Here is an 86,972-nt window from a genome sequence, read left to right on the forward strand (position 1 = left end):
GCTTGTAACTTTCTTTACTACTTTACACGACGATTTACACCGAACCGGCATATTTCACAAATATTATTGACAAAGCTTTTCACTTTGCGCGGCACCTTCGCCAACTTCCACCCATCACCTCTCGACAAGGGACTCGAACGATGGGCTACACCGAAGACATGGCGCAGGCCGGCCGCCTCATCCGCGACTATGACGGCACCTGGGACGGCATCAGCGGCGAGAGCGTCGCCCGGATGCGCGCCCAGAACAAGTTCCGTACCGGGCTCGACATCGCCCGCTACACCGCGCGCATCATGCGCGCCGACATGGCCGCCTACGACGCCGATCCCGCGAACTACACCCAGTCCCTGGGCTGCTGGCACGGCTTCATCGCGCAGCAGAAGATGATCTCGATCAAGAAGCATTTCGGAACCGTCAAGGGCCGCTACATCTATCTCTCGGGCTGGATGATCGCCGCACTGCGCAGCGAATTCGGTCCACTCCCCGACCAGTCGATGCACGAAAAGACCAGCGTCCCCGCGCTGATCGAGGAAATCTACACCTTCCTGCGTCAGGCCGACGCCCGCGAACTCGGGCTTCTGTTCCGCGACCTCGACGCCGCACGCGCCGACGGCGACGAACTCAAGGCGAAGCAGATCCAGGCCGCGATCGACAATCATGAAACGCACGTCGTGCCGATCATCGCTGACATCGACGCCGGCTTCGGCAACGCCGAGGCGACCTATCTGCTGGCGAAGAAGATGATCGAAGCGGGGGCTTGCGCGCTGCAGATCGAAAATCAGGTTTCGGACGAAAAGCAGTGCGGCCATCAGGACGGCAAGGTCACGGTGCCGCACGAGGATTTCATCGCGAAGATCCGCGCCTGCCGCTACGCCTTCATGGAACTCGGCGTCGAGGACGGGATCATCGTGACGCGCACCGACAGCCTCGGCGCGGGCCTCACCAAGCAGATCGCCTTCTCGAAGGAACCCGGCGACCTTGGCGACCGGTATAACAGCTTCCTCGATTGCGAAGAGGTCGAGGGCGCGGGCAACCCCGGCGACGTCCTCATCAACCGCGACGGCAAGCTGCTGCGCCCGAAGCGCTTGCCCTCGAACCTCTATCAGTTCCGCCCCGGAACCGGCGAGGATCGCTGCGTCATGGACTGTATCGCCAGCCTGCAGAACGGCGCCGACCTGCTCTGGATCGAAACCGAAAAGCCGCACATCGAACAGATTGCCGGCATGGTCGACCGCATCCGCGAAGTGGTCCCCAATGCGAAGCTCGCGTACAACAACTCGCCGAGCTTCAACTGGACGCTCAACTTCCGCCAGCAGGTGTTCGACGCGTGGGAGAAGGAAGGCAAGGACGTCAGCGCCTATGACCGCGCCAAGCTGATGAGCGTCGATTATGACGCGACGCCGCTGGGCGAAGAGGCCGACAACCGCATCCGCACCTTCCAGCGCGACGCGGCGAAGCGGGCGGGCATCTTCCACCACCTTATCACGCTGCCGACCTATCACACCGCGGCGCTCAGCACCGACAATCTCGCCAAGGAGTATTTCGGCGACGAAGCGATGCTCGGCTACGTCAAGGGCGTCCAGCGCAAGGAAATCCGCGAGGGGATCGCCTGCGTGAAGCACCAGAATATGTCGGGCAGCGACATCGGCGACGACCACAAGGAATATTTCGCCGGCGAGGCAGCCCTGAAGGCCGCGGGCAAAGACAATACGATGAATCAATTCGCGGCCTGACCAGTTCGGCGCGAGGGGCCCGTTGCACCCCCTCGTGCCACCCGGTTTGGCGCGGAGCCCTTGCACAAATGCTCCGCGCCTCCCGAGCTTTCCTGGGGAGGAAAGCCTGCCCGCCGGAAGCCATTTGGCCTCCGGCGGGCATTTTCGTCGTTTGTGACCTGAATATGACAACGTTTACCCTTGCCCCGCGCGGCCGACGCCGGCATCTTGTTGCGATGCACAACAAGAATCCCCTCTCCCGGGCGGCTGGCGCATGAGCGACACGCGCCTCAAGATGATGGAAGCGATTGCCCGGCGCCGCACCGTGACCGCCGACTATAACGGCAACCGCATGACCCTCGCGCCGCACCAGCTGTTCGAACGCCACGGCGACCTGTTCGTCAGCGCGCTCAATCTTGGCAAAAGCTGGCGCGAGGACGAGGAACCGCGTCTCGGCCTGTTCAAGCTCGACGGCCTCGGCGCCGCCGAGGTCGAAGAAGCGGGCTTCGATCCGCTGCCGACCTTCGAAGCCGCCGCCCCGCGCGATGACGACGTCCTGCTGATGGCGGTATAAGGGGCGGGCGCTGCGCCCGCCCCCTGCCCCATCAACCCGCAGCCGCTTCGCCGGGCCTGGTCTTCACAAGCGACCAGACTACGCCCCCCGCGATCAGCGCCACGGTCACGCCCAGGCTGATGAGCGGCGGGAATTTGCCGCCGCCCAGCACGAAATCGGCGACGAAGATCTTCGACCCGATGAACACCAGCACCAGCGCGAGCGCATATTTCAGATAGTGGAAGCGATGCACCATCGCCGCGAGCGCGAAGTAAAGCGCGCGCAGGCCGAGGATCGCCATGATGTTCGACGTATAGACGATGAAGGTGTCGGTCGTGATTGCGAAGATCGCTGGCACGCTGTCGACCGCGAACACCAGGTCGGCAAGGTTGATGACGACCAGCGCCAGAAACAGCGGCGTCGCGGCAAGCGCGAGCTTTCCGGTCTTCGTATCGGGCACGCGGACGAAGAATTTCTCGCCATGCAGTTCGTGCGTGATCGGGATATGGCGCGACAGCCATTTGACGACCGGATTGCCCGCGACATCCATCGGCTTCTCGCCCGCGAACAGCATCTTGATGCCCGTGAACACGAGGAAGGCGGCGAACACATAGAGCAGCCAGCCATATTCGGTAACCAGCGCCGCGCCGCCCGCGATCATGATGCCGCGCAGCACGATCACTGCGACGATGCCCCAGAGGAGCGCGCGATACTGGTAGCGCGGCGGAATAGCGAAGGTCGCGAAGATCAACGAGATGACGAAGATATTGTCGATCGACAGCGCCTTCTCGATGAAGAAGCCGGTGTAATATTGGAGGCCGGCCTCGCCGCCCTTCTCGATCCAGATCCACGCGCCGAACGCGAGCGCGATCGTGATGTAAAGCAAGGAGAGTTTCAGGCTCTCGCCGATCCCCATCTCCTTATTCTCCTTGTGGAGGATCCCGAGGTCGAACGCGGTTAGCGCGACGACAAGGCTGATGAAGGCGAGCCAGAACCAGACCGGGGTTCCCAGCCAGTCCACGAAGAGAAATTCCATGATGATGATCCCTGGGATGCGCCAAAGGCGCCGCCCCTTCCCTTGGCGGGGAGCGGGGCAGCGTCTCCGGCTCTATCTTATGGTGATTAGATGGCGGGCGCGGGCTGGCGCGACAGGCTCGCCAGGCGTTTGCGCACCGCGAGCTTCAGCGTCTTCAGCCGCAAAAGCCGGAACGGATCGGCGCCGCTGCGCCGATGCTCGCGGCGCAGCGCATCGTCGATCTGGCGATGCAGTTCGGTCAGCCGGTAGAAGCGCGATTTGAAAGTCATGAAGGGCCTCCTGATTGATGAAATCAAGCAGGTGACGCCGATGCCGGACCCGGGATTGAGGGGGGAGGTAGGCCAAGCATCGGTGTCACCCGATGCGGTCCGACATCACGTGGCGGAAGAGACTTCCGCCGACGCCAGAGGGGCCCGGCCCGCATACGCACTATATAGGGTAACGGCGGACGCGTTGCAAGGCTTTGCCCCTCCCCCTCCGGTCGTGCTAGCCCGTCAGGCTATCGGATCACCGAGCTTTTGGGAGAAAATATGACCGTCCGGATCGACCTTGATGGCCCAGTGACGATCGTCACCATCGACCGCCCCGCCAAACGCAATGCCGTCGATCCGCTCACCGCGCTGGCCCTCCGCGAGGCCTTCACCGCCTTTGCGAAGGACGATAGCGCGCGCGTCTCCATCCTGACCGGCAGTTCGGGCCAGTTCTGCGCGGGGTTCGACCTCGGCGCGGTCGGCACGTCGCACTATGACCCCGATGGCCCCGGCCCGATGGGGCCGACCCGCATGCTGCTCGAGAAACCGGTTATCGCCGCAGTCGAGGGTCACGCTGTCGCGGGCGGGCTCGAACTCGCGCTCTGGTGCGACATGCGCGTCGCGGCGGAAGGCGCCATATTCGGTGTCTATTGCCGCCGTTGGGGCGTGCCGCTGATCGACGGCGGCACCGTGCGCCTGCCGCGCATCGTCGGGCAAGGACGCGCGCTGGATATGATCCTGACCGGCCGGCCCGTGGCCGCCGACGAAGCGCTGCGCATCGGCCTTGCCGATCGCATTGTGCCCGATGGCGACGCGCTCGTCGCCGCGATTGATCTCGCGAAACAGGTCGCCGCCTTCCCGCAAATCTGCATGAACAGCGACCGGCTCAGCGCCTACCGCCAATGGGACTTCGACATCGAGGCCGCGCTTGCGCACGAAGCCCGCGCCGGCGTCGCGCCGCTTCGCGAAGGCGCGGCGGCGGGAGCGAAGAAGTTTACCGAGGGCGCCGGTCGCGGTGGCAGCTTCGACGCTTTCAAGGGGAAGTAGGACCAGGAGCCCGCGGCCGCCGCATTGCCGCCGCGCCCCGATCACGATGGGAAGCGGCGGCCCCCGGGGACAAGCCCGGGAGAGCGAAAGTGGTGGGACCGGCGGTTGCGATCAATCGACGCGATTGAAATGCGTGGTTTCCAGTTTTTGACGACTATCGCCGGACCAGACGATGGTTTCCGTCATCGATTTTCGATCCTTGGCGACGGTGTAGACGCGCGTCGACACCCGCGCGCCCGCCTTTCCCAGCGTCATGACCAGTGTGTTCGGAGCCGGCTGTCGCAGCGCAACGCTGTCGATGAGTTCCATATTTCCGGAGACCGGTACCGGGACGCCGTCCAGGGCAGCGGTCGATTCCGCGTGACGGCTGGAGCCGTCGGGCGCGACGATTTCGACGCGCGTCGTCCATTTGCCGTCTGGCGACGCCCGGAAGGTCATCGTCACCCGTTGCGGGCGCTCCTCCTCCGGCAGCTGCGATGCGTCCAGCGACCAGCTTCCGGCGAGCGGCGGTCGCCGCCATGCCGTGCTGTAAACCGTGTCCCGCTTCGCGATCGGATCGGCGGACGGTGCGACCGCGATCATCAATCCGGCAGCGGCAATGGGTAGTGCGATGAGCATGACGATCATTCCTTTCGAGCCGCGAACCCCGATGGCCGCGGTGTGCTCCGGATCCTTTCCGGCGGCACGCTGGTTCGAAAGACCGATATTTTCGTCACAAGTTTTTTGGGGTTCCAGAAGGCGCGCCAGTTCGCGGCTGCCGCCGACCCCCGTCTTGCGGCGGGCGGAGCGCAAACGCTCGTTGATCGATGTTTCCGAACGATCCAGACGCGCGGCGATCGTCTTCACTGTATGCCCGGCGGCCAACAGGCGCAGAATTTCCATTTCCCGGTCGGTGAGGCATGCAGACAAGCCGGGAGCAGATTCATGGGCAGGCATGTCGTTTGCTGACCACAGCGTCACGGACAGGTCCATCCCAATTTATTTGGAATACGGCAGCGCGGCCCGGCAAAGCGGCTGGTGGCCCCGCCGGGTTCGCTATGTCTTCGGCATCAGCTTCATTGCCATCGCCGTCAGCGCCTCGGTCGCTGTCGAAATGACGACGGGGGCGTCGGGCGCCCAGAAGGGCGAATGCAGGCTCGGTAACGTCCGGCCTTCCTTCTTCGCCGCATCATATTCGGCCTGCGGGACCCCGCCGACCCAGATGATCAGGCTCTTGATGTCCTTATTCTCTTCGCGCGAGAAACGGCTGAAATCCTCGCCGCCCATCACCGGCGGCAACTGCATGACGCGCTTCTCGCCGAAGCGGGTCTTGAGGAAGCCCGCCATTTCGTTCGTGAAGTCGACCGTGTTGAACATCGCGGGCGTGAATTCGTCCTTTTCGACGGTCACCACCGGCATCTTGTCCTCTGGCATGCCAGCCGCGATCGCCTCGCCCTTCGCGATCCGCGCAATTCCGTCGAGCAGCTTCGCGCGCACTTCGTCGGTGTAGCTGCGCACGGTCAGTTGCAGCCGCGCCTCGTCCGGGATGATGTTGTGCTTGGCGCCCCCGTGGAAGCTGCCGACCGTCACCACCGCGCTGTCGAGCGGGCTGATTTCGCGCGAAACCAATGTCTGCAAGGTCGTGACGATCCGGCTTGCAAGCACGATCGGATCCTTCGTCGCCTGCGGATAGGCGCCATGTCCGCCCAGCCCCTTCACGAGGATGTCGACGCTGTCGACATTGGCGAGCGCATAGCCCGGCGTATAACCGATCATCCCCGCCGGAAACTGCGCGGCGTCGTGGAAGGCGAGCGCATATTGCGGTCGCGGGAAGCGGGTATAGAGCCCGTCTGCGAGCATCATCCGCGCGCCCGCGCCGCGCTCCTCTGCGGGCTGCCCGATCATCACCAGCGTGCCCGACCATTTGTCCTTGTTGGCTGCCATCAGCCGCGCGGCGCCGATCCACGCGGTCATATGCGTATCGTGCCCGCACGCATGCATCACGCCCGTCTCGACGCCTTCCTTAGTCGTCACGCGGACCTTCGAAGCGCCGGGAAGCCCGGTCTGCTCGATCACCGGCAGCGCGTCCATGTCGGCGCGGACGAGCACCACGGGACCGGGTCCGTTTTCCAGCACCGCGACGACGCCGGTGCCGCCGACCTTTTCGGTCACCTTATAGCCAAGCTTGCGCGCCTCGGCCGCCAATATCCCCGCCGATCGGACTTCCATGAAACTGAGTTCGGGATTGGCGTGAAGATCCCGGTAGATCTCCATGAGCGAAGGCATCTGCTTCTGCACCTCGGGCGCCAGCTCCTGCGCCGCCGCGGGCATCGAAAGCGCGAGCGCAGCCACGCCGGTCCACCATATCCGCATCGTCATTCCCCTGTTCAGCTTGCAGGCACGAGTTCGATCACGTCGAGCAACGATTCATAAGCCGGCGCCGGCAGCACCAGCCGCCAGCGATTGTCGCCGATCCGCTCGACCAGCCCCGCCATGTCGCGCATCCGGTCGGTGCCGTAGCTCAGCGGCATCGTCTCGTCGCCGAGTTCGAGCGTGCCGAGAAAGATCTGCCGGTTGAGACTGTCGGGAAAGATCAGCCCCACCGGCCGCTGCGACCCGGTCAGCTTGGTCAGGCTCATCAGCCCCTGTTCGGACGCCACGCGACAGTCGAACCAGCCATAGGCGACATAGGCGAGCGTACTGCGCCCCTGCGTCCCGATCTTGACCGTGCGGCAACGGTAATCGCCCGCGGGAAGATGCGGGTTGGGCAGTGCCGCCGCCGGCTGCAGCAGGACGCCCTCGCGATCGACGTCCCCGCCAAAACCCTTGGCGCGCGCATCGGCGAGGGCGGCGGTCCAGCTCGAATACCAGTTGCGAACGCGCTCGCGATCCCGATCGGTCGCGGTCGCGCGCCAGGTTCCGGCGGTTTCCGCCGCCGGTGCGGCCGCCGGGGCATCGGTGGCCGAAGGCGGCTGCGCCGCGATCGTGGTGCAAGCGCCGAGTCCCAGCGCACCCGCGCAAAACATGAAAAATTTCGGGATGCGACCCCCCATTGCCTTTGCCTCCTGCCCGGCGTTTTGCCGGAGCTTAGGAGGCGAAAGGTCAATGCTCAAGCGCGATGCTCAGGCGGCGGTCCAGCCGCCGTCGACGCTGAGGTTCGCGCCGGTGATGTTCGCCGCCTCGTCGCGCGTCAGGAAGGCGGCGATCGCCGCGACCTGTTCGACAGTGACGAACTGCTTCGTCGGCTGCCCCGCAAGCAGCACATCGTTGATCACCTGCTCGCGCGTCATGTGACGCGCTTTCATCGTGTCGGGAATCTGGTTTTCGACCAGCGGGGTCCAGACATAGCCGGGGCTGATGCAATTGACCGTGATCCCGGCGTCGGCAACCTCCAGCGCGACGGTCTTGGTCAGGCCGGCAAGCCCATGCTTCGCGGTGACATAGGCCGATTTGAACGGCGACGCGACGAGCGAGTGCGCCGAGGCGGTGCCGATGATCCGCCCCCATTTCTTCTCGCGCATCCCCGGCACGGCGTGACGGATGGTGTGGAACGCCGCGGTCAGGTTGAGCGCGATGATCATGTCCCATTTCTCGGGCGGGAAATCCTCGACCGGCGAGACGAACTGCATCCCGGCATTGTTCACGAGGATGTCGACCCCGCCGAGATCCTTGTCGGCGCGCTTGAACATCGCCTCGATCTCGTCGGGCTTGGTGAGGTCGGCGCCGTCATAGACGGCCTTGCCGCCGTTCAGCACAGCCAGCGCCGCGCGCTCGGCCTCGATCGCCGCTTCATCGCCGAAGCCGTTGATGATGATGTTCGCGCCCTCGGCAGCGAAGGCCTTGGCGATGCCGAGGCCGATGCCGGAGGTCGATCCGGTGACAAGGGCTGTCTTTCCTTGGAGACGCATGATATTTCCTTTCAGGCGGGGGGATTTTTCGGGGAGATTCAGCCGTTTTTCGGGCGCAGCATGTCCGACTGGACGGCGAAACTGTCGGAACGCCCCTCGGCGATGCTTTCGGCGAGCAATTGCCCTTCCTTCATCGCCGCCTCGACCGCGTCGCGGCCGAGCGCCCAGTTGACCTCCATCGTCGAACGCGAAAATTCGAAATCGCGCGCTCCGGTCTGCCAGGCGGGGGGCTGGTGGATCAATTGCACCACATTGAGCGCCTTGCAGTCGACCATCTTTTCGACCGCCTTCACCTCGGGCAGGTCGCGGGCTTCGGGCGGCAGTTTCCTAAGCATCCGGTCGATTAGCCGATGCTCCTTGCGCCGCCGGACCAGCCCGTCCGAAATGCGCCGCGTACGGCTCGAAAAGCGAATGTCCTTCTCGCGCGACCACGCTTCTTCCAGATCGTGCGGCCGCTCGCCACGCGCCGGGAACAGGTCGACCTGAAAGACGAGCATATCCTCTTTCGCGCTCTCGACGACATGTTCGAGCGGAGTATTCGACACGAGCCCACCGTCCCAATACCACGCGCCGTCGATCTCGACCGGCGGCAGTCCCGGCGGCAGCGCGCCCGACGCCATGATGTGCCGGGCGTCGATCGTGTCGGTGGTCGTATCGAAATAACGGAAATTCCCGGTCTCGACGGCCACGGCGCCGACAGACAGGCGGACCTTGCCATTGTTGAGCCGGTCCCAGTCGACAAGCCGGTCGAGCGTCGCGACCAGCGGCGCCGTGTCGTAAAAGCTCACCGCTGCCGGCGTCTGCTTCTCGGCGAACATCGGTGGCGGGATACGGGGGATGAAGAAGCCCGGCACGCCAAAGGTCGCGACCTGCGCTGCCGCGCCCAGATGCGTCCATTCGCGCAGCAGATCATTGTCGGCGATCGGCAGCGGCGGCAGCGCGGACGACACGCCTTCCCAGAATTGCCGCATCTTGCCAACCGCCTCGTCGCGCGGATTCCCGGCAATGATCGCAGCGTTGACCGCGCCGATCGAGATGCCAGCGACCCAGTCCAGCTCGATGCCGAGATCGATCAGCGCCTCGTAAACCCCGGCCTGAAACGCCCCGAGCGCCCCTCCGCCTTGCAGGACGAGCACGACCAGATCGGGAAGCGGAAGGGAGGCGCGGGCGGCACGGCGGGGCATGGACTCGGACGATCCTTTTCTGCGTTCGGCACCCTCGCCTTTTGTGCACCGCAGCAGGAACAATTGCAAGGCATGTGTCACGGCGCGAAGACCCTTCCAATTGCAACGCGCTGCTGCCACAATCGCCTCCGCACAGACATTTAGCGGCGGGAGAGCCCCATGCGCCTCGACGATTATGATCCCGGCGACGACATTCAGGACCTCGGACGGGGAGGCGGCGGGTTCGGGGGCGGTGGAGGCGGCGGAATGGGCCGCCTGCTCTTCGGTTTGCTGCCGATGCTGCTCGGGCGCCGGATGGGCTGCGGGACGATCCTGCTGCTCGGCGTGGTTGCCTTTTTCCTGCTCGGTCCCGGTCTCAGCATGTTCAGCGGCAGCAGCACGTCCGACCCCGCCGTCGACAGCAGCAGCGCACCGGCGGGCGCCGCGGCGTGCGACACGCAATCCGAACGCTTCGCCTGTCAGGTGTTCAGCTCGACCAACCGTTTCTGGGCCAGCGAAATCAACGGCTATCGCGAACCGGGGCTCCGCTTCTTTACGAAGGAAAACACCTCGGGCTGCGGCGCGGCGCAGTCGGCGATGGGCCCCTTCTATTGCCCCGCCGACCAACGCATCTATCTCGATACCGAATTCTTCAGCGAACTCGCGAACCGCTTCGGCGCTGCGGGCGACGCAGCGCAGGCCTATGTGGTGGCGCACGAGGTCGGCCATCACATCCAGACGATCACTGGAATTTCCGATCAGGTCCGCCGCGCACAGCAACGCGCGTCGCAGGCCGAGGGCAATGCGCTGCAGGTCCGCATGGAACTGCAAGCTGACTGTTACGCCGGTGTGTGGGCGAACCGCGCACGCAACAAGGACGGGCAGACCGTGATGGAGCCGGGCGACATGGAAGAAGCGATGCGCGCCGCCAACGCGATCGGCGACGACACGCTGATGCGCTCGGCGGGCCAGCGCCCCGTCCCCGAAAGCTTCACCCACGGGACGAGCGAGCAGCGCATGACATGGCTGCGCCGCGGGCTGCAAACGGGGGATCCGCGTCAGTGCGACACTTTCAACGCGTCGCTCTGATCGCGGCGGCTGCGCTTTCTGCCGCCCCCGCTGCCGCCGAAACCGTCTATGTCCAGACCGGACGGCTGATCGACGGCCTGTCGAACGAGGTGCGCACCGGTCAGTGCGTCACCATCGTCGACGAACATATCAAGGAGGTCGGGCCATGCTGCAAGGCGCCCGACGGGGCGACAATTGTCGACTGGTCGGCCTATACCGTCCTGCCCGGGCTGATCGACCTCCACACCCATCTCGCCGATCTCGGCCAGAGCGCAGATATTGCCGCCCCGATGAAGGCCTCGCCCGCCGAGACCGCGCTGGTCGGCGCGCGCAACGCCCGGGTCACGCTGAACGCCGGTTTCACGAGCGTCCGCGACGTCGGCGCCTATCGCGGGCTCACCGACGTGACGCTGCGCAACGCGATCGACCGCGGCGACGTCCCGGGGCCGCGCATGTGGGTTGCGGGTGCCTATCTCACGATTCCGAAAGGCGGCGGCGAGCTGAACGGCGTCGTTCCGAACGATCAACTGCCCGCTGACATGCGCCTCGGCGTCGCCGCAACGCCCGAGGAAGCGGCGGAAAAGACGGCATATTTGCTCGACCATGGCGCCGACTTCATCAAGACGATCGCAACCGGCGCCGTCCTCGCGATCGGTACCGAACCCGGCGCGCCCGAACTCACGCCCGAACAGCTTGCCGCGATCGTCAAGGTCGCGCATGCGCGCGGCAAACGCGTCACGGCGCACGCGCACGGCGCGATCGGCATCCGGAACGCGATCAACGCCGGCGTCGACAGCATCGAACATGCCAGCCTTGCCGACGAAGCGACGCTGCAACTCGCGAAGAAGCACGGCACCTGGCTCGCGATGGACATCTACAACGGCGACTATATCGACGATGAGGGCCGGAAGGAGGGCTGGCCCGAGGAATATTTGCGGAAGAACCGCGAGACGACCGACACCCAGCGCGCGGCCTTCAAACGCGCGGTCGAACTCGGCGTCAACATCGGCTTCGCGACCGACGCGGGCGTCTATCCGCACGGTCTCAACGCGCGGCAATTCGCCTATATGGTCAAATATGGCATGACCCCGATGCAGGCGATCCAGGCCGCAACCGGCCGCGCTTCGGAAGAAATCGGCCGCGCCGACGTCGGCGCTATCGTCCCAGGGCGTTACGCCGACATGATCGCCGTGAAGGCCGATCCGCTGAAAGACATAAGGTCGCTCGAAAAGATCGACCATGTGATGAAGGGCGGCGCGTTGGTGCGCTGACGGCCGTCGCAGCAGAGTCCGGTCGTTGGATGAGTATCGGTAGCTAACGATCGAAATAAGCCGTCGCCCCCGCGCAGGCGGGGGGCCGCTGTCGGTTTACGCGGCCGCGCAGGAATAGGCGGCTATCGGCCCCCGCCTGCGCGGGGGCGACGCTGTTGATACGTCCGCTTCCCACCCCAAATCCGAACTCCGACGGGCAGTTCAACAACGTAACGGCTTGAACGCACTCACCGCATCGCTAAACCGCGTCCATGCGTACCATGCTCCTTACCAGCGCCATCGCGCTCACCGCCGCCCTTTCCTCCCCCGCGCTTGCTCGCCCGATGACCGAGGTCGACCTCGCGACGATGAAGCGCGTCGCCGCGCCGGCCGCATCCCCCGACGGGCGCTGGGTCGTTTTCCAGCAGACCGATACCGAGAAGGAGAGCTACAAGCGCTCGACCGGGCTTTGGCTGATCGACCGCAATGCCAAAGACGCGAAGCCCGTTCAGATCGCCGACACCGCCGGAAAGAATGAAACGGCACCCGCGTTCGCGCCCGACGGCAGCCTCTACTTCCTCTCGAACGCGTCGGGCAAGGACCAGATCTGGCGCATCGATCTTGCGGCCGGCACCGCCGCGACGCAGGTGACCGACACCCAGGCCGACGTCGCGGGCTTCAAGATTTCTCCTGACGGCAAGAGGCTGCTCGCATGGGGCGACATTCCGAAGGAATGCACCGAATTCGGCTGCGATGCGAAAGACAAGGGCGCGCTCGTCGGCCCAGGCAGCGGCCGACTCTACAAGGATGGCACCGGCTTCGTTCGCCACTGGGACGCATGGGAGACCCCGGGCACCTATAGCCGCCCGTTCGTCTTCAATCTCGAAGGCGGCAAGGCCAGCATCGCGCGCCCGGTCGATGCCGGACTGATCGGCGACAGCCCGTCGAAACCGTTCGGCGGCGGTGAGGAACTCGCGTGGGGCGCAGACAGTCGCACCGTCTTCTTCACGCTGCGCAAGGCCGACCGCCACGAGCCGACCTCGACCAATCTCGATATCTACAGCTGGCTGGTCGACAGCCGGATGATGCCGGTCAACCTGACCGAGAGCAATCAGGCGACCGATACGCTGCCCACCCCGTCGCCCGACGGAAAGTGGCTGGCCTATGCCGCGATGGCGCGTCCCGGCTACGAAGCGGACCGGCAGGTGCTGATGCTGCGCAACCTCGAAAACGGCGAGACCAAGAAGCTCACCGATGCATGGGATCGCTCGGTCGATTCGATCGCTTGGGCGGCGGACGGAAAGTCGCTTTTCGTCACCGCGCAGGATGTCCTCGACCATCCGCTGTTCAGGGTCGACGCCGCGACGGGCAAGGTCGAGAAGCTCAAGGCCTCGGCCGAGGCATTCGACGGCACGGTCGGCGACGTCACGGTGATGCCGGGCGGGGCGCTGCTCTATACGCGCAATACCGCGCTGCTTCCGACCGACCTCTATGTCCGCGACGCCAAGGGCAAGGCGAAGCAACTCACGGCGGTGAACGCCGCAACCCTCGCCGAGTTCGATCCTGTAAAGTTCGACCGCATGCAATTCGCCGGCGCCAACGGTGACAAGGTTTGGGGCATCATCCTGAAGCCCGCGAATACCACAGCCAAACTGCCGGTCGCCTTCATCGTCCATGGCGGCCCGCAGGGCAGCTTCGGCAACGGCTGGTCGACGCGCTGGAATCCGCGCCTGTTCGCCCAGCAGGGCTATGGCGTCGTCAGCGTCGATTTCCACGGTTCGACCGGTTACGGCCAGGCCTTTACCGACAGCATCAACAAGGATTGGGGCGGCAAGCCGCTGCAGGATCTGAAGCTGGGCCTGGCGGCGGCGGGCAAGCAGGATGCGCAGCTCGACATCGCCAATGCCTGCGCGCTTGGCGCCTCCTATGGCGGCTATATGATGAACTGGATCGCGGGCCAGTGGACCGACGGCTTCAAATGTCTCGTCCAGCACGACGGCGTCTTCGACGCGCGCGCGATGGCCTATGAAACCGAGGAGCTGTGGTTCGACGAATGGGAGCATGGCGGCCCCTATTTCGAGGTTCCAGAGGAATATGAGAAATGGAACCCGGTCAATCATGTCGCCAAGTGGAAGACCCCGATGCTGGTCATCACCAGCGAAAAAGATTTCCGAATTCCCTATACGCAGGGTCTCGCCGCCTTCACCGCGCTCCAGCGCCGGAACATTCCGTCGCAACTTCTCGTTTTTCCGGACGAGAATCACTGGGTGCTGAAGGGCGCGAACAGCGTCCAGTGGCACCAGACGGTGTTCAACTGGCTGGGAAGCTATTTGAAGCAGTAAGACTGGGCTCCCTTCTTTCGTCACCCCGGACTTGATCCGGGGTCCATCTTCGCGCGGGTTGGATGGATGCCGGATCAAGTCCGGCATGACGAGTAGTGGGCTTGTTCCCCCTTGCCGCCTTCGCCCCCGGCTGGCAAAGGCGCGCGGCTATGCCGATGGAAAAAACCTTCGATCCCGCCGCTATCGAGGCGAAATGGGCCCATGAATGGGAAAGCCGCGGGCTGTTTCGCCCGCACCGTCCCGACGCCACCCCCTTCACGATCGTCAACCCGCCGCCGAACGTCACCGGCGCGCTCCACATCGGCCATGCGCTCGACAACACGCTGCAGGACGTGCTCGTCCGCTACGAGCGGCTGCGCGGCAAGGACGCGCTGTGGGTTGTCGGCATGGACCATGCCGGCATTGCCACGCAGATGGTCGTCGAACGCCAGCTCGAGGAGCGGCAGGACAAGCGCACCAACTATACGCGCGACGAATTCGTCGAGAAGGTGTGGCAGTGGAAGGCGGAAAGCGGCGGCCAGATCACCGGCCAGCTCCGCCGCCTCGGCTGCTCGATGGACTGGAGCCGCGAACAGTTCACGATGGACCCGCATTTTACGCAGGCCGTCGTCAAGGTTTTCGTCGACCTGCACAAGAAGGGCCTGATCTACCGCGACAAGCGCCTCGTGAACTGGGACCCGAAGCTCAAGACCGCGATCTCCGACCTCGAGGTCGAAACGCACGAGGTCCAGGGCGGCTTCTGGCACTTCAAATATCCGCTCGCCGACGGGGTGAAACTCGACGACGGGCGCGATTATATCGAGGTCGCGACGACGCGCCCCGAAACGATGCTCGCCGACATGGCGGTCGCGGTGCACCCTGACGATCCCCGCTACCAGAGCGTGATCGGCAAGGACATCCTCCAGCCGATCACCGGCCGCCGCTTCAAGATCGTCGCCGACGAACATGCCGACCCCGAACTGGGTTCGGGCGCGGTGAAGATTACGCCCGGGCATGATTTCAACGACTTCGAGGTCGGCAAGCGCGCGGGCTTCAAACCCGCCGAGATGCTCAACATGCTCGATGGCGATGCGAACGTCATCCAGACCGCCGACGGGCTGGTGCCGCAGGAATATCTCGGCCTCCACCGCTTCAAGCGCGATGGTGTCGATGGCGCACGCGAACTGGTCGTGGCGCGGATGAAGGAAGCGGGCTTCCTGATCCCGCACATCGACAAGGACGGCAACGAACATGACGCCGAGCCGCGCACGATCCAGACGCCGTTCGGCGACCGCGGCGGCGTGGTGATCGAGCCGTGGCTGACCGACCAATGGTATGTCGATGCCGAAACGCTGGCGCAGCCGCCGATGCAGGCAGTCCGCGACGGCCGCATCAACATCGTCCCCAAGACGTGGGAAAAGACCTTCTTCAATTGGATGGAGAATATCCAGCCCTGGTGCGTCTCGCGCCAGCTGTGGTGGGGGCACCGGATTCCGGCTTGGGCAACTCCTGATTACAAGGCCGATGAAGGCCGACTGATCCAAGTCGGTACGAAGGGCGTTTATGTGGCGGAGACTGAGGAGGAGGCGATTCAGCAAGCCTCCGCGGACGCCAATGGCCGAACAGTCATGGTATTCGACTCCTGGGATGAAGCTGAACAGGCTTGGCTCGACGGAAAACCCGGCCTTTATGATGACGACGTTCTTCCGCTGATCCGCGACCCCGACGTCCTCGACACTTGGTTCTCGTCTGCCCTCTGGCCCTTCGCGACGCTCGGTTGGCCCGAAAACACCGACCTGCTGAAGCGCCACTACCCCAATGACGTTCTCATCTCCGGCTTCGACATCCTCTTCTTCTGGGATGCGCGCATGGCGATGCAGGGCATGGAGTTCATGGGCGACGTGCCGTGGAAGACGCTCTATCTCCACGGCCTCGTCCGCGCGCCCGACGGCGCGAAGATGTCGAAGTCGAAGGGCAATGTCGTCGATCCGCTCGGCCTGATCGACCAGTACGGCGCCGACGCGCTGCGCTTCTTCATGAGCGCAATGGAAAGCCAGGGCCGCGACATCAAGATGGATGACGCGCGCCTCGCGGGCTATCGCAATTTCGCGACCAAGCTCTGGAATGCCGCGCGCTTCTGCGAAACCAATGGCATTGCGGCCTCTACCAGCTTCGAGGCGCCCGCCGCGACGCTGCCGGTCAATCGCTGGATCATCGGCGAGGTCGCGGATACCGTCGCCGGGATGGAAACCGCCTTTACCGCCTATCGCTTCGACGAGGCCGCGAACGCGATCTACAGCTTCGCGTGGGACCGTTTTTGCGACTGGTATCTCGAGCTGATCAAGGGTGCGATCGACGACGAGACCAAGGCCGTTGCCGGTTGGGTACTCGACCAGATCCTCGTCATGCTCCACCCCTTCATGCCCTTCATCACCGAAGAGCTGTGGACCGGCCTTGGCGACCGCGCCGACTATCCGCTGATCACCGCGAAATGGCCGGCGCCGGACGCCGCGCGCGACGCCGATGCCAGCGCCGACATCGACTGGTTGATCAAGCTCGTCAGCGAACTGCGCACCGCGAAAGCCGAACTCGGTCTGCCGCCCGGCGCGCGCCTGACCGCGCATTTTCCTGCGTCGCTGAAGGATCGCACCGACAAGCTGTCAGCCCAGCTTGATCGCCTCGCACGTCTCGAAGCGATCCGCTTCGACCCCGCCCCCGCGGGCGCATCGGCGCAGCTCGTCGTCGAGGGCGAGACGATCACCGTGCCGCTCGAAGGCGTGATCGACATTGCCGCCGAACGCGACCGCCTGACCAAGGCGCTTGCCGCCGCGGCGAAGGAACGCGATGGCCTCGCCGGCCGTTTGAACAACCCGTCGTTTGTCGAACGCGCGAAACCCGAAGCCGTCGAGAAGGCCCGCATGGACCACGCCGCGAAGGAAGCCGAGGCCGACCGCCTGACCGCCGCACTGGCGCGTCTGGGGTGACCGACGGCGAAACGCCCGCCACGCCGACACCCGTCGCGGCGGCTGCCGATCCTGCGGCCAGCCCGGTTCCGCCGCGCCAGACCGCGCGCGGCGGCGGGCGGATGGATCTGACCCACGGGCCCATCGCCAAAACGCTGATTCTCTTCGCGCTGCCGACGCTCGCGTCGAACATTCTCCAGACCCTGTCGGGGTCGGTGAACTCGATCTGGGTCGGGCAATTTCTCGGCGAAAGCGCGCTTGCTGCGACCGCCAACGCCAACATCATCATGTTCCTCATGTTCGGGGCCTTCTTCGGCTTCGGCATGGCCGCGACGGTCCTCATCGGCCAGTCGATCGGGCGCGGCGACATCGACGCCGCCCGGCGCGCCAGCGGCGCCGCGATCGGACTCGCGGTCGCTTTCTCGCTCGTCATCGCCGTGATCGGCTGGTTCGCGTCCGATCGCATCCTGCGCTGGCTCGAAACCCCGCCCGAGGCCTTCGCACTCGCGCACGACTATCTGCGCGTCACCTTCATCGCGGTGCCGGCAAGCATGTTGATGGTCATGCTCTCGATGGCCTCGCGCGGCGCAGGGGATGCTGTGACGCCGCTGCGCTTCATGATCCTGACCGTTGTCCTCGACATCGTGCTGAACCCAATGCTGATCCTCGGGATCGGGCCCTTGCCCCGCCTCGGCATCGCTGGCAGCGCGCTCGCGACCGCCATCGCCGGAACGATCAGCCTGATCGCGATGATCGGCTGGTTCTATGCGAGGAACCATGTGCTGCGGCTGCGCGGCCGCGAATTCGCCTATCTTCTTCCCAACTGGCGCGAGCTCGGATTCATTGTCGGGCGCGGCCTGCCGATGGGCGCGCAGATGCTCGTCATTTCAGGCGCCGGGCTGATCATGGTCGGGCTCGTCAACCGCGAGGGGCTCATTACCGCTGCTGCCTATGGTGCAACGCTTCAGCTCTGGAACTATGTCCAGATGCCCGCGCTCGCGGTCGGGGCGGCCGTCAGCTCGATGGCGGCGCAGAATATCGGTGCGCAGCGCTGGGACCGCGTCAGCGGGGTCACCAACAGCGGCATCGCGATCAACCTGACGATGACGGGCGTGCTCATCGCGCTGCTTCTGCTGTTCGACCGCGCAGCCCTGTCGCTATTCCTTGGTAGCGGCAGCGAGGCGATCGATGTCGCACGCAACATCCAATATATCGCGACATGGACCTTCCTGCCCTTCGGCACGACGATCGTCCTGATCAGTACGCTCCGCGCCAATGGATCGGTCGTCCCGCCGCTGATTATTCTGTTCCTGTCGATGTTCCCGATCCGCCTCGGCATCTACTACTTCGGCTATCCGATCATCGGCAGCGACATATTGTGGTGGAGCTTCCCTCTCTCTTCGCTCGCGTCGTTGGCGATGGCATGGATAGTTTACAAGCGCGGAAACTGGCGCCGGACGTTGACCCGGCCCGACTTGTCCTGAGCTTTCCCGGATCCAAAGCCTTTTTCTTCGACCAAAGCACCCACCCCTTCGACTGGCGGCCCGGCGTCTGCTAGCGTCGGCGCGATGACCGACGCTAAAGCAGCCCCGATGAACATGACCATCCGCAAAGAGGCGCTGCGCGACCAGCGGGCGAAGATGCTGGCCGCGGCGCCCGATTGGCGCGCCTCCGACGCCCGCGTCAACCCGCGCGTCGCGATCGGCTCGATACTCGCCATGTGGTTCCTCTATTTCCTGATCACTACCGGCCTCGGCATCCTCGCCGGCGCCGAGCAGTGGGAATATGCCGGCCGCCGCGCCCTTGTCGTCGTCGCGGGCATCCTCTGCACCTTCGTGCTTTACCAGCTTATCCAGCGCGTCCAGCCGCGCGGTTTCGGGGCGCGGCTCGCCGTCGCGCTGGGCGCGGCGGTTCCGCTCGTCGCCGTCTATGCAACCATCAACCTGCTTGTCTTCTTCTACTGGTTTCCCGGCACCGACGCCGAAAAGATCATCGCCGAAGTGCAATCCAAATTCCCTATATCGTGGGAAACAGTGCTGATCCTCGACAGCTCGATCCGCTGGTATTTCTTCTTCGCGGTCTGGGCGGCGCTTTATGTCGCCTTCGGATATGCCAACGAGATGCGCGCGGTCGAACGTCGCGCGAACCATTTCCGCATCGAGGCGCAAGCGGCTCAGCTCCGCGCGCTGCACTATCAGGTCAATCCGCACTTCCTGTTCAACACGCTGAATTCGCTGTCGACGCTCGTCCTCAAAGGATCGAAGAGCGAGGCCGAGACGATGATCATGAACCTGTCGTCCTTCCTCCGCTCGAGCCTTGCCGTCGACCCCGAACAGCTCGTCAGCCTCGACGAGGAAATCGCGCTCCAGCGCCTCTACCTCGATATCGAGCAAGTTCGCTTCCCCGACCGGCTGCATGTCGAGGTGACGATGCCGAACGAGCTCGAAAACGCCTGCGTCCCGGTGCTGATCCTGCAACCGATCATCGAAAATGCGATCAAATATGGCGTCGCCCCCAGCAAGGGAACGATCGCAATCCGTCTGACCGCGAGCAGCGAATATGGCTTGCTGGTGCTGCGGATCGAAAACGACCTCGACCCGAAGGCGCCGATCCCCGCCCCCGGCACTGGCCTCGGCCTAGGCAACGTCCGCGAACGGCTGCTGACGCGCTACGGCCCCAGCGCAGGATGCGAATGGGGCCGGTCCGACACCGGTGGCTTCTTCGTATCCTTGTGGCTCCCCCTGGCACGAGAGAGGTGCTGACATGCTCCAGACGCTTCGGACCCTGATTGTCGACGACGAACCGCTCGCAATCGAACGGTTGCAGATTCTCGCAGGTCAGCAAGACGGCGTCTCGCTTGTCGGGACGGCGAGCGACGGCGCCTCCGCGCTGCGCATGGTCGACGCCCTCGCGCCCGACCTGGTACTCTGCGATATTGCGATGCCCGATCTCGACGGGTTGCAGGTCGCCGCTGCCATCGACAAGCTCGACAATCCGCCCGCCGTGGTATTCGTCACCGCGTTCGATCGCTACGCGGTCGCCGCCTTTGACGTCGCCGCGGTCGACTATCTGCTGAAACCGGTCTCGCCCGACCGGCTTGGTCGGGCGCTGACGCGAGTTCGCGAATGGCGCGCCAGCGAGCGCGCTCCTGCGCCGAAAAGCAAGTGGATCAGCGAGTTCTGGGTCCAGAACCGTGGCGAGATGCTGCGCATCGATGCAGCCCAGGTCGACCTGATCGAGGCCGAGCGCGATTATATGCGCCTCCACGTCGGCGGGCGCAGCTGGCTGATCCATCAGACGATCAAATCACTCGAAGCGCGCATGAACCCCGACCAGTTCATGCGCATCCATCGGTCGAAGATGATCCGCCGCGAAGGCATCGTCGGGCTGAAACACCACGGCGACGGCGCTTGGAGTGTCGATCTGGGCGAAGGCGGCGTGCACCGCATCGGCCGCACCTATCTTCATGACGTAAAGGCGATCATGCACGGAGCATGATCGCCTTCTTCGGCCGCCGCCACCTGCTTCAGGACGGCCGCGTCACCGGATGTCGTCAGGGAGCAGCGACGACGGGCGGCTTGTCGCTCGCGAACTTGGCGGTGCTGCCGTTCAACAAGGCCGCGAGCTGCGGTTCGATGCTGCGCTTGGCCTGCGCCATGCACTCCTGCGCGACCGCTCGCTGGCGCAGGGTAAGACGGCTGCTGTCGGTGCACATCGCGCGGATCGCGGTGCGGACCCGTGTGTCGAGCCGATCGCGACCGGCGGTGGTCGAAAGATTGAGGTCGTCGTAGCGGACGGCGACTTGCGGCGCATCGCTTTCCTGCGCCACGGCGGGAGCTGCTGCGCCACAAACGGCGATGGCCGCCATCGTGATCAGGGTGGATTTCAACATGGGGAGTCCTCTCATCTGGGGGGATGATGCGGGACACGAGCTGATCCGAAACCGGGGAAGACCGGATCCTCCCGCATCCCGCGATCCTTGGATGCCCGCTTTGCCACGGCCACGCACGTCGGGTTCGACGGGGCCGGTCGTGCGGTCGATGTGGAGACGAAAGGCGTTCCCGCATCGACCAGTGGCCGAAAGCTTGCAACGAAGCTGTCATCATGGCCTTCTTCGGCCATGGCAGGGAAACGTCGACATCCTTCGAGTCGCGACCGGCTGGGCCATCGCCTGGCATTCGGGCTGATCGTCGTCGTCGCCGGGCTGGGCGCCGGCGCGTTACTGGCCTTCATCGTCATCGGCCAGGGGCTGAGCGGCAAGGGGGCCGGCTCGGCGTCCTTTGCCGACCTCAGCGCCAACCCCAAGGCGGCGGTCGCCGATGCGACCTCGGCGCCGCCATGCCTCGAATGCGCCGACAGCTATGGTGTGGGTGCGCGGCTGAGGGCGGAACGCGTAAGTCGGCTCAGCGAGCCGTTCCGCCGGCTCGGCGAGGTCAACGAAGGCGCCGTCCCCTCACCGCCAGAGGGGACGGATGACGACTACCGCTATGGTGGTCGTTTTCCCGATTTGCCGCGGCCGGCGATGGTGATCCCCGTCGCGCTGCCGCCGGTGGCGGAGGCTGGACCGCCCCCCGACGGACAACGAAAAGGCCCCGACGCAACGCCGGAGCCTTCAGAAAATCGCGATTAGGAAACACAAGGCCTATTTGGGCTTGGATTCCGGATGCGCGCAGCGCGTCTTGTCGCCGGCCTTGCAGGCCGCGACGTCGGCTTCCCATTGGATCCGTTCTTCGGCGGACATGGCGGCGACCCGCGCCTTTTCCGCTTCATAAGCCGAGGTTTCCTCAAGGAAGGTCGACTGCGCGGCGGCCTCCTGCTGCGCGTTAGCCGCGACACGGGCGTTGTAGGCGTCGGTTTCCGCCTGCGCCTTCGCCAGCTGGTCCGCATTCAGCTTCGCGGTATTGGCCTTTTCCTCCGCAGTCGTGCCGTCTGGATTTTTCTGCCACGCGGCTGCCTGTCCTGCCGCCAGCAGCGCCATGGCCGCTGTTGCCGTGAAAATCGTCCTGATCATCGAAGCTCTCCTTCCATCAAGGCACCTGTGCGTCCAACGTCTTGCGGCAAATCCCGTTCCCGGCACATCATTTGACGCCGGGTCCGGTAGCGGCCATGCTGACGACATTGTCCATGTCCGAACGGCGGAACATTTGCCAGCCTCAACCCGTCACCCCATCAATCGCGCGGTCTTTTTTGTTCCGCTGGCGACCCTTTCTGCGGCGCTCGTCCTCAGCCTCTGGCAGGGCACGCGTTTCGTCGCGGCTGAGGCTGCGGCCAACGACTGGATACTGGAGCATTTCGGCCCGCTCTTCGCGGGTGCCGGTCTGGCTTTTCTGGCTCTTCTCGCACTGGCAGCGCTGTCGCCGTTCGGCCAGACGGTCATCGGCGGAGCGGGCGCCAAGCCGCTACTCGGGCGCTGGCGCTGGTTCGCGGTGATGCTCTGCACGACGATCGCGACCGGTATCCTCTTCTGGGGGGCGGCCGAGCCGCTGTTCCATCTCAACGCGCCGCCTCCGATGCTGGGAATGGAGCCGGGCAGCGATGCTGCCGCGACCTTCGCCATGTCGACGATGTTCCTGCACTGGACGTTGACGCCCTACGCAATCTACACCGTCGCGGCGCTCGCCTTCGCGCTTGTCTATTATAACCGCGGCGAGCCGTTCAGCCTGTCTTCGCTGTTCGTCCCGCTGCTCGGCAATCGCGCGCACGGACCCGTCGGCACGGGCATCGACATCGTCTGCCTATATGCGCTCGTCGCCGGAATGGCAGCGTCGATGGGTGCCGGAATCCTGGCGCTGGCAGGCGGCGTTGAGAATCTGGGCCATTTCAGCGGTGGAATGCCGCTCAAATGGGGAATTGCGGCGCTGATCGTCGCGAGTTTTCTGATCTCGGCTGCGATGGGGTTGCAAAAGGGCATCGCCGGCCTGTCGGTGCTGAACACCTGGCTGTTCTTCGCGATCATCGCCTTCGCGCTCGTCGCTGGCCCGACCGCCAAGATGTTCGGCCTGTCGCTGCGCGCGGCGGGCGAATATTTCTCCACCTTCATTCCCCGCAATCTCGGCCTCGACGTCGACGGCGCCTGGAGCCGGCAGTGGACGATTTTCTATTGGGGCAACTGGTTCGCCTGGGCGCCGGTCACCGCGCTCTTCCTCGGACGGCTGGCCATCGGTTACAGCGTGCGCGAGTTCATACTGATGAATCTCGTCCTGCCATCGCTGTTCGGCGCGCTATGGATGACCGCCATCGCAGGCTCGGCCATCGTCATCGACCAGCAGAGCGGCGCCAGCCTCTATTCGGTGATCGCGGCGAAGGGCCCGGACTCGGTTCTCTTCCGCCTGTTCGACGCGCTCGGCGGCGGCCCAGCTGCGGCGGGGCTCATTCTTTTCACCATCTTCCTGTCCTATGTCGCGGGCGCCGACGCCAATGTTTCGGCGATGAGTGCGCTTTCGACGCGCGGCATCGCCCCCGACGCGCCCGAAGCGCCGATGGGCGTGCAAAGCGTGTGGGGAATTGCGGTCGGGCTCGTCGCGATCGTTCTCGTCGCGGGTTCGGGGCTCGACGGCATCCGCATGATGTCGGTACTGGGCGGCTTTCCCGCGCTGTTCGTCATCATTGGCGCGGCGCTGTCGCTCACGGCAATGCTGGTACGGGGGCGACCGGCGGTCGCCCCCGTCGTCTCCGGCTGATCACCAGATGCGCGTGCGCGCCTCGGGTTTCAGATAATATTTATTGTCGGGCGTGACGTTGAACGCCTTGTACCAGGCATCGACGTTGCGCACCGGGCCGATGATCCGCCAGCGCGCCGGGGCGTGTTCATCGCTTGCGACCTGCTGCTTGATCGAATCCTCGCGTGCCTTGTCGCGCCACGCCTGCGCAAAGGCGAGGAAGAAGCGCTGGTCGCCGGTCAGACCGTCGATCACCGGCGCCTCCTTGCCGCCCAGCGAGCGGTGGTAGGCGTCATAGGCAATCTCCAGCCCCGCGAGATCGGCGATATTCTCACCCATCGTCAGGTCGGGGTTGATGAAGGCGCCGGGCGCCGCCTCATAGGTCGCGTATTGCGCACCGAACGCCTTCGCCTGCGCCTCGAAGCGCGCCGCGTCTGCCGCGGTCCACCAGTCGCGCACCGCACCATTGGCGTCGATCTTGCGCCCCTGATCGTCGAAGCCATGCGAGATCTCGTGGCCGATAACGGCGCCGATCGCGCCATAGTTGACTGCATCGTCGACGCTCTCGCTGAAGTAAGGCGCCTGCAGTATGCCGGCCGGGAACACGATCTTGTTCTCGAGACCGCCGTTGTAGGCGTTCACCTCCTGCGGGTTCATCGACCATTTCTTGCGGTCGACGGGCTTGTTCAGGTCTGACAGCGAATAGGCATATTCGAACGCCGCGCTGCGCTTCACATTGCCATAGAGGTCGGTCGGATCGATCTTGAGCCCCGAATAGTCGCGCCATTTGTCGGGATAGCCAACCATGACGTCCATCTTCGCCAGCTTGTCGAGCGCCGCCGCCTTGGTCTCGGGCGCCATCCAGCTGTTGCTGCGGATGCGATCGCCCATCGCGAGCTTCAGATTCGCGACCAGCGCTTCCATCTTCGCTTTCGCGCTCGCCGGGAAATATTGCCTCGCATAGGTTTCGCCGACCAGTTCGCCGAGGCTCCCGTCGACCAGCGTCAGCCCGCGCTTCCAGCGCGGACGAAGTTCGCCGACGCCGCTCAGCACTTTGGTATATTCGAAGCGGCTGTCGACGAATGCCTTGGAGAGATAGGGCGCCGCATTGTCGGCGATGTGGAATTGCTGCCACAGCTTGATCGTGTCGAGCGGCGTCCTTGCATAGAGCGCCGCAATGTCGCGCACCGCCGTATTCTCGTTGACGATGATCCGCTTCTGCGGTCCGATGCCGGCGCCTTCGAACCACGCCTTCCAGTCGAGTCCCGGAGCAAAGGCCGCGAGTTCGTCCGACGACATCGGATTGTTGATCTTGCCGATGTCGCGGCGGTCGGCGATCGCCCAGCTGACCTTCGCGATCTCGGTTTCGAAGCCCATGATCGCATCCGCCGCATTCTCGGGCGCAGCATTGCCGACCATCTTCATCGTTCGCACGATATAGGCGCGATAGGCATCGCGCTGCGTCTTGAAACTGTCGTTCAGATAATAGTCGCGTTCGGGAAGCCCGAGCCCCGCCTGGCCGAGCCACAGGACGTTCACCGTCGGATCATTTGTGTCGGCATAGGGGCCGCCGGAGACGATCGTCGCGCCAAACGTCCCCTGCGTCGAGCCCATGAAGCGCGCCATCGCGCCCTTGTCCTTGATCGCCGCAACGGCATCGACGTCGGCCATCAGCGGCCTGGCGCCCAGCGCGTCGACCCGCTTCTCATCCATAAAGCTCTGGTATAGGCCGCCGACCTGCGTCGTCGCGGGAGCTCCAGTGACAAGCTGTCCGAGCTGGCGCTGCGTCAGGTTGTAAACATCATAGTCGACACCCGCCGACGCCTGATCGGCCGGAATCTCCGTGCGCGCAAACCAGCCACCGTTCGCATATCTGTCGAAGTCGTCCCCGGGTTTCACATTGGTGTCGCGCGCGGCAAGGTCGACGCCCCATGTCCCAAAGGTCAGCGCTTTCAGCGACGCATCGCCCTTCACCGCGGCGTCCCCTTCGCCATCGGCCTTGGCGACCAGCGTCGCGGACATTGTGTTGTCGCTCGCCATTGCAGGCGCCGCAGCCAAGGCGGCCGCGATCGCTAGCCCTGCGGCGCTCGTTAGAAAGCTTTTCATTACCCCGTCTCCTGATTGTTCTGCACCGCCGGGTCGAGGCGGCGCGAATGGCCATTCTTGTCCGCCTGCGACGTCACGGGGTCAAGCAAGCCGGCCGGCATTGGTCGAAGCCTTTGGCATGTTGGTGGAATGCCACCACATTGCGGTGCGGCGCCGGGCCTCCTATCTTACCGGCGAACCGGCGCGGAACCGCCTCTTGCGCCAATAGAACAAATCTGGAACATACCCCTCCCATGAGTCTCACCCATATTTCGGTGCGCGGCGCGCGCGAGCATAATCTTAAGGGCGTGGACGTCGACCTGCCGCGCGACAGCCTGATCGTGATCACCGGCCTGTCGGGCTCGGGCAAATCGAGCCTCGCCTTCGACACCATCTATGCCGAGGGTCAGAGGCGCTATGTCGAGAGCCTGTCGGCTTATGCCCGCCAGTTCCTCGAGATGATGCAGAAGCCCGACGTCGAGCATATCGACGGGCTGTCGCCGGCGATCAGCATCGAGCAGAAGACGACGAGCCGAAACCCGCGCTCGACCGTTGCGACTGTCACCGAGATCTACGACTATATGCGCCTGCTGTGGGCGCGCGTCGGCATCCCCTATTCGCCCGTCACCGGCGAGCCGATCAGCGCACAGAATGTCAGCCAGATGGTCGACCGGGTGATGGAGCTGCCCGAAGGCACGCGCGCCTATCTGCTCGCGCCGGTCGTGCGCGGGCGCAAGGGCGAGTATCGCAAGGAGCTGGCGCAGTGGCAGAAGGAAGGCTTCACCCGCGTCCGCATCGACGGCGAGTTCTACGAGATCGAGGACGCGCCGGCGCTCGACAAGAAGTACAAGCATGACATCGAGGTCGTGGTCGACCGCATCGTGGTGCGCGAGGGGATCGAGACGCGGCTTGCCGACAGTTTCGAGACGGCGCTGAAACTTGCCGAAGGTGTCGCGTATGTCGACATGGCCGACGGGCCGGTGCCGGGGCGGGAGGAGGAGGATGCCGGGGGGGCGATGAAGGGCGCGGGCATACCGGCCAACCGTTTGATATTCAGTGAGAAATTCTCCTGCCCCGTGTCGGGTTTCACGATCGCCGAGATCGAGCCGCGGCTGTTCAGCTTCAACGCGCCGCAGGGCGCCTGCCCCGCGTGCGACGGCCTCGGCGAGCGGCTCGAGTTCGACCCCGACCTGGTCGTCCCCAACCATGCGCTGAGCCTGAAGAAGGGCGCGGTCGTGCCGTGGGCGAAATCGAACCCGCCCTCCCCCTATTATATGCAAGTGCTTGAAAGCCTGGGCAAAGCCTATGACTTCAGCCTCGACACGCCGTGGCAGGACCTGCCCGGCGCGGTGCAGCAGATCATCCTCCACGGCACCGGCGGGATGCCGGTCGAGCTGACCTTCAAGGACGGCAAGCGCACCTATACGACGCACAAGGCGTTCGAAGGTGTCATCGGCAACCTCAACCGCCGGATGCTGCAGACCGAGAGCGCGTGGATGCGCGAGGAGCTGGGCAAGTACCAGACCGCGCAGCCGTGCGAAACGTGCCACGGCGCGCGGCTGCGCCCCGAACCGCTGGCGGTGAAGATCGCGGGCGAGAATATCAGCATGTCGGCGCAGCGCTCGGTCGCCGACGCGCTCGCGTGGTTCAGCACGCTCGACGAGAAGCTGAACGAGACGCAGCGGCAGATCGCGAAGGCGATCCTGAAGGAAATCAACGAACGGCTCGGCTTCCTCAACAATGTCGGGCTCGATTACCTGAACCTCAACCGCACGTCGGGCACCTTGAGCGGCGGCGAAAGCCAGCGCATCCGCCTCGCCAGCCAGATCGGTAGCGGCCTGTCGGGCGTCCTCTACGTGCTCGACGAACCGAGCATCGGCCTGCACCAGCGCGACAACGACCGGCTGCTCGCGACGCTGAAGCGGCTGCGCGACCTTGGCAACACGGTGATCGTCGTCGAACATGACGAGGACGCGATCCGCCACGCCGACTATGTCGTCGACATGGGCCCCGGCGCGGGCGTCCACGGCGGCGAGATCGTCGCCCAGGGGACGCTGAAGCAGGTGCTGGCGAACAAGAAGAGCCTGACCGCGGCGTATCTGACCGGCGCGAAGAAGATCGAGGTGCCGACGCGCCGCCGCCCCGGCAACGGCTTCGACCTGGTGCTGAAGGGCGCGCGCGCGAACAATCTTCAGAATGTCACCGCGACGATCCCGCTCGGCACCTTCACCTGCGTCACCGGCCTGTCGGGATCGGGCAAGTCGAGCCTCGTCATCGACACGCTCTATGCCAGCGCGGCGCGGACGCTGAACGGCGCGCGGCTGGTCGCGGGGCCGCACGACGCGCTGACCGGCCTCGAACATTGCGACAAGGTGATCGACATCGACCAGTCGCCGATCGGCCGCACCCCGCGGTCGAATCCCGCGACGTACACGGGCGCCTTCACGGTGATCCGCGACTGGTTCGCCGGGCTGCCCGAGGCGCAGGCGCGCGGGTACAAGCCCGGACGCTTCAGCTTCAACGTCAAGGGCGGGCGCTGCGAAACCTGCACCGGCGACGGGCTGATCAAGATCGAGATGCACTTCCTGCCCGACGTCTATGTGACGTGCGAGACGTGCCACGGCAAACGCTACAACCGCGAGACGCTGGAGGTGAAGTTCAAGGGGATGAGCATCGCCGACGTGCTCGACATGACGGTCGAGGATGCGGCGGAGTTCTTCAAGGCGGTGCCCGCGATCCGCGACAAGATGGAAATGCTCGTCCGCGTGGGGCTCGGCTATATCAAGGTCGGGCAGCAGGCGACGACCTTGTCGGGCGGCGAGGCGCAGCGGGTGAAGCTGGCGAAGGAGCTGTCGCGGCGTTCGACCGGGCAGACGCTCTACATCCTCGACGAGCCGACGACGGGCCTGCATTTCGAGGATGTCCGCAAGCTGCTCGAAGTGCTGCAGGCGCTCGTCGATCAGGGCAACAGCGTCGTGGTGATCGAGCATAATCTCGACGTCATCAAGACCGCCGACTGGATCGTCGACCTGGGCCCCGAAGGCGGGGTCAAGGGCGGCGAGATCGTCGCGGCGGGGACGCCCGAGCAGGTGGTGAAGGAGCCGCGGAGTTTCACCGGCCAGTATCTGGCGCCGCTGTTGGGGAAGGCCTGACCGTCTTTCCTTCTTCGTCACCCCGGACCCATCGATAAGCTCAAGACAGGCCTGATCCGGGGTCGAACCAGCCGCGCCGCAAGCGCGATCCCCGATAGCGACGTCGGCGCGGCAGGACGCGGCCTCGCGGTGATTTATGTATCAAATCGATACAGTTACGGAACGCGCGGGGCTGGTGTTCGCGCTCGTTGTGATTAACATGTTGTTATCCAAGGACCGGGGGGAATAAATGAAGAAGCATTATCTTGCGGCGCTTGCCGCCACTGCCGCCGTTTGCGCTACGCCGGCTTCGGCCGCGACGATCGTATCAACGCTGCCGGATTATAGCAGCCCGCAGGCATCGGCGGGCTTCCCGATCAACCTCGGCACCGTCGGCACTTTCACCTATGCGATCCCCGTCGGCGAGACGATCATCGCGGCCTTTTTCGAAGGCACATATGGCAATGCCGCTTTCTCATCGAGCACGGCATCGTATGACGCGTCGATCGACGGCAACAGCTTCACCGTCTGCGCGCTGTTCAGCCCGAATTGTTACGGCGGCGGCGACCCCCTGCGGCCGTTCAGCATCGCGCTGTCGTCGGCGTCCTTCGCATCGCTGATGGACGGAAGCGCGGACCTGAGCCTGACCCAGACGACGAGTGCGGTCGTCCGCCTCGGGTCGCCGACGCTGCGCATCGAAACCGCCGCTGCGGTGCCCGAGCCCGCGACCTGGCTGATGATGCTCGGCGGCCTCGGCGCCATCGGCTTCGGCATGCGCCGCCGTCGCACGGTCCGGACGACGGTCTCCTTCGCCTGACGATGCGCCGCGCGTGCCGGGGAAAGTAGGGGCGCGTCCGCCCTTCCCCTTTTCGTCATCCCGGACCCTTCGACAAGCTCAGGACAGGCCTGATCCGGGATCCACCGCGGCGTTGACGTCATGGACCCCGGATCATGGAAGAATTATCTCACGCGAAGGCGCGAAGGCGCGAAGAAGAAAAGAAGGGATTTCTCACACAAAGACACGAAGAGGGATGTTTTCGGGCGCTACCGGTCGATTGCCGAACGACGGCTGCGTCGATCAAGGCCGGACGAAGTCCGGCTATAATCCCGCCGACGTGCGACGGACACGCGGCCTCAGAACCTCCAACGGCCCTCTTTGTGTCTTTGTGTGAGACTGACGCCGCCAGCGGCCAAACCCGCCGCCAGAAACCCCACGCAACCCCTTCGCGCCTTCGCGCCTTCGCGTGAGATAATCTTGTCTAAGCCCCCATCAGCTTTGCCGTGATATCCTCTGCGGCATAGATACGGATCGCGGGCGGCTCGGGCGAGAGCGCGCGCATTTCGGCGACGAAGGCGGCGGACGCGGGGACCGCGAAATGGGTGCGCACCGCGTCGATGCTCTCCCACTCCTCGACGAACATCAGCCGGTCGGGGTTCTCGACATCGATATGGCAGTTATGCGCCAGACACCCCGGCTCACCCCGCGACCGCGCGCTATGCTCGGCGCCGAGCGCAATCATGCGCTCGCGATGCTCGGGGGTCAGGATGACGTGGCCGATAATGAGGATCTTGTTTTTATCAAACATTTAAGTCAGTTGATTTCCAGACTTCGGATGGATCGCTATGATCAAATAAACTTGTGGCTTAGCAAGTATACCATCAACCTTCTCTATGGAAGCATAGCATTCACAATACTGCATCCAGTAATTAAATATAGGACTGTAGTACCTTGGGACATACCCAATATGAGATAATCCATTGTATATCTTAACCGCAGAAGGATCGTAAGGATTTTCAGGCTCGGGAACAAAATATACATAGTTTCCTATAAGATCATTTATCCCAAGATTCATTCCTTCGTAATATTGAAATCCAGAAACCTCCATTAAAAACTGGAAAGGAAGATTTTGATAAGAAAAATCTATAGCAAACGAAAATCCATCTCCGGGCAAGTAGGCACCGGTATATCCGAGAAGAGCAAAATTTGATAAATTTGGAAATCGCTCAAGCCGGTGATTTTGAAGATATGCAATAAAGTCCGTTCGATTTCGAGGCGGTATCCGCTTAGAAAATACCTCAATAACGTTGTGATGGTGAACAGGAAACGCCACATCAAAGGCAGGGTGTCCAGAAAATCCAACACTAACTGCTTCTACAAAATCCATGCTCAACCTAAAGTAAGACAAGGATACGCTTTGGTCAGAACGAACAAGTTCTCCAACAACAAACTTCTTTCGATTCTCGCCACTGCTTTGCCAAATTAACTTCAGCCTATTTGGTTCAATTGCAAATGCTATCTGGTTCATATCGAAATCACACTCTTTAAAATTTCTACTCTACGAGCGACAACAGAGAGTATTGCTTCCAACCTAGCCTGCGTCAGCGGCACGGGCGAAGCCACGTCTCTAAGCACAGCCACTCTCTCAAAAACCTGGCCCCAATCCACATTTATTGTAGCAGCAATCGTCTCGATAAGCGCGGGCCGGTCCTTTATAATCGATTCGATCATCTCGATATGCCCAGCAGATTTTACGTCATCCACATTCCATTTCATGTGGTGACGTCCTCGTTTTATGTAACGCTCTACCGCCTCGGAATCTGCAAATCGATCGAGCCGCTCTTCCATGATCTCATGCAGCAATGACGTGCCATTATCGAACGCTGGTGAAAAGCGGGGCGCCAATTTCCCTGCTTCGTCCGACCTCCACAGGATGCCCCAATTATCTTGGTGTCGATCGGTGTTTCCGATTATTGCATCGAAGGTCAAAACCTTTGCCCAATGAGGCCAATGATCATGAGGCCAAATCTGGCCAAACCTCTTCATGAGCACGCTTATACTGCGAAGATTGTGCTGCTTCCCGGTCTTGAGATCATAATCCTTGATGTGCCGGGCCATATAGGCGCTTCCAGCGACATATAAGCTGTGTGTCGTCGGCGCACTTTCTGGCACGTCTGGAATATCATGCGGGTCTGCAATAATCGGTCCCGCAGTGAACGCCGTCGCCGCTTCAATTGCATCGCCAAAAAACCATTCTGACAATGATCCTGGCGTACCCGTGGCTGGGTCCAGCGAGTAAAAGCAAGGAGGCACTGGAACGCCAATTTCGCATCCAATCTCAGCCGCGATTATTTCCGACCAAAATTGAGCTGGATATCGCGGATTTGAAAACTTCATCAGATACCGGTGGCACGGGATAATTGCCGAATTATCTGGGGCTTCTGGCGCAATTACGGCGTACTTGTCTCGCGACCCTTCCGGATAGGGCGAAAACATGGCGTCCTTCGCCCATCCTTCAAGATTCACTGAGATCATTGTTCAATGATGCGACACTCCCTTTTTGTAGGAAAGGGGTTTCTTATAACCGCGGCATCCATGACACTTCCATGACACTCGCTGTCACAAACACGTCACACAAATCCATCAGAGGGCAGTCAGCGAGTCGCCGCAGGGGTGGCGGCTTGGTTCGGTAACGACCCCCTCTACAGGACATATCCCATGGCCAAGAAATTTGCCCTCATCGCCTGCGTCGCGACTGCCGCGCTGGCGCTTTCCGCTTGTCAGGACCAGGCGTCCTCGGGCGGCGCGGCGCGCGATTATATCAGCGCGGTCGGCTCCTCGACCGTCTATCCCTTTGCGACCGCGGTCGGCGAGAAGTTCGCCGAGGCGACCGGCAACAAGGTGCCGAAGATCGATTCGACCGGCACCGGCGGCGGCTTCGAGCGCTTCTGCGCCGGCGTCGGCGGCGACACGCCCGACATCGCGAACGCCTCGCGCCGCATGAAGAAGAAGGAATTCGATACCTGCGTCAAAAATGGCGTGAAGGACATCGTCGAAGTCCAGGTCGGCATCGACGGCATCGCGCTGGGCGAAGCGCAGCGCGGCCCCGGCTTCAAGCTGTCGGAAGAAGATGTCTATAAGGCTCTGGCTGCCAACCCCTATGGCAAGCCGAACACCGCCAAGACGTGGAAGGACGTCAACCCGGCGCTGCCCGCGGTCGCGATCTCGGTCTTCGGCCCGCCGTCGACCAGCGGCACGTACGATGCGTTCAAGGAGCTGATCCTCGGCAAGGGCTGCGACGCCAACCCCGAGATGAAGGCGCTGAAGGACAGCGACAAGGAAAAGCATGAGGCGACCTGCACCACGCTGCGCGGCGCGCCCTTCTATGTCGAGCAGGGCGAGAATGATAACCTCATCATCTCGAAGCTCGACAAGAACCCCGACAGCCTTGGCATCTTCGGCTTCAGCTATCTCGATGCCAACAAGGACAAGATCAAGGCGGTGCCGGTGCAGGGCGTGGCGCCGACCTATGCCGCGATCGCCGACGGCAGCTATCCGGGTTCGCGCCCGCTGTTCATCTATGTCAAGAAAGCGCATGTCGGCGTGATCCCGGGCCTCGCCGAATATGTCGCCGAGTTCCTGAAGGGAGCGGCTTCGGGCGGCTATCTCGCCGCCAAGGGCCTCGTCGTGTCGCCGAAGGACGTCGCGGACAAGGCCGCGGCGAACGCCAAGGGCATGACCGTGCTGGACGGCGCGGAGCTGAAGTAATCTCCCCCGCGGGTGGCCGGGATCGAGGGGCCCACATCCCCTTCCCCGGCCACCGTTTTTTACGTCACCTTCCCACCCCGTTCGTGTCGAGCGAAGTCGAGACACCCATCGGGTCGGCGCATGGTCGAGGGGCTTCTCGACTTCGCTCGATGCGAACGGGATTGGCAGATCCGGTGATTTTGGAAATTGTGACGCAGAGTCATGAAACTGCCACGTCATACCGCTTGGGGTGACGGGGGGATCCGGACAGGATAACGGGGACACAGTGACTTTCAACGCCGCCGCCTTACTGCTGCTGATCGCGGGGCTTGCCCTGATCGGCTGGCTTGCCGGCCGGGCGCGCTCGCTGATGCTGGCGGGCCGCGCGCACGCCAAGCTGCATTCGCGCCCGCAATATCACGGCTGGTACGTCGCGCTGTGGCTGTTCGCGCCCGCCGCGATCTTCCTTGCCGTCTGGTCGGCGGTGTCGCCCGGCCTCATCACCAACAGCGTGCTCGCGAGCGAGGCGGCGCAGGGCCTGCCCGCCTTCGGGTTCGAGCGCGGGGCGATCCTGAGCGATGCGCGCAATGTCGCGCAGGGGGCGCAGGCCGCGGTGCGGATTCCCGCCGCGGCGCCGCTGGTCCAGCCCTATGCCGACGCGACGCATTTCTATGCGTGGATCGGCATCGCCGCGATGCTGGCGCTGGCGCTGGCGGGCGGGCTTTACGCCTTCACGCGGATCCGGCCCGACTTCCGCGCGCGGACGCGGGTCGAGAAGATCGTCATGGCGGTGCTGCTGCTCGCGTCGCTGGTGGCGATCCTGACGACCTTCGGCATCGTGCTGTCCTTGCTGTTCGAATCGATCCGCTTCTTCCGCCTCGTCTCGCCCGCCGAGCTCCTGTTCGGGACGACATGGGCGCCGACGAGCGGCGCGCCGCAGCCCGACACCTTCGGCGGCATCCCGCTGTTCTGGGGCACGGTGCTGATCGGCGCGATCATCGCGATGATCGTCGCGATCCCGATCGGGATGATGACCGCGGTGTACCTGACGCAATATGCCGCGCCGCGCGTGCGCCGCTGGGTGAAGCCGCTGCTCGAGATCCTCGCGGGCGTGCCGACGGTGGTGTACGGCTATTTCGCGGCGCTGACCGTGGCGCCGGCGCTGCGCGAATTCGCGGTGATGCTGGGCATTCCGAACGCCTCGACCGAAAGCGCGCTCGCCGCGGGGATCGTCATGGGCGTGATGATCATCCCCTTCGTTTCGTCGATGGCCGACGACAGCATCAACGCGGTGCCGCAGGCGATGCGCGACGGATCGCTCGCGCTCGGCGCGACGCCGAACGAGACGATCCGCCAGGTGCTGATCCCCGCCGCGCTGCCGGGCGTGATGGGCGGCATCCTGCTCGCGGTCAGCCGCGCGATCGGCGAGACGATGATCGTGGTGATGGCCGCGGGCCTCTCCGCCAACCTCACCGCCAACCCCTTCGCCAGCGTCACCACGGTGACCGCGCAGATCGTCAAGCTGCTCACCGGCGACCAGGAATTCGACAGCGCCAAGACGCTCGCCGCCTTCGCGCTCGGCCTCGTGCTGTTCATCGTGACCTTGCTGCTCAACATCGTCGCGCTGCGCATCGTCAAAAAGTATCGCGAAGCTTATGAATAGGGACACCGCCCCGACCGACTGGAAAGGCGCCGCGATGCAGAAGCGCATCGCGGGCCGCTATGCCGCCGAGCGCCGCTTCAAGCTGTTCGGGCTGGGCGCGGTGCTGCTGTCGGGCTTTTTCCTCGCCTTCCTGCTGTTCGTGATGGTCGGCAACGGCCTGCGCGGCTTCACCTATACGAACGTCGAGGTGCCGATCGACTTCAAGGCGATGCCGCTGACGGTCGATGCGTCGCGGCTCGGCGATGCCGACGCCGATCAGGCGATCGCGAATGCCGGGCTCGCCGATATCGTCGCCTTCGCCGCCGACGAGGCGCTCGGCGCCGACGGCGCGAAGATGATCAGCGAAAATGCGTGGAAGGAAGTGCGCAAGCAGATCAAGGCCGACCCCGCGATCCTGCAGGGCAAGACGGTCTTCCATCTCCCCGCCTCGTCCGAAGTCGACATCGCCGCCAAGGAAGGCGCGAAAGGCGCGCTGGGGGCGAAGGTCGACGCGCTGCAGCGCGACGGCAAGCTGTCGACCGGCATTCACTGGCCCTTCTTCAAGAATGCCGACGCGACCGATCCCGCGGTTGCGGGCATCTGGGGCGCGCTCAAAGGGTCGGTGCTGACGATCTTCATCGCCTTCCTGATCGCCTTCCCGACCGGGGTGCTCGCGGCGCTGTACCTCGAGGAATATGCGCCGAAGAACCGCTGGACCGACCTCATCGAAGTGTCGATCAACAACCTCGCCGCGGTGCCGTCGATCATCTTCGGCCTGCTCGCGCTCGCGGTGTTCATCAACTGGTTCGGCATCTGCCAGGCGAGCCCGCTTGTCGGCGGGCTGACGCTGGCGCTGATGACGATGCCGGTGATCGTCATCGCCAGCCGCAACGCGATCAAGGCGGTGCCGCCCTCGATCCGCGACGCCGCGCTCGGCGTCGGGGCGAGCCCGGTGCAGGTGGTGTTCCATCATGTGCTGCCGCTCGCGCTCCCCGGCATATTGACCGGCACGATCATCGGCATGGCGCGCGCGCTGGGCGAGACCGCGCCGCTGCTCCTCGTGGGGATGCGCGCCTTTATCGGCGACGTGCCGGGCGGCATCTGCTCGCCCTCGACGGTGCTGCCGATGCAGATCTTCCTCTGGTCGGACGAAGTCGACCGGGGCTTCGTCGAGAAGACCTCCGCCGCGATCATCGTGCTGCTCATCGTGCTGCTGTCGATGAACGCGCTGGCGATCTATCTTCGCAACAAGTTCGAAAAACGCTGGTGACCATGACCCAAGATGATTTGACCATCGCCGACCCCAAGATGACCGCCAAGGGCGTCGACGTCTTCTATGGGCAAAAGCAGGCGATCAACGACGTGTCGATCGACGTCGGGACCGACCTGGTCACCGCCTTCATCGGCCCGTCGGGCTGCGGCAAGTCGACCTTCCTGCGTTCGCTCAACCGCATGAACGACACGGTCGCCAGCGCGCGCGTCACCGGCACGATCCTGCTCGACGGCGAGGACATCTATGCGCCGTCGATGGACGTCGTGCAGCTGCGCGCGCGCGTCGGCATGGTGTTCCAGAAACCGAACCCCTTCCCCAAGTCGATCTATGACAATGTCGGTTACGGCCCGCGCATCCACGGCCTGGCGCCGTCGAAGGCGGACCTCGACGTCATCGTCGAGCGCGCGCTGGTGCGCGCCGGCCTGTGGGACGAGGTCAAGGACCGGCTGGGCGAGAGCGGCACCGCGCTGTCGGGCGGCCAGCAGCAACGCCTGTGCATCGCGCGCGCGATCGCGGTCGATCCCGAAGTCATCCTGATGGACGAGCCCTGCTCGGCGCTCGACCCGATTGCGACTGCGAAGATCGAGGAGCTGATCCACGAACTGCGCGGCAAATATGCGATCGTGATCGTCACCCACAACATGCAACAGGCGGCCCGCGTGTCGCAGCGCACCGCCTTTTTCCACCTCGGGACGCTGGTCGAATATGGCAGGACCACCGACATCTTCACCAACCCGAAGCAGGAACGCACCAAGGACTATATCACCGGCCGCTACGGCTAAACCCCGGGCGAACAAGGACGAAGCAATGGCAGTTACCAACGATCATACCGTCAAGGCGTTCGACGAGGATCTGAACCGCCTCCGCGGCCTGATCAGCGAAATGGGCGGCCGCGCCGAACAGGCGTTGCTGCAGGCGATGAGCGCACTGAACAATGGCGACCTCGAACTCGCGGCGCAGGTGGTGGAGGGCGACAAGAAGATCGACGCGCTCGAAGCCGAAATCGAGCAGCTCACGACGCAGACGATCGCGCTGCGCGCACCGATGGCCGACGATCTGCGCGAGATGATCGCGGCGCTGAAGATCGTCTCGGTCGTCGAACGGATCGGCGATTATGCGAAGAATATCGCGAAGCGCGTCGCGCTGATGGACCAGACGCGCTCGATCGAGGCGATCCCGGTGCTGATGTCGATGTCGGCGGCGGTCGCCGAACTGATCCACGACGCGCTCGACAGTTTCGCGGCGCGCGACGCCGAACTCGCGGTGCGTGTTACGGTTCGCGACAAGAATGTCGACGACTTCTACAACAGCATCTTCCGCACGCTCGTGACCTTCATGATGGAAAATCCGAAGCACATCACCGAGAGCGCGCATTTGCTGTTCGTCGCCAAGAACCTCGAGCGCATGGGCGACCATGCGACGAACATCGCCGAAATGGTCTACTATGTCGTGACCGGCGAGCGGATGGAGGAACGCGAACGCGGCGAGACGCCCGAAAGCGCGGCCTCCTCGGGGCAGGAGAAGGGCTGATGCCGCAGCCCGACCTGCTGCTGATCGAGGACGACGAGGCGATCGCCGAGCTGATCGTCTGGCACTTCGCACGCGAGGGCTTTTCGGTCCGCCAGACCCCCGACGGCGAGCAGGCGCTCGTCCTCGTCGAGGAACGCGTGCCCGACATCGTTCTGCTCGACTGGATGATCGAGAGCCTGCCGGGGATCGAGGTCTGCCGGCGCCTGCGCCGCAACCCCAAGTCGGCGAACGTCCCGATCATCATGCTCACCGCGCGCGGCGAGGAAGAGGATCGCATCCGCGGCCTCGAAACCGGCGCCGACGATTATGTCACCAAGCCGTTCAGCCCGCGCGAACTCGTCGCGCGCGTCTCGGCGGTGCTGCGCCGCCTGCGCCCGGCGCTGGCGGGCGAGCTGCTCGCCTATGCCGATATCGAACTGGACTCGGTCGCGCACAAGGTGGTGCGGGGCGGCCAGATCGTCGCGATGGGTCCGACCGAGTTTCGCCTGCTGCGTCATTTCATGGAGCATCCGGGGCGCGTCTTTTCGCGCGGGCAATTGCTCGACAGCGTGTGGGGCCAGGACAGCGACATCGAACTGCGCACCGTGGACGTCCATATCCGCCGCCTGCGCAAGGCGATCAACCTGCCGGGCACCGCGGATATCATCCGCACCGTGCGCTCGGCGGGCTATGCGCTGGATGCGGGGAAGAGCATCTGAGCGGTTTCGGCCGGAATCGGCCCTAACTAACTCCGTTCGCATCGAGCGAAGTCGGGATGCACCTCGTCGTGGCGTGAAGTCGATGGGTGTCTCGACTTGGCTCAAAGCGAACGGATACGGGGGACGGCGGCTAACGACCGGTTGCGGGCATGCGGATTGAAGCTCATAGTTCGCGAATGAGGATATGGATTCGCCGTTTCGCTGTTGCGTTCATAATTGCCATGCTGCTCGGAGCCTTGGCATGGGTGGTCCTTTTTGAGGTAGTCATCACGTCGTTTTCGCCGAACGTGTTGTTGCAGTTGCTGGTTCCAGTGGGCTTGGCCATCTTAGCTTTGGCCGGTTGGCGGATAATCGTTGCGCTCTACAAGTGGGCGCCAAACGAGCCACAAACATTAGCGAATGTCCGCTGACGTCCGCTCCCCACCCCAATTTAGACATCCCCTCTTCGTCATCCCGGACTTGATCCGGGATCCATCGCGGCGTTGAAGTCGTGGACCCCGGATCAAGTCCGGGGTGACGAATGTCTGGAATCCACCCCATTTCGGCGGTTCGCCGACGATCTGGATCGAATGACGGCTACCGACCGATTGCTGACCTATCCTGCATCGTCACCCTGAACTTGTTTCAGGGTCCATGGTCTGCCGTTTCCATCGGCGCGGCGCCGGATGCAAGACCCGGCCATGGATGCTGAAACAAGTTCAGCATGACGAGAATTGAAAGGCTGGAAACCACCCCAATACCGACCAAGTCAGAAGTCGATCTGCGTCCGGAGGCCGAAGGCGTCGGCCGAATAGTCGCGGTCGCCGGTCGGGGTGCCGATCGCCGCGTCGTCGAACATCAGGCGGCCGTAGTTCGCGGTGAGGCGGACGTAGGAGATCGGGGCCCAGACGAGGGACACGCCGAGCGTGCGCTGGCGGCCTCCGACAATGCCCGCATCGTTGAGGTCGAGATAATCGTAGCGCGCATTGACCTCGATCGCGCCGGGGCCGCCCGCGTTGATCGGACGCGACGGGGCGAGGCGGTCGAAGGCGCCGTCCTTGTAGATGCGCGCGTCGCCGCGCGTCAGCACATAGCCGACCTCGGCATAACCGCCGAAGAAGGTCGGATCGGCAAAGCCCGGACGGCGCGCGGTCTGCCAGAAGCCTTCGCCCGCGACGTGGAACGGGCCCGCGAGGGCAGCCGCTTCGACGCCGAGGCCGCGTTCGCTGGTCGCGTTGAACGTGCCCGTGTCGACGATGCGGCTGTTCGTCGTGTGGACGAAGGGCCGCGACGCATACCGCACGGCGGGCGCGTCATTGATGTTGCGCCAGTGGCCCGAGCCGCCGAGATGGAGCTGGGTGTTGCCGAACTTCGGCATCCAGATCGCCCGCGCGTCGAGGCTGACGCTGTTGTTCGAATCACTGTTCAGGTCGTTCGCATTGTCGCCGAAGACCCCGCCCTGCAGCAGCAGCGCCTTGCCCTTATATTGCGCCGACAGCCCGACGCGGCGTTCGAAGCCGAAGGCCTGCGTGAAGGCCGCGCGCTCGAGCATCGAGGTGAAGAGGTCGCTGGTCAGCTCGTCGAGCGACCAGAAGGGCTTTTGCTGCCCGGCCGTGACGGTCAGCGGGCCGGTCGCGTAGGTCAGATACACGTCGGTCAGGTCGACCGCGCTATTGGCGAAATCGGCCTCGATCCGATAGCCGAAACCGCCCGGAATCTTGCCTTCCATGCCGAGATAGGCGCGCCGAAATTCGGTGGCGAGGCCGCCGTGCGTGCCGGTCACGCCCGCGGGCGCGTCGATGCTGGCGACATCGACCTGCAGGCGGCCGCGCGGCTTGAAGCTCCAGCCGTCGGCGGTCTTGAGCTCGGGGGCACCCTTCCACGCGATTTCAGTCGCAGGCTTGGCCGTGACGCTCGGTGCGGCGGGCGCCGGAGCAGCAATCACGGGGGCCGGAGCGGGCGCGGACGGGGTCGTTGCCGCGTCGAGCCGCGCCTCGAGAGTCTGTACCTTTGCCTTCAGCGCATCGAGTTCGGCGCGGAGCGCGGCGGCTTCGTCGGCCGACATCGCCTGCGCATGGGCGGTCGACGGCAGGCTGAGCATCGTGGTCGCCAGCAGGCTGGCGGCAAGGACGTGACGCATGGGGGATTTGCTCCGTTGCGAAAGGTGACAATCTCGCTGCGCCGCTATGACAATAGAATGACATTTGCACGTCGTTTCGATGACATTTTTGTTGCAGCGACTCATTTTCCTGACCCCTTGCCTGCCGGGCCCGAACGGGTAAGGACGTTCCGGTTTTATCGGGCAACCTTTCGCTGCCCCCCCAAGGAGACCATCATGACGATCAAATTTGACGGACGTGTTGCCATTGTGACCGGCGCGGGCGGCGGGCTCGGCCGCGCCTATGCGCTCGAACTCGCGCGGCGCGGGGCGAAGGTGGTCGTCAACGACCTTGGCGGCGCGCGCGACGGCACCGGCCATTCGGACGCTGCGCTCGCCGTGGTCGAGGAAATCCGGGCGGCGGGCGGCACCGCGATGTCGAACGGCGGCAGCGTCACCGAATATGAGCAGATGGTCGAGATGGTGGCACGCGCGAAGGAAGAATGGGGCGGCGTCCACGTCCTCATCAACAACGCCGGCATCCTGCGCGACAAGAGCTTCGCGAAGATGGAGCCCGCCGACTTCGACCTCGTCGTCAAGGTCCACCTGCTCGGCAGCGCCAATGTCACCAAGGCCGCGTGGGACATCATGCGCGAGCAGGCCTATGGCCGCATCCTGATGACCGCCTCCTCGACCGGTCTCTACGGCAATTTCGGGCAGGCCAATTACGGCGCGGCGAAGCTGGGCCTTGCGGGGCTGACCAAGACGCTCCACCTCGAGGGCGCGAAGTACAACATCCGCTGCAACACGATCGCGCCGGTCGCGGGCACGCGCATGACCGAAGACATCTTCCCGCCCGAACTGTTCGAGAAGTTCACGCCCGAGAATGTCGTCCCGGCGGCGCTGTATCTGGTGAGCGAGGATGCCCCGACGAACATGATCGTCGGCGCGGGCGCAGGCGCGTTCCACGCCGCCTATGTCACCATGACCCCCGGCGTCGCGCTGCCCGAAGGCGAGCGCACGCCCGAGGGCGTCGCCGCGGCGTGGGAGAAGATTATCGACCGCAACGGCGAGATTGTCCCGCAATCGGGCGCCGAGCAGTCGATGGGCGTGATGCGCGCCTTGCAGGCGCTGGGCTGACGTGAACATCCTCTCCGTCGCGCAGCGATGGAGAGGTGGCAGCGCGCAGCGCTGACGGAGGGGCTTTGGCACAACGTCGCCGCCCCTCCACCATTTGCTTCGCGAGCGGTTCCGTTCCCCACCGCTTCGCGACAGGGAGGATCATGGCGCGTCACTGTATTGACACACCAATACGCCCATGCCATAAAATCCGCGGGGCAAGGGGATCGGTCTAAGAAGGACGACCCCGATGTATAGTGAAACCGACCTGCAAGCCGCGGTCGATGCAAAGGTACTGACGCCGGAGGCCGCCGCGGCTTTCCGGTCGCATATCGCATCGGTGCGCGCCGCCCCCGGAGCGGACGAGGAATCGTTCCGCCTGATCACCGGGTTCAACGATATCTTCGTCAGCATCGCCGCGGTGATCCTGCTCGTCGCAGTGGCGTGGATCGGCGAGTCGATCCACCCGGCCCTCGCCGGCGCGTTCGTCGCGGGATCGGCGTGGTTTCTCGCCGAATATTTCACCCGCGTGCGCCGCATGGCGCTGCCCAGCATCGTCCTCGTCCTCGCCTTTTCGGCGGGCGTCTGCGCGACGATGATCGGCTTCCTCGTCAAGCATGGCGAGGATATTTTCGGCCGTGACCCCGGCGAAACGACGCTTGCCGTGGTGGCGGGCACGATCGCCGCGGTGACTGCGGCGGCGACCTGGTTCCACTGGAAGCGCTTCATGGTGCCGATCACCGTTGCGGCAGGCACCGCGGCGCTGGCCGCGACCGCGGTCGCGCTGGTGCTCGCGATCACCGGCGTCCCGAGCCCCGACGGCACGCTGCCGATGATCCTCGTCCTCATCGCGGGCATCGGCGTCTTCGCGCTCGCCATGTGGTGGGACAAGAGCGACCGGCTGCGCCAGACGCGCCGCAGCGACGTCGCCTTCTGGCTCCACCTGCTCGCCGCGCCGATGATGGTCCACCCGATCTTCCACCTGCTCGGCGTCACGCGGGGCGACGATATCGGCAGCGGCGCCGCGATCCTGGTGGTCGGCATCTATATCGCCTTCGGCCTGATCGCGCTCGCGATCGACCGCCGCGCGCTGCTCGTCTCGGCGCTCGCCTATGTGCTGTTCGCGATGACGCAGCTGTTCCGCACCTTCGGCGCGGTCGAGCTCAACGTCGCGCTGACCGCGTTCGTGATCGGATCGGCGCTGCTGCTGCTCTCGGCCTTCTGGCAGAATGCGCGGGCGGCGGTCGTCGGGCTGCTTCCCGACCATCTGGCGAACCAGCTGCCCGCAACGATCCGCGCGATCAGCCCCCAACCAGCTTCATAAGCTTGCGTTCGACGGGGGCGAGCACGTTCGACAGCTCGTCCCCGCGCTTCAGGATCGCCCCGGCTTCGGAGACAAGGGCCCACATGCCCTGCCGGCTCCGCAAGGCGGGGCGTTTCTCTATCCGGTATTCGGGACGCTCGGCGGTGCGGCGAAAGGCCGAGAAGATTGCGACGTCGCGGTGGAAATCCATCGCATAGTCGCGCCAATGCCCCGCCGCGACCATCCGGCCATAGAGATCGAGAATGCGTAAAAGCTCGGTGCGCTCGAAGCCGGTCTGCTGCGGTGCCGCCCTGTTGTTAGCGAACGGCAGGGGCGTGACAGTCCCCATCAGGCGCTTTTCCGGCTCCCCTTGCGCCGCGGCGCGTCGAGTTCGGCGGCGAGCGTATCGCGTTCCTCGAGCAGGGTCGCGAGCTGTTTCTGCATCTGCTCGAGCTGGCATTGCAGGATTTCGAGCTTCTGCGTCGCCGGATCGAAGGTTTCGCTGCACGGGGTGCCATAGGGCACGAATTCGCGCGCATATTCGGCTGCATCGACCAGGGTCGAGCGCGCCGGAATGCCGACCATCACCGCGCCTTCGGGCACATCCTTGGTAACAACCGCATTGGCGCCGACGCGCGCGCGCGGGTTGACGGTGATGGGGCCCAGCACCTGCGCACCCGAACCGACGATCACGTCATCGGCCAGGGTCGGGTGGCGCTTGCCGCCGATGCCGTTGGCGGGATCGGTGCCGCCGAGGGTCACGCCCTGATAGATCGACACATTGTCGCCGATCTCGGCGGTCTCGCCGATGACGACGCCGAAACCATGATCGATAAAAAGATGGCGGCCGATCTTTGCACCCGGGTGGATGTCGATACCCGTCATCCAGCGCGAAAAATGATTGACGAAACGCGCGAGGAAAAACAGATCCGCCTCGAACAGCCAGTGCGCGACGCGGTGCATACCCACGGCGAGCAGCCCCGGATAAAGGAGGATTTCCCAGCGCGACCGCGGCGCCGGATCGCGCGCCTTGATCGAATCCAGATAGGCGATCAGCCCGTTGAACATCCCTATGTCCCCTGCGACCCTATTTCTGTACCGCGCAAGATAGATGTTCGGCAGCGGCTTTTCCAGTCCCGACCGCATTTATTCGGTCAGCGGCCGATCAGCCCGAGCCGCAACAGCAACAATCCTTCGCCTCGCCAGCGCCGTTCGCCGCCATGTCTGGCGATGGCGACGGCCCAGCGGTCAAGCATCACCGAAGCACGGTTTCCGCCGAAGGATACGCGCGGCGGCGCGGGCCGGTTACGCGCGGCGGCAAACAAATCGCGGCCTTCCTGCTCGCCTTCCTGCAGCATCGCGCCCCAGACCAGGCCCCAGCGGGCGCCACCGCCGCCGCCCGACAGGGTGAACAGCGCGTCGCCGAATGCCGCCGCAGCATCGCGGCGCGCCGTCGCATCCTCGGCCAGCAGCATCGCCTCGGCGGCATCGACAAGCGTGTCGAGCCCCCCCTGCCCCGCCCACGTCGCCTGCAGTTCGGCAAGCAACGGCTCGCCCTTCGGCAGCGCCGCGGGATCGCTCGCGAGCATTGCCATCATGTCGCGCCACCAGGCGAGCTTGATCTGCCCGATCAGCGGCTCACGCGCATCCTGCAACAGCTTGGTCAGCCGTTCGGCAAGCACCCACAGCCCAGCGATAGCAGGGCGCCGCTCGCGCGGCACCGCCACCATCACCCGCGGATCACGAATGTCGGGGTAGGCTACCGCTTCCGGTGCGTCAGGCGCGATTGGTGATCGCCTTCACCGCCGCGATGACGCGCGGGGTGTCGACCAGTGCCGCCTTTTCGAGATTGTGCGCATAGGGGAGCGGCACATCCTCGTTGCAGACGCGCACGACCGGCGCGTCGAGATCGTCGAAGCCCTGCTCCATCGCGACCATCGCGAGTTCGCTGGCGATCGAGCAGACCGGCCAGCCTTCCTCGACGACGACGAGGCGGTTGGTCTTTTTGAGGCTTTCGAGCACCGTCGCGGTGTCGAGCGGACGCAGCGTGCGCAAGTCGATAACCTCGGCCTCGATCCCCTCGCCCGCGAGCGCGTCGGCGGCTTCGAGCGCCAATCCGACGCCGATCGAATAGCTGACGATCGTTACGTCGCGACCCTCGCGCATGATGCGCGCCTTGCCGATCGGCAGGACATAGTCGGCGACGTCTGGCACCTCGAAGCTGCGGCCGTAGAGCAGCTCGTTCTCGAGGAAGACGACGGGATCCTCGCTGCGGATCGCGGCCTTGAGCAGTCCCTTCGCATCGGCGGCGTCGTAAGGCGAGATCACGATCAGGCCGGGGACGCTCGCGTACCAGGGCGCATAATTCTGGCTGTGCTGTGCGGCAACGCGCGAAGCGGCGCCGTTGGGCCCGCGGAACACGATCGGGCAGCGCATCTGGCCGCCCGACATATAGTTGGTCTTCGCCGCCGAGTTGATGATGTGGTCGATCGCCTGCATCGCGAAGTTGAAGGTCATGAACTCGATGATCGGCTTCAAACCGCCCATTGCGGCGCCCGAACCAAGCCCCGCGAAGCCATATTCGGTGATCGGCGTGTCGATGACGCGGCGTGCGCCGAATTCGTCGAGCAGCCCCTGCGTCACCTTGTACGCGCCCTGATATTCGGCGACTTCCTCGCCCATCACGAAGATGCGGTCGTCGGCGCGCATCTCCTCGGCCATCGCATCGCGCAGCGCCTCGCGGACGGTGAGCTTGACCATCGCGGTGCCCGCCGGGACCGACGGATCGGCCGCGCGGGCGACCGGCGCCGGTGCGGCGGGTGCCGGCGCGGCGGCCGGCGCCGGGGCCGGTGCAGGCGTTTCGACAGGCGCCGGGGCAGCAACGGGCGCAGGTGCCGGAGCGGCAGCCTCTTCGCCCTCGCCGGCGATCGTCGCGATCACGGTGCCGACCTTCACATTGTCGGTGCCCTCGGGGACCAGGATCGACGCGATCGTGCCTTCGTCGATGGCTTCATATTCCATCGTCGCCTTGTCGGTCTCGATCTCGGCGAGGATGTCGCCCGACTTGACCGTATCGCCTTCCTTGACGAGCCACTTGGCGAGCGTGCCCTCTTCCATCGTCGGCGACAGTGCCGGCATCTTCAGTTCGATGGCCATCTCAATATTGCTCCACCAGCACGTCGGTATAAAGTTCATGCAGTTCGGGTTCGGGCGCGCTTTCGGCGAAGTCGGCCGCGTCGCTGACGATCTGGCGGATTTCCTTGTCGATCGCCTTGAACTTGTCCTCGCCGATCCCGGCCTCTTCCATCAGCTTCTTGAGATGTTCGATCGCGTCGCTTTTGTCGCGCACCGCCTGCACTTCCTCGCGGCTGCGATATTTCGCGGGGTCGGACATCGAGTGGCCGCGATAGCGATAGGTCTTGAGCTCCATCAGCACCGGGCCCTTGCCCGCGCGGACCCATTCGATCGCCGCCTCGGCCGCGCCGCGCACCGCGAGCACGTCCATGCCGTCGACCTGCATACCGGGAATGCGGAAGCTCTCGCCGCGGCGATAAAGCTGGTCCTCGGCCGACGAGCGGTTGACCGACGTGCCCATGGCGTACTGGTTGTTCTCGATCACGAAGATGATCGGCAGCTTCCACAGCTCGGCCATGTTGAAGCTCTCGTACACCTGGCCCTGGTTCGCGGCGCCGTCGCCGAAATAGGCCATCGCGATGCCGCCGTCGCCGCGGTACTTGTGCGCGAAGGCGAGGCCGGTGCCGAGCGACACCTGCGCGCCGACGATGCCGTGGCCGCCGTAGAATTTATGCTCGACGCTGAACATGTGCATCGAACCGCCCTTGCCGCGCGAAATGCCGGCGGCGCGGCCCGTCAGTTCGGCCATGATGACCTTTGGATCGATGCCGTAGGCGAGCATATGGCCATGGTCGCGGTAGCCGGTGATGACGCTGTCCTTGTCGCCGTCGAGCGCCGACTGCAGGCCGACCGCGACGGCTTCCTGCCCGATGTACAGGTGACAGAAGCCGCCGATCAGACCGAGGCCGTAGAGCTGGCCCGCCTTTTCCTCGAAGCGGCGTATCAGCAGCATCTCGCGATAGAATTTCTCGAGTTCCGCGGGCGTCGCGTCATAGGGCGCGGGATCGCGCGGGGACTCGCGATTGGTTGCGGGAGCCGGGGTGGAGGCGGTGTTTTTCGGCGCAGCAGCTTTGCGCGCTGGGGCTTTGGCCAAGGCGGGTTTCCTTTACGGTTAGCCGTTACGGCAGGGCTCCCCTATAGGAGCGCGAAGCCCTGTTTGGCAACGCCCGCTTGGGTATAGCAATGTTGCTGTTTTCGTATGCAGCGAAGGCAGCGATGCCGTTCAGGGCTTCGCGCCGGGCTCCAGCGGAATCGCGATCTCGTCGGGGTGCATTACGCCCAGTTTCTCGCGCACATATTCGTCGGCAAGGTCGGGATCGACGCGGCGCCGGTCGAGCAGGTTGACGCGGTTCTGCAGCTCGGTCTGCTTCTTCGTCAGTTCGCTCAGGATGACGCGCTTCTTCTCGACCGACTGGCTGTAATCGCCCCAGGCATAGAGCCCGGTCGGGCCGAAGATGATATAACCGATCATCGCCAGCACCGCGATCAGCGCCACCGCAGGGCCAACCGCCCGATTCATCGATTTCCGGAATTTGTGCCGCTGCGTCATTTCAGCCCTTGAATCAGAGTTGATTCGCGGCGTCAAGGCGTCAAACAGCACTTATCCGTCAGTATGGCCTTATCCGAAGATCGACGCGCCCGGATAGCGCGCCATGTCGCCCAGTTCCTCCTCGATACGGATCAGCTGGTTGTATTTTGCGAGCCGGTCCGAGCGTGCGAGGCTGCCGGTCTTGATCTGGCCGCAGTTGGTCGCGACCGCGAGGTCGGCGATGGTCGAATCCTCGGTTTCGCCCGAGCGGTGCGACATGACGGCGGTGTAGCGTGCGCGGTGCGCCATATCGACCGCGTCGAGCGTTTCCGACAGGGTGCCGATCTGGTTGACCTTGACGAGCAGCGAATTGGCGAGGCCGGTCTTGATGCCGTCCTCCAGACGCGCCGGATTGGTGACGAACAGATCGTCGCCGACGAGCTGGCACTTGTCGCCGATGAGGTCGGTCAGCGCCTTCCAGCCGGTGAAATCATCCTCGCTCATCCCGTCCTCGATCGACTTGATCGGGTAATCCTTGACGAGCGCGGCGAGATAGTCGGCCATCTGTTCGGGGCTCAAGGACAGGCCTTCGCCGCTGATCTCGTACTTGCCGTTCTTGAAGAATTCGGTCGCGGCGCAGTCGAGCGCGAGCACGACGTCGGTGCCGAGCTTGAAGCCCGCCTGGTCGATCGAGGCGGCGATGAAGTCGAGCGCATCGCGCGTCGAGGCGAGGTTCGGGGCGAAGCCGCCCTCATCACCCACGGCGGTCGCGAGGCCCTTCGCCGACAGGCCCTTCTTCAGCGTGTGGAAAATCTCGCTGCCCCAGCGCACGGCTTCTGCGAGGCTGCCGGCGCCGACGGGCATGATCATGAACTCCTGCACGTCGATCGGATTGTCGGCATGTTCGCCGCCGTTGATGATGTTCATCATCGGCACCGGCAAGGTGCGCGCCGAAACGCCCCCGACATAGCGATAGAGCGGCAGGCCGCGCGCGTCGGCGGCGGCCTTTGCGGCGGCGAGGCTGACGCCAAGGATCGCGTTGGCGCCGAGGCGGCCCTTGTTCGGGGTGCCGTCGAGATCGATCATCGCCATGTCGATCTCGCGCTGGTCCTCGGCATCGAGGCCGATCAGCGCGTCGGCGATTTCGGTGTTCACCGCCGCGACCGCCTTGGTCACGCCCTTGCCGAGATAGCGCGCCTTGTCGCCGTCGCGCAGTTCGACCGCCTCGTGCGCGCCGGTCGAGGCGCCCGAGGGCACCGCGGCGCGGCCGAAGCTGCCGTCCTCCAGCAGCACATCGACTTCGACAGTCGGATTGCCGCGGCTGTCGAGGATTTCGCGGCCGTGGATGTCGATGATGGCGGTCATGGAGGATCGTCCTGCTGAACGGCCCGTGACGGGCCGGGTGGGAAAGGCGCCCGCCTGTTATCGGCGCCTCGCCGCCAGTGCAACCGTCCGCACGGGAATTTCGGCGGATTTTTCTGTGGGGATGGAACCATTCATCGCGTGTTGCTATATTAAGGCAGACAGAGGAAAAACCGCCGCGCTTATGCGACGCCCGGCATAAAAAGAAGAGGACGACCGATGGCCAAAGCCGCTACTCCAGCCACCAAGAAACCCGCCCCCAAGGCCCCTGCCAAGCCCGCCGCAACCAAGGCTGCGCCCGCGCGCAAGCCCGCGGCGAAGAAGGCCGTCGCCAAGGATCATCCGATCCGCGACCAGCTCGCCGCGACGCGCGACACGATCAAGTCCGAAGCGTCGAAGAAGGCGGCCTCGCTGAAGGACGAAGCGGCGGCCCTGAAGAGCCAGGCCTCGGCCAAGGCGCGCGATGCGGCGACCAAGGGCAAGGACAAGGCTGCCGAAGCGGTCGGCAACCTCGCGAAGCTGCTCGAGGACGGCGCCGGCACCGTCGACAGCAAGTTCGGCAAGCAGTACGGCGACTACGCCCGCTCGGCCGCCGCGACCGTCGCCGGCCTCGCCTCGAGCCTCGACAAGAAGGATCTCGACGAACTCGCGGCTTCGACCCGCGACCTCGTCAAGAAGAACCCGGCGATCGCGGTCGGCGCGGCGACGGTGGTCGGCTTCGTGCTCGCCCGCCTGCTCAAGGGTGGTTCGAGCAGCGACTGACCGCTACAGTCGCCCGGCGATGCCTCCACCCGATTCCGATACGCCGCTGCAGGGCGATGCGCGTGGCTATGACCGCGTGAGCCACGGCTATGCGCCGGACGGGCGGCCGCTCGCGACGCCGCCCGTTCCGCTCAAGGACATCGTCGACGAGGTCGTGGACAATCTCTCGGCGACGGCGAAGGCCGAGATTGCGCTGCTCGAGGCGCGGAGCGAGCTGGCGCTGCATGGCGTCAGCTGGACCGCTGGCTGGGGTGCGGTCGCCGCGTCGGCCGCAGGAATTGCGATGCTGGCGCTGGCCTTTGGCGCGATCCTGGTGCTGCTGCCGCACGTCGGGCCGCTGCTCGCGACCCTGATCGTCGTCGGCGTGCTGCTGGCGATCGCGGCCTTTGCCGGATGGCGGGCGCAGGTCGCTTATGGCGACATCCGCACCGCGCTGCGCCGCGACCTGACAAACGAGGAGCCCGACGACTGATGCCGCGCACGCGCAACCGCCTGATCAACGCCGCACGGCGCTCGATGCTCCAGCGCGCCGAGCTGCATCGGCGGCTCGATGTCGCGAAGGCGGCGTTCACGCCAACCGCGCTCTATGCACGCGGGAAATATAATGTCGACGTGAAGGTCGACGAAGCCGCACAGACCGTCCGGCAGCAGTTCCGCGACAACCGCCTGCCGATCGCGATCGCGGCGGCCGCCGGGCTCGTCTGGCTGCTGCGCGAGCCGATCAAGGAGCATGCGCCGAAACTCGTGCAAAAAGCGCAGGAGCTGGCCGACGCGGCGATGGCGAAATTTCAGCCCGTCGGAGATGAAGAGCCGACGGACGACGAAGATTTGACGGAGGACCAAGATGAAGCCCCTGAGTGAAACCGCCAACGAAGCTCGCGCAAAAGCGAGCGAGCTTGCAGAGAAAACCGCAGAAAATGCTCGCGCGACGGCCGAGGCGGCGAAGGCGCGCATCCAGGACGGCTATGGCCGCGCCCGCGCCGTGACGAGCGATCTCGCCGACCGCACGCGCACCGCGACTGGCGAACTCGCCGCGAAAGGCCGCGAACAGGCCGAGGCTGCGCGCGAAGTCGCGGGCGAGTTCTATGAGAAGGGCAAGGTCCAGGCCAAGCGCGCGAACAGCAAGCTGAAGGACGTCGCCGAAAAGCAGCCGCTGGCGCTGGTCGCGGGCGCGGTCGCGATCGGGGCGCTGCTCGGCTCGCTGCTGCCGAAAGGCGGCACGAAGGACGATTGAGCCGGGCTTCGACGGACAGGTTGCGGACAGCTAGCTTGCCTATTGGCTCGTTCGGGAATAGGGGGCTGCGCTTCCCCTCCCCAGTCTCTTTACGCTTAGGAATCCCGAGATGAGCAAGCTCCACCTGGTTTTCGGCGGACGCGTCAGCGACCCCCAAGGCCTCGACTTCGTCGACCTTCACAACCTCGATATTGTCGGCCTCTATCCCGACTACAAGTCCGCCGAAAAGGCCTGGCGCAGCGCCGCGCAGCGCACCGTCGACGACGCCGAGATGAAATATGTCGTCGTCCACCTGCACAAGCTGCTGCAGCCCGAGGCGGAATGATCCGTCGCCCCCGCGAAGGCGGGGGCCGCTAGCAAGCTCCGCGCCGCTTCTCCAACGGCCCCCGCCTTCGCGGGGGCGACGCTTATTTGATCAACGGAAATTGTCGGCGTAGGCCTGAATCTTCAGCTTGCGGACGGGCGTCGGCATAACCTCCACCTCGATGCCATTTTTCTGCGCGTAGGCGACCGCCTCTTCCTGCGTCGCGAAGCCGAGGCGAAGCTGGCGCTGCGTGTCGCCGCTGCCGGCCCAGCCCATCAGCGGATCGGCCTTGCGCGCCTCGGCGGGCGCGAATTCCAGGAACCAGCGCTGCGTGCCCGCACGGCCCGACTGCATTGCATTCTTGGGCTTCTGGAAGATACGCGCTTTCATGGGTGGTCGTCCTGACTGGGATGCTTCTGCCGTCGCCTTAGCGTCAAGCATTTCAGACGAAAAGAGGGAAAGCCGTGCGAATGGTTGCGAGGCCTATTGCGTATCACGGCGCGCCTGCGCCGCCTTGGTGAGCAGGGTCGCCCGCGCGTTCGCCGGATCGTCGGGCCAGCTATGCTTGGGATAGCGGCCTCGCATCTCTTTCGCGACCTCGGACCAGCTGCCGCTCCAGAAGCTGACGATGTCGCGGCTCGTCTGGATCGGGCGATGCGCGGGCGAGGTCAGCGCGAGAACGAGCGGGATCGGCGGATCGCCGATCACCGGATGGCGCGCGAGGCCGAACATTTCCTGCACGCGCACGCTGACCGTCGGGCCGCCGTCGGCGCCATAGTCGATCGCATGGCGGCTGCCCGCGGGCGTGATGAAATCGGCGGGCGCGAGCTTTTCGAGCAACTGCCGCGCGGGCCAGTCGAGCAGGCCCGAGAGCGCATCCGCGAGCCGTTGGTCGCCGATGTCGCGCAGGCCGCGCGATTTTTCGAGCAGCGGCGCGAGCCAGATATCGAGGCTGTCGGAAAGTGCGGGCGCCGACAGCGCATCGAGCCCCGCGAAGGACGCGCGCTGACGCAATGCCTGCGACACCGGCCCCCACCCGATCAGGCCTAGGCCCTTTTCGCGCACCGCGGCGAGGCGCACCGCGACATCATCTTCGGCGCCCCCGCTTCGCGCCGTCTGCCCGCTCGACAGCGCGATCGCGCCGAGGCGGCGTTCGCGGCGATGGTCGACGCGGTCGGCCTCGGCATCGTAGCGGCTCGCCGACCGGCTTTCGATCTGATCGGCAAAGATCGTTTCGACCTCGGCCAAGCCGATCGGCGCCGCGCCCAGAATGCGCACCCCGGCGGCGTGGCCCTGCGCGTCGGCGATGGCCAGCCATTCGCTGTTCGCCAGCGGATCGAGCGGGTCGAGCTTGTAGGCGCGGCCGCCCGCGCTCAGATAGTCGCCGCGCTGGCCGGCGCGCCGGCGCGCGACACGGTCGGGCCAGGCGGTCGCGATCCAGCCACCCACCGACCGTTCGCCGAGTTTGCTCTCGCCCGATGCGCGTTTCTTGCCAAGCTCGGCGAGGCGCCGCGCCAGCCGCCACGCGCCTTCGGAGCGGTCGCCGCGCATGGCCTGCCAGCGCCCGAGCCGCGCCTCGACATCGACGCCGCGCCCGCCGAGCCCCGGTTCGGTGAGCAGCACCGCGAGCTTCGCGGCGAGGTCGGCCTCGCCTGCCCGCGCCGCATCGAGCAGCATGTGCGCGAGCGGTACCGGCAACGGGATCGAAGCAAGCGCCTTGCCGTGCGCCGTGATTCGCCCGTCGTCGCCGAGCGCGCCGATCGCCCGCAGGCGCATTTTCGCCTCGGCGATCGCGGCGGGTGACGGCGGATCGAGCCAGCCGAGCTGGCGCGGATCGATGATGCCCCAGCTCGCGCAGTCGAGCACCACGGGCATCAGGTCATTCTCGTGAATTTCGGGCGGGTCGAACGGCGGCATGCCCGCGGTCGCCGCGGCTTCCCACAGGCGATAGGCCACGCCCGGCCCCTGCCGCGCCGCGCGTCCCGCGCGCTGCGTCGCCGACGCCTGGCTGGCGCGTTCGGTCACGAGCCTTGCGATCCCCGCCGCCTTGTCGAAGCGCGGGCGCCGCGACAGGCCGGCGTCGATCACGATGCGCACGCCCTCGATCGTCAGGCTGGTTTCGGCGATGCTCGTCGCGAGGATGAGCTTGCGGCCGCCGTCGGGATCGCGGACGAGCGCTTTTCGCTGCTGCGCCGGGTCGATCTGGCCGTGGAGGCGGTGGACGACGAGCGGCAGCCCCGCCGCCTCGACCGCCGCCGCGGCGCGCTCGATGTCGGCGGCGCCGGGCAGGAAGGCGAGCACGTCACCGTCCGCCTCGTCGGCCATCGCGTGCCGCACCGCCGCCAACACCGACGCCTCGAGCCGATCCTCGGCGCGGCGGCCGATATGGCGCAAGTCGAGCGGCCAGCTCTTCCCTTCGCTCTTCACCACCGGCGCACCGCCGAGCAGTGCGCCGAAACGCGCGCCGTCGAGCGTCGCCGACATCGCGACGAGGCGCAGGTCGTCGCGGAGCCCCTGTTGCGCGTCGATCGCGAGCGCGAGCGCGAAATCGCCGTCGAGGCTGCGTTCGTGGACCTCGTCGAACAGCACTGCCGAGACGCCCTGCAGCTCCGGATCGGTGAGGATGCGATTGCGGAACAGGCCGGGCGTCATGACCAGCAGCCGCGTCGCCCCCGACTGCTTGCTGTCGAGGCGCGTCGCATAGCCGACCTTGCCGCCGACCGCCTCGCCCATTTCCTCGGCGATCCGCTCCGCCGCGGCGCGCGCGGCGAGCCGGCGCGGCGAGAGCAACCACACCGTCCCCTTGCACCACGGCTGGTCTAGCATCGCCGGCGCGACGCGCGTCGTCTTGCCCGCACCCGGCGGCGCGACGACGACGACATTGGGTTTGAGCACGAGCGCCGCCATGATGTCGGGCAGCACGGCATCGATCGGAAGCGGCTGCGTCATGTGCGTGCTGCGGGATTGCCCAGTTCGGCGTTGAGGCGGAAGGCTTCGGCGGCGAGGCGCGCGACCTGTTCGGCCGTCACCTTGGTCGCCTCGGTCATCACCAGGTTGCCGAGTTCATATTTGCCGCTCGCCTTGATCCGTGGATCAAGCGCGCGCAGCCGCTTGCCGCGCCAGAAACCGAGCAGCACGCGATGCTCCTCGGCGCGGATCAGGATGCACGGACCGTTCGCCATGAAGACGAGATTGGTCCATTTGATCGTCTCTTCGAACGGGGCGGCGCCCATGATCGCGGCGCGCATCATGGCGCATCGTTCGCGCTGCCAACCGGACAGGGCGGCGATATAGGCGTCGGGCGTTTCGGCGGCTGGACCCATCATCGGCATTTGTCGTCCCCGAAGCATTTCCGTCCCGTGCCCCTGCGAAGACAGGGACCCATCTGCGGCTAGGTCAAGATAGCACCGGCCGGTGATGGTCCCCTGTCTTCGCAGGGGCACAGAAACATAACGTTACCCGAGACCGCGCTAATAAGCGCGCGCGACCGCGAAGGCGACCGCTTCGGTCAGCGCCGATTTTGCCTGGCTCGCGCGGAAGCCGCCGATCGCGTCGACCGCGCGCTGACCATAGTGGCGTGCGCGTGCGAGCGTGTCGGCGATCGTGTCATGCTTCAGCAGCAGCGACTTGGCGTAGGCGAGATCCTCGTCCGACGTCTTGTGCCCGACAATCGCCTGCTTCCAGAATTCGCGCTCCTCGGCGCTACCCCGCGCATAGGCGAGGATGACGGGCAAGGTGACCTTGCCGTCGCGGAAATCGTCGCCGACGCCCTTCCCCATCGTCTCCGCGTCGGAGACATAGTCGATCGCATCGTCGACGAGTTGGAATGCGATACCGAGATTGCGTCCATAGGTGTCGAGCGCCGCTTCGGTCGCGTCGTCGCGTTCGGCGACGACCGCCGCGATCTTGCACGCGGCGGCGAACAATTCGGCGGTCTTGGCGTTGATGATCGCGAGATACTGGTCCTCGCTCGTCTCGATCCGGCGCTGCGCCGAGAGCTGGTTGACTTCGCCCTCCGCGATCACCGCCGAGGCGCGGCTGAGGATCTTGAGCACCTTCAGCGACCCGTCCTCGACCATCACCTCGAACGCGCGGCTGAACAGGAAGTCGCCGACCAGCACCGAGGCGCTGTTGCCCCAGATGGTGTTCGCGGTCTTGCGGCCGCGGCGGAGGTCCGATTTGTCGACGACATCATCGTGGAGCAAAGTCGCGGTGTGGATGAATTCGACCGCGGCGGCGAGCTTGCAGTGGCGGCGGCCCGGATAGTCGAGCAGCTTGCCGCAGGCGAGCGTCAGCATCGGGCGCATCCGCTTGCCGCCGCCCGCGATCAGATGCCCCGCCAGCTCGGGGATCAGCGGCACTTCGGACTGCATCCGGTCGAGAATGACCGCATTCACCTCGTTCATATCGGCGGCGACGAGCGCCATCATCGGGTCGAGCGAGGGCGGCCGGTCGCCGTGGAGGAGGTGGATTTCCGCAGTCATGACAAGCGCCGCCTTGGCCGGAGGACCGGCATTTTGCAACGACTTTCAGCTTGCCTTGCAGGCCCGCGCGGTGCCAAGCGTTCCCCACATAAGAGGAGCCGCACATGGTCGACCAACTCAGCCGTTACCGCCAGAGCATCGACAATATCGATGCGGCGCTCGTCTATATGCTCGCCGAGCGGTTCAAGGTGACGAAGGCGGTCGGCGAGCTGAAGGCGCGCGAGGGCCTGCCCCCCGCGGATCCGGGCCGCGAGGAGCGCCAGATCGGCCGGCTGCGCGAGCTGGCGCGCGATGCCGATCTCGATCCCGATTTCACCGAGAAGTTTTTGCGCTTCATCATCGACGAGGTGATCCGCCACCATCAGCAGGCGAAGCGGGAGACCGAGGCGTGACGCATCCGATTTTCGCCAAATGGCCTGCGCAGCATCCCGACCGGCTGCAACTGTTCGGCGCGCCGACGCCAAATGGGGTCAAGGCCAGCATCATGCTGGAAGAGACCGGCCTGCCCTATGAAGCCCACCGCGTCGACATCATGGCGAACGAAAGCCACGACCCGGCGTTTCTTGCCCTCAATCCGAACGGCAAGATTCCGGCGATCTACGACCCCGACGGGCCGGGCGGCACGCCGCTGGCGCTGTTCGAATCGGGGGCGATCCTCATCTATCTCGCCGACAAGACCGGCCAGTTCCTGCCCGCCGCTCCGGGCCGGCGTTATGAGGCCATCCAGTGGCTGATGTGGCAGATGGGCGGCGCCGGACCGATCTTCGGCCAGCTCGGCTTCTTCCACAAATTCGCCGGGCGCGAATATGAGGATAAACGTCCGCGTGACCGCTACGCGGCCGAATCGGCGCGGTTGCTGGGCGTTCTCGACGGGCGGCTCGACGGGCGCACGTGGATCATGGACGACGATTACAGCATCGCCGACATCGCGCTGCTCGGCTGGGTGCGCAATTTGATCGGTTTCTATGACGCCGCCGAGATCGTCGGCTTCGAGCGGTTCGGGCATGTGCAGGCGTGGCTGGAGCGCGGGCTGGCGCGCCCGGCCGTGCAGCGCGGGCTGGTGGTCTGCTCGGCCTGACTGGCAGCGCCCGCTTACGACCGCTTCCACCTCAAACTAGCCCGTCGTCACCAATTTGGACGGAATGACCGCAAACGACCGATTGCGGTCAGAGACGATCCTCCCCTACCGGGGGAGGGGGACCACCCGCAGGGTGGTGGAGGGGCACAGGAGATCATAGGCCGCGCCAGACTGCACGTACCCCTCCACCATGCTTCGCATGGTCCCCCTCCCCGTGCCGGGGAGGATCGGAGACGTCCGCTCCCCATCCCTAAGCCGCTTACCCCGCCGGCAGCCTCAGTCTTACCAGCAGCCCGCCCAGATCCTCGCTCTCTTCGAGCGCGATGCTGCCGCCGTAGATTTCGGCGACGTCGCGGACGATCGCGAGGCCGAGGCCCGTTCCGGGCTTGCCGCTGTCGAGCCGGACGCCCCGGTCGATGACGCGCTGGCGATCGGCGGGCGAGATACCCGCCCCATCGTCCTCGACGAGGATTTCGGCCATCGTGCCGGCGCGCTGGATGGTGACGAACACGCTGCCGCCGCCATATTTGGCGGCATTTTCCAGCAGATTGCCGATCAGCTCGTCGAGATCCTGCCGCTCGACGCGCACGACCAGCGTCTTGTCGCCCTCGGCATCGAGCCGGACGTTGGGGTAAAGCAGCCCTACCGCGCGCGAGACGCTGTCGACGCTGTCGCGAACATTTGCGCGTGCCTGCGCAGCGCCGCGGCGCCCGACGGCACGCGCGCGGGCAAGATGATGGTCGACCTGCCGCTGCATCGTCGCCGCCTCGCGCCGCACCGTTTGCGCAAGCTCGCTGTCCGACCCGGTCGCGCTGTTGACGAGCACGGTCAGCGGCGTCTTGAGCGCGTGCGCGAGATTACCGGCGTGGAGCCGCGCCTCCTCCGCCTGCTTCTCGTTGTGCGCAAGCAGCGCGTTCAATTCGTCGACCATCGGCTGCACCTCGAGCGGCAGCGGCGCGACGATCCGGCGGTTCTCGCCGCCGCGCATCGCCGCGATCGCGCGGCGGATCTGGCGCAGCGGCAGCAAGCCGTAAAAGGTCTGGAGTGCCGCAAGCACGATCAGCCCGAGCCCGAGCAGACCGAGACTGGGGATCAGCGTCGCGCGTACCGCGCGGATCTGCAGGTCGAGCGCGTCGCGCGACTGGGCGATCTGGAACCGCCAGCTCACCTTGCTGCCCGGCAGGATGACGTTGCGCTCGAGGACGCGAAGCTGTTCGTCGGGAAACTGATTGCTGTTGTAGGTGTGAAGCGCGTTGTCGATATGCGGCTGCGGCGGCTTCAGCGTGCGTTCCCACAGCGAGCGCGAACGATAGGGTTCCTGCCCGCCGCCGCTGATCTGCCAGTAAAGGCCGCTATAGGGTTCAAGGAAGCGCTGGTCGCCGAGCGGTTCGATCAGCCGCACCTCGCCGTCGGGCCCGATCTCCGACGAGCGGATCATCGCGATCAGCACATATTCGAGGCTGGAGTCGAAGTTGCGCGTGATCGCGCCGGTCAGCACGCGATCGAGCGCGAAGCCGCCGCCGATCAGCAGCACCGAGATCCAGATCGTCGCGATCGCGATCATGCGCCGCGCGAGCGAGCCGGTGATACGGCGCGTCAGCGCGGCGGGCTTTGCGGCTTCGGTCGCTATCGCCGGGGCGGCATCGGCCTCCGCCATGCCTTACTGCGGATCGTCGAGCTGGTAGCCGAGACCGCGGATGGTGGTGATGATATCGGCGCCCAGCTTCTTGCGGATGCGCGTCACGAACACCTCGATCGTGTTCGAATCGCGGTCGAAATCCTGATCATAGATATGCTCGATCAGCTCGGTGCGCGACACGACCTTGCCCTTGTGATGGAGCAGGTACGACAGGAGTTTATATTCCTGCGCGGTGAGCTTCACCGGCGCGCCGTCGAGCGTCACGCGGCCCGAGCGGGTGTCGAGGCGGACATTGCCCGCAATCAGCTCGCTCGATGCATTGCCCGCGGCGCGGCGGATCAGCGCGCGCAGGCGGGCGATCAATTCCTCGGTCTGGAAGGGCTTGGCGAGATAATCGTCGGCACCCGCGTCGAGCCCCGCAACCTTGTCCGACCAGCTGTCGCGCGCGGTCAGGACGAGCACGGGGAAGTTGCGCTTTTCCTTGCGCCAGCGGTCGAGCACCGTCAGCCCGTCGACTTCGGGCAGCCCGAGGTCGAGGATCGCCGCGTCGTAATTTTCGGTCGAACCCAGGAAATGGCCGTCCTCGCCGTCGGTGGCGAGGTCAACCGCATAGCCGGCCCCTTCGAGCGTCGCTTTGAGCTGCGGACCCAGCGTGGGTTCGTCCTCGACAATCAAAATCCGCATTCAGGCGCCTTTCCTTTGCGCGGCCGGGCGTCCCGCGCCGCGATAGTGCAACTCTGTACCAAGTCCCAACGATCATCGCAAAATGTCGTTGCGCTCGAAAAATGTCAGGGTTTGCGTCCGACGATCCGGCCGGTCCGCGCATCGACATAGACGACGACGACCTGCGCGCCGTCCATGAATTTCAACGCATAGAGCATCCGGCCGGCATCGAACTGCGGCCCGCCGAGATAGGTCATGCCGCTGTAGGGCGGGCGCGATTTGACGTCGGCGACCAGCCGGTTGAGCGGGATCACCTGCCCCTGCGCCGCGGCTTCGCGCAGATTGTCCTGGTCACGATCGCCGCGGGCGAACGCGGGCGTGCCCGCGGCGAGCAGCGAGGCGGATGCAAGGGTTATGGTCAGAATGCGGAACATGCCCATGGTCCTAGTGCGAACGCATTGAATAGGCGATGAATGGGGGAATAGGCGATAGTCGGCCTTTGCCGCCTCGCATCGATGCGCTTCGGGGAATGGTGGGCGCGACAGGGATTGAACCTGTGACCCCACCCGTGTGAAGGGTGTGCTCTACCGCTGAGCTACGCGCCCATTCCGAGGCCGGCTGACTGTCCGGCGCGTCCGAAAGCCGGACGGCCATAGCCGCTCGCGCCGGTAATGCAATGTCCATTTGCCGAAAATTCACCCGCCGATGCAAATCGGGCCGCAGCTTGCGCCACGGCCCGAGATGTTTTCACCAAAAGGGTCCGACCAACTTAGTTGACGGCGTCCTTGAGGGCCTTGCCGGCCTTGAACTTCGGCTGGTTCGACGCCGCGATGGTCATCGTTTCGCCGGTGCGCGGGTTGCGACCGGTCGAGGCCTTGCGCTTGCTGACCGCGAACGTGCCAAAGCCGACGAGGCGAACTTCGCCGCCCTTCTTGAGCGCGCCGGTGATCGAATCGAACACGGCTTCGACAGCCTTGCTCGCGTCGCCCTTGGTCAGGCCGCTCGAGTCAGCGACGGCGGCGATCAGGTCTTGTTTGTTCATGCCTAAGGAACCCCTGCATTATGGTTGGATAATCGATTCATGGCCCGAAGCCATGGCGCGCCACTAACGATGTTTCCCCCCGCCTTGTCAAAGCAAAAAAGGCCGAAAAACGCCCCAAAAAGCCGATTATGCGACGAATTTGGGTCCAAAAAGGGCCGGTGGCGCGAGCCGGCCCTTCGGGGTCAGTGCCGAATCGCGGATTCGGGGTCGCTGCCGGGCGAAATGGGCGGCGATGCGGCGAGTTCGTCGGCTTCGGTCCACTCGATCGGTTCGACCGGCGCCGCCAGCGCTTCGGCGAGCACCTGGTCGACATGGCTGACCGGAATGATCTTCAGCGACGACGTAATGTTCGCCGGAATCTCGACCAGATCTTTTTCATTCTCCTCGGGGATGAGAACGGTGGTGATCCCGCCGCGCAGCGCCGCGAGCAGCTTTTCCTTGAGCCCGCCGATCGCGAGCACACGGCCACGCAGCGTGACCTCGCCGGTCATCGCGACATCCTTGCGGACCGCGATGCCGGTGAGGGTCGAGACCATCGCCGTGACCATGCCGACGCCCGCCGACGGACCGTCCTTCGGCACCGCGCCCTCGGGCAGGTGGATGTGGATGTCCTTGCGCGCGAACAGGCTGGGCTTGATGCCATAGGCCGGGGCGCGCGCCTTCACGAACGACAGCGCCGCCTGCACGGATTCGGTCATCACTTCGCCGAGCTTGCCGGTAGTCCGCACTTGGCCCTTGCCCGACGCGGTGACCGCCTCGATCGTCAGCAGTTCGCCGCCAACCTGGGTCCAGGCGAGCCCGGTGACCGCGCCGACCTGATCCTCGCGATCCGAAACGCCATGGCGGAATTTCCGCACGCCGGCAAATTCGGCGAGATTGTCGGGGGTAACGACGACGCTTTCCGCCTTGCCCTCGAGGATCTTGCGCAGCGCCTTGCGCGCCAGACGCGCGATCTCGCGCTCGAGCGTGCGGACGCCTGCCTCGCGGGTGTAGTAGCGGATGAGGTCGCGCAAGCCTTCGTCGGTCAGCTCGAACTCACCGGCTTTCAGGCCGTGCGCCTCGATCTGCTTCGCGATCAGGTGACGCTTGGCGATCTCGACCTTCTCGTCCTCGGTATAGCCCTCGAGCCGGATGATCTCCATGCGGTCGAGCAGCGGCTGCGGCAGGTTCAGCGAGTTGGCGGTCGTCACGAACATCACGTCCGACAGGTCGACATCGACCTCCAGATAATGGTCCTGGAACTTCGCATTCTGTTCGGGGTCGAGCACCTCGAGCAGCGCCGAGGCCGGATCGCCGCGAAAATCCTGGCCGAGCTTGTCGATCTCGTCGAGCAGGAACAGCGGGTTCATCGTGCCAGCCTTCTTGAGGTTCGTCACGATCTTGCCCGGCAGCGAGCCGATGTAGGTGCGGCGGTGGCCGCGGATTTCGGCCTCGTCGCGCACGCCGCCCAGCGACTGGCGGACGAATTCGCGGCCCGTCGCCTTCGCAATCGAGCGGCCGAGCGAGGTCTTGCCGACGCCCGGAGGGCCGACGAGGCAGAGGATCGGCCCCTTCAGCTTGTTGGTGCGCGCCTGCACCGCCAGATATTCGACGATCCGGTCCTTGACCTTTTCGAGCGCATAATGGTCGTCGTCGAGGACGGCCTGCGCCTTCGCGATATCCTTCTTGAGCTTGGACTTCTTGCCCCAAGGCAGGCCGATCAGCGTGTCGAGATAATTGCGAACGACGGTCGCTTCGGCCGACATCGGCGCCATCGCGCGCAGCTTCTTGAGCTCGGCGTTCGCCTTGGCCTTGGCTTCCTTCGACATCTTGAGGCTGTCGATCTTGAGCTGCAGCTCGGCGAGGTCGTCGCCGCCTTCGCCATTGTCGTTGCCAAGCTCGCGCTGGATCGCCTTCAACTGTTCGTTGAGGTAATATTCGCGCTGGCTCTTTTCCATCTGGCGCTTCACGCGGCCGCGGATCTTCTTCTCGACCTGCAGCACGCCGAGTTCGCCCTCCATGAAGGCGAAAACCATCTCGAGCCGCTTCGCGGGCGCATCCTCGACGAGCAACGCCTGCTTGTCGGAGACCTTGATGTTGAGATTGCCCGCGACCGAGTCGGCAAGGCGCGAGGCGTCGTCGATTTGCGACAGTTGCACCGCGGTCTCGGCCGGCATCTTCTTGTTGAGCTTGGCGTAGCTTTCGAACTGGTCGACGACCGAGCGCATCAGCGCGGCGGTATCGACGCTGTCGTCGAGCGTGTCGGAGATCGGCTTTACCGTCGCCATCACCGCCTTGCCGTCATCGGCAAGGCTCGTCAGCTTTGCGCGTTCCTTGCCCTCGACGAGCACGCGCACGGTGCCGTCGGGAAGCTTAAGCAACTGCAAAACGGTGGCAATTACGCCGGTGTCATAAAGATCGTCGCGCTGCGGGTCGTCCTCGCCGGGATCGAGCTGGGCGACGAGGAAAATTTCCTTGTCGCTTTCCATGGCGGTTTCGAGCGCGGCGACCGAGCGGTCGCGGCCCACGAACAACGGAACGATCATGTGCGGGAAAACAACGATATCGCGCAGCGGCAACAGGGGATAGGATTGCGTCATCAGGGCTCCTGGACGCGCGCCGCGACCCGGCGCGCCATCCTTCTTATAGGCGGTTCATCGCTAATATGGCGTAACTTGCCGCGCATTCAATGACGCAAGCCTGAACGGACGGCGGAAGCTGGGGACAAGACCGTCAGAACGGCAGCTTGAACCCCGGCGGGAGCGGCAGGCCGCTCGTCATCCTGCCCATTTCCTCATTGCTTGCGGCATCGGCCTTTTCGCGCGCGTCGTTGAAGGCGGCGGCGAGCAGATCCTCGAGCATCTGCTTGTCGGAGGGGACCATCAGGCTGTCGTCGATGCTGATCGCCTTGATCCGGCCCTTGGCGGTCGCCGTGATCCTAACGAGGCCGCCGCCCGAGACGCCCTCGACCTCGACGGTGTCGAGCTTCGCCTGCGCCTCCTGCATCTGCGCCTGCACGGTCGCGGCGGCTTCCTGCGCCGCCTTCATCATTTCTTCGATCGATTTCATGGGTTCAGCCTTTTATGGTTGGCGTCGTCTTCGACAAGCCTTGCGTCGGGGAAAGCCGCGAGCGCGGCCTTCACGACCGGCAGTTCGCGAATACGGGACTCATTGTCGGCAAGCTTTGCGGCGCGCATCTGGCCGAGGCTCGGGCGCCCCTCGCCCTCGCCCGCCCGCACCTGCCAGCGGCTGCCGGTCTGGGCAAGCAGCGCCTCGCCCAGCCGGCGCGCGAAATCGCCGTCGAGCGCCGGAACGGGGGCGTAGACGAGCAAGCCGGGTTCGAGCTCCACAAGTTTGAGGTCGTCATAAACCTGGCGCGCAAGCTGATGATTACCGGCGCTTTCCAGAAGCTGGTGGATTTGCGCGATGGTGAGCGCCGAGGTCGGTGTTTCGGCGCTTTCCGGCACCGGTGCGGCCGCAGCCGCGCTCTCGCGCCCGCTCGGTGCGGGCGGCGCACCGAGCGGCATCGCGGGCATGCCGCCCGATTCGAGCAGCTTCGCAAGCTCGCCCGGATCGGGCAGCGACGCGGCGTAAATTACACGAAGCAGCAGCATTTCGAGATGTTCGAGCGGATTGTTCGCGCGCAGCACCTCGTCATGCCCCTTGAGCAAGAGCTGCCACAGACGGTTGAGCGGCGCGAACCCGAGCTTCTTCGCCCAGTCGCCGATGCGTTCGCGGTCGCTCGCGGCGAGCGCGGGATCGTCGTGGCGCGATACTTTGGCGAGCGTCACGGCGTGCGTCAGGTCCATCAGCCCGCGCACCATCGCGACGGGCTCGATCCCCAGCGCATATTGGGCGCGGGCAAGATCGATCGCGCCGCCGCTGTCGCCCTCGAGGATCGCCGCCATCAACTGCGTGATCGCGGTGCGGTCCGACAGCCCCAGCATCGTGCGCACCTGATCGGCGCTTATCTTGCCTCCGCCATCGAGGTCGGCATGCGCGATCGCCTGGTCGAGGATCGACAGGCCGTCACGCACCGAACCTTCGGCGGCGTTGGCGATCAGCCAGATCGCCGGCGCCTCGGCCTCGACGCCTTCCTTCTGCAGGATCGAGCTGAAATGCGCGAAGAGCATATCGGGGGTGATGCGGCGGAGGTCGAAGCGCTGGCAGCGCGACAGCACTGTCACGGGCACCTTGTTCACTTCGGTCGTCGCGAACAGGAATTTGACGTGTGGCGGCGGCTCTTCGAGCGTTTTCAGCAATGCGTTGAACGCGTTACGCGACAACATATGCACTTCGTCGATGATATAGATCTTGTAGCGCGCAGACACCGCGGCATAGCGCACCGCCTCGATGATCTCGCGCACGTCGTCGACGCCGGTGTTCGACGCGGCGTCCATCTCGATCACGTCGATATGGCGGCCTTCGGTAATCGCGCGGCACGGTTCGCACACTCCGCACGGATCGATCGTCGGCCCGCCCTGCCCGTCGGGGCCGATGCAGTTCAATGCCTTGGCGATCAGGCGCGCGGTCGAGGTCTTGCCGACCCCGCGCACGCCCGTCATCAGAAAGGCATGCGCCAGCCGGTCGCGTGCGATCGCGTTACCGAGCGTCTTCACCATCGCATCCTGACCGATCAGTTCGGCGAAGGTTTGCGGGCGATATTTGCGGGCGAGAACGCGATAGGGGCCGCTCGACGGCTGCGGCGCCGTCTCGGGCAGGTCCATTCCCAGCATCGGGGTATCGTCGTCGGCGGAATCGCTCATGCGCTTTGTCTTAGGGGGTCGGCTTGCCTTTGTCGAAAGCAAGATGCATCACGAGCAGATGTTTCGCGACACGGGCAAACTCGACGCGCTTTACGACCGCGCCCTGCGTATTCAGTCCGGGCTGAAGAACGGGAATTGCCAGCCTCTTTTCAACGCATTGGCGTGCCGTGGCTATCAACATGGGCAGGTCGTGCATGCGTGCGACTTCGCCATGGATGGCACCGGGTTCAGCCATCCGGCCTTCGCGCCCTATTGGTATCGAAGGGCGTGGCGAAGCGGCAACGCCAGCGCCGCGCAGCATATGGCAATGGACTGTTTTGCGCGGAATAATCTGCAAGGCTATCGACTTTGGCTTGGTCGTGCCGCGCGACTGGGTGATAAAGATGCAGCCTATGAGCTAAGCAAATTTGCGACGCGGCTGCCCTATCGCCGACTGCGCGCAATCAAACGTTTTCGCCCAGCCTATCAGCGCAAGCAGGGCGCCTCGATCGAAATGTGGTGAGGGTGGGAGCCGGAACGACCCGCAGCGAATTCGTTGCGGCTGCTTCCTTCCGGACCTGACCGGGTTGGCGAAGACTGCGTCCGCCCGACTCCCGCGGCGCATATGGCGGGGATGGTGATGAAATGCAAGATCGGCCGGGTCGACCGGCGTTTCGTCTGTTTTGGGGTGGGAAGCGGGCAGGCAGCTTCCGGTCACGCGACCGGAAATGCGGCCGTCGTTGGCAGTCTATTGCGCGGCGATCAGTCACTCACTTTGATCTGGGGAGCGATGGATGCAATGCAGGAATCATATTCAGACCTGCGAACAGACCCCCTTTTCATCAGAGAATTAGCCTGATTCGGCGACATCGCTGCATCGAGAATATTAGAGACGATTTGCAGATTGTTGAATTGCTTACAGGCTTGATAGTATCCTTCGGGGAGCAGCCTCGTGGCGCTTTCTGGATAAGCAAGCGTCGGAATTTCGTCGTAGTGGACCAATTTCTCATTCTTGTTTCTGCGAAGCGACAACTGGATAGATCTCGGGATGCCCCGTAGGCGAACGTGTTTACGGTCATAGAGGGTCGTCTTTCGATCTATACGAAGAATGAGCGCATCGGCGTCAGGTGTGCTCGGCCCGGTGTCCTCGGTACATTTCTCCAGCCATTGACGGGAATTCTTACCAAATCGCCTTGGCATTCTAGGATTGCTGGGGTCGTGAATCGCAAGGGCAGCTGCGCGACAAGAAGCGGCTGATTGGCTAGCAGCCAATCGGCGGCCCAAGAAATCCACTTTGTCGAAGTATCCCGCCGCGATAAACCAGCTTGGTGGAACCGGGCTCAAGTCTCCTTCTAGCACAAGAAGACGGGGATAATTTCCCGTAAGTGAGATTTTTGGAAGCTTCTGGAAATACTCCCTTCGCGCCTCGATTTCGTTCTCATAGCTCCTGTTGGAGACCCACGGCCAAACAAATTGCCCCAATGCTAGAACCAAGCCGATCGCCACGAGCCACCACTTACGAGTTATGAAGCCGGCAGCCCCAAGCCCAAAACCGATGATTAGGAATAGGGCAACCTTGACGAGCAGAAGGAACTGCATCGTTTTCAGGAAGTCGACGATAATTTCCATTGTGCTGCCGTCTATCGCTTCCTTGCCTTAACGGCTGATCGGGAAATGGCAGTAAATCCTAAATAAGATGTGGCCTTCTCATAACCCAGCAATTGGCAATGACGACTGATTTCGGAAAGGCCGCTTTTAAGAGGTCCGCACAATCGCCTGAGCGGCAAAGATCGGTCGTTTGCAGTCATAATGTGCACCCCGGCGAAAGCCGGGGCCCATGAAGCAAGCGCAGCGCTCATTGCCTGGATCCCGGCTTTCGCCGGGAATCACCAAGACGGCAACCGGTCGTTAGCTGTCAGCGCGGCCCCTGCATATTGCGGCTTTCGGAGGGAATATGGACCGTCAGCCCGTCAAGATCCTCGGTCAGCACGATCTGGCACGACAGTCGGCTCGTCCGGCGCACTCCGGCGGCGAGGTCGAGCATGTCTTCCTCCATCTCACTGGCTTCGGGGAGGCGGTCGAAATCCTGCCTGTCGACGATGACATGGCAGGTCGAGCAAGCCATCTGCCCCTCGCACGTCCCCTCGAGCGGCATCAGACGCGCCTGCGCGACGTCGAGCAGGATATCGCCCGGCTTCGCCTCGGCCTCGGTGCGCCCCTTGCCGTCGGCGTGGATGAAGGTGACGCGCATCAATTAACTCCCTGGAGCCGCGCGGCATCCTTGATCGCTTGCAGCCCCTCACGCAACTCCGCTTCGGTGGTGTAGCGTCCCCAACCGAGGCGGATCGAGGCACGGGCGTCGGCTTCGCTGACCCTCATCGCGCGCAGAACATGGCTGACCTTGCCCGACCCGCTGCCGCACGCGCTGCCCAGCGAGAAGGCGATGTTTCGCGCGTCGGACATCAGGCGGAGACCGTTCACGCCCTCGCGGCGGATGTTGAGATTGCCGTGATAACGCGGGCTTTCCGCGCCGTTGAGCGTCCATTCGGGGAGTGCGTCCATCGCGAGCGACCATAGTCGCTCGACATGCTCGGCATCCTTGTCGAACCGCTCGGCGGCGAGCGCCGCCGCGGCGCCGAAACCGGCGCAGAGCGCAGGCGAGACGGTTCCCGATCGCATCCCCTGCTCCTGCGCGCCGCCGAACATCAAGGGTTCAAGGTCGATGCCGTCGCGAACCCAAAGCGCGCCGATGCCCTTGGGTCCGTGGATCTTGTGCGCCGAGACCGCGATCAGGTCGGCGTCCGCCGGGATCGCCACGCGGCCATAGCCCTGCACCGCGTCGCAGAGCAGCAAGCTACCTTTCGCATGCGCGGCGGCGGCGAAATCGGCGACCGGCTGGATCGTTCCGACCTCATTGTTGACCAGCATCGTCGCGACGATACCGTTTTCGGGAATCAGCGTGTCGTCGGGCGGCAGCGCGAGCCCCTCGCCGTCCACCGGCAGAATATTTGCGTCCAGCCGTTCGAGGCATTGCAGCGAGGCGGCATGTTCGACGCTCAGCCCCGCGACGCCGCCCGGCTTCGCCTTCGCGCCGCTGAACAGCGCCCAGTTGAGCGCCTCGGTCGCGCCCGATGTGAAGAAGACGCGACCGCCGTTCGGCAGCAGCGCCGCGACCTGATCGCGCGCGACTTCGACCGCTGCCGCCGCGGCGCGGCCCGCCTTGTGCGTGCTCGATGGATTAGCGAAGCCGTCTCCTTCCCCCGGGCCTTCCAACCAGCGCAGCATCGCCTCGCGCGCTTCGGGGGCAAGCGGCGTCGTGGCCTGATAGTCGAGGTAAATCATGGGGCGCGGCAATCGTCTGTGAGGAACCAATCAAACCCCGTTCGCATCGAGCGAAGTCGAGATGCCCATCGGTGGCACATGCCTTCTGGGTGTCTCGACTTCGCTCGACACGAACGGAAACGGGGAGCGTGTCGCCACCTTATTGCGAGCGATTCGCAAAAGTTGCAACTTGCCACCTATTTTCTATATAGGCGCCACCTTCGCTCCGCCACCCCGCCAGCCGGCGATTCGGCCTTGAGCTCAAAAAGATAAGAGGTGCTCCCATGCCCGACGTCATTTTCCCCGGCCCCGAGGGCCGCATCGAAGGCCGTTTCTCGCCACCGCCGCGTCCGCGCGCGCCCGTCGCGCTGATCCTGCACCCGCATCCGCAGGGCGGCGGCACGATGAACGACCGCATCACGCAGGCGATGTACAAGAGCTTCGTCGCGCGCGGTTTCGCTGTGCTCCGCTTCAACTTCCGCGGCGTCGGCCGCAGCCAGGGCACGTTCGACAACGGCATCGGCGAACTCAGCGATGCCGCGTCGGCGCTCGACTGGGTGCAGTCGATCCATCCCGAGGCGCAGACGACCTGGGTCGCGGGCTTCAGCTTCGGCGCGTGGATCGGGATGCAGCTCTTGATGCGCCGCCCCGAAATCCGCGGCTTCCTGTCGGTCGCGCCGCCGGCGAACATGTACGACTTCAGCTTCCTCGCGCCCTGCCCCTCGTCGGGCATCATCGTTGCGGGCGGTCAGGACGAGATCGTTCCTCCGGCCGCGATCCAGAAGCTCGTCGACAAGCTGCGCACGCAAAAGGGCATCACCATCCATCACGACGAGATCCCGCGCGCCAATCACTTCTTCGAGCATGAGCTCGACCAGTTGATGAAGTCGCTGGACAACTATCTGGATATGCGGCTCGCACCCGATTCGCCGATCCGCTGACATTCAGATCCTCCCTGTCGCGCAGCGATGGGGAGGTGGCAGCCCCCTTCGGCTGCCTTATAGGCGCTCAGCATAAACTTCGCCTTTGGCGAAGCGCTGACGGAGGGGCTGGTGCCTATCCGCCCCTCCACCGCCTTCGGCGGTCCCCGTCCCCACCGCTACGCGGCAGGGAGGATTTTTCACTTCGTCGGGATCATCCAGATCGCCACATTGGCGAACAGCACCAGCGCCGCGACGACCATCAGGAACGCGCGGCGGCGGTCGCCGTGGCGGAAGACCATGAACGCGCCGCCGAGCAGCGCGAAACCGCCTAGCATGGCGATCGAAAGCAGCGTGTCACCCATGGCGGCGCTCTACGCGGCGTCCCCTGCCCGGTCAAACCCGCTCTCCGGTCGGGCCCGCTTTGTGACAAAATAATGGATCGCGGCTTATGGCCAATTCGCGACGCTTCGCCTAAAGCGCGCTCATCGATTCCCTTCGACCACACGGGAGCCGCGCCATGCGCATCGCGATAGCCTCTGACCATGCCGCTTACGAGCTCAAGGCCCTGCTCGCCGACTGGCTGCGCGCCGACGGCCACGAGGTCGCCGATCTCGGCACCAACGGCCCCGACAGCGTCGATTATCCCGACTATGGCTATCGCCTTGCCGAGGCTGTGGCGAGCGGCAGCGCCGAAAGGGGCGTCGCGCTTTGCGGATCGGGCATCGGCATCTCGATCTCGGTCAACCGCAATCCGGCGTGCCGCTGCGCGCTCGTTTCCGAACCGCTGTCGGCGAAACTGTCGCGCGAGCATAATGACGCCAATGTCATCGCGCTCGGCGCGCGGTTGACTGGCATCGACATGGCGAAGGCGTGCATCACCGCCTTCCTGACCACCGACTTCGCGGGCGACCGCCACGCACGCCGCGTCGACAAGCTTTCCCACCCTCCCATTCTGGAGACCAGCCGATGACCACCGAAACGCTCGCCAAGCCCATCAAGTCGGCCGGCTATTTCACCGATGGCGTCGGCGCGACCGATCCGGCGGTCGCCGCCGCGATCAAGCATGAGCTCGAGCGCGAGCAATATCAGATCGAGCTGATCGCCTCGGAAAATATCGTCTCGAAGGCGGTGCTCGAGGCGCAGGGCTCGGTCTTCACCAACAAATATGCCGAGGGCTATCCGGGCAAGCGCTACTATCAGGGCTGCGCGCCGTCGGACGAAGTCGAAACGCTGGCGATCGACCGCGCGAAGAAGCTGTTCGACTGCAATTTCGCCAACGTCCAGCCGCATTCGGGCGCGCAGGCGAACGGCGCGGTGATGCTCGCGCTGACCAAGCCCGGCGCGACGATCCTCGGTATGAGCCTCGACGCCGGCGGTCACCTGACCCACGGCGCCCCGCCCGCCATGTCGGGCAAATGGTTCAATGCCGTGCAATATGGCGTCCGCGCCGACGACCATCTCGTCGATTTCGACCAGGTCGAGGCGCTCGCGAAAGAACACCGTCCCTCGCTGATCATTGCAGGCGGCTCGGCCTATCCGCGCACGCTCGACTTCGCGCGCTTCCGTGCGATTGCCGATGACGTCGGCGCGTTGCTGATGGTCGACATGGCGCATTTCGCCGGTCTCGTCGCCGGCGGCGCGCATCCGTCGCCGATGGAGCATGCGCATGTCGTCACCACGACGACGCACAAGACGTTGCGCGGCCCGCGCGGCGGCATGATCCTGACCAATGACGAGGCGATCGCCAAGCGCATCAATTCGGCGGTCTTCCCCGGACTGCAGGGCGGGCCGCTGGTCCATGTCATCGCCGCCAAGGCGGTGGCGTTCGGCGAAGCGCTGCGCCCCGAGTTCAAGGACTATGCAAAGGCGACGATCGCCAACGCACAGGCACTCGCCAACCGGCTGAAGGCGCGCGGCGCCGATGTCGTCGCGGGCGGCACCGACACGCACCTCGCGCTGATCGACCTGCGCCCGCTCGGCATCACGGGCCGCGACGCCGACGAGGCGCTCGAACGCAGCGCGATCACCTGCAACAAGAATGGCGTGCCCTTCGATCCGCTGCCGCCGGTCAAGACCAGCGGCATCCGCGTCGGATCGCCCGCGGGGACGACGCGGGGCTTCGGGATCGCCGAGTTCGAGGAGATCGGCGACATGGTTGCCGACGTTCTGGAAGCGCTGCGCGACAAGGGCGAGCATGGCGACGCCGATGTCGAGGCCGACGTGCGCGGCCGCGTCCGCGCGCTCTGCGAACGCTTCCCCATCTATCAGGGATAATCCAATGGCGCGGCAGCACCCCGAGGAACCGACGCTGGTCGAGCTGACGATCGAAGAGGTCAAGGCGATGGGCAAGCAGGGGATGGACCATCCCTCGACGCGCCCGGTGCTGATCGGCGGTGGGCTCGGGGCGGTTGCGGGCGCGATCCTGCCGGTCGTCACCTGGCCGGTCGGCCTGTTCGCGGGCGCCGCGATCGCGCTCTATTCGCGGGTGAAACGCTGATCCATGCGCTGCCCCTATTGCGGACATGAAGACAGCCAGGTGAAGGACAGCCGCCCGACCGAGGACGGTGCTGCGATCCGCCGCCGCCGCCAGTGCGAGGACTGCGGCGCGCGCTTCACGACCTTCGAGCGAATCCAGCTGCGCGAGGTCGCCGTGCTGAAAGCTGGCGGCGGCCGCGAGCCCTTCGACCGCGAGAAACTGATGCGCAGCGTCCAGATCGCCTGCCGCAAGCGCCCGATCGACGGCGCGCGGATCGAGCGGCTTGTGTCGGGCATCCAGCGCCAGCTCGAAACCTCGGGCGAAAATGAGGTGCAGGCGGCGCAAATCGGCGCGATGGTGATGGAAGCGCTCAAGGGCTTCGACAATGTCGCCTATATCCGCTTCGCCAGCGTCTATCGCGATTTCACCGAAGCCAAGGATTTCGAGGAATTCGCCTCTTCGATCACCGAGGCAGCACGGCCCGGCAAATGAGCGCGGCCGCCCCGCCCCCCGTCATCGTTCTCGTAAGACCGCAGCTTGGCGAAAATATCGGCAAGGCGGCGCGCGCGATGCTCAATTTCGGGCTGACCGAGCTGCGCCTCGTCGCGCCGCGCGATGGCTGGCCGAATCCCGATGCGGGGCCGGCGGCGTCCGGCGCCGATATCGTGCTGGCAAAGGCCGAGGTCTTCGACACGCTGGCCGACGCAGTGGCCGATTGCACGACCATCTACGCGACCACGGTGCGCAAGCGCGGCGTGAGCAAGCCCGTCCTCACGCCCGAGGAGGCGGCGAAGCAGGTCCACGCGACGGCGGGCCGGTCGGCCTATGTCTTCGGCCCCGAACGATCGGGGCTCGAAACCGACGATGTCGCGCTCGCGCACACCATCGTAACGGTGCCGATCAACCCCGAATTCGGCTCGCTGAACCTGGCGCAGGCGGTGATCCTGCTCGCCTATGAATGGTCGAAGGGCGTCGCGCTGGCGAGCCCGCCCGAAGTGCCGCTCGACCCGCCCGCCGAGCATGGCGAGATGGAGCAGCTGATCCAGCATTTCATTCGCGACCTCGACGCCGCGGGCTATTTCTTTCCCGCCGACCGCACCGAAGCGACGCTGCGCACCTTGCGGACGGCGCTCACCAAGACCGGCTGGTCGTATAATGATATCAGGATGATGCACGGCATCATTACGATACTTGGCAGGACGCCCCGGCCGCGATAACGGAGCGCATCCTCATGCGGAGATTATGATGCTCTCTCTCGTTCTTTCGTTGATGCTGTCCGCGGCCGCCCCCGAAGCCGCGCCCCCTGCCGATCCCGCGACGACCACCATCAAGGCCAAGAAGCCCAAGAAGATCTGCCAGAGCCACACCAACACCGGCTCGCGCATGAAGCGCCAGACTTGCAAGACGCAGCAGGAGTGGGAAAGCGAGCAGCAGACCAACGTCGGCAGCGATGCGCGCCTGACCCACGGCGCCGGCGGCGGCAACTGAGCCCTGGACCCTGTTTCAGCAAGGAGCAGGGTCTTGGCGGGCGTCAGCGGCGAAGGGCATCCCACTTGATCGCTTCATAGGCGATCGACTGTTCGACCAGTTCGTTCCAGACGGCGCGCAGCCGCGCGGGCTCCAGCCCCGCCGTTTCCGCTGCGCGCGCGACATTGTCGAGAACCTCGGCCTTGCGGGCTTCGTCGCGCACCGAATTCCGGTCGGTCTTGATCCGGGCTGCGGCATCCATATAGCCGAACCGGCGCGCCAGCAGCGCGACGAGTTCGCGGTCGATCTGGTCGACCCCGGCGCGCACCTCGATCATCGTTTCGCAATCGTCGGGTAGTTTGATGACGGTCATGCGGGCTGCCTTTAGCGGCTTTTTCCGCGCCGTCCAGCATGGGACGCGGGCTTGACTCCTCCCTCCCCACCGTCTAACGGCGCGCCTTCGCAGATTGACCCCGCACCCCGGTGAAGCGGTGGTCGCACATGGCAAGCCTATGTGGTGCGATCCGGGATAAACGCCGAAATCCTTCGGCACACAGCAAATTGGAGACGACATATGTCGAAGCGCCAGAGCGCCAAGTATAAACTCGACCGCCGGATGGGCGAAAACATCTGGGGTCGCCCGAAGAGCCCGGTCAACCGCCGCGAATATGGCCCCGGCCAGCACGGTCAGCGCCGCAAGGGCAAGATGTCGGACTTCGGCATCCAGCTCCGCGCGAAGCAGAAGCTGAAGGGCTATTACGGCGACATCACCGAGAAGCAGTTTAAGAAGAACTATTTCGAGGCGTCGCGCATGAAGGGCGATACCGGCCAGAACCTGATCGGCCTGCTCGAACGCCGCCTCGACGCGATCGTCTATCGCTCGAAGTTCGCGCCGACGATTTTCTCGGCGCGCCAGCTCGTCAGCCATGGCCACGTCTATGTGAACGGCGTGAAGTGCAACATCGCGAGCCGCCTCGTGAAGCCGGGCGACGAAGTCACCCTCGGCAAGAAGGCGCAGGAAATGGCGCTGGTCGCCGAAGCGCAGAGCCTGCCCGAGCGCGACCTGCCCGAATATCTGGCGCTCGACGGCACCAAGGCGACCTTCGTCCGCGTGCCCACGCTCGACGAAGTGCCCTATCCGGTGAAGATGGAACCGAACCTCGTCGTCGAATTCTATTCGCGCTGATCGGCTTCGCTATCGAATTCAAGAAGGGGCGGTCCGGAAACGGGCCGCTCCTTTTCGTTTAGCCTGCCTCCCTCAATGCGGCAGGAAGGCCGAGATCTTCCGCAGCATTTCGGTACGCGCCTCCGACGCCTCGAGCGCGTGGCCGAGGTCGGGATATTCGACAAGTTCGACGCGCTTTTTCGCGCCCTCGAGCGCACGCTTCATCGTGCGCGACTGCGCGATCGCGACATTCTGGTCGAGCGTGCCATGAAACATCAGCACCGGCGCCTTGATCGCCCCCGCATTTTCTGCGGGGGATCCCTCGCGAATATGCGGCCCCGTCCCGATGAACTTGCCCTCGATACGGCCGGTGCCGTCGCGTGACGCCTCATCCTTCAGTTGCGCGAGATCGGTGACCGGCGCGATCGCGACGATCGACTTGAACAGGTCGGGTGCGAGTACCCCCGATTGCAGCGCGGCATAGCCGCCATAGGACCAGCCGACGATCGACAGCTTCGCAGGATCGGCGCCCTCTTTGACCAGCCAGCGGCCGGCGTCGGTCACATCGCCCACCGCGGTGCGCCACGACTGGAAACCGTTGTTCTGATACCATTGGTCACCGAAGCCCGCCGAGCCGCGATAATTGGGCTGCAGCACCGCATAGCCGCTTTGCGCGAAATATTGCGCCAGCCAGTCAAAACCCCATTCATCGCGCGCCGAGGGTCCGCCGTGCGGCATCACGATCGCGGGCAGTCCCTTCGCGTCGGTTCGCCCCGGCGGCAGCGTCAGATAGCCCGGCACCAGCGTGCCATCGCCCGCAGGATAAGTGATCGCCTTTACCGGCGACAGTTTCACGGTCGCAAGCTGTTCGCGCGACAGCAAGAGCGGCCGCAGTTCCTTGGCGGCAGGTACATAGAGATAATAGGCGCCGGGATCGGTGTCGGATTCGGCGCGAACGATATAGCGGCTCTCGTCGGCCGACGCGTCGACGATCACCACGGGCTTCCCGCCCAGCGCCCGCGACAGCGAGTTCGTCATCTTCGCGATCGCGGGGTCGGTCATGACGGCGGTGCGCTGGTCGGTGGCATAGGACACGCCGACGATCCGACCGTTACGTCCGACGCGGACGATATCGTCGACGTCGACTTCGGGATGTTTGTAGATGGTCGTCGTCGTCCCGCTGCCATCGAGCGCCATCGCGACCACCGCCTGGCGGCCGTCGATCTTCTGGAAGCCATAGACGCGATCCGTCGCGGCATCGACCGCTGCCGGCCGGAATCCCTCTTCGGTCACGACGTCGCGCTGCGCGAGATATTGCCAGCTGCCGCCGGCTTTCGGCCGGAAGGAATAGCGAACGACCGGATCATATTGCCCGACGCTGCTTGTATAGCCCTGCGTCTCCATGATGCGGACATTGCCCTGCCCGTCCGACAGATAGTTCGTCGCATCACGGTTGGCCGATTCGACTCGGCGCGCCGTGCCGTTCACCGAATCCACCCGGTCGACGCCCAGCCCCTCTGCCTTTTTCGCGAGATTCGTACCGATGGCGGCCTCGGGAACATAGCTGCGCGTCATCAACAGCGACCCATTGTCGGTCGAAGACCAGTCGATCACATTGCCGCCGCGAAAATCGGCGTAGAGCGATCGATCACTGCGACGATTGCTGAGCAGGCGAAGATTGCCGCCCGTCGCGTCGACGGCAATGATATTGCTCGCCCCCATGATGTCGCCGGCCACCACATCGCGCTGGAAGGTCTGGCACGCAAGGCGGGCATTGGTCACCCAGCCGCACCAGCCGAGACTGCCGTCGGCGCCGCCGTCGCTCGACAGGATCACGCGCGGCTGCGCGCCTTCGGCCGTATCGACGATGAACAGCTGGCGCTTCTGCTTCGCACCCTGCCCGATGAAGGCAAGATGCTGACCATCGGGCGACAGGCTGACGTCGAGGATCGATTCGAGCGCGCCGAACCGCGCCGCGAGATCATTCTCCTGCGCCTGCGCTGCCGGGACAGCGGCAAGCGACGCCTGCAGGGCCAGCACCGACAGGCCCCGAACGAATAATTTATGCGAAACCAAGATATATTCCCCCGTTAGAATCTTATGGGGAATGACTGCCACCCGCACCGGAATTATCAAGCGTCTTTGGAACCTTATCGGCAGCTTCGCCTCTTGCGCTGCGCCTTGCATCGACGCGCGGCGGCTGGCACAAGCCCGGTCGCCCGCAAACGAAACCCCAAGGAATTCCATGCTTCGCTTCCCCCGAACCACCGCAGCCTTTGCGGTCCTCCTGTCCGTCGCGGCGTGCGGCGGTGCCGACAAGGCGGCCACCGCCGTCGCCCTGCCCGACGTCCAGTTCCCCGATCTGTCGCTGCAGACGCTGCAGGATGTCACCAGGGAACTGTCCTCCGACGCCTATGAGGGCCGCGCGCCCGGCACCGTGGGCGAGGAAAAGACGATCGCCTATCTGATCAAGCAATATGAGGCGGCGGGGCTGAAGCCCGGCAACAACGGCAAGTGGACGCAGGATGTCCCGCTGGTCGAGATCACGACGAAGAATGCAACCCCGCTGGCCTTCACCGGCGGCAAGGCGCCCGTCACGTTGCAATATGCGAAGGACTATGTCGCCTTCAGCTACCGCGTGCAGCCGAAGACCGAGATCAAGGACAGCGACGTCGTTTTCGTCGGCTATGGCATCAACGCGCCCGAAAAGGGCTGGAACGACTATGCCGGGCTCGACGTCAAGGGCAAGACCGTCATCATCCTCGTCAACGACCCCGACTGGCAGACAAAGGAAGCCAAGGGCGAATTCAACGGCCGCGCGATGACCTATTACGGCCGCTGGACCTATAAATATGAGGAAGCGGCGCGTCAGGGCGCCGCCGCCGCGCTGATCGTCCACGACACCGAACCCGCCGCCTATGGCTGGAACGTCGTCGAATCGAGCAACACCGGCGCCAATTATCTGGCCGAAAGCAAGGACGGCGGCGCCAAGGAAACCGCCGCGAACGGCTGGATCCAGCTCGGCAAGGCGAAGGAGCTGTTCGCGAGCGCGGGACAGGATTTCGAGGCGCTGCGCACCGCCGCCGCGAAAAAGGGCTTCAAGCCCGTCGCGCTGACGGGCGTGAAGGCCAACTTCAGCTTCGACAACGCGATCGCCAAGAAGATGTCGCATAACGTCATCGGCGTGCTGCCGGGCGCCAAGCGGCCCGACGAATATGTGCTCTATACCGGCCATTGGGACCATCTGGGCCGCTGCACGCCGGTGAACGGCGACGACATCTGCAACGGCGCGGTCGACAATGCGAGCGGCATCGCGGGTCTCGTCACGCTGGCACAGGCCTATAAAAAGGCCGGCGCGCCCGACCGCAGCATCGTGTTCCTCGCCGTCACGGCAGAAGAATCGGGTCTGCTCGGCTCCAAATATTATGCCGAAAACCCGATCTTCCCGCTCGGCCAGACGGTCGGCGGCGTGAATATGGACTCGCTCAATCCGAACGGCCCGGCGAAGGACATCGTCGTCGTCGGCCGCGGCAAGTCGCAGCTCGACAGCTATCTGGAAAAGATCGCCAAGGCCGCGAACATCGCGATCGTCGACGAACCGACCCCCGAAAAGGGCTTTTACTATCGGTCGGACCACTTCAGCTTCGCGAAGCTGGGCGTTCCCTTCTTCAACTTCGGCGCGGGCGACGATCTGGTCGATGGCGGCAAGGAAGCGGGCAAGAAGGCCGCGGAAGATTATGAGAAGAACCGCTATCACGCGCCGGGCGACGAATATGACGCGATCAAGAACTGGGACGGCATGCTCGCCGACCTGAAGCTCTTCTATGCCGCCGGCCGCATGCTCGCATCGACCGACGCGTGGCCGAACTGGAACGAAGGCGACGAGTTCCGCGCCGCGCGCGACAAGTCGCGCCCGGCGAAGTAGAGCTTCGTCATTGCGAGCGAAGCGAAGCAAGCCAGAGCGGTATAGGCAGCTCTGGATTGCCGCGTCGCTTCGCTCCTCGCCATGACGAGATAAAGGACAAGCGCCCATGACGCTCAAGATGCCCGCAGAATGGGCGCCGCATGAGGCGGTGTGGATCGGATTTCCGCACCTCGATGACGAATGGGCGGGCGCCATCAACGCGGCCCGCGCCGACGTCGCCGCCTTCGCGAACGCCGTTCATGATGGCGGCCGCGGCGAAGAGGTCCGGCTGGTCGTCAACGACGAACGGCAGGCGGAAATCGCCGCAAGCCTCGTCGACGCGGGCGTCCGCATCCTCGTCCAGCCGCTCGGCGATATCTGGCTGCGCGACACCGGGCCGATCATCGCCGGCATCGGCGCCACGCGGCGCGCGCGCAATTTCGAATTCAACTGGTGGGGCGAGAAATTCGTCATGCCGGGCGATCAGGAAGTGGGTGCGGCGCTCGCCGCCGGATCGGGCCTGCCCGTGGACGATCAGGACTGGGTGCTCGAAGGCGGCGCGATCGACGTCGACGGCAGCGGCCTCTGCGTCACGACCGAGGAATGCCTCCTTAACACCAACCGCAACCCGGTGCTGACGCGCGAGGATATCGCGGTGCGCCTGCACCAGTCGCTCGGCATCGACCGGCTGCTGTGGCTCGGCAACGGGCTGATCGGCGATCACACCGACGGCCATGTCGACAATCTCGCGCGCTTCGTCGGCGAAGGTCGCCTCGCGCTTCCCGTTGCCGCGGGCAACGATGACCCCAACGCCCATGTCTATGCCGACGCCCGCGCCCGCACCGCGGCGTTCGGCGGAATCGAGATCGTCGACCTGCCCTCGCCGGGCCGGGTCGAAATCGACGGCGAAATCGCGGCCGCGAGCTATATGAATTTCTACATCGGCAATACGGTCGTTGTCGTCCCGACCTATGGCGTGGCGAACGATCAGGCCGCGGTCGACATGCTTGCCGCGCTCTTCCCCGATCGCCGCGCCGTCGGCGTGCCCGCGCGCGGGATCATCGTCGGCGGCGGCAGCTTCCATTGCTCGAGCCAGCAGCTTCCGGCCTAGCATAAGGGGCGAAGCGCCCTATATTCCGGCTCGATTCTCGCGCCACCACGGACGAACCATGACCCGCACCATCACCGTCGCCGCGCTACAGCTCCGCCTGCCCGGCCCCCTCCAGCCCAATATCGACGCCGTAACGGCGCTCGTCGAGGAAGCGGCGGCAAAGGGCGCGCAAGTGATCCTGCCGCCCGAACTCTTCGAAGGCCCCTATTTCTGCCAGGTCGAGGAGGAAGAACTCTTCGCAACCGCGCGCCCGACCGCCGAGCATCCGAGCGTCATCGCGATGCAGGCGCTCGCTGCGAAGCTCAAGGTCGCGATCCCGACCAGCTTCTTCGAAAAGGACGGGCCGCATTATTACAACACGCTTGCGATGATCGGTCCCGATGGCGCGATTATGGGGACGTACCGCAAGAGCCACATTCCCGATGGCCCCGGCTATGAAGAAAAATATTATTTCCGCCCCGGCAATACGGGCTTCAAGGTCTGGGACGTGTTCGGGACGCGGATCGGCGTCGGCGTGTGCTGGGACCAATGGTATCCCGAATGCGCGCGCGCAATGGCGCTTATGGGGGCCGAGCTGCTCTTCTACCCGACCGCGATCGGCAGCGAACCCTATGATGCCGACCTCGACACCAGCCGCATGTGGCGCCGCGCGATGCAGGGCCATGCGGTGTCGAACTGCATGCCGGTGATCGCCGCCAATCGTATAGGCGCCGAGGGCGACGCGAACTTCTATGGCCACAGCTTCATCACCGACGAATGGGGCGACATGACGCAGGCGTTCGGCGCAAGCGAAACCGGCGTGCTGGTCGAAACGATCGACCTCGACCGCGCGGCGAAGCACCGCGCCGGCATGGGCTTCTTCCGCGACCGCCGGCCGCAGCTTTACGGGCGGCTGGTCGAGGACATCTGATTGCGACCAAGGGGGCGAGCGATGGAATTACCTGACGATATCTTCACCGAGCCCGAGGACGTCGATCCCGAAACGCTGAACAATCTCGGCCCGCTGCGCCGACTGGCCGGCATATGGGAGGGCCAGCGCGGCGTCGACGTCAATCCGAAGGCCGACGGCCCCGAAACGCGCAAATATTATGAGCGGATCGAGATGCAGCCGATCGACCCGCAGGCGAACGGCCCCCAGCTTTTCTATGGCCTGCGCTATCATGTTCATATCAATACGCGCGAAGAGGACATCACCTTTCACGACCAGGTCGGCTATTGGCTTTATGAGGCCGCGACCGGTCTGATCCTGCAGACGCTGGCGATCCCGCGCGGGCAGATCGCGATCGCGGCGGGCCACGCCAAGCCGGGCGACAGGAAACTGGTCCTGAAAGCCGAGCGCGGCCAGACCGAATACGGTATCTGCTCGACGACTTTCCTCGACCTCGCCTTTCGCACCGACAGCTACCAGCTGACGATCGATTTTCACGACGACGGGTCGTGGAGTTATGTCTCCGACACGATGCTGATGGTGAAGGGCCGTGACGAGCCTTTCCTTCACCGCGACCATAACCGGCTGAGCAAGATCGGCGAGCCCGATCTCAATCCCTGGGCGAAGATCGCCAAAGGCAGGGCATAACGATCAGCTCTGGAAGCGGCGGATGCTTTCAAGGTCGGCGCGGTCGAGCGGCTGGGTCAGCCACAAGCCACCACGCGTCCCGCGCGCCCAGCGGACGATCGCCTTGCGGTGAATGCCGCTGGCGAGGGCCAGGTCGACCTCCTTGCCGACCTCGAGCGCACCGTCGTGGACGAACCCGGCGCCGCTCTGCGACAGGTCGACGAGTTCGATGTCGCTCGTCCCCTCTTCGGTCGTGACCTTCGCCCGCGTGTGCACGGGCAAGCGCGGCTGGCGATAGCCGCTGGCACGCTGTTCGGCGGCGAGTTGCTTCAGCACGTCGGCGACATCGACTTCCCGGTCGAACTCGACGCCAAGTCGGCCGCCCTCCGACCACACGACCTTACCGCGGACGACGACGGCGTCCGACAGCGCGATTTCGAGCTTCTCGCCGACCTCAACCGGCACGTCGGCGGCGAGCATCATCCCGCGATCCGACATGTTGCGGACGCGCCACAGCCCGACGTCGCCGTCGCGCGTCACCTTTGCGATGCGCCAGACGGTGCGATAGCGATCGCCGCCGCGACGATCGGCGTCCGCTCCGGCGACCGGCTGGGACACGGCATTGGCAGCGATCGGTTTCTTCATGCCATCCTCATTCGGAATAGCGCCGGGAGAGCGGGAATAGGTCATCGTTATACTTCAGTACGCATGAATAACGCCACCATATGCATAGCGAAAATCTTCTTATTACTCAACGCCGTCGCGTCCCGCAGTTAACGGTTCATCAACGAGTTAACCTGATCCCACCGCGACATTGCCTGCCGAATATGAATAAAATCCCCAATTTGCTAAATTTAACGGCGCCAGAACGGCGGCATTAAGTGCAGAAATGGGTAAATGACGGCCGGTGCGGGCACTCGCCTCGACGCGGCGGGTCAGGCGGCAGCCAAAGCTCCGTGAAACACGACTTCTTCCATGGCCTGTCCCGCCCCCATCGCGACGCAGATCAGGGCGTCGGACGCGACCCGTACCGGCAGGCCCGTCCGCTTCGCAATGGCCTGGTCCATCCGGCCGAGCAGCGCGCCGCCACCGGTCAGCGTGATGCCGTCGTCGATGATGTCGGCCGACAGTTCGGGCGCGGTCTCCTCGAGCGCCGCCATCACCGCCATCAGGATCTGGCCGACGGGTTCGGTGAGCGCTTCGGCGATTTCCGCCTCCGACACGGTGATTTCGGACGGACGGCCGCTGACCAGATCGCGGCCCTTGACCGCCATCGCCATCCCCGCGCCCTCGGGCGGGAGCGCGCAACCGAGCAGCAGCTTGACGCGCTCGGCGGTCATTTCGCCGATCATCATATTGTGCTTGCGGCGGATGTAGGAGGCGATCATGTCGTCCATCTTGTCGCCGCCGACGCGCACCGAATTGCAATAGGCGACCCCGCTCAGCGACAGCACCGCGACCTCGGTCGTCCCGCCGCCGATATCGACGACCATTGTCCCGCGCGGCTCGGTGACGGGCAAGCCGGCGCCGATCGCGGCGGCAAGCGGTTCGTCGATCAGCCGCACGCTCGCCGCGCCGGCATTGGTCGCGGCATCGCGGATGGCGCGGCGCTCGACCGCGGTCGAGGCCGACGGCACGCAGACGACGATGTGGCTGCGCGAGCGGAGCGGCCCGGCGACGCCCACCGCCTTTTCGATGAAATGCTTGAGCATCTGCTCGGCAATGTCGATGTCGGCGATCACGCCATCGCGCAAGGGGCGCAGCGCCTGGATATTGGCGGGTGTCTTGCCCATCATCAGCTTCGCCTCGTCGCCGACCACCTTGACGCGGCGGACGCCGTCGCGCGTCTCCAGCGCGATGACCGACGGTTCGTTGAGCACGATCCCGCGGTCGCGGGCGTAGATGACGGTATTCACCGTCCCGAGGTCGATGGCGATATCATGCGCGGCCGATGAGAAGCGCCGGAACATATTCATAAGCGAGGCGACACCCTGTTGCTGGGGCGCGAAAAAGCGCCCGTAAGGGGCAGACCCGCCCCAAGGCCCCCGCCTCTAAACCCACGCATGTTGGCTGGCCGTCATGGCGTCAATTGTTACAGGAGGCGGCGCGCCCGATTCATGAGCCCGGCCGTTTTCCAGACCGGACGAGCGGTTCGTCGCACGACGAATGGAGGATTTGCGCGGCGGTTATGGTGCCCCTGGCCGGACTCGAACCAGCACTCCTTGCGGAACTCGATTTTGAGTGCGGCGAGACTTCCGTATAATGCTGATAACATTATATAATTCTTGGCACAACTGAAAACTGTGTAAGGTTTTGTGTAAGTCTAGCGTCTGCTTCGCGCCTGATTTCGGTCATTCGAGTTCGCCTCCGAGGCACCTACAAGCAGTCACTCGAATCGAAGGCCAATCTACCTAGCGTGGTCTCATTTGGATGATGTCGTCACATATGTTGGCGCATTGGTGGCACTCGGGCTGCCTCCAATTGTGATGACCTGACCGGGCACTGCGGCCCTAAACATGCCCTGAAATTCCGAAGCGAGCTCTCCTTCAAAATGCTGTGCCTCTCGCTCCAGAGCGGTGAGAAGCTTTGCTCGCAGTGCATGACCAATCTTCTCAGCAGGATTGATCGTCCGCTTTGCCGTGACGTGTGCGATCTGAGTGTTGAGCTTGTCGCGCTCAGACCTTGTGAGTCCCGATAGGTGCGCGGCTGCGTAGTTACCGCCCGTGAAGTCTTTTGCGTGCTTGCCCTGTTTGTTGTCGAAGAATTCGAGCAACTGACGCGCATGGATGCAAAAAGCCTCGATCAATGCGTTCCGCAGGACATAATCTTCAGGCGGAGATTTCAGTCTCGCGTCGGTCTCTCTGAGCATCCAAAGTTCGTAAGGAAGGTGTTCGCCTAGGATTTCTTCGTTGGTTGCCTGTTTTGGCTTTGCCATTTCCCTCGCTCCACCTTGCTGTTTCAGGATTTATGCCGCTGGCTTGAGAGGCCCAATGGCGAATTCATTCTCGCCAATATCGACCCCGAATTCGCAGCCCAGTCCGAGGGCGATGGCTTCGCCCTTTGGCTTTGCCATGGGATTGTGCAGGGCCGCGCATTCCTTGACCGGCGAGATCGGCTCACCGAAATGCAGCGGCGTGTAGGCGACCGCATGGATGTGCTGAAATTCAGGTCGCAGGAAGAAATCGCGATCGACCGGATTCTTGCCCTCTTGGTCGATCGTCGCCTTGAAGTGCCAGCCGCCATCCATCGGCGTGTCGGCATCGTCGCCTAGCCGCACCGTCACATATTGGGAGCCGATGGGCAGGAATGCCTTTGCGAAATCGGGAACAGGCCCGCCGATTTCCGGCGCAACAGGCGATTCCTGGCTGAGCCGAAATCCCGAGATCGCCACGACAATGTAATCGGCTGCCGAAATCTCGCCCGCATCGCAGTGATTGCGGATCGCCTCGGCCTTCGTGGCAAAGCCGCCTGTTAGTCTCCGCAGCGCCGCATCCTCGGTCTTGGCGTCGGTTGACCATGAAGTGTAGCCGTCGCCCTTTGTCTCGGTCCATGTATCCGGCGAATGCGGCTCGGGGGTCGTAATCTCGACTAGCAGGCGCCCCTCTCCCAGCTTGAAGGCGAGATCGAAGCCCGGCACCCGGCCTAGCGGCTCCCAGCCTGCATCGAGGAATGCAGCCGCGAAAAGCAGCTCGGATATGCGCTGGGGCGTCTCACGGCGGAAACGCGCTGGGAAATCGTCGTCTAGGAGCATCTGAGCGCGGTCGAATGTGGCCTCGCACCATGCCGCTATATCGGGCCGGAAATCAGTCTTGCCCAGATTTCGGAAATAGCGGTGATCCGTCTCAAGCTCAGTGCCGTCAAAGAGCGCCATCAGCCGCGCGCCCCTTCGCCGCAAATACCTCTCCGACCACGCCTGTCGAATGGCCCCACCATTTGCGGGCCTCGTCGGCATCGCGCCCGTGATTGATGATCTTCAACATGAGCCCCCAGCCACCATCAGGAGGCCGATTGGCGCCCCTCATCCTTTGAATGCCGAGCTGCACCTGCCCCCACCAATTGCGTGCGTCGAACATGGCGCGTCCGATTTCGCTCGCTAGGCGCAGGCAATTCTCTGCGGTGCTGTCGGTGGGATCGGTGAAAACAATGTCGGTGTAGCTGCCGAGGTAGATCTTGGCCGCACCGGCATCGCAGTCGAAAAAGTGCTTTTCGCATCCGACAGTCTCGGTCGGACCTGTGGCGCTGTTGATGGCCAGGATTAGAGCCTCGTATTCGGGCCAGTCCTGCAACTCGGGGATCGCAGCGATTGCCTCCGGGTTGCCCTTGGTCCCAACATAGCCGTGGTTCTGATTGCCATCGGGCCTGCGAGCCGGGCCATAGCCAATCGGGGGGCCCAAGCTCGAATCCAGATAGATCACGCGCGCCTCATCTTGGAAAAGCACATGATCCTCGCTGGCATTGTCGAAGTCGATCGCTTGCGCAGCCCATGCATCGCGCAGCAGCTCAAACGTGAGCGAGTCGGGCTGAGCCTCTTGAGGGGTTTGCTCGGTCATGGCCTCGATCAGTGCTGTCGACCCGCTGGCGAGTCAATTTCGCGTTTGGGGCGGGCTTCAATTTCGCCGATCTGACGCTGAAAGCTGCCATTCCGCTCCCGGCCATAACCATCGACATCGTCAAAGCAGTGCCGCGATATAAAAAGTTTGTATGACCGCACGTTAGAGAACATATTCGCCTAATGCTGACCTCGTTCCTAAAGTTGCAGTTGCTCCTTTTGGGAGCCGCTTTCGTTTCACTTATTGCGCAACCATGTTCGGCGGAGGAGCAGAACCGTCGGCCGCTCGAAACTTTGGGCCACGAAATTGTGGTACGCGAGTATCCCGTAGCCGATGGTGCATCCAGGGAAGATGTCGCCGAAAAGGCCGTGCGCGACGTGGTGGCCGCGCGTGGCAGAGCCTTGTTCCAAGAGGGTTCCCTCAAGGACGGGCAGGTCCGGCTCGTTTATCCCGATGCCCTGATCGTCGTATCGAACATATATTCGAACAACATTATTTGCCGGATCGAAGTGCCTACGTCGAATTTGCGCGGTGGGGTCGACACCTCTTTGGTCATTCCACTTGCCGCACGGGCATGCCGAGCCACCGAAGAACGTAGCTGGGGCGCCGCGGGCCATAATCGGCCGATGTCAATCGGTACGGATTTCTTGCCAGAGAACCCCAGCGCCGAAGTCCGAATCTATGCTACCGACGAACTGTCTGGATTATTTCCGATCCTTGTGCGTGATATCGAATTGCAGGCCGGTACGACGGCAAGCGTGGTGCGGGGAGAGGACTGGAGAGACAGCTACCAGCGCGAGGGCGCGATACAATGGCGCTATGCATGGTTTGCCAACGGCACAGTTCTGGTGGTCAGGCACTTAATTGCTAATCGTGACGTGCGCGGACGTGAACGCGTAGGGCTAACTTGCGCTGTTTTGGCACCAGCCTTGAAACTCGATATCCTAGATGGTGGGTCATTCTCGACCTGGTGCGACAGCCAAGAAAGCAGGCTAGGCCCCGGCCTTCCAGATTATGTGCGAGCAGTAGGCACCTATCGGCGGCAGTTGCCGCCGAAAAGAGACGGCGTACCCGCTCCCTATGGTGGTTTTCACATGGGAGCATTCCCTGTCGGGCTGACGCAAGAATTCTGGCGAAACGGGATCGTCCCTCAGTAGTTCGCGTAGCGGGAACAAGCCCCCGGGATGATTGCGCGTCGGATTACCGGTGGAATGTGGCCATATCCCCCGTGTACGCGATCCGTATTAGGGAC

Annotated in this window: 88 protein-coding genes, 1 tRNA gene and 1 other RNA gene; 45 read left to right on the plus strand and 45 right to left on the minus strand. The window is 64.5% G+C overall.

Features of this window, described 5'->3' with window-relative positions; translation table 11 throughout:
* The first annotated feature begins 140 nt into the window (after positions 1–140).
* Both QOL68_RS13155 and QOL68_RS13160 read left to right on the plus strand, forming a co-directional pair.
* The gene (locus QOL68_RS13155) at positions 141–1,733 is read left to right on the plus strand and encodes an isocitrate lyase (protein WP_282949589.1); all 1,593 of its coding nucleotides are present in this window, start codon (positions 141–143) and stop codon (positions 1,731–1,733) included.
* Between the two features lie 253 nt (positions 1,734–1,986).
* Entirely contained in the window at positions 1,987–2,286 is a 300-nt protein-coding gene (locus QOL68_RS13160; protein WP_204992639.1) for a WYL domain-containing protein, read from the plus strand.
* 31 nt (positions 2,287–2,317) lie between these two features.
* On the opposite strand, the gene QOL68_RS13165 is transcribed toward QOL68_RS13160, so the two are convergent.
* Together QOL68_RS13165 and QOL68_RS13170 are read right to left on the minus strand one after the other, a co-directional pair.
* Positions 2,318–3,301 carry a TerC family protein gene (locus QOL68_RS13165; RefSeq protein WP_282949588.1) on the minus strand — a complete coding sequence of 328 codons (984 nt, stop codon included), beginning with the start codon at positions 3,299–3,301 and terminating at the stop codon, positions 2,318–2,320.
* A gap of 86 nt (positions 3,302–3,387) precedes the next feature.
* A complete protein-coding gene (locus tag QOL68_RS13170) occupies positions 3,388–3,570 on the minus strand; it encodes a DUF465 domain-containing protein (RefSeq protein ID WP_058456125.1) in 183 nt (60 codons plus the stop codon).
* Positions 3,571–3,831: 261 nt separating this feature from the next.
* Here QOL68_RS13170 and QOL68_RS13175 point away from each other — a divergent pair, with 261 nt between their 5' ends.
* Positions 3,832–4,599 carry a crotonase/enoyl-CoA hydratase family protein gene (locus tag QOL68_RS13175; RefSeq protein WP_282949587.1) on the plus strand — a complete coding sequence of 256 codons (768 nt, stop codon included), beginning with the start codon at positions 3,832–3,834 and terminating at the stop codon, positions 4,597–4,599.
* Positions 4,600–4,710: 111 nt separating this feature from the next.
* Here the strand turns inward: QOL68_RS13175 and QOL68_RS13180 are convergent, their stop codons facing one another.
* The 5 genes from QOL68_RS13180 to QOL68_RS13200 all read right to left on the minus strand — a co-directional run bounded on the left by QOL68_RS13180 (position 4,711) and on the right by QOL68_RS13200 (position 9,670).
* Entirely contained in the window at positions 4,711–5,571 is an 861-nt protein-coding gene (locus tag QOL68_RS13180; RefSeq protein ID WP_282949586.1) for a helix-turn-helix domain-containing protein, read from the minus strand.
* A gap of 63 nt (positions 5,572–5,634) precedes the next feature.
* Positions 5,635–6,951 carry an amidohydrolase gene (locus tag QOL68_RS13185; RefSeq protein ID WP_282949585.1) on the minus strand — a complete coding sequence of 439 codons (1,317 nt, stop codon included), beginning with the start codon at positions 6,949–6,951 and terminating at the stop codon, positions 5,635–5,637.
* Between the two features lie 14 nt (positions 6,952–6,965).
* On the minus strand, positions 6,966–7,631 hold the full coding sequence (locus tag QOL68_RS13190) for a DUF4893 domain-containing protein (RefSeq protein WP_282949584.1): 666 nt from the start codon (positions 7,629–7,631) through the stop codon (positions 6,966–6,968).
* Positions 7,632–7,700: 69 nt separating this feature from the next.
* Positions 7,701–8,486, minus strand: a complete 786-nt coding sequence (locus tag QOL68_RS13195) for a 3-hydroxybutyrate dehydrogenase (RefSeq protein ID WP_204992635.1) — start codon at positions 8,484–8,486, stop codon at positions 7,701–7,703.
* 38 nt (positions 8,487–8,524) lie between these two features.
* On the minus strand, positions 8,525–9,670 hold the full coding sequence (locus tag QOL68_RS13200) for a patatin-like phospholipase family protein (protein WP_282949583.1): 1,146 nt from the start codon (positions 9,668–9,670) through the stop codon (positions 8,525–8,527).
* Between the two features lie 159 nt (positions 9,671–9,829).
* Between QOL68_RS13200 and ypfJ the strand changes: the two genes are divergently transcribed.
* From ypfJ to QOL68_RS13235, 7 genes are all read left to right on the plus strand, one after another.
* Complete coding sequence (gene ypfJ / locus QOL68_RS13205; protein ID WP_282949582.1) at positions 9,830–10,738, plus strand: KPN_02809 family neutral zinc metallopeptidase; 909 nt, start codon at positions 9,830–9,832, stop codon at positions 10,736–10,738.
* Positions 10,711–11,988, plus strand: a complete 1,278-nt coding sequence (locus QOL68_RS13210; protein WP_282949581.1) for a metal-dependent hydrolase family protein — start codon at positions 10,711–10,713, stop codon at positions 11,986–11,988. The genes ypfJ and QOL68_RS13210 overlap by 28 nt, the downstream gene beginning before the upstream one ends.
* Positions 11,989–12,239: 251 nt before the next feature.
* Positions 12,240–14,309 (plus strand): S9 family peptidase, encoded by a 2,070-nt coding sequence (locus QOL68_RS13215; protein WP_282949580.1) that lies wholly within the window; start codon positions 12,240–12,242, stop codon positions 14,307–14,309.
* 149 nt (positions 14,310–14,458) lie between these two features.
* The gene (locus tag QOL68_RS13220) at positions 14,459–17,272 is read left to right on the plus strand and encodes a valine--tRNA ligase (protein ID WP_282949579.1); all 2,814 of its coding nucleotides are present in this window, start codon (positions 14,459–14,461) and stop codon (positions 17,270–17,272) included.
* 101 nt (positions 17,273–17,373) lie between these two features.
* Entirely contained in the window at positions 17,374–18,735 is a 1,362-nt protein-coding gene (locus QOL68_RS13225) for an MATE family efflux transporter (protein WP_502957397.1), read from the plus strand.
* A 114-nt stretch (positions 18,736–18,849) separates the two neighbouring features.
* Positions 18,850–20,013 carry a sensor histidine kinase gene (locus QOL68_RS13230; RefSeq protein ID WP_282949577.1) on the plus strand — a complete coding sequence of 388 codons (1,164 nt, stop codon included), beginning with the start codon at positions 18,850–18,852 and terminating at the stop codon, positions 20,011–20,013.
* A 1-nt stretch (position 20,014) separates the two neighbouring features.
* Positions 20,015–20,749: a LytR/AlgR family response regulator transcription factor gene (locus tag QOL68_RS13235; RefSeq protein WP_058456114.1), complete on the plus strand. Its 735-nt coding sequence runs from the start codon at positions 20,015–20,017 to the stop codon at positions 20,747–20,749.
* A gap of 55 nt (positions 20,750–20,804) precedes the next feature.
* On the opposite strand, the gene QOL68_RS13240 is transcribed toward QOL68_RS13235, so the two are convergent.
* The gene (locus QOL68_RS13240; RefSeq protein ID WP_282949576.1) at positions 20,805–21,143 is read right to left on the minus strand and encodes a UrcA family protein; all 339 of its coding nucleotides are present in this window, start codon (positions 21,141–21,143) and stop codon (positions 20,805–20,807) included.
* Positions 21,144–21,230: 87 nt separating this feature from the next.
* Here QOL68_RS13240 and QOL68_RS13245 point away from each other — a divergent pair, with 87 nt between their 5' ends.
* Positions 21,231–21,881 carry a hypothetical protein gene (locus QOL68_RS13245; protein ID WP_282949575.1) on the plus strand — a complete coding sequence of 217 codons (651 nt, stop codon included), beginning with the start codon at positions 21,231–21,233 and terminating at the stop codon, positions 21,879–21,881.
* Positions 21,882–21,893: 12 nt separating this feature from the next.
* Here QOL68_RS13245 and QOL68_RS13250 read toward each other — a convergent pair whose 3' ends face one another.
* Positions 21,894–22,229 carry a hypothetical protein gene (locus QOL68_RS13250; protein WP_058800330.1) on the minus strand — a complete coding sequence of 112 codons (336 nt, stop codon included), beginning with the start codon at positions 22,227–22,229 and terminating at the stop codon, positions 21,894–21,896.
* 166 nt (positions 22,230–22,395) lie between these two features.
* On the opposite strand from QOL68_RS13250, the gene QOL68_RS13255 reads away from it, so the two are divergent.
* Complete coding sequence (locus tag QOL68_RS13255; protein ID WP_282949574.1) at positions 22,396–23,931, plus strand: BCCT family transporter; 1,536 nt, start codon at positions 22,396–22,398, stop codon at positions 23,929–23,931.
* On the opposite strand, the gene QOL68_RS13260 is transcribed toward QOL68_RS13255, so the two are convergent.
* Positions 23,932–26,016, minus strand: a complete 2,085-nt coding sequence (locus QOL68_RS13260) for a M13 family metallopeptidase (protein ID WP_282949573.1) — start codon at positions 26,014–26,016, stop codon at positions 23,932–23,934.
* 233 nt (positions 26,017–26,249) lie between these two features.
* Here QOL68_RS13260 and uvrA point away from each other — a divergent pair, with 233 nt between their 5' ends.
* Complete coding sequence (gene uvrA, locus QOL68_RS13265) at positions 26,250–29,147, plus strand: excinuclease ABC subunit UvrA (RefSeq protein WP_282949572.1); 2,898 nt, start codon at positions 26,250–26,252, stop codon at positions 29,145–29,147.
* A 229-nt stretch (positions 29,148–29,376) separates the two neighbouring features.
* Positions 29,377–29,943 (plus strand): PEPxxWA-CTERM sorting domain-containing protein, encoded by a 567-nt coding sequence (locus QOL68_RS13270; RefSeq protein ID WP_282949571.1) that lies wholly within the window; start codon positions 29,377–29,379, stop codon positions 29,941–29,943.
* 442 nt (positions 29,944–30,385) lie between these two features.
* Here QOL68_RS13270 and QOL68_RS13275 read toward each other — a convergent pair whose 3' ends face one another.
* Genes QOL68_RS13275 through QOL68_RS13285 form a run of 3 tightly spaced genes read right to left on the minus strand, consistent with a single transcriptional unit; the run spans position 30,386 to position 32,430 of the window.
* Positions 30,386–30,712, minus strand: coding sequence for a putative quinol monooxygenase (locus tag QOL68_RS13275; protein ID WP_282949570.1), 327 nt, complete (start codon positions 30,710–30,712; stop codon positions 30,386–30,388).
* Complete coding sequence (locus QOL68_RS13280; RefSeq protein ID WP_282949569.1) at positions 30,713–31,432, minus strand: HIRAN domain-containing protein; 720 nt, start codon at positions 31,430–31,432, stop codon at positions 30,713–30,715.
* Positions 31,429–32,430, minus strand: a complete 1,002-nt coding sequence (locus tag QOL68_RS13285) for a hypothetical protein (RefSeq protein ID WP_283404318.1) — start codon at positions 32,428–32,430, stop codon at positions 31,429–31,431. The genes QOL68_RS13280 and QOL68_RS13285 overlap by 4 nt, the downstream gene beginning before the upstream one ends.
* 192 nt (positions 32,431–32,622) lie before the next feature.
* Between QOL68_RS13285 and QOL68_RS13290 the strand changes: the two genes are divergently transcribed.
* From QOL68_RS13290 to QOL68_RS13320, 7 genes are all read left to right on the plus strand, one after another.
* The gene (locus QOL68_RS13290) at positions 32,623–33,672 is read left to right on the plus strand and encodes a substrate-binding domain-containing protein (protein ID WP_282949567.1); all 1,050 of its coding nucleotides are present in this window, start codon (positions 32,623–32,625) and stop codon (positions 33,670–33,672) included.
* 265 nt (positions 33,673–33,937) lie between these two features.
* Positions 33,938–35,314 (plus strand): phosphate ABC transporter permease subunit PstC, encoded by a 1,377-nt coding sequence (gene pstC / locus QOL68_RS13295; RefSeq protein ID WP_058456103.1) that lies wholly within the window; start codon positions 33,938–33,940, stop codon positions 35,312–35,314.
* Entirely contained in the window at positions 35,307–36,563 is a 1,257-nt protein-coding gene (gene pstA / locus QOL68_RS13300; RefSeq protein WP_282949566.1) for a phosphate ABC transporter permease PstA, read from the plus strand. Before pstC ends, pstA begins: the two co-directional genes overlap by 8 nt.
* Before the next feature lie 2 nt (positions 36,564–36,565).
* On the plus strand, positions 36,566–37,348 hold the full coding sequence (gene pstB / locus QOL68_RS13305) for a phosphate ABC transporter ATP-binding protein PstB (RefSeq protein ID WP_058456101.1): 783 nt from the start codon (positions 36,566–36,568) through the stop codon (positions 37,346–37,348).
* Positions 37,349–37,373: 25 nt separating this feature from the next.
* A complete protein-coding gene (gene phoU / locus QOL68_RS13310) occupies positions 37,374–38,096 on the plus strand; it encodes a phosphate signaling complex protein PhoU (RefSeq protein ID WP_204994349.1) in 723 nt (240 codons plus the stop codon).
* The gene (gene phoB / locus QOL68_RS13315) at positions 38,096–38,794 is read left to right on the plus strand and encodes a phosphate regulon transcriptional regulator PhoB (protein ID WP_058456099.1); all 699 of its coding nucleotides are present in this window, start codon (positions 38,096–38,098) and stop codon (positions 38,792–38,794) included. The genes phoU and phoB overlap by 1 nt, the downstream gene beginning before the upstream one ends.
* Before the next feature lie 176 nt (positions 38,795–38,970).
* Entirely contained in the window at positions 38,971–39,204 is a 234-nt protein-coding gene (locus QOL68_RS13320; protein ID WP_282949565.1) for a hypothetical protein, read from the plus strand.
* Between the two features lie 338 nt (positions 39,205–39,542).
* Here QOL68_RS13320 and QOL68_RS13325 read toward each other — a convergent pair whose 3' ends face one another.
* Positions 39,543–40,913, minus strand: coding sequence for an OprO/OprP family phosphate-selective porin (locus tag QOL68_RS13325; RefSeq protein ID WP_282949564.1), 1,371 nt, complete (start codon positions 40,911–40,913; stop codon positions 39,543–39,545).
* Between the two features lie 195 nt (positions 40,914–41,108).
* Between QOL68_RS13325 and QOL68_RS13330 the strand changes: the two genes are divergently transcribed.
* Positions 41,109–42,011, plus strand: a complete 903-nt coding sequence (locus QOL68_RS13330) for an SDR family oxidoreductase (protein ID WP_282949563.1) — start codon at positions 41,109–41,111, stop codon at positions 42,009–42,011.
* A gap of 229 nt (positions 42,012–42,240) precedes the next feature.
* The gene (locus QOL68_RS13335; protein WP_058456095.1) at positions 42,241–43,314 is read left to right on the plus strand and encodes a hypothetical protein; all 1,074 of its coding nucleotides are present in this window, start codon (positions 42,241–42,243) and stop codon (positions 43,312–43,314) included.
* Here the strand turns inward: QOL68_RS13335 and QOL68_RS13340 are convergent.
* From QOL68_RS13340 to eno, 7 genes are all read right to left on the minus strand, one after another.
* Positions 43,292–43,642 carry a DUF2794 domain-containing protein gene (locus QOL68_RS13340; protein ID WP_282949562.1) on the minus strand — a complete coding sequence of 117 codons (351 nt, stop codon included), beginning with the start codon at positions 43,640–43,642 and terminating at the stop codon, positions 43,292–43,294. The two genes, QOL68_RS13335 and QOL68_RS13340, sit on opposite strands and share 23 nt — an antisense overlap.
* Complete coding sequence (cysE, locus tag QOL68_RS13345; RefSeq protein WP_058456093.1) at positions 43,642–44,361, minus strand: serine O-acetyltransferase; 720 nt, start codon at positions 44,359–44,361, stop codon at positions 43,642–43,644. The genes QOL68_RS13340 and cysE overlap by 1 nt, the downstream gene beginning before the upstream one ends.
* A gap of 86 nt (positions 44,362–44,447) precedes the next feature.
* Positions 44,448–45,023: a hypothetical protein gene (locus tag QOL68_RS13350; RefSeq protein ID WP_282949704.1), complete on the minus strand. Its 576-nt coding sequence runs from the start codon at positions 45,021–45,023 to the stop codon at positions 44,448–44,450.
* Between the two features lie 46 nt (positions 45,024–45,069).
* Entirely contained in the window at positions 45,070–46,449 is a 1,380-nt protein-coding gene (locus tag QOL68_RS13355) for a pyruvate dehydrogenase complex E1 component subunit beta (protein WP_204994345.1), read from the minus strand.
* A 1-nt stretch (position 46,450) separates the two neighbouring features.
* The gene (gene pdhA / locus QOL68_RS13360; protein WP_204994344.1) at positions 46,451–47,521 is read right to left on the minus strand and encodes a pyruvate dehydrogenase (acetyl-transferring) E1 component subunit alpha; all 1,071 of its coding nucleotides are present in this window, start codon (positions 47,519–47,521) and stop codon (positions 46,451–46,453) included.
* A 129-nt stretch (positions 47,522–47,650) separates the two neighbouring features.
* Positions 47,651–47,947 (minus strand): FtsB family cell division protein, encoded by a 297-nt coding sequence (locus QOL68_RS13365; protein ID WP_167541763.1) that lies wholly within the window; start codon positions 47,945–47,947, stop codon positions 47,651–47,653.
* Between the two features lie 99 nt (positions 47,948–48,046).
* A complete protein-coding gene (gene eno / locus QOL68_RS13370; RefSeq protein WP_282949561.1) occupies positions 48,047–49,321 on the minus strand; it encodes a phosphopyruvate hydratase in 1,275 nt (424 codons plus the stop codon).
* Between the two features lie 216 nt (positions 49,322–49,537).
* Between eno and QOL68_RS13375 the strand changes: the two genes are divergently transcribed.
* From QOL68_RS13375 to QOL68_RS13395, 5 genes are all read left to right on the plus strand, one after another.
* Entirely contained in the window at positions 49,538–50,080 is a 543-nt protein-coding gene (locus QOL68_RS13375) for a hypothetical protein (RefSeq protein ID WP_282949560.1), read from the plus strand.
* Between the two features lie 19 nt (positions 50,081–50,099).
* Positions 50,100–50,552: a hypothetical protein gene (locus QOL68_RS13380; RefSeq protein ID WP_058456086.1), complete on the plus strand. Its 453-nt coding sequence runs from the start codon at positions 50,100–50,102 to the stop codon at positions 50,550–50,552.
* Positions 50,552–50,941, plus strand: a complete 390-nt coding sequence (locus QOL68_RS13385; RefSeq protein ID WP_282949559.1) for a hypothetical protein — start codon at positions 50,552–50,554, stop codon at positions 50,939–50,941. Before QOL68_RS13380 ends, QOL68_RS13385 begins: the two co-directional genes overlap by 1 nt.
* On the plus strand, positions 50,925–51,314 hold the full coding sequence (locus QOL68_RS13390; protein ID WP_058456085.1) for a hypothetical protein: 390 nt from the start codon (positions 50,925–50,927) through the stop codon (positions 51,312–51,314). The genes QOL68_RS13385 and QOL68_RS13390 overlap by 17 nt, the downstream gene beginning before the upstream one ends.
* Before the next feature lie 109 nt (positions 51,315–51,423).
* On the plus strand, positions 51,424–51,639 hold the full coding sequence (locus QOL68_RS13395; protein WP_058456084.1) for a DUF4170 domain-containing protein: 216 nt from the start codon (positions 51,424–51,426) through the stop codon (positions 51,637–51,639).
* Between the two features lie 90 nt (positions 51,640–51,729).
* Here the strand turns inward: QOL68_RS13395 and QOL68_RS13400 are convergent, their stop codons facing one another.
* From QOL68_RS13400 to QOL68_RS13415, 4 genes are all read right to left on the minus strand, one after another.
* Positions 51,730–52,008, minus strand: coding sequence for an ETC complex I subunit (locus QOL68_RS13400; RefSeq protein ID WP_282949558.1), 279 nt, complete (start codon positions 52,006–52,008; stop codon positions 51,730–51,732).
* Positions 52,009–52,101: 93 nt separating this feature from the next.
* The gene (hrpB, locus tag QOL68_RS13405) at positions 52,102–54,567 is read right to left on the minus strand and encodes an ATP-dependent helicase HrpB (RefSeq protein WP_282949557.1); all 2,466 of its coding nucleotides are present in this window, start codon (positions 54,565–54,567) and stop codon (positions 52,102–52,104) included.
* Complete coding sequence (locus QOL68_RS13410; protein ID WP_283404319.1) at positions 54,564–54,950, minus strand: DUF1801 domain-containing protein; 387 nt, start codon at positions 54,948–54,950, stop codon at positions 54,564–54,566. The genes hrpB and QOL68_RS13410 overlap by 4 nt, the downstream gene beginning before the upstream one ends.
* A gap of 138 nt (positions 54,951–55,088) precedes the next feature.
* Positions 55,089–56,102 (minus strand): polyprenyl synthetase family protein, encoded by a 1,014-nt coding sequence (locus tag QOL68_RS13415; protein ID WP_204994337.1) that lies wholly within the window; start codon positions 56,100–56,102, stop codon positions 55,089–55,091.
* A 104-nt stretch (positions 56,103–56,206) separates the two neighbouring features.
* On the opposite strand from QOL68_RS13415, the gene QOL68_RS13420 reads away from it, so the two are divergent.
* Both QOL68_RS13420 and QOL68_RS13425 read left to right on the plus strand, forming a co-directional pair.
* Entirely contained in the window at positions 56,207–56,494 is a 288-nt protein-coding gene (locus tag QOL68_RS13420; RefSeq protein WP_058456080.1) for a chorismate mutase, read from the plus strand.
* Positions 56,491–57,180, plus strand: a complete 690-nt coding sequence (locus QOL68_RS13425; protein ID WP_282949555.1) for a glutathione S-transferase N-terminal domain-containing protein — start codon at positions 56,491–56,493, stop codon at positions 57,178–57,180. The genes QOL68_RS13420 and QOL68_RS13425 overlap by 4 nt, the downstream gene beginning before the upstream one ends.
* Before the next feature lie 259 nt (positions 57,181–57,439).
* On the opposite strand, the gene QOL68_RS13430 is transcribed toward QOL68_RS13425, so the two are convergent.
* The 8 genes from QOL68_RS13430 to QOL68_RS13465 all read right to left on the minus strand — a co-directional run bounded on the left by QOL68_RS13430 (position 57,440) and on the right by QOL68_RS13465 (position 65,269).
* A complete protein-coding gene (locus QOL68_RS13430; protein WP_282949703.1) occupies positions 57,440–58,744 on the minus strand; it encodes a sensor histidine kinase in 1,305 nt (434 codons plus the stop codon).
* A gap of 96 nt (positions 58,745–58,840) precedes the next feature.
* Positions 58,841–59,503: a response regulator transcription factor gene (locus tag QOL68_RS13435; protein ID WP_058456077.1), complete on the minus strand. Its 663-nt coding sequence runs from the start codon at positions 59,501–59,503 to the stop codon at positions 58,841–58,843.
* Positions 59,504–59,607: 104 nt separating this feature from the next.
* Positions 59,608–59,916 (minus strand): hypothetical protein, encoded by a 309-nt coding sequence (locus QOL68_RS13440; protein WP_282949554.1) that lies wholly within the window; start codon positions 59,914–59,916, stop codon positions 59,608–59,610.
* Between the two features lie 96 nt (positions 59,917–60,012).
* Positions 60,013–60,087: transfer RNA gene (locus QOL68_RS13445), tRNA-Val, on the minus strand.
* A 164-nt stretch (positions 60,088–60,251) separates the two neighbouring features.
* Positions 60,252–60,524: an HU family DNA-binding protein gene (locus QOL68_RS13450; protein ID WP_003044445.1), complete on the minus strand. Its 273-nt coding sequence runs from the start codon at positions 60,522–60,524 to the stop codon at positions 60,252–60,254.
* 182 nt (positions 60,525–60,706) lie between these two features.
* Positions 60,707–63,103 (minus strand): endopeptidase La, encoded by a 2,397-nt coding sequence (gene lon, locus QOL68_RS13455; protein ID WP_058456076.1) that lies wholly within the window; start codon positions 63,101–63,103, stop codon positions 60,707–60,709.
* A gap of 133 nt (positions 63,104–63,236) precedes the next feature.
* The gene (locus QOL68_RS13460; protein WP_282949553.1) at positions 63,237–63,572 is read right to left on the minus strand and encodes a YbaB/EbfC family nucleoid-associated protein; all 336 of its coding nucleotides are present in this window, start codon (positions 63,570–63,572) and stop codon (positions 63,237–63,239) included.
* Positions 63,569–65,269: a DNA polymerase III subunit gamma/tau gene (locus QOL68_RS13465; RefSeq protein WP_282949552.1), complete on the minus strand. Its 1,701-nt coding sequence runs from the start codon at positions 65,267–65,269 to the stop codon at positions 63,569–63,571. Before QOL68_RS13465 ends, QOL68_RS13460 begins: the two co-directional genes overlap by 4 nt.
* 58 nt (positions 65,270–65,327) lie before the next feature.
* Between QOL68_RS13465 and QOL68_RS13470 the strand changes: the two genes are divergently transcribed.
* A complete protein-coding gene (locus QOL68_RS13470) occupies positions 65,328–65,771 on the plus strand; it encodes a hypothetical protein (RefSeq protein ID WP_283404320.1) in 444 nt (147 codons plus the stop codon).
* Here QOL68_RS13470 and ffs read toward each other — a convergent pair.
* The 4 genes from ffs to QOL68_RS13490 form a co-directional block, all read right to left on the minus strand.
* An RNA gene (gene ffs / locus QOL68_RS13475) (signal recognition particle sRNA small type) lies at positions 65,770–65,867 on the minus strand. The two genes, QOL68_RS13470 and ffs, sit on opposite strands and share 2 nt — an antisense overlap.
* Before the next feature lie 143 nt (positions 65,868–66,010).
* Complete coding sequence (locus tag QOL68_RS13480; protein ID WP_282949550.1) at positions 66,011–66,877, minus strand: hypothetical protein; 867 nt, start codon at positions 66,875–66,877, stop codon at positions 66,011–66,013.
* Positions 66,878–67,163: 286 nt separating this feature from the next.
* Positions 67,164–67,502, minus strand: a complete 339-nt coding sequence (locus QOL68_RS13485) for a 2Fe-2S iron-sulfur cluster-binding protein (RefSeq protein WP_282949549.1) — start codon at positions 67,500–67,502, stop codon at positions 67,164–67,166.
* Positions 67,499–68,590: a cysteine desulfurase family protein gene (locus QOL68_RS13490; RefSeq protein ID WP_282949548.1), complete on the minus strand. Its 1,092-nt coding sequence runs from the start codon at positions 68,588–68,590 to the stop codon at positions 67,499–67,501. Before QOL68_RS13490 ends, QOL68_RS13485 begins: the two co-directional genes overlap by 4 nt.
* A gap of 263 nt (positions 68,591–68,853) precedes the next feature.
* Here QOL68_RS13490 and QOL68_RS13495 point away from each other — a divergent pair, with 263 nt between their 5' ends.
* Positions 68,854–69,510: an alpha/beta hydrolase gene (locus QOL68_RS13495; protein WP_058453864.1), complete on the plus strand. Its 657-nt coding sequence runs from the start codon at positions 68,854–68,856 to the stop codon at positions 69,508–69,510.
* Positions 69,511–69,689: 179 nt separating this feature from the next.
* Here QOL68_RS13495 and QOL68_RS13500 read toward each other — a convergent pair whose 3' ends face one another.
* Complete coding sequence (locus QOL68_RS13500) at positions 69,690–69,854, minus strand: hypothetical protein (RefSeq protein WP_282949547.1); 165 nt, start codon at positions 69,852–69,854, stop codon at positions 69,690–69,692.
* Positions 69,855–70,009: 155 nt separating this feature from the next.
* Here QOL68_RS13500 and rpiB point away from each other — a divergent pair, with 155 nt between their 5' ends.
* Genes rpiB through QOL68_RS13530 form a run of 6 tightly spaced genes read left to right on the plus strand, consistent with a single transcriptional unit; the run spans position 70,010 to position 73,456 of the window.
* Positions 70,010–70,462 (plus strand): ribose 5-phosphate isomerase B, encoded by a 453-nt coding sequence (gene rpiB, locus QOL68_RS13505; protein ID WP_282949546.1) that lies wholly within the window; start codon positions 70,010–70,012, stop codon positions 70,460–70,462.
* Entirely contained in the window at positions 70,459–71,766 is a 1,308-nt protein-coding gene (gene glyA / locus QOL68_RS13510) for a serine hydroxymethyltransferase (RefSeq protein WP_058453866.1), read from the plus strand. The genes rpiB and glyA overlap by 4 nt, the downstream gene beginning before the upstream one ends.
* A gap of 4 nt (positions 71,767–71,770) precedes the next feature.
* Positions 71,771–71,989 (plus strand): hypothetical protein, encoded by a 219-nt coding sequence (locus tag QOL68_RS13515; RefSeq protein WP_058453867.1) that lies wholly within the window; start codon positions 71,771–71,773, stop codon positions 71,987–71,989.
* Positions 71,990–71,992: 3 nt separating this feature from the next.
* The gene (gene nrdR / locus QOL68_RS13520; protein WP_058815301.1) at positions 71,993–72,460 is read left to right on the plus strand and encodes a transcriptional regulator NrdR; all 468 of its coding nucleotides are present in this window, start codon (positions 71,993–71,995) and stop codon (positions 72,458–72,460) included.
* Positions 72,457–73,185, plus strand: coding sequence for an RNA methyltransferase (locus tag QOL68_RS13525; RefSeq protein WP_282949545.1), 729 nt, complete (start codon positions 72,457–72,459; stop codon positions 73,183–73,185). Before nrdR ends, QOL68_RS13525 begins: the two co-directional genes overlap by 4 nt.
* 28 nt (positions 73,186–73,213) lie before the next feature.
* A complete protein-coding gene (locus tag QOL68_RS13530; protein ID WP_283404321.1) occupies positions 73,214–73,456 on the plus strand; it encodes a hypothetical protein in 243 nt (80 codons plus the stop codon).
* Positions 73,457–73,499: 43 nt separating this feature from the next.
* On the opposite strand, the gene QOL68_RS13535 is transcribed toward QOL68_RS13530, so the two are convergent.
* The gene (locus tag QOL68_RS13535) at positions 73,500–73,808 is read right to left on the minus strand and encodes a chorismate mutase (RefSeq protein ID WP_282949543.1); all 309 of its coding nucleotides are present in this window, start codon (positions 73,806–73,808) and stop codon (positions 73,500–73,502) included.
* A gap of 201 nt (positions 73,809–74,009) precedes the next feature.
* On the opposite strand from QOL68_RS13535, the gene rpsD reads away from it, so the two are divergent.
* Entirely contained in the window at positions 74,010–74,621 is a 612-nt protein-coding gene (gene rpsD / locus QOL68_RS13540) for a 30S ribosomal protein S4 (RefSeq protein WP_058453872.1), read from the plus strand.
* A 72-nt stretch (positions 74,622–74,693) separates the two neighbouring features.
* On the opposite strand, the gene QOL68_RS13545 is transcribed toward rpsD, so the two are convergent.
* On the minus strand, positions 74,694–76,640 hold the full coding sequence (locus tag QOL68_RS13545) for an alpha/beta hydrolase family protein (protein ID WP_282949542.1): 1,947 nt from the start codon (positions 76,638–76,640) through the stop codon (positions 74,694–74,696).
* A gap of 205 nt (positions 76,641–76,845) precedes the next feature.
* On the opposite strand from QOL68_RS13545, the gene QOL68_RS13550 reads away from it, so the two are divergent.
* The 4 genes from QOL68_RS13550 to QOL68_RS13565 all read left to right on the plus strand — a co-directional run bounded on the left by QOL68_RS13550 (position 76,846) and on the right by QOL68_RS13565 (position 81,191).
* On the plus strand, positions 76,846–78,525 hold the full coding sequence (locus QOL68_RS13550; protein WP_282949541.1) for a M28 family metallopeptidase: 1,680 nt from the start codon (positions 76,846–76,848) through the stop codon (positions 78,523–78,525).
* A gap of 106 nt (positions 78,526–78,631) precedes the next feature.
* Positions 78,632–79,615, plus strand: a complete 984-nt coding sequence (locus tag QOL68_RS13555) for an agmatine deiminase family protein (RefSeq protein WP_282949540.1) — start codon at positions 78,632–78,634, stop codon at positions 79,613–79,615.
* A gap of 58 nt (positions 79,616–79,673) precedes the next feature.
* Positions 79,674–80,525: an N-carbamoylputrescine amidase gene (gene aguB / locus QOL68_RS13560; RefSeq protein ID WP_282949539.1), complete on the plus strand. Its 852-nt coding sequence runs from the start codon at positions 79,674–79,676 to the stop codon at positions 80,523–80,525.
* A gap of 21 nt (positions 80,526–80,546) precedes the next feature.
* On the plus strand, positions 80,547–81,191 hold the full coding sequence (locus QOL68_RS13565) for an FABP family protein (RefSeq protein ID WP_282949538.1): 645 nt from the start codon (positions 80,547–80,549) through the stop codon (positions 81,189–81,191).
* A 3-nt stretch (positions 81,192–81,194) separates the two neighbouring features.
* Here QOL68_RS13565 and QOL68_RS13570 read toward each other — a convergent pair whose 3' ends face one another.
* The 5 genes from QOL68_RS13570 to QOL68_RS13590 form a co-directional block, all read right to left on the minus strand.
* Positions 81,195–81,815, minus strand: coding sequence for a PilZ domain-containing protein (locus tag QOL68_RS13570; RefSeq protein ID WP_282949537.1), 621 nt, complete (start codon positions 81,813–81,815; stop codon positions 81,195–81,197).
* A gap of 290 nt (positions 81,816–82,105) precedes the next feature.
* Complete coding sequence (locus QOL68_RS13575; RefSeq protein ID WP_282949536.1) at positions 82,106–83,146, minus strand: rod shape-determining protein; 1,041 nt, start codon at positions 83,144–83,146, stop codon at positions 82,106–82,108.
* Positions 83,147–83,592: 446 nt separating this feature from the next.
* Entirely contained in the window at positions 83,593–84,105 is a 513-nt protein-coding gene (locus QOL68_RS13580) for a hypothetical protein (protein ID WP_282949535.1), read from the minus strand.
* Positions 84,106–84,135: 30 nt separating this feature from the next.
* A complete protein-coding gene (locus QOL68_RS13585; RefSeq protein WP_282949534.1) occupies positions 84,136–85,041 on the minus strand; it encodes a hypothetical protein in 906 nt (301 codons plus the stop codon).
* Positions 85,028–85,720 carry a hypothetical protein gene (locus QOL68_RS13590; protein ID WP_282949533.1) on the minus strand — a complete coding sequence of 231 codons (693 nt, stop codon included), beginning with the start codon at positions 85,718–85,720 and terminating at the stop codon, positions 85,028–85,030. The genes QOL68_RS13585 and QOL68_RS13590 overlap by 14 nt, the downstream gene beginning before the upstream one ends.
* 11 nt (positions 85,721–85,731) lie before the next feature.
* On the opposite strand from QOL68_RS13590, the gene QOL68_RS13595 reads away from it, so the two are divergent.
* Together QOL68_RS13595 and QOL68_RS13600 are read left to right on the plus strand one after the other, a co-directional pair.
* Positions 85,732–85,875, plus strand: a complete 144-nt coding sequence (locus QOL68_RS13595) for a hypothetical protein (protein ID WP_282949532.1) — start codon at positions 85,732–85,734, stop codon at positions 85,873–85,875.
* A gap of 27 nt (positions 85,876–85,902) precedes the next feature.
* Positions 85,903–86,877, plus strand: coding sequence for a hypothetical protein (locus QOL68_RS13600; protein ID WP_282949531.1), 975 nt, complete (start codon positions 85,903–85,905; stop codon positions 86,875–86,877).
* Positions 86,878–86,972 lie beyond the last annotated feature (95 nt).

The organism is Sphingopyxis sp. Geo25 (genome assembly GCF_949769135.1).
In the GTDB taxonomy this organism is placed as follows: domain Bacteria; phylum Pseudomonadota; class Alphaproteobacteria; order Sphingomonadales; family Sphingomonadaceae; genus Sphingopyxis.

Bases quoted from the DNA above. Each gene is read 5' to 3' on its own strand.
- QOL68_RS13155 (WP_282949589.1), top strand. From the start codon at position 141: ATGGGCTACACCGAAGACATGGCGCAGGCCGGCCGCCTCATCCGCGAC.
- QOL68_RS13160 (WP_204992639.1), top strand. From the start codon at position 1,987: ATGAGCGACACGCGCCTCAAGATGATGGAAGCGATTGCCCGGCGCCGC.
- QOL68_RS13165 (WP_282949588.1), bottom strand. From the start codon at position 3,301: ATGGAATTTCTCTTCGTGGACTGGCTGGGAACCCCGGTCTGGTTCTGG.
- QOL68_RS13170 (WP_058456125.1), bottom strand. From the start codon at position 3,570: ATGACTTTCAAATCGCGCTTCTACCGGCTGACCGAACTGCATCGCCAG.
- QOL68_RS13175 (WP_282949587.1), top strand. From the start codon at position 3,832: ATGACCGTCCGGATCGACCTTGATGGCCCAGTGACGATCGTCACCATC.
- QOL68_RS13180 (WP_282949586.1), bottom strand. From the start codon at position 5,571: ATGGACCTGTCCGTGACGCTGTGGTCAGCAAACGACATGCCTGCCCAT.
- QOL68_RS13185 (WP_282949585.1), bottom strand. From the start codon at position 6,951: ATGCGGATATGGTGGACCGGCGTGGCTGCGCTCGCGCTTTCGATGCCC.
- QOL68_RS13190 (WP_282949584.1), bottom strand. From the start codon at position 7,631: ATGGGGGGTCGCATCCCGAAATTTTTCATGTTTTGCGCGGGTGCGCTG.
- QOL68_RS13195 (WP_204992635.1), bottom strand. From the start codon at position 8,486: ATGCGTCTCCAAGGAAAGACAGCCCTTGTCACCGGATCGACCTCCGGC.
- QOL68_RS13200 (WP_282949583.1), bottom strand. From the start codon at position 9,670: ATGCCCCGCCGTGCCGCCCGCGCCTCCCTTCCGCTTCCCGATCTGGTC.
- ypfJ (WP_282949582.1), top strand. From the start codon at position 9,830: ATGCGCCTCGACGATTATGATCCCGGCGACGACATTCAGGACCTCGGA.
- QOL68_RS13215 (WP_282949580.1), top strand. From the start codon at position 12,240: ATGCGTACCATGCTCCTTACCAGCGCCATCGCGCTCACCGCCGCCCTT.
- QOL68_RS13220 (WP_282949579.1), top strand. From the start codon at position 14,459: ATGCCGATGGAAAAAACCTTCGATCCCGCCGCTATCGAGGCGAAATGG.
- QOL68_RS13225 (WP_502957397.1), top strand. From the start codon at position 17,374: ATGGATCTGACCCACGGGCCCATCGCCAAAACGCTGATTCTCTTCGCG.
- QOL68_RS13230 (WP_282949577.1), top strand. From the start codon at position 18,850: ATGACCATCCGCAAAGAGGCGCTGCGCGACCAGCGGGCGAAGATGCTG.
- QOL68_RS13235 (WP_058456114.1), top strand. From the start codon at position 20,015: ATGCTCCAGACGCTTCGGACCCTGATTGTCGACGACGAACCGCTCGCA.
- QOL68_RS13240 (WP_282949576.1), bottom strand. From the start codon at position 21,143: ATGTTGAAATCCACCCTGATCACGATGGCGGCCATCGCCGTTTGTGGC.
- QOL68_RS13250 (WP_058800330.1), bottom strand. From the start codon at position 22,229: ATGGCGCTGCTGGCGGCAGGACAGGCAGCCGCGTGGCAGAAAAATCCA.
- QOL68_RS13260 (WP_282949573.1), bottom strand. From the start codon at position 26,016: ATGAAAAGCTTTCTAACGAGCGCCGCAGGGCTAGCGATCGCGGCCGCC.
- uvrA (WP_282949572.1), top strand. From the start codon at position 26,250: ATGAGTCTCACCCATATTTCGGTGCGCGGCGCGCGCGAGCATAATCTT.
- QOL68_RS13270 (WP_282949571.1), top strand. From the start codon at position 29,377: ATGAAGAAGCATTATCTTGCGGCGCTTGCCGCCACTGCCGCCGTTTGC.
- QOL68_RS13275 (WP_282949570.1), bottom strand. From the start codon at position 30,712: ATGTTTGATAAAAACAAGATCCTCATTATCGGCCACGTCATCCTGACC.
- QOL68_RS13280 (WP_282949569.1), bottom strand. From the start codon at position 31,432: ATGAACCAGATAGCATTTGCAATTGAACCAAATAGGCTGAAGTTAATT.
- QOL68_RS13290 (WP_282949567.1), top strand. From the start codon at position 32,623: ATGGCCAAGAAATTTGCCCTCATCGCCTGCGTCGCGACTGCCGCGCTG.
- pstA (WP_282949566.1), top strand. From the start codon at position 35,307: ATGAATAGGGACACCGCCCCGACCGACTGGAAAGGCGCCGCGATGCAG.
- pstB (WP_058456101.1), top strand. From the start codon at position 36,566: ATGACCCAAGATGATTTGACCATCGCCGACCCCAAGATGACCGCCAAG.
- phoU (WP_204994349.1), top strand. From the start codon at position 37,374: ATGGCAGTTACCAACGATCATACCGTCAAGGCGTTCGACGAGGATCTG.
- phoB (WP_058456099.1), top strand. From the start codon at position 38,096: ATGCCGCAGCCCGACCTGCTGCTGATCGAGGACGACGAGGCGATCGCC.
- QOL68_RS13320 (WP_282949565.1), top strand. From the start codon at position 38,971: ATGAGGATATGGATTCGCCGTTTCGCTGTTGCGTTCATAATTGCCATG.
- QOL68_RS13325 (WP_282949564.1), bottom strand. From the start codon at position 40,913: ATGCGTCACGTCCTTGCCGCCAGCCTGCTGGCGACCACGATGCTCAGC.
- QOL68_RS13330 (WP_282949563.1), top strand. From the start codon at position 41,109: ATGACGATCAAATTTGACGGACGTGTTGCCATTGTGACCGGCGCGGGC.
- QOL68_RS13335 (WP_058456095.1), top strand. From the start codon at position 42,241: ATGTATAGTGAAACCGACCTGCAAGCCGCGGTCGATGCAAAGGTACTG.
- QOL68_RS13340 (WP_282949562.1), bottom strand. From the start codon at position 43,642: ATGGGGACTGTCACGCCCCTGCCGTTCGCTAACAACAGGGCGGCACCG.
- cysE (WP_058456093.1), bottom strand. From the start codon at position 44,361: ATGTTCAACGGGCTGATCGCCTATCTGGATTCGATCAAGGCGCGCGAT.
- QOL68_RS13350 (WP_282949704.1), bottom strand. From the start codon at position 45,023: ATGGTGGCGGTGCCGCGCGAGCGGCGCCCTGCTATCGCTGGGCTGTGG.
- QOL68_RS13355 (WP_204994345.1), bottom strand. From the start codon at position 46,449: ATGGCCATCGAACTGAAGATGCCGGCACTGTCGCCGACGATGGAAGAG.
- QOL68_RS13365 (WP_167541763.1), bottom strand. From the start codon at position 47,947: ATGAATCGGGCGGTTGGCCCTGCGGTGGCGCTGATCGCGGTGCTGGCG.
- eno (WP_282949561.1), bottom strand. From the start codon at position 49,321: ATGACCGCCATCATCGACATCCACGGCCGCGAAATCCTCGACAGCCGC.
- QOL68_RS13375 (WP_282949560.1), top strand. From the start codon at position 49,538: ATGGCCAAAGCCGCTACTCCAGCCACCAAGAAACCCGCCCCCAAGGCC.
- QOL68_RS13380 (WP_058456086.1), top strand. From the start codon at position 50,100: ATGCCTCCACCCGATTCCGATACGCCGCTGCAGGGCGATGCGCGTGGC.
- QOL68_RS13385 (WP_282949559.1), top strand. From the start codon at position 50,552: ATGCCGCGCACGCGCAACCGCCTGATCAACGCCGCACGGCGCTCGATG.
- QOL68_RS13390 (WP_058456085.1), top strand. From the start codon at position 50,925: ATGAAGCCCCTGAGTGAAACCGCCAACGAAGCTCGCGCAAAAGCGAGC.
- QOL68_RS13395 (WP_058456084.1), top strand. From the start codon at position 51,424: ATGAGCAAGCTCCACCTGGTTTTCGGCGGACGCGTCAGCGACCCCCAA.
- QOL68_RS13400 (WP_282949558.1), bottom strand. From the start codon at position 52,008: ATGAAAGCGCGTATCTTCCAGAAGCCCAAGAATGCAATGCAGTCGGGC.
- hrpB (WP_282949557.1), bottom strand. From the start codon at position 54,567: ATGACGCAGCCGCTTCCGATCGATGCCGTGCTGCCCGACATCATGGCG.
- QOL68_RS13410 (WP_283404319.1), bottom strand. From the start codon at position 54,950: ATGCCGATGATGGGTCCAGCCGCCGAAACGCCCGACGCCTATATCGCC.
- QOL68_RS13415 (WP_204994337.1), bottom strand. From the start codon at position 56,102: ATGACTGCGGAAATCCACCTCCTCCACGGCGACCGGCCGCCCTCGCTC.
- QOL68_RS13420 (WP_058456080.1), top strand. From the start codon at position 56,207: ATGGTCGACCAACTCAGCCGTTACCGCCAGAGCATCGACAATATCGAT.
- QOL68_RS13430 (WP_282949703.1), bottom strand. From the start codon at position 58,744: ATGATCGCGATCGCGACGATCTGGATCTCGGTGCTGCTGATCGGCGGC.
- QOL68_RS13435 (WP_058456077.1), bottom strand. From the start codon at position 59,503: ATGCGGATTTTGATTGTCGAGGACGAACCCACGCTGGGTCCGCAGCTC.
- QOL68_RS13440 (WP_282949554.1), bottom strand. From the start codon at position 59,916: ATGTTCCGCATTCTGACCATAACCCTTGCATCCGCCTCGCTGCTCGCC.
- QOL68_RS13450 (WP_003044445.1), bottom strand. From the start codon at position 60,524: ATGAACAAACAAGACCTGATCGCCGCCGTCGCTGACTCGAGCGGCCTG.
- lon (WP_058456076.1), bottom strand. From the start codon at position 63,103: ATGACGCAATCCTATCCCCTGTTGCCGCTGCGCGATATCGTTGTTTTC.
- QOL68_RS13460 (WP_282949553.1), bottom strand. From the start codon at position 63,572: ATGAAATCGATCGAAGAAATGATGAAGGCGGCGCAGGAAGCCGCCGCG.
- QOL68_RS13465 (WP_282949552.1), bottom strand. From the start codon at position 65,269: ATGAGCGATTCCGCCGACGACGATACCCCGATGCTGGGAATGGACCTG.
- QOL68_RS13470 (WP_283404320.1), top strand. From the start codon at position 65,328: ATGTTTCGCGACACGGGCAAACTCGACGCGCTTTACGACCGCGCCCTG.
- QOL68_RS13480 (WP_282949550.1), bottom strand. From the start codon at position 66,877: ATGGAAATTATCGTCGACTTCCTGAAAACGATGCAGTTCCTTCTGCTC.
- QOL68_RS13490 (WP_282949548.1), bottom strand. From the start codon at position 68,590: ATGATTTACCTCGACTATCAGGCCACGACGCCGCTTGCCCCCGAAGCG.
- QOL68_RS13495 (WP_058453864.1), top strand. From the start codon at position 68,854: ATGCCCGACGTCATTTTCCCCGGCCCCGAGGGCCGCATCGAAGGCCGT.
- QOL68_RS13500 (WP_282949547.1), bottom strand. From the start codon at position 69,854: ATGGGTGACACGCTGCTTTCGATCGCCATGCTAGGCGGTTTCGCGCTG.
- rpiB (WP_282949546.1), top strand. From the start codon at position 70,010: ATGCGCATCGCGATAGCCTCTGACCATGCCGCTTACGAGCTCAAGGCC.
- glyA (WP_058453866.1), top strand. From the start codon at position 70,459: ATGACCACCGAAACGCTCGCCAAGCCCATCAAGTCGGCCGGCTATTTC.
- QOL68_RS13515 (WP_058453867.1), top strand. From the start codon at position 71,771: ATGGCGCGGCAGCACCCCGAGGAACCGACGCTGGTCGAGCTGACGATC.
- nrdR (WP_058815301.1), top strand. From the start codon at position 71,993: ATGCGCTGCCCCTATTGCGGACATGAAGACAGCCAGGTGAAGGACAGC.
- QOL68_RS13525 (WP_282949545.1), top strand. From the start codon at position 72,457: ATGAGCGCGGCCGCCCCGCCCCCCGTCATCGTTCTCGTAAGACCGCAG.
- QOL68_RS13530 (WP_283404321.1), top strand. From the start codon at position 73,214: ATGCTCTCTCTCGTTCTTTCGTTGATGCTGTCCGCGGCCGCCCCCGAA.
- QOL68_RS13535 (WP_282949543.1), bottom strand. From the start codon at position 73,808: ATGACCGTCATCAAACTACCCGACGATTGCGAAACGATGATCGAGGTG.
- rpsD (WP_058453872.1), top strand. From the start codon at position 74,010: ATGTCGAAGCGCCAGAGCGCCAAGTATAAACTCGACCGCCGGATGGGC.
- QOL68_RS13550 (WP_282949541.1), top strand. From the start codon at position 76,846: ATGCTTCGCTTCCCCCGAACCACCGCAGCCTTTGCGGTCCTCCTGTCC.
- QOL68_RS13555 (WP_282949540.1), top strand. From the start codon at position 78,632: ATGACGCTCAAGATGCCCGCAGAATGGGCGCCGCATGAGGCGGTGTGG.
- aguB (WP_282949539.1), top strand. From the start codon at position 79,674: ATGACCCGCACCATCACCGTCGCCGCGCTACAGCTCCGCCTGCCCGGC.
- QOL68_RS13565 (WP_282949538.1), top strand. From the start codon at position 80,547: ATGGAATTACCTGACGATATCTTCACCGAGCCCGAGGACGTCGATCCC.
- QOL68_RS13570 (WP_282949537.1), bottom strand. From the start codon at position 81,815: ATGAAGAAACCGATCGCTGCCAATGCCGTGTCCCAGCCGGTCGCCGGA.
- QOL68_RS13575 (WP_282949536.1), bottom strand. From the start codon at position 83,146: ATGAATATGTTCCGGCGCTTCTCATCGGCCGCGCATGATATCGCCATC.
- QOL68_RS13580 (WP_282949535.1), bottom strand. From the start codon at position 84,105: ATGGCAAAGCCAAAACAGGCAACCAACGAAGAAATCCTAGGCGAACAC.
- QOL68_RS13585 (WP_282949534.1), bottom strand. From the start codon at position 85,041: ATGGCGCTCTTTGACGGCACTGAGCTTGAGACGGATCACCGCTATTTC.
- QOL68_RS13590 (WP_282949533.1), bottom strand. From the start codon at position 85,720: ATGACCGAGCAAACCCCTCAAGAGGCTCAGCCCGACTCGCTCACGTTT.
- QOL68_RS13600 (WP_282949531.1), top strand. From the start codon at position 85,903: ATGCTGACCTCGTTCCTAAAGTTGCAGTTGCTCCTTTTGGGAGCCGCT.